Origin of the sequence: Streptomyces aurantiogriseus (assembly GCF_014649375.1) — a bacterium.
Lineage (GTDB): Bacteria > Actinomycetota > Actinomycetes > Streptomycetales > Streptomycetaceae > Streptomyces > Streptomyces aurantiogriseus.
This window is the reverse complement of the sequence record NZ_BMSX01000002.1, coordinates 544,683-657,640: the sequence shown is the minus strand read 5'-3', so window position 1 is coordinate 657,640 and position 112,958 is coordinate 544,683. Positions and strand designations below refer to the sequence as shown.

Sequence of the window (112,958 nt, the reverse complement as noted above, 5' to 3'; positions counted from 1 at the left end):
CCGGCCCCTCGGCTTCCGCGGCCTCGGGCCAACTGCTCGCCTCAGGCCAACTGCTCCGGCAGCGGCCGGGGATCCGCGGCGCCCGCGCGGCGGCGTGCTCCCCACAGCCCCGCCGCGACGAGGGCGGCGGCGAGCCCCAGTACACCCACCGCACCGGCCAGACTGCCGACCGCCGGCTCCACGGCGAGCAGCACCAGCGGGCAGACGAACTCACCGCCGAAGAAGGCCGCCGTCCACAGCCCCGTGCCCCGGCCGCGGTCCTCGAACGCCAGCCGGGACATGGCGCTGGTGAGGAGGGCGGGCAGCAGCATGCCCGTGCCCAGGCAGTTGATCACCGCTCCCACGACCAGCAGCGGGGCGTTGCCCGCGAGGAACATCACTCCGAAACCGGCCGCACAGAGCGCGAGGACCGCGGGCAGCATCGGGTCCGGGGAGCGCTTCAGCCGGGCGAAGGTGATCGCTCCGCCCACGGTGGCGGCGCTCGCGACCGCGGTGGCCAGCCCGATCACACCGGAGTTCTCCACCCCGAGATCGTCCAGCAGGTACGCCATCTCCACCGGCACGGTGTAGAAGACCATCGCCCCGAAGAACGTGAGGGCGCAGATGCCCGCCAACCGCCGCCAGGGGAACGGGCGGCGCGCGGCCGGGACGGCCCCGGTGGCCGCGTGCACCACCGGCTTGGGCAGGGCGGCGGCCATCAGCGGGGCGAGCACCAGGCTCACGGCGTAGACCCAGAACGGCACGCGCCAGCCCGCCGACCCGGCGACGCCGCCGAGCACGAAGAAGACGGTGGCCGACGCGGAGGCGCACATCGTCTGCAGGGCGAGGTACTTCACCCGCTGCTGACCGGTGTAGTAGTCGCCGATCAGGGTGGTGCAGCAGGTCATGATGGCGGCCTCGGTGACACCGACCAGAACGCGGCTGGCGATGATCGCGCCCAGGGAGTCCAGCCAGAGCGGCGCCGTGCCGAACACGGCGTACAGGACGGTCGCCACGACCAGCAGGCGCTTGCGGCCCAGCCGGTCGACGATCACCCCGGCGAACGGGGCCAGCAGCGCCAGCGCCAGGGCGGGCACGGTCAGCGCGAGGGGAACCAGTGCCTTGGCGCCCGGGCTGGACGCGAAGTGGTCCTGCATCTTCGGCAGCACCGGGGCGATCAGCACCGCCCCCAGGATCGGCAGACAGCTGCCCGCCATCAGCAGGGTCACCCGCAGCAGGTGGGCCGGGCCCGACACGTCGACGGGTGACGGAGCGGTGTCATCGACCGCGGCGGGAGGCGGCGGGGGCACGGAACCGGGCATGGCGACTCCAGGGGACGAGTAAGGGAGCGGGCATGCCTCACGGGCGCCGACGGCGCACGGCATGCGGGGGAGGGCCGCACGCCGGCGGCGGATCCGGACAGCGGTGTGCGGGTAGCGACGACTATGGGCTGCCGGGGCGCCCGTCACCATCCCCTGCGCGATCGGAATCCCGTATCCGGCTCATCCACGCCATGGATGGGACGGGCCACGGTCACCGATCGCGGGTCGCCTCTCCCGAGCGGCGGAATCCGGTTCACGCGAAGAAGGGCCCCCACAGGCTCTCGCCTGCGAAGACCCTTCGCACCGTCGGGACGACAGGATTTGAACCTGCGACCCCTTGACCCCCAGTCAAGTGCGCTACCAAGCTGCGCCACGTCCCGGTGCGCTTCCCGCGGAATCCCGCGTGATCGCGCGAACAGCACTTTACCCCACACCGGGCGGTGCGCCGAAGGGGGCACCGGCGCGGGACAATCGCCGTATGGGCAGCACAGGAGGCAGCAGCGCAGGCCGGCCCGTCGGCACACGGGACCGGGACGGCGAGGGGCGGGCGCGCAACGCCCGGCCGCGGGACGGGCTCGGACGGCCGCTGCCGTACGGCGCGGCAGGGGTGGAGCGGCAGCCGGAGGGGATCGTCCGGACGCCCGAGGAGTCCGTCGCCGAGGCGCAGGCCCTGCTGGACGCGGGGAAGCCGTTCCACGCGCACGAGGTCTTCGAGGACGCCTGGAAGTCGGGCCCGGAGTCCGAGCGCACGCTGTGGCGCGGGCTCGCGCAGCTCGCGGTGGGTCTCACGCACGTGGCCCGGGGGAACGTCACGGGCGGGCCGCGGCTGCTGCGGCGCGGCGCCGGGGCCGTGCAGGAGTGGGCGGCGGGCGGTGGGCAGTGGCGTCCGTACGGGATGGATCTCGCGGGGCTGGCCGACTGGGCGCGGGAGCTGGCGGAGGACGTGGAGCGGACCGGCGCGGTGGTGGACGCGCGGGCGTCGGCACCGCGACTGCGCTGACACCCGGCGACCGCGGCGGCACCGCGACCGCGCTGACACCCGGCGGCTGCGTCGGCACCCGGCCCGGTCACTGTCAGTGGCGTACGGCAGACTCGGGGTCGTGCGAAAGATTCATGTCATCGGCATCGGTGCGGGCGACCCCGACCATCTGACCCTGCAGGCCGTCAAGGCGCTGCGGAGCACGGACGTGTTCTTCGTCCTGGACAAGGGCGAGGTGAAGAGCGACCTCACGCGGCTGCGCCGGGACATGCTGGAAGCGCACATACCGGAGGGGACGTACCGGGTCGTGGAGGCCCGCGATCCCGAGCGGGACCGCGGCGCGGGCGGCGCGGCCTACTCCCCCGCCGTCGGCGACTGGCGCAGCGCCCGGGCGGGGATCTACGAGCGGCTGATCGCCGAGGAGCTCGGCGAGGACGAGAGCGGCGCCTTCCTGGTGTGGGGTGACCCGGCGCTGTACGACAGCACGCTGGGGATCCTGGAGGAGGTGCTGGCGCGGGGCGCGGTGGCGTTCGAGTACGAGGTCGTGCCGGGGATCAGCAGTGTCTCGGCGCTCGTCGCCCGGCACCGGACGGGACTGAACAGGGTGGCCCGGCCGGTGCAGATCACCACCGGACGGCGGCTCACCGAGGGGTTCCCCGAGGGCGTGGACGACGTGGTCGTGATGCTGGACGCCCATCAGACCTTCCGGCGGTACGCGGAGGAGGACGTCCACATCTACTGGGGTGCCTACATAGGCACCCCGGACGAGATCCTCGTCTCCGGGCCGCTCGCCGAGGCCGGCCCCCGTATCGAGCGGCTGCGGGCCGAGGCGCGGGAGCGCAAGGGCTGGATCATGGACACCTATCTGCTGCGCCGCAACCCCGAGGACGCGTAGGCGGTCGTACACCACCCGGGCGGACCGCTCCCGCACCCAGGGCCGGTCCGCCGCCGGCGCTCACGGCCGGCCGAACCCCAGCCGCTCCAGCACCCCCGCGACGTCCGGCACCACCGCCACCCCCGCCGGCAGCGGTGGCCGTCGTACGACCACGACCGGCAGCCCGAGGTCCCGCGCGGCCGTCAGCTTGGCGGCCGTCGCCGCTCCCCCGCTGTCCTTCGTCACGACCACGTCGACGCGGTGCTCCCGCAGCAGCGCCAGCTCGTCGGCGACGGTGAACGGGCCGCGGGCCAGGAGGAGTTCGACGTCCGGGGGCATCGGCGGCTCGGGGGGCTCCACCGACCGTACGACGAAGTGGAGTCCGGCCAGGTGCGCGAAGGCCGCCAGGCCCAGGCGTCCCGTGGTCAGGAAGACGCGCCTGCCCACGCCGGGCAGCAGTTCCGCCGCCGCCTCCAGGGAGGCGACCGGGTGCCAGCGGTCGCCGGGGCCGGGCCGCCAGCCCGGTCGGCGCAGGACCAGCAGCGGGCGGCCGGTGGCGGCCGCGGCCCGGGCCGCGTTCGCGGTGATGCCGGTGGCGAAGGGGTGGGTGGCGTCGACGACGGCGTCCACCCGCTGCTCCCGCAGCCACGCGGCCAGGCCCTCGGCCCCGCCGAAGCCACCGATCCGTACGTCCCCTTCGAGCGCCCCCGGCCGGGAGACACGCCCGGCCAGCGACGAGGTCACCCGGACCCCGGGCCGGGTCGCCAGGACGGCGGCCAGTTCCCGGGCCTCGGTGGTGCCGCCGAGGAGGAGGACGTGCGCGGCCACGCCGGTGCGCGGCATCCGCCGTGCGGCAGCCGTCCCCTGCCCCGTCCCGTCCGTCACGCCGGTCAGTCTAGGAAGTTCCCATGGGCAGTCTAGGAAGTTCCCACGGACCGGGCCGGGCCGGACCCGCTCCGGCCGGAACGGGCGGCGGACCGTGCGGCCGACCCCTTGCATGTTCTATGCCATAGAGCATAATCACTCACCGGTGGGAACAGGCGCTGTCCGAGGGGCCTGCGGACCGACGTCGGAGAGGCACCCCGTGAGCCCGCGCAGGAGCGACAGCCGTGAGCGGATGGTGGCCAGTGCCGCCGCGCTGCTGGGCGAGCACGGGGCAGCCGGTGTGAGCATCGACCGTGTGCTCGCGCACAGCGGCGCCCCGCGCGGCTCCGTGTACCACCACTTCCCGGGCGGTCGCACGCAGCTGATCGACGAGGCGGTCGTGTTCGCCGGGGACTTCGTCGCCGGCCTGATCGAGACCGCCGTGCGGGCTCCCGACCCGCTCGACGCGATCGACGCGTTCTTCACGGTGTGGCGGGAGCGGCTCGTGCGCAGCGACTTCCGGGCCGGCTGCCCGGTCGTGGCGGTCGCCGTGGAGACCGACGACGAGGCCGGGGAGCCCGCGCGCTCGGCGGCCGCGGCCTTCACCCGCTGGCAGGACGGGCTCGCCGCCCTGCTGCTGCGCCACGGGCTGCCCCAGGAGCGCAGCCGGCGGCTGGCCTCGTTCGTCGTCGCCGCGGTCGAGGGCGCGGTGGTCCTGTGCCGGGCCGAGCAGAGCACGGCCCCGCTCGACGCGGCCGCCGCGGAGATCCACGACCTGCTGGACCACGCGCTGCGGTCCTCATCCGGTCCCCAGTCCTGAAGGCCCCGCCCCGTGTGAAGGAGTCGCCATGCCCACGCTCGACCGGCAGGACACCGTGTTCGTCCTCGACCTCGGGGCCGACGAGAACCGCTTCCACCCCGACTGGCTCGAGGCCGTCGGCGCCGCCCTGGACGAGGTGGAGAAGGCCGAGGGGCCGCGCGCCCTGGTGACCGCGGCCACGGGGAAGTTCTGGTCCAACGGCCTCGACCTGGACTGGCTGTTGGCGCACGCCGACCAGCAGGTCGACTACGTCGTCTCGGTCCACGAACTGTTCGCGCGGCTGCTGTCCCTGCCGGTGGTGACCGTGGCCGCCCTGCAGGGGCACACCTTCGCGGCGGGCGCCATGTTCTCGCTGGCCCACGACTTCCGGGTGATGCGGTCCGACCGCGGCTTCTGGTGCCTGCCCGAGGCCGACCTCGGCATCCCGTTCGCCCCGGGCATGTCCGCCCTCATCCAGGCCAGGCTGGACCCGCAGGCCGCCACCGAGGCGATGATCACCGCACAGCGCTACGGCGGACACGACGCGCTGTCCGCCGGGATCGTCGACCACGCGGTCGACGAGGACGCCGTACGCCCGACCGCCCTCGAGATCGCCGAGCGGCAGGCCGGGAAGGCCGGCGACACCCTGCGCACGATCAAGTCCCGTATGTACGCGCCGGTCCTGGCCGCGCTGCGGGACACGGCGAACCCGCTGGGCGACTGACGTCCCGCACACCAGGCCCCTCCTGCAGACCCCTGCCCCAGGGGCCGCTTCGAAAGGAACCCGCTTGAGCACCACCGACCTCACCTCCCTGTCCGGCCTCGACCTCCTGCGGCTCGTCAAGGCCGGGCGCCTGAGCGACGTGCCGTCCATCGGGCGGCTGCTCGGGATGCGCTTCGACGAGGTGGAGCACGGCCGCGTGGTGGTCTCGCTCGACACCCGCCCCGACTTCGCCAACCCCCTCGGCACCGTGCACGGCGGCATCGCCGCCACCCTGCTCGACTCGGCCCTGGGCTGCGCGGTCCACACCACCCTCCCCGCGGGCACCGGCTACACCACGCTGGAACTGAAGGTGAACTACATACGGGCGGCCAGTACCGACGGGCAGACCCTCACCGCCGAAGGCACCGTGATCCACGCGGGCCGCCGCACCGCCACCGCCGACGGCAAGGTCCTCGACGAGCAGGGCAGGCTCATCGCGCACGCGACCACGACCTGCATGATCCTTCCGGCGGGCGGCTGACCCCGGCGTTATCGTCCCCCTATGGACGCGGAACGGGTGGACGGTGTGCGGGCCCTCCTGATCGACGTCGACGGAGTGCTCACCGTCTCCTGGAAACCGCTCCCGGGCACGGTGGAGGCGCTGCGGGCGGTCCGGGAGGCCGGGCTCGGCGTCGCCCTGGTCACCAACACGACCTCACGCACCCGGGCCTCCATCGCGCGGATTCTCGCGGACGCAGGGTTCCCGGTGGCCGCCGACGACATCCTCACGGCTCCCGCCGTCACCGCCGCGCACCTCGCCGAGCAGTATCCCGAGGCGCGCTGCGCGCTGCTGAACAGCGGTGACGTCCGGGAGGACCTCACCGGGGTCACGCTGGTCGACAAGGACAGCGAGAACGCCGACGACGTCGACGTGGTCGTCCTCGGCGGGGCCGGCCCCGAGTTCGGGTACGCGGCGCTGGACCGGGCCTTCGGGCACCTCCAGCGGGGCGCGCGGCTGGTGGCGATGCACCGGAACCTGTACTGGCGTACCGAGGACGGGCTGCGGCTCGACTCCGGCGCGTTCGTGACGGGGCTCGAGGCGGCCGCGCGGGTGGAGGCGGAGGTGACCGGGAAGCCGTCGCCCGCCTTCTTCGCCGCCGCACTCGGGCACCTGGGGGTGGCCGCGGAGGAGGCGCTGATGGTGGGCGACGACGTCGAGTCGGACGTGCTGGCGGCACAGCGGGCGGGGATCACGGGCGTGCTGGTCAGGACCGGCAAGTTCCTGCCGGAGACGCTCGAGGCGGCCGACGGCACGCCGGACCGGGTCGTCGACTCGTTCGCGGATGTGCCCGCGCTGCTGGGCCTGGCGCAGTAGCAGCTGGCCTGGCGCAGAAGCAGCTGGCCTGGCGCAGAAGCAGTTGGGCCTAGCGCAGCAGCAGCTGAAGCCCGCCCACCACCGTGGCCGCGATCACCAGTCGCTCGAACAGTCGCTGGTTGATGCGGTCCACCGCCCACCTGCCGAGCAGCGCCCCGGGGACGACGAACAGCGCCAGCGCGGCGTCCAGGAGCAGCGAGGGCCCGTTGATCAGGCCGAGGCCTACGCTGAACGGAACCTTGGAGACGTTGACGATCAGGAAGAAGAAGGCGGAGGTGCCGAGGAAGCCGAGTTTGCGGAAGCCCGCGGACAGCAGGTACATCGACATCACCGGGCCGCCCGCGTTGGCGACCATCGTGGTGAAGCCGCCGAGGACCCCGTAGGAACGGGCCTTCAGGCGGCCGGCCCGGGTGACCACGGCATCGGGGTCCTCGGCGACTTCCGCGGTGCGGCGCCGCCACACCGTGACCGCGGCCATCAGCAGCAGGATCGCGCCGATCGAGGTGCCGACGGCCGCGTCGTCGGCCCACACCAGGAACAGCGTGCCGACGACCACACCGGCCGCGACCGCCGGGAACAGCCGCCACAGCGTGGGCCAGTGGGCGTGCCGCCGGTAGGTGCGGACGGCGAGGACGTCCCCCGCGATCAGGAGCGGCAGCAGTACGCCCGTGGAGGCGCGAGGGGGCAGAACCGCGGCGAAGATCGCCAGGCTCACCGTGTTGGCCCCGCTCACGGCCGTCTTGGAGAAGCCGACCAGCAGGGCGGCGAAGGCGAGGGCGGCGAACTCCCAGCCGGTGAGGTGCGTCATCGTGTTCATGCGGGTTCTGATGCTATGCGCAGCTGACGGGGCCTTGTAAGGAGCGTCTCGACTGGTGGCTCCCTGCACCATGCTGGTGCGGCCGCCGACTGGGGGCTGCCGCCCCCAGGCCCCCGCTTCGGCCCTGAACGGGCCTCGTCCTCAAACGCCGGACGGGCTGATTGTGCCTGGCCTCGCCCACAAGGCACCCGAACCGGCTGATTTCGCCGGCCCTCGCTCACAAGGTGTCCGGAGCGGCGACTTCGCCGGCCCTCGCCGACAGGGCGCCCGGACCGGTGTTCAGGTGCGGTCAGTGCCGCTCCACCAGCATCGCGCTCCCCTGCCCCACCCCCACACACATCGTCGCCAGTCCCCGCTCCGCCCCCGTTCTGCGCATCCGGTGCAGCAACGTGGTCAGGATGCGCGCGCCCGAGCAGCCCAGCGGATGCCCGAGGGCGATCGCCCCGCCGCTGGGGTTGACCAGGTCGGGATCGATGCCCAGCTGGTCCACGCACGCCAGTGCCTGCGCGGCGAACGCCTCGTTGAACTCGGCCTCCCGGAGGTCGGCGACGCTCCAGCCGGCGCGGGTCAGCGCCTTGCGGGTCGCGGGGACCGGGCCGATGCCCATCACGTCGGGGTGGACCCCGGCCGAGGCGCCGGCGACATAGCGGCCCAGGGACTCGAGCCCCAGCTCGTTCAGGGCCTCCTCACTGACCAGGAGGAGGCCCGCGGCGCCGTCGTTCATCGGGGAGGCGTTGCCCGCGGTGACCGTGCCGCCGGGCCGGAAGACGGGCCGGAGCCCCGCGAGCTTCTCGTACGAGGTGTCCTCGCGGATGCCCTCGTCGGCGTCGACGACCACACCGTCGGGCCGTGGGACCGGCAGGAGTTCGTCGTCGAAGTGGCCGTTCTTGCGGGCCAGGTCGGCGCGTTGATGGCTGCGCAGGGCGAACTCGTCCTGGCGTTCGCGGGAGATGCCGTACCGCTCGGCGACCTCCTCGGCGGTCTCGCCCATGGAGAGCAGACCGTGGAGGTCCTTCATCGCCGGGTTGACCAGACGCCAGCCGAGGCGGGTGTCGACGGTCTCGACGCGGTGCGGGAGAGCCTCGTCGGGGCGGGCCAGGACGAAGGGGGCGCGGCTCATCGACTCGGAGCCGCCCGCGAGCACGATGTCGGCCTCACCGGCGGCGATGGTGCGGGCGGCGGCGGTGACCGCCTCCAGGCCGGAGGCGCACAGGCGGTTCACCGTGGCGCCGGGCACGGTCTCGGGGAGGCCGGCGAGCAGGGCGGCCATGCGGGCGACGTTGCGGTTGTCCTCGCCTGCCTGGTTGGCGGCGCCCCAGTAGACGTCGTCGATCCGGGCCGGGTCGAGGGCGGGTACGTCGGCGACGAGGGCGCGGATCACCGTGGCGGCGAGATCGTCGGGGCGCACGGTGGACAGGGCGCCGCGCAGCTTTCCGATGGGGGTGCGGCGGGCGGCCGCGAAGTGGACGGGACGCACGACAGGACTCCTGACCGACGACGCTGTGGATCGGGGTGTTGCTCGAGCGGGCTACCGGACCACCCGGCTGTCGGGCTGCTTTGACCGGGGCAGTTAATTAGCACTGCTAGTTTCGGACTATAGACCGCCGTCCGGCCCCCTGGGAAGATCCCCCAGGACCTTCGCCTACGCAGCTGGAGGAGACGAGCAGACATGGACGAGCATGTCCTCACGGGCACCCGGGGCCCGCTCACCGCGTACACGTGGCCCCACCGGCCCCGGCCTCGGTACGTCGCCCTCCTGGTGCACGGGTACGGCGAGCACGCGGGCCGCTACGAGAAGGTGGCGGACGTCCTGGCCGGGCACGGCGCGGCCGTGTTCGCCGTCGACCATGTCGGGCACGGGAGGTCGGCCGGGGAGCGGGTGGTGATCGAGGACTTCGAGGACGTGGTCACCGACGTGCACACCGTCGCCGGGCTCGCGCGGGCCGCGCACCCGGGGCTGCCGGTGGTCGTGATCGGGCACTCCATGGGCGGTCTGATCGCCGCCCGCCACGCCCAGCGGTACGGCGACGAGCTCGCCGCGCTCGTTCTGTCCGGCCCGGTCATCGGCGTCTGGCAGCTGCCCGGACGGCTGCTCGCCCTCCCCGAGATCCCGGACACTCCCATCAGCCCGTCCGCGCTCTCCCGGGATCCGGCGGTGGGCGCCGCGTACGCCACCGATCCACTGGTCTGGCACGGGCCGATGAAGCGGCCGACGCTGGAGGCGTTCGTACGGACCCTGGAGACGGTCGCCGAGGGAGGCGATGTCGGCCCGCTCCCCCTGCTGTGGCTGCACGGCGACGACGACCGGCTGGTGCCGCCGGACGGCAGCCGGGTCGGCGTGGAGCGGCTGAGCGGGGGCCGGCTGACCGAGCGGATCTACCCGGGGGCCCGGCACGAGGTGTTCCACGAGACGAACAGGAGCGAGGTGTTCGCGGACGTGACGCGCTTCCTCGACGGCGTGCTCGCGGGCTGACCGCCGGCGTGCTCGCAAACGGCCCGCCGGCGTGCTCGCGAGCGGACCGTCGGCGTGCTCGCACGCGGAAAGCCGGCCCGCTCGTCTGCCGGAGCGCGTCTGTTTGCACCGGTTCGCCCTGGGCACCCGCGCCCCCATGGAGTGGTTGCGCCGTGCCGCCTGCGTGGGTGAGGACCCCGAGCTGTTCTTCCCCGTGGGCACGTCCGGACCGGCTCTGCGGGACACCGCGGACGCCAAACGCGTCTGCGCCCGCTGCCCGGTGACCGCCGCCTGCCTGGACTACGCCCTCGACAGCGGCCAGACCTCGGGGGTGTGGGGCGGGACCGGCGAGGAGGAACGCGCCGAACTGCTCCGTACCGCCCGAACCGACGCGACCAGGAGAACCTCGGTATGACTGTCGTGAAGAGCCCGCTTCCCGAACCGGCCCGTCAGGTCACCTTCGACGCGTTGCAGAGCACCCTCGTCGACCTGCTGGGACTGTCCCTGATCGGGAAGCAGGCGCACTGGAACATCGTGGGCCCGCGCTTCCGTTCCATCCATCTCCAGCTCGACGAGGTCGTCTCGACGGCCCGTTCCTACGCCGACACGGTCGCCGAGCGCGCAGCGGCTCTGGGCCTCGCACCCGACGGCCGCCCGGAGACGATCGCCTCGGCGTTCACCCTGCCGTCCCCGAAGGACGGCTGGCTGCGCGACGAGGACGTCGTCCAGCTGCTCAGCGAGACCCTGGGGACGGCCATCGACCGGCTGCGGGAGCGGATCGCCGCGACCGAGAAGCCGGACCCGGTCACCCAGGACCTGCTGATCGGCATCACCGCCGACCTGGAGAAGCAGCGGTGGATGTTCGAGGCGGAGAACTGGCCGCGCGACCACTGACCCACCGGACGGAGGGGCATGCCATGACCGACGCCCTCGAACTCGACGCGCTGTGGGAGGACTTCCACCGCGTGGTGAACATGACCTCGCAGGAGCTGGCCGCCTGGCTGCGGGTGCGGGACGCCGACGAGAACGCGGAGCCCCTGCCCGAGGAGGCCGGCACGCCGACCGGGCAGCACGTACTGGCGATCCTGCAGAAGCGGCGCACCGACCTCACCGACGACGACATCCGGGTGATGTACCGGGTCGTGGACACGGTGACCGCGCAGGCCGAGCTGGAGAACGAGCCGGAGGCGGAGGACACCCCCCGGCGCCACCGCCTGATGACGATCGGCCACGACCCGCTCAAGCCCTGAGCCGCGCCAGCCGGCTGAGCGCGGCCGACACCAGCGTCTGCACGCCCGGCACGACCACGGAGAGGTCCGGCGCGAACAACGGGCTGTGGTTGCCGGGCACGTTGGCGACCTTCTCCGCCAGCTCCTCGCCCGGCGCCGCCTCCCACACCCCGGCCGGTGTCGACGTCACGTACCAGTAGTCGTACGGCACTCCCTCGGGCGCGAGGAGGGAGAAGTCCTCGCTGCCCATCGCCTGGCCGAAGTCGAACACCGTGTGTGCGCCGAAGAGTTCTCGGTGCACGGCCGCGATCTCCTGGTCGAGGGCGGCGTCGTTGACGGTGACGGGGTAGCCGGGGATCACCGTGACCTCGGGCGGCACCGGGCAGCCGGCCGCCGCGCACTCCCCCTCGACGATGCGCCGGATCGCGGCGAGGACGCGCTCGCGCACCCGGGTGTCCTGGGTGCGCAGGTTGAGGGAGAGCCTCGCTTCGGCGGGGATGATGTTGGGCTTCGTCCCGGCGTGGAACTGCCCCACCGTCAGCACCGCGGACTCGTTGGCGGCGACCTCGCGCGCGACGACGGTCTGCAGCCGGGTGACGACGTACGCGGCCGTCACGACCGGGTCGACCGTCGACTCGGGCCGGGCGCCGTGCCCGCCCACGCCGTGCACGACGATCTCGAGGTCGTCGGAGGCCGACAGGGTCAGTCCCGGGGTGTGGGGGTAGAAGCCGGCGAGGCCGGGGGTGACGTGCTGGCCGAGGACCGCGTCGGGGCGCGGGAAGCGCTCGTGCACCCCGTCCGCGACCATCGCCGCCGCCCCGCCCTCCGCCTCCTCCGCGGGCTGGCCGACCACGACGAGCGTGCCGGACCAGGTCTCGCGGGCGGCGGCGAGTGCCTCGGCGGCACCCGCGAGCCAGGTGATGTGCAGGTCGTGGCCGCAGGCGTGCATCACGCCGTCGACGGTGGACGCGTAGTCGAGGCCGGTCGCCTCCCGTACGGGCAGCGCGTCCATGTCGCCGCGCAGCCACACCACCGGCCCGTCCCCGTTGGCGAGCACCCCCACCACTCCGGTACGGGCGACGCCCTCCGTCACCTCGTAGCCGGCCGCGCGCAGCCGTACCGCGAGGCGGGCGGCCGTGCGGCGCTCCTGGAAGGAGAGCTCGGGGTGGCGGTGCAGATCCCGGTAGAAGTCCTCCAGGTCCGCTGTCTTCAGCCCGGAGGTCACCTCACGGGCGAGACGCGCGACGACGGCCGGCTCGCTCATACCGCTCCCCTCTCCTCGGTGTGCTTCATCATCCCAGCGTGCGTTCCCCGGTCCACACTCAACTGCACCGCGTTGACGGACCGGTTGCGCAGCAGGCGGTCCACCGCGTCCGCGACGTCCGCCGTCGTCACGAGCCTCCGGCCGGGGTCCGCGCGCAGCGGGGCGCGCGTCTCCTCCGGCCGGTCGATCCCTCAACGCACCCTCCCGCCGGGCTCCGCCGGGAACTCCGCCCGCACCTCCCAGCCGTCCCCCGCGCGCGGCCCCGCCCACAGCTCGCCGCCGAGTGCCGTCACCCGTTCCTTCAGGCCGACGAGGCCGAAGCCGCCGCCGTGGGCGGCGTCCGGGAGGCGGGTGCCGCCGCGGCCGTCGTCGGTGACGGTGACCGTCAGCCGGTCGCCGTCGCGGCGCAGGGCGACGGTGACCTCGGCGGCGTCGGCCGCGTGCCGCCGTACGTTGGTCAGGGCCTCCTGGACGACGCGGAAGGCCGCCGCCTGCACCTCGTGCGGGAGGTCGTCGTGGACGGCGGGGTCGCGGTCCAGGGTGACGCGCTGGCCGGGTACGCCGAAGCGGTCGGCGAGCTCGGCGATGCCGGCCAGGTCGCCGACCGGGCGGCGGTCGGCCGCCTCCGGGCCGGTGTCGCGCAGGACGCCCACCGTGCGGCGCATCGACGCCAGGGCCTCGGTGGCGGCGCGTTCGATGCCGGCGAGGACGGGGTCGAGTTCACCGGGCCGGCCGTCGGCCATCATGCGGGCCACCTGGGTCTGCACGAGGATGCCGGTGACGTGGTGGGCGACGAAGTCGTGCAGGTCGGCGGCGATCGCCAGCCGCTCCTCACGGCGGGTCTCGGCGACGGCGACGGTGCGCCGGTAGTCGAGGGAGCGCAGGTACCCGGCGAGCCCGGCGACGAGGCCGACGAGGAGCAGCCCCACCACGACGTACGCCAGCGGCTCGTCCTGGGTGAGGGAGTGCGCGTACCGCGCCGGCAGCACGAGCAGGGCCCCGCCGGCCAGCGTGCCGCACACCACGGCCCACGGCCGCGGACAGTGGCGTACGGCGATGAACAGCAGGCACAGCAGGAGCAGCACTTCGCCGGGGCCGAACGCCACCGTCTGGTCCGCGAGGACCCGGTACAGGGTCTCCAGGGCGGAGAGCACCGCGGGGACGGCCGTACGCACCTGCGGGGTGAGCCAGGACGGACGGCGCCCGGCCGGCCACAGCACGGCGGCCAGGCCGGCCAGGAACACCACCAGGGGCGGCCACAGCGAGTAGCCCTCGGCGCCCACGATGATCACGTCGAGGACGGCTGCCGCGAGAAGGATGCCGACGGCGATCCCCCGGGCGCAGCCCCGGCCGGAAAGGGAGGTCATGCGGACCACCGTAGGCCCAGGTCCCGGCGGCGGGATCGGCCGAACGGTCGAGAGCCGCCCCGCCAGGCCTGGCCTTATGGCCGAGGCGCGGGCCCGGGCCCGCGGGCGAGATTGGAGCCGCTTCCTCCCCGCCGGCCTCGGGAGGGAGCCGCTTCCTCCCCCTCGCCTCAGGAGTACGTGATGCAGCGCAAGTTCCTCGTCGGTGTGATCGGCGGCGCGACCGCCGTGGTCGCCCTCGGTGCCCTCGGCACCCATCTGCTGTCCGGCACCGAGTCGACCACCGGGCTCGACGACCACAGCACGGTGAGCGTCGGCGGCCAGAAGGCGCTCGACGCCAAGATCGTCGCGGCCCGCACCCAGAGCAAGTACCACCCGCTCCCGTGGGTCGGCGACAAGGTCTCCGGCGTCACCTGCCCCACCGGTCTGAAGGCCGTCGCCGGGGCCACGGTCACCTGCGTCGGCAAGAAGCGCGACGGCGAGACCGTCGACATCCCCGTCACCGTGGTCAGGGCCACGGCCGACTCCGTCACCTGGAAGTTCGAGCGCTGAGAAGGGCCGGCCACCATCATGAACACCGTCCTGGCCGGTCACGGCCTCGTGAAGAAGTACGGCTCCACCACCGCGCTGGCGGGCGTGGACGTCGAGGTCGGCGAGCGCGACTCGCTGGCGATCATGGGCCCGTCCGGGTCCGGGAAGTCGACCCTGCTGCACACCCTCGCCGGGATCATCCGCCCCGACGGCGGGCAGGTGCTGCTGCGCGGCGACCGTATCGACAACCTCGGCGAGAACCGGCTCAGCGCGCTGCGCCGGGGGCGCTTCGGGTTCGTCTTCCAGTTCGGCCAGTTGCTGCCGGAGCTGCCCGCCGAGGAGAACGTGGCCCTGCCGCTGATGCTGGAGGGCACGCCCCGCCGGCAGGCGGTCGAGCGGGCCCGCCGCTGGTTCGCGCCGCTCGGCCTGGACGGCCTGGAGAAGCGCCGCCCCGGACAGCTGTCGGGCGGTCAGGCCCAGCGGGTCGCCATCGCCCGCGCGCTGGTCGTCGAGCCGGACGTGGTCTTCGCCGACGAGCCGACCGGCGCCCTGGACCAGAACACCAGCAGCGAGGTCGTCCGGCTCCTCACCTCCGTCACCCGCGAGCAGGGCGCCGCCCTGGTCATGGTCACGCACGACGCCGACGTCGCCGCCCACTGCGACCGGATCCTCCAGGTCCGCGACGGCCGGATCACGCACCACAGCCAGTACACCGTCGCCTGAGCCCGCGGAGAGTCGAGATGCGTTCCCCCGTCCTGCCCCTGACCTGGCATCTGGCCCGGTCCTCCGGCCGCCGCGGCCTGCAGAGCCAGTTGCTGGCGGCCGGGGCCGCCGCCGTCGGCGCGTTCGTGATGCTGGTGATGATCGCCGCCTGCCTCGGTGCGGGCGCCCGCGCCGACCGCACGGCCTGGCGCACTCCGGACGCCGACAGGAACGGCACCGCCGTCCAGGCCCTCGCCACGACCTACGTCCGCCACGAACCCCTCACGGTCGTCTCCCTGGCCCAGCTCCCCGGCCGCCCGCTCACGCCCGCGCCGCCCGGCCTCGACGCCTTCCCGAAGAAGGGCGAGGTGTACGTCTCCCCCGCCCTGGCCGCGCTGCTGCACGAGCTGCCCGCGAACCAACTGGCCGACCGCTTCCCACGGGTGAGGTCCTACGGCACGATCGGCGCCGCCGGTCTCGCCTCGCCCGACGAGCTGGTCGCTGTGGTGGGGCGGGCCCCGTCCGAGCCCGCGATGTCCCGGACGGCCGCGGAGGGCGCGAGTTACTACGACCAGGACCAGGCCGCCCGAGCCGTCGTCTCCGGGTTCTCCTCGGCCAAGCGGAGCCTGTTCACGGCGTCGGACCAGGCGATGACGCTGATCGGCGTGGTGCTGCTGGCGATGCCCGTGGTCGTGCTGTCGGCGGCGGCCGGACGGCTCGGGGCGGCCCGGCGCGAGCAGCGGCTCGCCGCGCTGCGGCTGGCCGGGGCGACCCCGCGGCAGATCCTCGCGATGACCGCCGTGGAGGCGGCGGCCGTCGGTGCGGCCGGAGCCCTGACCGGCGCGCTCGCCTACGTGGCGTTGCTGCCCGCCCTCGCCGCGATCCCGTACGGCATCGGCTCCTGGTACACCGGTCAGTTGTGGGTGGGGCCGGCGTGGCTGTCGGCGGTCGTGGCGGCGGTGACCGCGCTCATCACCGTCAGCGCGGTGTCGATGCTGCGGCAGGTGGCGGCCTCGCCGCTCGGTGTCGCCCAGCAGGCGAACCCGCGGCGCACCCGCTGGATCCGGGTCGTGGTGTTCGTGGTGGCCGTGGGCTGCATCTTCCGGTCCACGGGCGGCGGCGGTCAGCTCACGGCGCGGCAGCTGATCGGCCTGCTGGTGCTGTTCTACGGCGCGTTCTGGCTGTTCGGGCCGTGGGTCGTGGACCGGCTGGGCCGGATCGTGGGCCGCTTCGCCCGCCGCCCGGCGACCCTGTTGGCCGCGCGCCGGCTCAGCGACGACCCGCGCGGGGCCTGGCGGACCGTCAGCGGCCTGGTGCTGGCCGGGTTCGCGGCCGGGTTCTTCTCCGTCAGCCAGATCGGCGCCGACACCTCGCAGTACCGCGACCAGGTCGCCGTGATCACCGCGAACGCCGCCGACGCCCGGCAGGCCGCCACCGAGGCCCGCACGCTGCTCGGCCGGGTGGGCGTCACCGCGACCGTGACCGTCAAGGGCGAAGACGCCTACGACAGTCTGCTGGGCGGCAGCCCCGGCGTGATCGCCCACGTTCCCGGCGGCACGGACCGGATCGACACCGCCGTCACCGCCCTCACGCCCCTCGGCACGGGCCACGCCCCCTACAGCCAGGACTACGCGACCGCCTACGACCGCACGGTCGTCGACCGCATCGCCGAGGTCAGCACCGCCACCCTCGCCCTCAGCTTCGTCGTGGCGACCGCCTCCGCCGGTCTCACCGCCGCCGCGAACGTCCTCGACCGGCGCCGTGTGTACGGCCTGCTGCGGCTGGCCGGGACCCCGCTGAGGATCCTGGACCGGGCCCGCACCCGGGAGACGGTCCTGCCCCTGGCCGTCCTGGCCGGCGGCACCACCGCGATGGGCGTCTACGGCTCCTACCAGCTCAACAAGGCGGTCGGCGCCACGATCGACACCTCCGGCGCCCTGCAACTCCTCGCGTGCGTCCTGATCGGGGCGCTGGCGATGTTCGCCGCGATCGGCGGCAGCAGACCACTCCTGCGCCGGGTGACGGCCGATCCGGCCCGGGCGGCGGACTGATCACCGACGGGGACGGCCCGCCGCACACGCCGGCGGGCCGTCCCCGCGCCCGTCCCCGCGCCCGTCCCCGCGCCCGTCCCCGAGACGGCCCACCCGCTGAGGCATGATCGAGCCATGACGAGCCCCGCCCCGCCCGGCGCGCCCATCCGCGTCCTCATCGCCGACGACCAGGACATGGTCCGCACGGGCTTCCGCTTCTTCCTCGACGCGCAGCCCGACATCACGGTGGTCGCGGAGGCCGCCGACGGCGAGGAGGCGGTCGCGCTGGCCCGGAAGGTGCGGCCGGACGTGTGCCTGCTGGACATCCGGATGCCGAAGCTGGACGGGCTGGAGGCCACCCGGCTGCTGGCGGGCCCCGAGGTCGCCGACCCGATGCGGGTGGTCGTGGTCACCACCTTCGACCTCGACGAGTACGTGTACGGGGCGCTGCGCGGCGGCGCGTGCGGCTTCCTGCTGAAGGACGCGGGGCCGACCCTGCTCGCGGAGGCGGTCCGCGCGGCCGCGGCCGGCGACTCGCTGGTCTCCCCGTCGGTCACCGTCCGTCTGCTCAAGCACGTCACCCAGACCCCGCAGCAGGCCGCTCCGCCCCGCCCGGCGTCACCCGCCGAGCCCCTCACCGACCGCGAGCTCGACGTGGTCCGCCTGGTCGCCCTCGGCCGCACCAACGCCGAGATCGCCGCCGAGCTGTACGTGTCCCTGTCCACCGTCAAGACGCACCTGTCCAGCGTCCAGGTCAAGCTGGACGCCCGCAACCGCGTCGAGATCGCGGCCTGGGCCTGGCAGCACGGGCACGCCCGGCCCCGCGACTGAGACGGTCGGTCAGAGGCCGCCGACCGGCAGGTCGAGCAGGCGGACGACGGTGCGCAGCACACCGTTGTCGTTGTTGGCCGGGGCCAGGTGGCGGGCCCGGCGGACGACCTCCGGGTGGGCGTTGGCCATGGCGAAGGACCAGTCGGCGGCGTCCAGCATCTCCAGGTCGTTGAGGTAGTCGCCGAACACCAGGGTCTGCGCGGGCGTGATGCCCAGCTCGCGCTGGAGCCGGCGCAGGGCCGCGCCCTTGTTGGCGGTGCGGTTCATGATGTCGACCCAGTGCTCGCCGGAGACGACGACCTGGTGGGTGTCCGCGAAGGGCGCCAGGGCCGGGGCGGTGGTCTCCTCGGCCGACCCGAAGTCGAACAGGGCGACCTTGATGACGTCGTCCTCGACGGCGGCGACGTCCTCGACGACCTCGTGCCGCACGTAGTACTTGCGCACCTCGGCCAGGAAGGCCTCGTCGGCCCGCTCCACGTACGCGGACCGCTTCCCGCACACGACGGCCCCGACGTCCACCCCGCCGGCCGCGAGCCGCCGTACGGCCGCGACGACCCGGGTGACCACCGCGGGGTCCAGCGGGTCGGAGCTCAGCTCCCTGCCGTCGCGCACGACATAGGTGCCGTTCTCCGCGATGAAGACCATCCCGTCGGCGACCTCGGCGAACTCCCGTGCCAGGGTGGCGTACTGCCGTCCGCTCGCCGGGCTGAACAGCACCCCGCGCTCCCGCAGCAGCGCGAGCACCTCCCACAGCCGCTCGGGCACCTGCTTGTCGTCGTCGAGCAGCGTGCCGTCCATGTCGGTGACGATCAGACGGATGTCGGCGGCGGCGGCCGACGGCTCGGGGGCGGGCAGGTGAGCGGCGTGGGAGTAGGGCATGTCCTGCTTCCTGTACGGGGGTGACCGGATTGTCACCCTACCGGGGGACACCGTGCCCACCCCGGGCCGGTCCACCGCTGCGCCGATTCCCGGGACACCGCTGATCATCCGGCGGCACAATGGCGGGCGACGGGCAGGACGCGAGAAGGAGCAGTGACGTGAGCGAGGGCCACACGCCGCCGGACGGTCCGGCACGGCTGAACACCGGCGTGGCGCACAACGCGCGGGTGTGGAACTACTGGATCGGCGGCAAGGACAACTACGAGGTCGACCAGCAGGTCGGCGAGCACGTCGCCGGCATGTTCCCGCTGATCCGGGAGATCGCCCGCGCCGACCGCTGGTTCCTGGGCCGCGCGGTGCGGTTCCTGGCCGAGGAGCGCGGGACACGGCAGTTCCTGGACATCGGCACCGGGCTGCCGACGGCGGACAACACCCACGAGATCGCCCAGCGCGTCGCGCCCGACTCGCGGATCGTGTACGTCGACAACGACCCCATCGTGCTGGTGCACGCCCGCACCCTGCTGACCGGCACCACCGAGGGCGTCACCGACTACGTCGACGCCGATGTGCACGACCCGGACGCCATCCTCGAACGCGCCGCCAAGACCCTGGACTTCAGCCGGCCGGTCGCGGTGATGATGCTCGGCATCCTGAACTTCGTCCTGGACGTCGAGGCGGCCCGGCACATCGTGCGGCGGATCATGGCCGAGGTCCCCTCCGGCAGCTTCCTCGTCCTGACCCACCCCACCCACGACAGCGAGGTGGGCGGCGAGGGCCAGATCCCGGCGATGAAGTTCTGGAACGAGAACGCCACCCCGCCCATCACCGCCCGCAGCGGCACGGAGATCGCCGCGTTCTTCGAGGGCCTGGAGCTGCTGGAGCCGGGCCTGGTGTCCTGCTCGCAGTGGCGGGCGGAGCCCGGCTCCCCCGCCGTGGTGCCGCAGTACGGCGCGGTGGCCGTGAAACCCTGACCGGCGACCGACCGTGGAGGCCGTGACCGTGGAGGCCGTATGACCGTCCTTGCCGACCCCGTGCCCGGTGGACGCCCCGGCGACGTCGAGCGGGCGAGAGCGCTCGGCGGGGAGCTGTCGGGGCGGGGCGTGCACGGCATCGTCCTGGCCTATGTCGACACCGCGGGCATCGGCCGGGTGAAGGCGATCCCGGTCGCCGGGCTGGCCTCGGCGGCGGCCTGGGGCGTCGGCATGTCCCCGGTGTTCGACACGTTCCTGGCGAACGACAGCATCGTCACGACCGACGTGCTCGGCTCCCCGGACGGCGACCTGCGTCTCTACCCCGACCTGGACCGGCTGGTCGTCCTGGCCGGGCAGCCCGGCTGGGCGTGGGCGCCGGTCGACCGCGTCACCCAGGACGGCGAACGGCACCCGGGCTGCTCCCGCACCGTCCTGCGCCGGATCGTCGCCGACGCGGCCCGCGCGCACGGCCTCACCTTCAAGGCGGGCATCGAGATCGAGTGGGCGCTCGGCCTGGACTCCGCGCCGGCCGGGGAGTTCGTCCCGGCGACCTCGGGACCCGCGTACGGCGCGACCCGGCAGGTCGAGCTGAGCGAGTACACCGCCGACCTGCTGGCGGCGTGCGCGGCGCAGGGCGTGGACGTCGACCAGGTCCATCCCGAGTACGCGCCCGGCCAGTTCGAGATCTCCGTGGGCGCCCTGGACCCGGTGGCGGCGGCCGACCGCAGCGTCCTCGTGCGCCAGACCATCCGCGCGGTGGCCCGCCGCCACGGCCTGCGGGTCTCCTTCTCCCCGGCCGTCGTCGCACAGGGCGTCGGCAACGGCGGCCATGTCCATCTCTCCGCCTGGCGTGACGGCGTCAACCTGCACACGGGCGGCGACCGCCGGTACGGCATGACGGCCGACGCGGAGGCCTTCGCGGCCGGGGTTCTGGCCCGCCTGCCGGCCCTGACGGCGGTGACCGCGCCGAGCCCGGCGAGCCATCTGCGGCTCAAGCCCTCCCAGTGGGCGGGGGTGTTCACCGCGTGGGGCCTGGAGACCCGGGAGTCGGCGGTGCGCCTGGTGCGGGGCACGGCGGGGCGGCGCGCCGAGCTGGCGAACCTGGAGGTCAAGCCCGTCGATCTGGCCGCCAACCCCTATCTGGCCCTCGGCTGTCTGATCGCCGCCGGCCTGGCCGGCCTCGGGTCGGGTGCCGTACTGCCCGAGGAGACCACCGGCGACCCGGCCCACCTCGACGCCGGGGAGGCCGCGGCCCGGGGTGTGCGCCGGCTGCCGACCTCGCTGGGCGAGGCCGTGGCGGAGTTCCGCGAGGACGAGGTGCTGCGGGCCGCCCTGGGCCCGGTCCTCGCCGACGCGGTCGTCGCCGTACGGCAGGGGGAGATCGAGGCGGTGGACGGGCTGGACGACGAGCAGGTGGCCGCGGCCTACCGCTGGAAGTACTGAGATGGCCACCCCCGCCGGACCGGTCCACGAGGCCCTCGCCGAGCTGGAGTTGGTGGACCACCACTGCCACGGCGTCGTCGCCGGCCCGCTCGACCGCGCGGGCTTCGAGGCGCTGCTCACCGAGGGCGACCGCTGGCCCGGCGTCTCGCCCTTCGACACCCCTGCCGGTGTGGCCGTACGCCGCCACTGCGCCCCTGTGCTGGACCTGGAGCGGCACGCCCCCGCCGACGACTACCTGGCCCGGCGGGCCGAGTTGGGCCCGCCGGAGGTCAACCGGCGTTTCCTCGCGGCCGCCCGGACCGGCGTGTTCTGTGTGGACACCGGGTTCACCCCGCACCGCCTCACGACGCCCGGCGAACTCGCCGCGGCGGGGGGCGGGGTGGCGCACGAGATCGTACGGCTGGAGACCGTCGCCGAGGCGGTGGCCGCGCGGGGCGTCGAGGCGGGCGGGTACGCGGACGCGTTCCGGGCGGCCGCGCTGGACGCGGTCCGGCGGCCCGGGGTGATCGGGGTGAAGTCCGTGGCCGCGTACCGCACCGGCTTCGAGCTGGACCCGGCCCGGCCCTCGGACGCCGAGGTGACGCGGGCGGCCCGGCGCTGGCTGGCCCGCGGCGGCCGGCTGGACGAGCCGGTGCTGGTCCGCCATCTGCTGTGGACCGCCGTCGACCTGGGCCTGCCGCTCCAGTTGCACACGGGCTTCGGCGACAGCGACATCCGGCTGCACCAGGTGGACCCCAGCCGTCTGACGGACTGGCTGCACCTCACCGCGGGCACGATCCCGGTGCTGCTCCTGCACTGCTGGCCCTACCAGCGGCAAGCCGCCTACCTGGCCGCGGTGTTCGAGCAGGTCTACCTGGACATGGGGCTCACCCTGCATCATGTGGGTCCCGTACGAGCGCGGGCGGTCCTTGAGGAGGCGCTGGAGATCACACCGTTCCGCAAACTGCTGTACAGCTCCGACGCCTACGGTGTCGCCGAGTTCTACGCGCTCGGCGCGCTGGCGTTCCGCCGGGGTCTGGGAGAGCTCCTCCAGGACCGGGTGGACGCCGACGAACTGGGCCTGCCCGACGCGCTGCGCCTGGCGCGGTGGGCCGCAGCGGACAACGCCCGCCGGGTCTACCGGCTTCCCGACGGACACTGAAAGTATGATCAAGCAATGTCTGACATGACCGAGACCACGCCCGGCTGGCTGAGCTCCGACGAGCTCGAGATGGCGCGCGCCCGCATGCCGATCCTGTACGTCGAGGCGGTGCCCGTGCGCGTCGACGACAGCGGCGAAGTCACCAGCATCGGCCTGCTGCTGCGCATCGGACCGGACGGCAATGTCAGCCGGACCCTGGTCTCCGGCCGGGTCCTGCACCACGAGCGGGTCCGCGACGCCCTGCTGCGCCACCTGGAGAAGGACCTCGGCCCGGTGGCCCTGCCCCGTGTCCCGGCCTCCCTCCAGCCCTTCACCGTCGCCGAGTACTTCCCGACCCAGGGCATCACCCCGTACCACGACCCGCGTCAGCACGCGGTGTCCCTGGCCTACATCGTGCCGGTGACCGGTGACTGCCGGCCCCGGCAGGACGCCCTGGACCTGGTGTGGTTCGACCCGCAGGAGGCGGCCTCGCCCGCGGTGCAGAGCGAGATGCCGGGCGGGCACGGGTTTCTGCTGCGGCAGGCCCTCGCCCACGTCGGCCTCGCGGCCTCCTGACCGGCGTGGGACCGCGTCCCGCGCTGCCGGGCCGCGCGGTGGCGATCGGGGCCGCCACCCGCCGGCCCTGCACCCTCGTCGTGTGCCGGGGCTGCTGCTGCGGCGTCGCCCGCAAGCACCCCGGCTACGACCACGCCTGGCAACTGGACCGCCTGCGCGCGGCCGCCGCCGCGTCCGACGGCGCCTTCCAGGTCCGTACGACGGACTGCCTCGGCCCCTGTGACCAGGCCAACGTCATCGTCGTGCAGCCCTCCGCCGCCGGACGCCGGGCGGGCGGCCGGGCCACCTGGGTCGGGTTCGCCATGGACGACGACTGCACCGAGGAGATCCTGGACTGGGCGGCCGCCGGCGGGCCGGGCGTCGCCGAGCCGCCGGTCACCCTGGAGCTGCAGTTCATCCGCCCGCCCCGAGAGACGCGGGCCCGCGGCCGCCGGTGACGACACCCGCCCGGCCCGGACGATCCCCCGCATCGCCCGGACCCGGGGCGCCGCCCCCTGACTCCCGCTAGAACACGGGCAGTTCGTACCGCACCCCGGTGAGCCGCTCCGACAGCTCCCACAGCCGGCGCCCGGTCTCCTCGTCGGCGGCCGCGGGAGACAGCCGTACCCGCGTCGGTGCGCCGCGCAACTCGCCCGGACCGTCGGGGCCGATGAAGTCGCCGCCGCGCACCTCGGGCGCGGTCGCCGCGTGGAGCTGGGGCAGCGCGCCCCGGTCCGCGGGCTGTGCGAACAGCGGGCCGCCGAGGTGCCCGAACAGCACGCGGTACAGCCGGACCGGCCCGTTGAACTGGAGGTTGGTGCGGGTGTAGCCGGGGTGCGCGAGCAGGCTGCGCACCGGGCTGCCCGCCGCGTCGAGCCGCCGGTGCAGCTCCCGCCCGAAGACGGCGTTGGCGAACTTCGACTGGTTGTAGAAGGCCATGGGCCGGTAACCGCGCTCGCCGGAGAGGTCGTCCCAGCGCAGGCGGCCCTGCCGGTGGTTGACCGAGCTGACCGTGACGACACGCGGATCGCTGCCCGCGGCCAGCCGGTCGAGCAGCCGACCGGTGAGCGCGAAGTGGCCGAGGTGGTTCGCGGCGAACTGCACCTCGTGCCCCTGGGCGCTGAGCGTGCGCGGTGGCGCCATCACGCCGGCGTTGTTCACGAGGACGTCCACGCGCGCGTGGTCGGCGCGCAGCCCGTCGGCGAAGGCGTGCACGGAGTCGAGGTCGGCGAGGTCGAGCCGGCGCACCTCCAGCCGGGCGCCGGGCTCTTCGGCGGTGAGGTCCGCGACCGTCCGCCGCCCCTTCTCCGGGTCCCGCACGGCGAGGACGACGTGTCCGCCCGCTCGGGCGAGGGCCCGGGCGGTCGCCAGGCCGAGGCCACTGGTGGCTCCGGTGACGACGTGCACCCGTCCGGTCTGGTCGGGGATCTCCGCGGTGGTCCAGCGCTGCTGCTCACTCATGCGGCACACCTTGCCCTCCATGACACCAAGTGTCAATACGGCACCGAGTGACATACATGGCATGGAGATAGAATGGACCGGTGAGCACCCGACCGGCCGTCACCCTGGCCCAGCGCAAACGTCAGCTCGTCTCGGACGAACTGAGCGAGGCCGCCCTGCAGTTGCTCGCCCTGAAGGGGTTCGACGGCGTCACCATCGACGAGATCGCGGTCGCGGCAGGGGTGTCCAAGCGGACGTTCTTCCGGTACTTCGCGTCCAAGGAGGACGTCGTCGTCCAGTTCCTGTCCGGCATGGGCGAGGCGATGCGCGCGGAGCTGGCGGCCCGCCCCGCCGGCGAACCCCCCTCGGTCGCCCTGCGGCACACCGTCCAGGTGCCCGTCGCCGAGTGCGCCGACCGCTCCGACCACGCCGAACGGGCCCTGCGCGTGGTCCGCCTGATCCTGCGCACCCCCGCTCTGCGCGCCCGCTTCCTGGAACGCCAGGCCCAGTGGCGCGACGACCTCGCCACGGAACTGGGCCGCCGTCTGCCGCCCGGCCCCGACACCGACCTGTGGGCCCATCTGGCCGCCGGGATGACGCTCACCGCCTTCGACACGGTCCTGCGGCGCTGGAGCGACAGCGACGGCACCGAGGATCCGACGACCCTGACCGACCGCGCGTTCACCCTGCTGGCCCCCGCACTGGACTCCGGTCAACCTTCTGTGTGAGCAGGCGAGTTGGAGCCCTCCGATCTTGATGACATAGGTTGGCCGGATGGTGGAGGGGACGAGGACCGAGTCGCAATCCGTACGGTCCGTACGGTCCGGTGGGGCGGCACGCTCGTCCGTGCTGATGGCGCTGGGCACCGTCGTGTCGCGCGCGACCGGCCTGATCCGGCAGGTCCTCCAGGCCGCCGCCCTGGGCACCGGCCTGCTGGCCAGCACGTACAACACGGCGAACACCGTGCCGACCAGCCTGTACACGCTGCTGATCGGCGGCGCGCTCAACGCGGTGCTGGTGCCCCAGCTGGTGCGGGCGAGGACCACCCACCCCGACGGCGGGCGCGCCTACGAACAGCGACTGGTCACCCTGGTCGTCACCGTCCTGGCCGTCGGCACCGCCCTCGCGGTGTGGGCGGCCCCGCAGATCGTCGCGGTGTACATGCGCGACACCCCGGACAACCACGAGGCCTACGAACTCACCGTCGTCTTCGCCCGTTTCCTGCTCCCGCAGATCTTCTTCTACGGCCTGTTCAACATCTACGGCCAAGTCCTCAACGCCCGTGAGCGGTTCGGCGCGATGATGTGGACCCCCGTCCTCAACAACCTCGTCCTGCTGGGCATGTTCGGCGCCTACCTGGGCCTGATGACCGTTCCGGAGCGGGTGCAGGACATCACCGAGACCCACATCCGCCTGCTGGGCATCGGAACGACGGCCGGCATCGCGGTGCAGGCCCTCGCCCTGATCCCGTTCGCCCGGGCGGCCGGCTTCCGCTTCCGCCCGCGTTTCGACTGGCGCGGCTCGGGTCTGGGCTCCGGGATCCGCGCCGCCCAGTGGACCCTGCTCTTCGTCCTGACGAACCTGGTCGCCCTGACGGTGGTCACCAACTACGCCAACGCGGCCGACCAGGCGCTGCCCGACGCCGGCGCGGGCTACTCGGCGTACACGTACGCGCAGACGATCTGGATGCTGCCGCAGTCGGTGGTGACCGTCTCCCTGGTGACGGCGCTGCTGCCGCGCATGAGCCGGGCGGTGGCGGAGGGCCGGATCGCGGACCTGCGCGCGGACCTGTCGCGCGGGCTGCGGGTGAGTGGGGTGGTGATCGTCCCCGCCGCCTTCCTGTTCCTGGCTCTGGGCCCGAGGATCTCCACACTGCTGTTCGCCCACGGCGCGGCCGACGCGGCCTCCGCCCGGCCCCTCGGGTACATGCTCCAGGCCTTCGGCCTCGGGCTGATCCCCTTCTCCGCGCAGTACCTGCTGCTGCGCGGCTTCTACGCCTTCGAGGACACCCGAACCCCGTTCTTCCTGGCGGTCAGGATCGCGGCGGTAAACATCGCCCTGGCCACCGCCTGCCACCTGCTGCTGCCCGCCCGGTGGGCGGTGACCGGCATGGCCGGCGCCTACACGCTGTCCTACCTGGTCGGTCTCGCCTTCACCGTGCGGCTGCTGCGCCGCAGGACCGGCGCCCGCCTCGACGACGGGGCGCTGCGGCGTACGTACACCAGGCTGCTGTGCGCGGCCGGCCTCGCCGCGGCCCTGGCCTGGGCGGTGGACCGGTCCTGCGCCCAGTCGCTGGGCGACGGCACACTGCCCACCGCGCTCGCGCTCGCCGCCGGAACTTTGACCATGGGGTTGGCGTACGTGGGCCTGGCCCGGCTGCTGAAGGTCGGGGAGCTGCGGGAGCTGCGCGGGCTGCGGTGAGACCGGGAGAACCCGCCCGATCCTTCACCCTCGTCCGGATCGTCCGAGGCGTCCGGAGGCCGCCGCCGTGAACACCGCGCCTTGGGAAGTACCGCCCGCGAGCCATCCGCCGGTCGGGGCGAAGGCGAGGCAGGTGGTCTGTCGGCCGATGCCCGGCGGCGCGGTTTCCGTGGTCATGCCCCGGGTGTCCGACAGGACGAGTGCTCCGTTGATGTGCACGGTCGCCATGACGGTCACCGGCTTCCCCTGGCCGGCGGTGAGCAGGTTCGTGGGCCGCGGGGAGTGGGCGATCACGACCGGCTCTCCGTTGGAGTCCCAGTCCCTCCACCGGCTGCCCCGACGCAGGGCTTGCCAGGTCCGGATGTCGATGTCCGCGCCCTCGTAGCCGGGGCCTACCGCTGTGAGTCCGTCGCCCTGGACGGAGCGGACCAGCCCGTTGATGCGGGCGCCTGCGGAGAGGTCGTCGGCGTCGAGCAGCGGGAGCCGGCCGAGGATGTCGCCGGTGCCGTGTGATCTGCGGCGGACCAGCGTCCCCCGGTCGGTGACGGTGCACACCGTGAACGCCGTGTCGACGACGATCCCGACCACACGCTCGGCAGCGGCGGGCAGATCGGGAGTGAGGGCGGCACCGCTCTGCGTCCGTACCCGGACGACTCCGTCCTCGTGTCCGACGAGGAGCAGGGAGCGCCCCTCGTCCGTGACGGCGAGGGCGGTGACGGGTGACGCACGCCGGTGAAGGACCGTGACGCGGCGGCGGCTTGTGGCGTCCCAGACGACGACCGTGCCGTTCTCGCCGCCGGTCACGAACTCCGAGTCGCCTGTGAAGGCAAGGGCGTTGACCTTCTCCTGGCCCGAGTCGCGCACGGTCGGGGCCCGGCCGGTGTCCGTGGCGTCCCAGATCCGGACCGTGCCGTCGGCTCCGCCGGAGACGAGCAGACGCCCGTCGGGGGAGCATGCCAAGGCGTGAACGGGGCCGACATGGCGTTCGGCCCGTGCGGTGACGACGAGTTGCGCGGCAGACGCGGAGGGCGAGGCCCCGGCCTCCGCGCCGTCTGCCATGCCGTCGCCGGTCAGCAGCAGCCGCCCGGCCACGGCCGTCGCGACGGCCCCTCCGGCCAGCAGTGCCGCTCCCAGGTAGGCACGACGGGTGAGGGAACGCCCGTCCTGCACCGGGGTTGCGGTGGCGGGCCAGGGGCCATCGTCCGTGGGGCTCCCCGACTCACGGCGCTCGTCGGCCGGGGCTGAGTCTTCCGGCTCGTCCCGCTCGTCCCGCTCCTGACGGCCCTTGCCGGTCGGCCCGGCCGCTCGCTCCAGCAGGTCGGCCGCGTGGTCCGCCGACATCCGGAACACCGGGTTCTTGCGCAGCAGCCCGTCGACGACCGGTGCGAGCGCACCCGCCCCGGCGGGCACCGGAGTCGGGTCGGAGATGATCCGGTAGAGCACGCCCAGGGCCGAGTCCCCGGTGAACGGCGGCCGTCCCTCCACCATGGCGAACAGGGTCGCGCCCAGCGCCCACAGGTCACCCCCCGCCTCCGCCGGGCCACCGCGGGCACGTTCGGGCGCCATGTAGTGCGGGGAGCCCATGACCGCACCGGTCGTGGTCAGGGTGGGGTTGCCCTCGACGTAGGCGATCCCGAAGTCGGTCAGGACGACCCGGCCGGACCGGTCGATCATGATGTTGGCGGGTTTGACGTCCCGGTGGACGACACCGCACTCCCACGCGGCTCGCAAGGCGTCGAGCACGTCGAGACCGATCCGTGCCGTCTCGGGCACCGACAGCGGTCCGTCGCGCCGGATGCGTTCCTCGACCGACTCGCCCCGCACCAGTTCCATGACGATCCAGGGCCGGCCGTCCTCCTCGAAGGTGTCGTACACCTGGACGACCGAGGGATGCTCGACCATGGCGGCGGCCTGGGCTTCCCGGAGCATACGGGCGTGCGCTCTGCCCACGTCGGCGTCCGGCACCTGACCCTGCACATGGAGTTCCTTGACCGCGACCGTGCGCCGGAGCGTGGCGTCCCGCGCCCGCCACACGGTTCCCATGCCACCGGCCCCGAGCCTCTCCACCAGCCGGTACCGCCCGGCGAGCACCCTGCCGTCCTGCACCGACATGTCCGCCTCCCCTTCCCCTGGAGTCCCTGCCCTGTACATGCACGGGCGACGCCATGGGGCCGGTTCCCGGTCGGGAGGTGGTGGCGTCGGTCACGCTCAGGAGTGGGCCTCCACGCGGACCGGTGTGCCGTCCGGCAGGGTGAGGTCGAGACGGGTCCCGTCGGCCGGCGCCACGGCGGGTGCGCCCTCCACCCGGACGAGCGGGCGTCGGATGCGCTCGGGCAGCCTCAGCCGTGCGGTCGCGGTGCCCGTTCCCTCCCGTACGACACGTGTCTGAAGGCTCTGCTCCCCCGCGAACACGACGAAGGCCGTCTCCCCGTCATCGAGGAAACGGCCTGCGACCCGCATTAAAGCTGGTCGGGACGACAGGATTTGAACCTGCGACCCCTTGACCCCCAGTCAAGTGCGCTACCAAGCTGCGCCACGTCCCGTTGCCCGTCTGACCTGGGGTTTCCCCCGGCCGAACGTGCAGGGAAACCATACCGCACTCGGGTCGGTGGTCGCGCACCCGTTTATCGGGGCCCGGCCATCGTCACCCCCGGCCGACGCCCCGGCTCCACGTCACTCCCCCGCCGGCACCCCCAGCCCCGGATACGCCTCCAGCAGCCGCGGCGGGGCCGCCTGGCGCCAGGAGTCGGCCAGGATGTCGCGCAGCTCGTCCTCGTCCTCCAGGGCGGCCAGCCGGACCCGGACCCAGGCGAACTGGGCCTCGTGGTCGGCGATCCAGAACTTTCCGGGCTCGGCGAGCACGAGCTCGTCGCGCTCCTCCTTGGGGCAGCGCACGGCGAGGGAGGTCTCCTCCTCGGGCAGTGTGGCGAACATCTTCCCGGCGACCCGGAAGGTGGGCATGCTCCAGGCGATCTTCTCCGTCGTGTCCGGCAGGGACAGGGCGATACGGCGTACGTCTTCTGCGTCCGGCATGCTTCGCACCGTAGCGCCTGCCACTGACATTGATGCTGGTACGCAGAGTCACCCGGCGGCCACCTGCTTGTAGTACAGGGTGGTCGGCCGCAGAACGCCGGCCGGGCTCGCCGCGTAGTCGGGGATCACCCCCGCCCGGGTCCACCCGGCGCTGCGGTAGAGGTGTTCGGCGGGGCTGTCGGTCTCGGTGTCGAGGTGGAGGAGGGTGACGCCGGCCGCGGTGGCGGCCTTCTCCGCGGTGGTCAGGAGCCTGCGGCCGAGACCCTTGCCCCGGGCGTCCCGGTGGACCATCAGCTTGACGAGTTCGGCGCGGTGCCGGCTGTTGGGCTTGCCGGGGAAGTCCAGGCCGACGGTGCCGACGACACGGTCGCCGTCGTGGGCCGCCCAGACCGCGAGCTGTCCGGCGGCCACCCCCGCCGCCCGCTCCCGCCACCAGGCGACGGCCTCCGCGTGGTCGAGCGGGGCGAGGAAGCCGACCGAGGCACCGCCGTCCACCGTGTCGATCAACAGGTCGGCCAACGCGTCTGTCCTGTCGAGCAGTTGGCCGGCGTCGAGACGGGTCGTCGTCATGGGAGCACCACCGCCAGGACGTACCGCACGTCCGCGTCGCCCGCGCACCGGAACCGCGTCGGCCCCCACACCCGAAGCCGCAGGCAGTCGCCGGCGTCGAGGTGGTGGTCGACGTCCTGGGCCGTGACGTCGAGGGCGCCGTCCAGCACCCAGATGTGCTGCTCCAGGCCGGGGACGGGCGGCCGGTCGTAGGCGATGTCGGCGCCCGGGGCGAGCCGGCCCTCGACGAGTTCGCCACGCAGTCCGGGGTGCGGGGGCGACACCGAGCGCCGGAGGAATCCGGAGGCGCGGTCCTCCCAGACGGGCTGCTCGGTGGCCCGCACCAGCGGCGCGGGCTCCGCCTCGACCTCGCTGAGCAGCCGGGACATGGTCCGCCCGTAGACGTGGCACAGGCGGTTGAGCAGCGCGGCCGTCGGGCTGACCTCCGCCCGCTCGGCACGCGACAGGGTCGAGCGGCTCACCCCGCTGCGCTCGGCCAACTCCCCCAGGGACCAGCCGCGTTCGGCCCGCAGCTCGGCCAGACGGGCGGCGAGCCGGACATCCACCGCGCCTTCCGTTTCGGTTCTCATATCCGGGACGCTATCCCAGATATGAAACGCGGCCGTTACGGAACGCTCACGCCCGCGCGGTCTCCCCCAACGCCTCCAGCACCGGCCGGATCAGCGGGTGCTCCTCCGCGCCACGACGTACGGCCGCGAAGACGCGGCGGGTGGGCGCGACCCCGTCGACCGGCCGGACGACGACCCCGCTCAGCTCCATGCCACGCAGCGCCGAACGCGGCACGAGGGCCACACCGGCGTCGGCCGAGGCCAGCGCGACGACCGCGCGGAAGTCGTCCGAGGAGTGCTCCAGGCGGGGCTGGAATCCGGCGTGCTCACAGGCCAGGACCACCACGTCGTGGCAGGGGTTGCCGGGGTACGGCCCGATCCACGCGTCCTTAGCCAGCTCGGCGAGGGGCACCTCGGCGGCGTCGGCCAGCCGGTGGGTGACCGGGACGACGGCGTCGAAGGGCTCGGCGTACAGCGGGACATGGGTGAGGCGCGGATCGTCGGCGGACGGGGCCCCGCGGTACTCGACGGCGACCGCGACATCGACCTGACGGTCGAGGACCATCGGCAGGCTGGCGTCGCCCTCGGCGTCCTGGACGCGGATCCTTATCCCCGGCGCGGTGCCGGCGAGCCGGGCCACCGCGGGCGCCACGACCAGGGCGATGCCGGTGGCGAAGGCGGCGACCGTGACCGTCCCGGCGGCCCCGGAGCCGTAGGCGGCCAGTTCCGCCTCGGCCCGCTCCAGCTGGGCGAGGACCACATGGGTGTGGGCGAGCAGGATCTCGCCGGCCGGGGTGAGCCGTACACCCTTGGCGCCACGCTCGACCAGGCGGTGGCCGGTCTCCTGCTCCAGGGCCGTGAGCTGCTGGGAGACGGCGGAGGGCGTGAGGTACAGCGCGGCGGCAGCCGCCGTCACCGTGCGGTGGTCGGCCACCGCACGGAGGATGTGGAGCCGCCGCGCTTCGATCATGTGAACGATTATCGCAATATGTCCGGGCTGCTCAGTCCCCCAGCTCCGCCCGCGACGCCACGAACGCGTCCACCGCCCGGTTCACGTCCTGCAGGGAGTGCGCGGCGGACAGCTGGACGCGGATACGGGCCTGGCCCTGCGGGACGACCGGGTAGGAGAAGCCGATCACGTACACCCCGCGCTCCAGCAGCAGCTCGGCCATCCGGCCCGCCTTCGCCGCGTCACCGATCATCACGGGCGCGATGGCGTGGTCGCCGGGGAGGATGTCGAAGCCCTCGCCGGTCATACGGCGGCGGAACAGGGCCGTGTTCTCGGCGAGCCGTACGCGCAGGTCGTCGGCGGACTCCAGCAGGTCCAGGACCTTCAGCGAGGCCGCGGCGATCACCGGAGCGAGGGTGTTGGAGAAGAGGTACGGGCGGGAGCGCTGGCGCAGGAGCGCCACGATCTCGGCGCGGGCGGCGACGTAACCGCCGGAGGCGCCGCCGAGCGCCTTGCCCAGCGTGCCGGTGATGATGTCGACGCGGTCCATCACGCCGTGCAGCTCGGGCGTGCCGCGGCCGCCGGGGCCGACGAAGCCGACGGCGTGCGAGTCGTCGACCATGACCATGGCGTCGTAGCGGTCGGCGAGGTCGCAGATCTCGCGCAGGGGCGCCACATAGCCGTCCATGGAGAAGACGCCGTCGGTGACGATCAGTCGGCGGCGCGCGTCGGACGCCTCCTTCAACTGCGCCTCCAGGTCGGCCAGATCACGGTTGGCGTACCGGAAGCGGCGTGCCTTGGACAGCCGGATGCCGTCGATGATCGAGGCGTGGTTCAGCGCGTCGGAGATCACCGCGTCCTCGGGGCCCAGCAGCGTCTCGAAGACACCGCCGTTGGCGTCGAAGCAGGAGGAGTACAGGATCGTGTCCTCCTGACCGAGGAAGGCGGACAGCCGCGCCTCCAGCTCCTTGTGCACCTCCTGCGTGCCGCAGATGAAGCGCACGGACGCCATGCCGTAGCCCCAGCGGTCCAGGGCCTCGTGGGCGGCGGCGATCACCTCGGGATGGTCGGCCAGGCCGAGGTAGTTGTTGGCGCAGAAGTTGAGGACCTCGCCGGGCCGGCCGCCCGCGGTGACGTTCACGGTCGCGGACTGCGGGGTGCCGATGACGCGCTCGGGCTTGTGCAGGCCGGCGGCGCGGATCTCGTCGAGGGTGGCGCGAAGGTCGTCGCGTACGGAGTCGAACATCGAAAAGCTCCTGAAAGTGCTTGCGAAGAAGGGGAGTCACGCGGTCCAGTCGAGGATGACCTTGCCGCCGCGGCCGCTCGCCGCGTCCGCGAACGCCGCCTCGAAGTCGCGGTGGTCGTAGCGGCCGGTGATCACGGGGGCGAGGTCGAGGCCGCCCTCCAGGAGGACCGACATCGCGTACCAGGTCTCGAACATCTCACGGCCGTAGATGCCCTTGATGGTGATCATCGAGGTGACGATGCGGGCCCAGTCGACCGGGAACTCCTCGGACGGCAGGCCGAGCATGGCGATACGGCCGCCGTGCGTCATGTTGGCGATCATGTCGCGCAGGGCCTCGGGGCGCCCGGACATCTCCAGCCCGATGTCGAAGCCCTCGCGCAGGCCCAACTCCCGCTGTCCGTCGGCGATGGACGCCTGCGACACGTTCAGGGCGAGGCTCGCGCCGATCTTGCGGGCCAGTTCCAGGCGCTCCTCGCTGACGTCGGTGACGACGACGTTGCGGGCGCCCGCGTGCCGGGCGACGGCGGCGGCCATCAGGCCGATCGGGCCGGCGCCGGTGATCAGGACGTCCTCGCCGACCAGCGGGAAGGAGAGCGCGGTGTGCACCGCGTTGCCGAACGGGTCGAAGATCGCCGCCACATCGAGGTCGACCGGCACGCGGTGCACCCAGACGTTGGCCACGGGCAGGGCGACGTACTCGGCGAAGGCACCGTCGCGGCCGACACCGAGACCGACGGTGGCCCGGCACAGATGGCGGCGCCCGGCGAGGCAGTTGCGGCACTTGCCGCACACCAGGTGCCCTTCGCCGCTCACCCGGTCACCGATCTTCACGTCGGTGACATCGCGTCCGGTGTCGACGACCTCGCCGACGAACTCGTGCCCGACCACGAGCGGGGTGCGGATCGCCTGCCGCGCCCAGCCGTCCCAGGCCCGGATGTGCAGGTCGGTGCCGCAGATGCCGGTGCGGAGCACCTTGATCAGCACGTCGCCGGGTCCGACGGCGGGCTCCGGGACGTCCGCGAGCCACAGCCCGGGCTCCGCCTTCTCCTTGACCAGCGCCTTCAACGCTACGGCTCCTGTGGGTGAGACCCCGCGCCGGGCATGCCGAAGGAGCCCGTGCCGGGGAGAGGGGTGGAATCCCGTAGCAATCTGCCGTACGGCGGCGACCCGGTCCATCGAGACTTTCTTAAGCGGTGCCACAGCTCTGCTTCACGCCTCTCGGCGACGTGCGACCCTGGACGGGGGGACCGACCGACGGGGAGACGCTCATGACCACAGCCCAGGACCTGTTGTTCGTCTCGTTGGACGTGCCGCCCGTGCGCCCCGTGGAGCAGGGCGAGCTGTCCCTCGCCCTCGCGGGAGCCGAGGTGATCGACCTGGCAGAGGTCGGAGCGCTCGTCCTCGACGGCGACCGCCTCGTGCCCGGCCCGTCGCCGGCCGCGCAGGACCGCCTGCTGGCTCAGGCCGCGTCGTCCCTCGTCCGAGAGGAACCGTACGAGGCGGTCGAGGACTGGTTGTGGCGCCGCGGCCGTGGCCTGCTCTCGGCCTACACCGCCCGGCTGGAGGCGGACGGGCTGCTCACCCGGCCACGCGGCCGCCTGTTCGCCGCACGGCCCGCCCGCCCCACGCCGGCTGAGTCACCGGCCCGTCGCCATGCCGCCGAACGCTGGGCGTCGGGTGAGCCGGTCCTCGCCGCGCTGGCCGCCGCCGCCGGTATCCGGGACGAACCGGCCGACGGCTTCCCGGGTCCGCTGACCGAACCGGTGGTGACCGTGCTGGCCGCAGTCGGCGACGCGGTGACGGAACTGGTGGCCGTACGGCAGCGACGGTCCGTCGAGGAAGCCGCCTTCGACAACATCTGGCGGAGCGTCTGACGGTCGCACGGCACACCTGCCGCCGAAGGCCGAGGCACCGCTCACGGCGGGAATCCTCCGGCCTCCCGCCGTTCCAGCCGCCCGGCGAGATCCGCCGCGGTCGCCTTGATGGTCTCCAGCCCCGTCCTTCCCCAGGGCCGCGGCGCGAGATCGGCGACGCACACCGTGCCGAGCACCATGCCCGTCGTGTCGAGGAGTGGGGCGCCGAGGTAGGAGCGGATGCCGTACTCGTCGACGACGGGGTTGCCGGCGAAGCGCGGATAGTCGCGGACGTCCTCCAGGACCAGCGCCTTGCGCCGTACGACGACATGCGGGCAGTAGCCGTGGTCGCGGGCCAGCCGGCGGCCCAGCTCGGGCTTGCCGCCGCGAGCGGCGCGGCCGCCGTCCGGCGTGTGCAGCCCGGCGAAGAACTGCCGTTCCTCGCCGACGAAGTTGACCATGGCGTACGGCGCCCCGGTCAGCTCGGCGAGTCGGTCCGCGAAGGCGTCGAGGGCGGGGTCCGGCCGCTCCCCGAGGCCGAGTCGGCGCAGTCTTCGGGTGCGGGCGGGAGCTTCCTTGTCCTCGGGGGTGAGCAGCAGTCGACCGGCCGGGCGCGGCGGGTCGTAGCTCATGGGCGTGCTCCGTCGCTGTGGACGTACGGCATGTGCGGCTCCGGTGCGTGGTGTGCGGGGATCACCTGTGGGCGCCGCGGCTCGGCTGGGGTGCTGCCGGTGCGTGCGCGATGAGGTGCCTGACGAGGGTGAGGAGGGTCTGGACGCCGGAGGCGGAGATCCGGGCGTCGCAGCGCACGACGGGGATCTCCGGGTGCAGGTCCAGGGCCGCGCGCACCTCCTCGGGGTCGTAGCGGTGGGCTCCGTCGAACTCGTTGATGGCGACGATGAACCCGAGGCCGCGTTCCTCGAAGAAGTCGATGGCCGCGAAGCACTCCTCCAGCCGGCGAGTGTCGGCGAGGACGACCGCGCCGAGGGCGCCCTCGGACAGCTCGTCCCACATGAACCAGAACCGCTCCTGTCCGGGGGTGCCGAACAGGTACAGCACGTGGTGCGGGTCGAGCGTGATGCGGCCGAAGTCCATCGCCACGGTCGTCTCGACCTTGTTCTCGATGCCGTCGAGGTTGTCGGTCGCGGCGCTGACCGTGGTGAGCAGCTCTTCGGTGCTGAGGGGCGCGATCTCGCTGACCGCGCCGACGAAGGTCGTCTTGCCGACCCCGAACCCGCCCGCGACCAGGAGCTTCAGCGCGGTGGGAAAGGGGGCGGGGGCGGGGCCGTCGTCGCACTCGTCGCGCTCAGAGCTGGCGTCGTAGTCCATCGAGCACTGCCTCCAGTAGGGCCCGGTCGGTGGGGTTGTGGTGGAACTCGGGGGGCTTGGTGGTCAGCGCCCCGCAGTCGAGGAGGTCCGACAGCAGCACCTTGGTGACCGCCGCCGGCAGCTTCAGATGGGCGGCGACCTCGGCGACCGGGACGGGTGCCCGGCACAGGTCGAGGGCCTGCGCGTGCTCGGGGCCGAGGTAGCCGAGGGGGGTCACCCCGGTGGCTCTCACCTGGGACATGAGGTCGAGGGCGACGGTGGGCTCGGTGCGGCCGTTGCTGACCGTGAACGGGCGCACCAGGCGTCCGGCCGCGTCGTCGAGCCAGGGCCCGTCGCCGGCCGCCACCACGCTCAAGGCCCCATCACCGAGGGTTCCACGGCGTGCTGCCGGGGCGCGGTCACCAGGTAGGGGCGGACGCTCTTGACGAGCATCGCCATCTCGTAGCCGAGGACCGCGGCGTCGGCCTCGCGGCCCGCGAGGACGGCGAGGCAGGTGCCGGAACCGGCCGTGGTGACGAACAGCAGGGTCGAGTCGAGCTCGACGACGACCTGGCGCACGTCCCCGCCGTCACCGAAGCGGACACCGGCGCTGCGGCCGAGGGAGTACAGACCGGAGGCCAGGGCGGCCATGTGGTCGGCGCTGTCGGGGTCGAGGCCGTGCACGGACTTCACGAGGCCGTCGCAGGAGAGGAGGACCGCACTGGTCGTGTGCGGTACGCGCTGGACGAGGCCGCTCATCAGCCAGTCGAGATCGGATACGAGGCCGGTCGGCGCATCGCTCGCCATGGTGGATCGACTCCTTGGGGTACGAAGGTCTGCGGGAGCGGTGGGGGTGGGGGTGGGGGCGGGGGTGGTCAGGGGGGTGCTCATCCGGCTGGTGCGCTCCCGTCGTGCCGGGTGGTGGGGTGGTGGTCGGGGCCGGACACGCCGTACGCCTCGGGGGCGGCGGGGGCGTGCGCGGGGCGTGCTTCGGACAGGGCGGACGGGTGCGGTACGTCCGTGGCGGGCGGCGAGGGCCTCAGGGGGTCCGGTGCCGTGTACGGGGCCGGTTCCAGGGCCTCCGCCTCCAGGCTCTGCTGAGCCTCCGCGAGGACGATGCCGCGCTGGAAGGCCGCCATCAGGCCGGGGTCGTGGCCGGCGGGCTGCTCGCCGTCCTGGCGCGGGGCCGGGCCACCGCGCAGCTGGGGCACGATGTGCTCCTGGGCGCGGCGGCGGGGCAGTTGGGGCTTGCCCATGGTGCCGCGCACGGCGCCCGCGCGCGGGGTCGGTACGCGGCCCGCGTTCTCGTCGACGACGGGCCGGTCGCCGGGCCGGATACCGGGGACGGCCTCCGCCGGGTTGGGCCGCTCCTCGTGGGCGCCGCGCACGGGCAGCGGGGCCGGGCCACGGTCGTGCACGCGCGGGGCGTCGTGCTGGGGGCGGCCGGGTGGGACGGGTGACCCGCCCTGGAGTCGGGTTCCGGGGCCGGCCTGCGGGTTCGGGGGCACGGGCTGCGGGTTCGGGGGCACGGCCTGCGGAGTGAGCGGCGGCCGTTCCCCGCCCGAGGTGTTCCGCGGCTGTGCGGGGGACGGCGGCCGGCCCCCGGCGGACGTGGGCTGCGCCGACGGCCCGTCGGCCCTTCGGTGTCCCCCGGCCGTGACCGGCGTACCGGACGGAGACGCCCCGGCCGTCGGGGCGGCCTGCGTCCGGGGTGTCCGGGTCCGGCCGGCCGGACCGGCCGCCGGGGTCTGGCTGCTCGGGCCGGAGGTCGGGGTCCGGCCGGCCGGTGTCCGGGTGTCGGCCCGGACCTGGGCCTGTCCCGGCACCGTCCGGGGCGTCCGCCCCGGTGTGTCCTCGCCCGCCGGCACCGCTCCCCCGCGGCTCTCCTCCGCCTGCGGCACGGGCAGTACCGTCGCCGAGCCCAACAGGGCCTGTGGAACGACGAGGACGGCCTGGACCCCGCCGTAGATGTTGGACTGCAGGCGGACCCGGATGCCGTGGCGGCGGGCGAGCTGGGAGACGACGAAGAGGCCGATGCGGCCGTCGGCCAGCAGGCGGCCGACGTTCACCTGGTCGGGGTCGGCGAGCAGGGCGTTCATCCGGTTCTGTTCCTCGGCGGGCATACCGAGGCCCCGGTCCTCGACCTCGACGGCGAGCCCGGAGGTGACGAGGTTGGCGCGCAGCAGCACCTGGGTGTGCGGGGCGGAGAAGACCGTGGCGTTCTCGACGAGTTCGGCGAGCAGGTGGATGACGTCGGCGACCGCGTGCCCGCGCAGCTCGCCGTCGATCGGCGGGACCAGCTTGACCCGGGAGTACTGCTCGACCTCGGCGATGGCGGAGCGCAGCACCTCGATCATGGAGACGGGGTTGCTCCACTGCCGCCGGGAGACGGCGCCGCCGAGCACGGCGAGGTTCTCGGCGTGGCGGCGGATGCGGGTGGCGAGGTGGTCGACGTGGAAGAGGCCCTTGAGGAGGTCGGGGTCCTCGATCTCGTTCTCCAGCTCGTCGAGGATCGAGATCTCGCGGTGCACGAGCGACTGAAGACGCCGCGCGAGGTTGACGAAGACCTCGAGCTTCTGTTCGCTGCCGGCCTGGCTGGAGAGCTGGGCGGCCTGGACGACGGCGGTGACGGCCCCGTCGTGGGCGCGCGAGAGGTCGGCGGCGAGCAGCTCGAACTCGTCGGCGTCGGCGGGCGGGCCGCCGCGCGACGTGCGCTGGGGCGGGGCCTCGCCGCGGCGCAGCGTGTCGAGCAGGGCCCGCAGGTCGGCCTCGCCGTGTGCGCTGTTGCGGCGCAGCGCGGCGACGCGGTCGCTGACGGAGCGGGCGGCGCGGTCGGCGGCCACGGCCGCGATCAGGATGCCCGCGGCGGTCACTCCGACCGCGCCGGCCAGGACGGCCCACAGGGTCGGGCCGGGCCGGGTGCCGGTGGAGCGCACGGCGAACAGGACGGCCGCGCAGGCGCTGAGGGCGACGGCGGTCGGAGGGAGTACGGCGAGGCGCAGAAGCTGAGGCCGTATGTGTGTCTCGGCCGGTGCGGGTGCGGGGCGGGCGACCGGGCGTCCGTGCCGTCCGCTCTCACGGCGGTCTGCGCGTGCGGCCGGTGCGCGGAGGTGAGACATCGGGGGTCCTCGTACTGTGTCCGTCGGGCGTGGTGGTGCGCGCGGGTGCGCGACTCGGGCATGCGCCATCGCGATGTCGGTCGAGAGAGCCGCGCATTCGGCCACACGTCGCCCGACGGACACTCACAGTAGTCGCCAACGCATCATGTGCGGTGGGCAGTTGACAAAGTCCCCCGGAGAGCGTCCCGCTCTGGTATGAGGCTTCGCACAACAGACCGATAACCCACCGGAGTTCACGGACTCCGGAGTGAAAGAAGTTGATCGGAGCTGGTCAGAGGCGGCCAGAGGTGGACGCAGACAGAAGGAGGGGGTCGAGGAGCCCGACGCTCCCCGACCCCCTCCGCGATCCGCCGCGACGGCCTCGGTCAGCCCGCCGGGACGACCTCCGGGGCCTCGCCGCCCTCGGTCGCACCCTTCGAAATGTCACTCACCGTATCGGTCGTGGCCTTGGCTTCGGGGGCCGTCACCTCGGGCCATCCGCCCGCCGGGGCGAGCGCCACACCGCGCCACCACGGCTCGTCCGGGAAGGTCTCGGCGGCCGGCTCGAAGGGCTCGCCGGGCCGGGGCAGGGCGATGGGCGCACCGGCGGCGCGCGCGGCGGCCAGGGTGCCCTCGCCCGGATCGGCCCACGCGTGCGTGGCCAGGTTGAAGGTCGCCCAGTGGATCGGCAGCAGCACGCCCGTCGGCTCGCCGCCCTGGAGGTCGAGGTGGGCGCGCAGGCCCTCCTCGGGTGTCATGTGGATGTCGGGCCAGAACTCGGAGTACGCGCCGATCTGGATCATCGTCGCGTCGAACGGGCCGTGTGCGGCGCCGATGTCCTGGAAGCCCTCGAAGTAGCCGGTGTCGCCGCTGTGGTAGATCCGGTGCTCCTCGCCCGCGACGGCCCAGGAGGCCCACAGGGTGTGCTGGGTGTTGCGCAGGCCGCGGCCGCAGAAGTGGCGGGCCGGGGTGGCGGTCAGGGTGAGGGGGCCGACCTCCGTCGCCTCGTGCCAGTCCAGTTCACGCAGCCGGTCCGCGGACACGCCCCAGTGTTCGAGGTGGGCGCCGACGCCGAGCGGCACGGCGAACAGGGTGTCCGTGCCGGCCAGCGCCTTGATCGTGGGCATGTCCAGGTGGTCGTAGTGGTCGTGCGAGATGACGACGACGTCGACCGGCCCCAGGGCGGCGAGCGGGAGCGGGACCGGGTGCAGGCGCTTGGGGCCGGCGAAGGGGAAGGGGGAGCAGCGCTCGCCCCAGACGGGGTCGAACAGCACCCGCCGCCCGTCGATCTCCGCGAGCACGCTGGAGTGGCCCATCCAGGTCAGGCGCAGGCCCGTGGCGGGCGGCTTGGCGAGGTCGGCGAGGGTGGTGGCGTGCACCGGGACCGTGCCCACGGGGGCGCGGCGGGGGCGGGAGTCCTTGTCGAAGAAGACCTTGGCGAAGTCGAGGGCCGAGCCCGAGGGGCGGGTGCGCGCCGGGCCGCCGGGGTTCTGGAAGACCCCGTCCTTGAAGTGGGGCGATCTGCGGATGCGCGCCAGGCGCTCACCGCTCGGGTCCGCGCCGAAGGCCTCGGGCTGCACGGCGCGGAGCCCGGAGCTCCAGGAACGGAATCCGGCCACGGTACCTCCAGGTGGAGTCGCTGAGGCCTCCCATTATGGGCGGCCCCTGTGACAGAGCCGGAGCGCCCTCGTCAGCGGGCCCCCGGCACCGCGTTGACAGGGCGGCTCCGGGATCCTGATACTGACCTGCTGTTCAGTAGTGCCTGGTCGAGGAGTCCGCATGACCGCCGCCCCCTTGTTGTCCCTCACCTGGACCGACGACGTCACCGGCCGCCAGGGCTTCCTGGTCGTCGACCGGCTCGTGCGGGGCGTGTGCAGCGGCGGTCTGCGGATGCGGGAGGGCTGCACCCTCGACGAGGTGACCGGCCTCGCCCGCGGCATGAGCCTCAAGGAGGCGCTGCACTACGACCCCGAGGCCCGCTACGTCCCCCTGGGCGGGGCCAAAGGCGGCATCGACTGCGACCCGCGGGACCCGGAGGCGTACGGGCTGCTGGTGCGGTACCTGCGGGCGGTGCGGCCGTACGTGGAGAGCTGCTGGACCACCGGCGAGGACCTCGGGCTGACCCAGGACCTGATCGACCGGGCCGCCGCCGAGGCGGGGCTCGTCTCCTGCGTCCAGGCCGTCTATCCGCTGCTGGACGACGAGGCCGTGGCCCGTGAGCGGCTCGCGGACGCCTTCGCGGTCGAGGTGGACGGCATCGGCCTGGACGAGCTGGTCGGGGGCTGCGGGGTCGCCGAGTCCGTGCTCACGGCGCTGGACCGGGCCGGGGTGCCGTACGCCGGGACGCGGGTCGCCCTGCAGGGGCTGGGCACGATGGGCGGGGCCACCGCACGCTTCCTCACGCGCGCGGGGCTGTCGGTCGTGGCCGTCGCCGACGTCAAGGGCACGATCGCCAACCCGGCGGGCCTGGACGTGGAGGCGCTGCTGGCCGCGCGGGACGCCCACGGCACCGTCGACCGCTCCGCGCTGCGCACCGACGACCGCGAACTGCCGGGGGACGCCTGGCTGTCCGCCGAGGCGGAGGTGCTGGTGCCGGCGGCCGTGTCGTACGCGATCGGGGTCGAGGAGCAGGAGCGGATCGGCGCCCGCTGGATCGCCGAGGCGGCCAACATGCCCGTCCTGCCCGAAGCGGAGGAACTGCTGCACGCGCGCGGGGTGCGAGTGCTGCCGGACGTCGTCGTGAACTCGGGGACGAACGCCTGGTGGTGGTGGACGCTCTTCGGTGACATCGGCGCGGACGCGGACGAGGCGTTCGCGTACACGCGCCGCTCGATGCGGGCGCTGGTCGAGCTGGTGCTGGAACGGTCGGCGGCCGACGGATCGACGCCCCGGGCGGCCGCGCACGCGATCGCCGCCCGGCGCCTGCCGGTGATCGCGGAGCGGTTCGGCCGCCACCGGTGAACGGCGTCCGCGCAGGTCGCGGCCCCTGTGCGGGAGGCCCCTGTGTAGGGTGACGGCGTGGCGAGGGTCCGGTTGAGTGTGGCCGAGCGGCGCGAGGAGCTGCTGCGGGCCGCCATCGAGCAGATCGAGGCGCGGGGCGTGGCGGCGGTCAGGATCGCCGACGTGGCCGCGGCGCTCGGTGTGAGCAACGCGCTGGTGCTCTATCACTTCGAGACCAAGGAGAAGCTGGTCGCCGCCGCGTTCGCGTACGCCGCCGAGGACGACCTGGCGCATCTGCGCAAGCTGCTCGGCCGCCGGACGACCGCCCTGCGCCGGCTGCGCTCGGCCGTGCGCTGGTACGCGCCCACGGGCCAGGCCAAGGGCTGGCGGCTGTGGATCGAGGGCTGGGCGGTGTCGCTGCGCGAGCCCGCCCTGCGGGAGGTCGCCCGGGACCTCGACCGGCAGTGGAAGGCGGCCCTCGCCGAGGTGATCGCCGAAGGCGTGGCCGCGGGCGAGTTCCGCTGCCCCGACCCGTCCGGCACGGCCCTGCGCCTCACGGCACTGCTCGACGGGCTCGCCGTGCAGCTGACGTCCTACGCGGGTGCGGTGTCCCGGGCCCGGGCGCAGGAGTGGGTGGACGAGGCACTGGCCCGGGAACTCGGGCTGGGGGCGGGAACGTTGAGCGCCCAGGAGCGCTGAGAGGATCCGGAGGGACCCGCAGGGACCCGGTCGGCCCCGGCATCCTTGCCTCAGTCCAGCTCGTACACCGCCGTCACCGTCGCCGTCGCGCGGATCACGCCCGGTGCGACGGGCACGATGGAGCCGGCACCGGTGGCGTCCGCGGTCTGCGGTAGGGGGCGCGGATGGCCTGCGGCGTCCTCGCTGAGGGAGACCAGCCGGCCGAGGCGGTGGCCGCTGAGGTGGGCGTACTGCACGGCCTTGGCGTGGGCGTCGTCGTGCGCGGCCCGGCGGGCGCGGGCCTGGAGCGGTGCCGGGTCGGACACGTCGAAGGCGACGGAGGTGATACGGCCCGCCTCACCGGTGGCATCCGCGATCGCCTGGAGCACTGCGCCGGTCTTCCTCACCTCACGGACCTTCACGGAGAAGAACTGCGCGGCCTGATACCCCTTCAGTCGGGAGGTCCCGTCGGCGGTCTCGTGGACGGCGGTGAGGGCGACGCTCTCGGTACGGATGTCCCCCTCGGTGACGCCCTGGGCGCGTACGGCCCTCAGCAGGGCGTCGGCCGCCGTGGTCTGCGCGTTCAGGGCCGCCCGCGGGGTCTGGGCGACGGTTTCGACACCGGCGCCGACGATCGCGAGGTCGGGGTCGGTGCTCGCGCTGCCCTCGCCGGTCACGGTGAGAGTGGCGGAGCTGGGCGCGACCGGCCCCACAGCGGCGCGCCCGGCGGCCGACGCGCTGCTGCGAGCCGACAGCGCGGCCGCCGTCGGCGCGGCGAAGGCCGGGAGGCCGAGAGCGAGGAGGGTCACGACGGCGGTGGTGACAGGCGTGCGCGGACGGGACATGCGGAACCGTTCCTTCAGGCGCTGGGAGACGAGGTGCGGTCATCCCAGCACCCGGACCGGACCGCGCGTCCGCACCACTCCCGCACGCTCACCTCACTGGTGGAGCGGCCGGCCGTCCGATGGGACGGCCGGCCGCGCTCCGGCGAAGCTCACGCCACCGACGCGATCCGCATCTTGATGTCGTCCGGCGACAGCGTGCCCTTGGCCGTCACATGGTCGCCCGAGGACTCCCCGCGCAGCCGGCGCCCGATCCACGGCACCAGGTACTCGCGCGCCCAGTGCACGTCGTCACGCCGGACCTCGAGGGTGCCGCGCGGCGGGAGCGGCGGCCAGGGCTGCTCCGGGTCGGCCGGGACCTCCAGGCCGAGGACCTGTCCGGCGCGCAGCGCCACGCGCGTGTGCCCCTCCGGCGAGAGGTGGAGCCGGTCGTCGTCCCAGGCCCGGCGGTCCTGCACCGACTTCAGGGACCACAGGTCGAGGACCGGGCAGCCGTACCGGTCGGCGATGGCACGGACGTGCCCGTTGTAGGTGGCGATCTTGCCGCGCAGGTGCTTCAGCACGGGGACGCCACGGGTGTCGAAGCCGGTCGTCACCATGACGGTGCCGGCGGCGGAGGTCAGCGCGGCGATGGCCTGCTCGAAGCGCTCGGCGACCTCGTCGGGGTCGGTGCCGGGTCGGAGGATGTCGTTGCCGCCGGCGCAGAAGGAGACCAGGTCCGGCGCGAACTCCACCGCCTTCGGCAGCTGGTCCGCCATGATCTGGTCGAGCAGCTTTCCGCGCACCGCCAGGTTGGTGTACTCGAAGTCGCCCTCGGGCCGCCGGTCCGCGAGCAGTACCGCGAACCGGTCGGCCCAGCCGACGAACGCCCCGTCGGGGCCGGGGTCGCCGACGCCCTCGGTGAAGCTGTCCCCCACCGCCACGTACGACCCGATCACTGATCTGTTGTCACTCTTCGAATCGTCTGCCACAGCAGTGCATGATTCCCCTTCGAATGTGACCTACGCGACCGTAGGCAGGGGTTGACGGACGGTGAGATAAGACACCCCTAAAGAATTTGCCAATCAGGGAATAAGACCCCCGTCAGCCACGTCGATACAGCGACCACACCCGGAAGCCGCTGATCCGGAAATGGCTCCAGGTGGTGCGGAACGCGAAGTGCCCGCCGGTGTACGGCTCCGGGTCGGTGTAGTCGAAGACGAGCCGCCCGTTGTTCCACCACCGGACGGTGGGGCCGTCGGAGACGATCCGGACCCGGTTCGGCTCGTTCGCCACGAGCAGCGGCTCGGTGTAGTCGTGGATGAGCGGGCGGACGCCGGCCTGGCCGACGTAACGGCGCAGTCGGGTGGTGGTGTTGGTGTTGGCGCCGTAGCCCACGTAGTACGTCTTCAGGTGGTCGTACTCCGCCAGCGCCCCGCCGCGCGGGGTGGCGAAGAGGTCGTCCGGGGAGCGGACGTCGACGGCGTTCCAGAAGTTGTTGAGGTCGGAGACGCGGTCGTTGACGCCGCCCGCGAAGACCGGCGTGGCGACGTATTCGAGGGCGTACGGCCCTTCGAGCGGTTGCTTGAACCAGATCGTCGCCCCGGCGGGCACGTCGACCTCCAGGATTCCACGCGAGGCCGTCACGGTCCCGCCCTTCTCCAGCTCCACGGCCCACCGGCGCAGGCCGTGACGGAAGTCGTCGTGGGCGAGGAGGCGGCGGCCGTGGTGGGCCGTGGCGCTCACGGTACCGGCGGGGGTCAGGGCGGCCAGGGCGGCCCCGGCGGCGAGTGCTCCGAATGTTCTACGCGTGGTCGTCACGTCGATCGGCTCCTTGGACGAAGGTGATGGCGGGCCTGGGAATCCGGCGGGTCTCGGTCCCGAGGTAGTAGTCGGTGTACGTCGACTGCAGGTATCCGCGGACGGTCCACCCGAGGCGGTACGCGGGGTTCTGGGCGAGGGTGTAGATGCGGGTGCCGGTCGGCACGGTGGTGGTGTAGAGGCGCAGGGCGGTGTGGTCGGCGGTCTCGGCGAGGATCTCCTCGCGCCAGTCGCCGACGAGGTCGCCGTAGAAGGGGGTGGCGTTGCGGGCGCCGGAGACCACGCCGGCCGGGTCGAAGATCTTCGTGCTGGTCTCGGTGGCGGGGTTCCACTTCTCGACGTACGTGAAGTCGAGGAGTTCCGACGCCTTGTCACCGTCCCACCAGATACGGAAGTTGACGCTCGGAGTGGTCGTGGAGACCTTGCCGTCACGGACGTTGAAGACGCCCGCGCCGGGCCGGGTCACGTCGGCCGTGGACGTCCAGTACTCGTAGCCGGGGTGGCCCGGGTCGATGTCGGCGGCGTTGCCCCGGCCGACGTCGAGGTCGGCGTCGCTCACCGGGGTCGCCGGGTGCGCGCCGGTGGCGAGGCGCTCGCCGGTGTCGGCGTCGTAGTAGTACCAGGGGAAGTTCGAGACGATGCCGAGTTCGGACTGCTGGATGGCGAAGCCCTCCAGGCCGGGGCGGTCGGGGTCGAGGTCGGCGATGTCGAAACGGTCGCCGTGGATGGCCCGGTCGACGACGTAGCGCAGGGCGCCGTCGCTGTTGATCACGTAGTTGCCGTCGGCGATCTCGTCCGTGCCGTCCTGGTCGACGTCCACGGTGCGGATCTGGTGGAAGCCGGTGGCGCCGGTGGCCGGGTCCACGACGTACTTCCAACGGCGGGTCAGGTCGGTGCCGTCGTAGTCCCAGGTCTGGAACAGCACCCGGAACGAGCCGCGCCTGGCGCCGACCCGGGTGACCAACTTCGTCACCAGACTCGGGCGTCGGCCGTCGAGATACGCGATGCCGAAGTGGCCGCCGGAGGGTCCGTCGGCGACGAAGTCGTCGGGCACGGGCTGCCGGGTGCGCTCGGTGCCGGTCGCGCCGTCGATGACCGACACGAACTGGTCGGCGGGCGAGGCGGCGGTCACCTGCCTGCCGTCGGCGAAGGTGGTTCCCGCGGCCGTGTGCGTCAGCACCTCGGCCCTCCCGTCGCCGTCGAGGTCGTAGACGGTGACGTTGTCGTCGTTGCGGTAGCCGCCGATCGCCGTGGAGCCGCTGATCGCGGCGGGCGCCGGGTCGTTGGCGCCGTTCCCGCCGGCCTGGGTGTAGGAGCCGGGACCGAGGTCGACCCGCCAGAGCCGCTCGCCGGTGAGCGTGTACGCCTCCAGCAGGTCGGCCCGGTCGCGGGTCCGGGACAGACGGCTCACGACCAGCTCGTACCGTCCGTCGCCGTCGAGGTCGCCGGGCCAGGCGTGCTGGACGGTGTAGCCGTCGGCGGCGGCGAGCGGGATCTCGGCATACCCGTCGGAGAAGTCGAGGGCGGGTGAACTCGCCCGCAGCTCCCGCCCGTTGACCACCGCGCGCACGGCGTAGGTGCCCGTGCCGGGGCTGTTGTCCTGGTACGTGGTCGATGCCCGCACCGCCTCGCGGTTCAGCCGGCGGCCGTTCTTGTACACGTTGAAGGCGATCGCGTTCCCGTACCGCGCGTACTCGGTGCCGAGCAGGCGCCAGCTGAGGAAGGTGCCCTTGCCGGAGGGGACGGCGACCAAGCCGCGGTCGAGGTTCTCGACGATCCGGCGCGGCTGCTCGGCGGCCTGGCCGGTGGGTGCGGAGAAGAGTCCGGCGAGCAGGGCGCCGGCGGTGAGGACGACGGTTCTTCGGCGTCGGGTGGGGTTCACTGGTGGTCCTTCGCGAGGAGAGTGATCAAGTGGCCGGCCACCTTGCGATGGCCCTGGGCGCTGGGGTGGACGGTCCCGTGGAAGTCCCCGTCCGCGGAGAGCCAGCCGGTCGTATCGACGAACTCCGTGCGCGCTTCGGCGAGTTCGGCGACCACGGCGGCGATGTCGGTGGCGTGGGAACCGTCGAAGGGGCGCAGGGCGAGGATGCGGGCGTGCGGGGCGGCCGCCCGCAGACGGGCGAGATAGGCGCGGTAGGCGGTACGGAACTCGGCGGAGCCGTACGCCGTGTCGTTGGTGCCCTGGTTGACGACGATCACGTCGGCATGCCGGTCCGGCCGGGCCGGGGAGCCGGCGTGGTTCCAGCCGTACGCGTCCGCGGCAGCCGGCACTCCCCCGTTCCCTGTCTGGATCACACCCTGCCGCCCGAAACCGACCTGGGTGAGCGAGGCGTGCAGAGCGTCGGCGACGAGGGTCGGGTAGGCGGCTGTCCCGTCGGCGCAGTCGGAGGTGTTGACGTCGCAGAGGGCCAGGACGCCCTGGGTGATGGAGTCGCCGTAGAACGCCAGTTCCGTCGGGTGGCGGGCAGGTTGGTCCAGCACACGCCCTCGGAGGCCTGTCAGGACGACGCCCGTCTCCAGCGGTGGCGTCCAGCGGTTGGCCCGGGAGAAGACGTCCTTCACGGACAGCTCGGCCGTGTGCGGGCCGGGGCCGGTCGTGGTGATGGAGATGTCGCTCCGGTCGACCGCGTACCGCTGCTTCGGGCCGCCGTCGACGGAGAGGTAGATCTGCGCAGGAACCGTGATCGACGAGACGTCGAACAGTGCGTGGACCGTGCCACCGGTGAAGCGGAACCGCAGGCGGGAGCCGGAGTTGACGGTGACGGCGGCTTCGGCGGACCGGCTCCAGTGGCCCTCGTAGAGGAGCCGCCGGTCGTTCGGGCGTACCACGTTCGAGGCACCGGACGGGAAGGCGGGCGGGGTGGCGCCCGCGAGGAGCCCGGCGGTCAGGGCCGTACTCAGGCCGAGCCTCAGGAAGGTGCGTCTCATGACGGGATCCGGTCTCCGATCGGTGCCAGGTTCTGGATCGCCGCGAGTGCCCACTGGGCCGCGTCGGGCGAGTAGGCGGTGACCCAGCTCCGGACGGGCACCTCCTCGCCGTCGGCGGTGGTCGGCCGGAACCTCCGCTCCGGCCGGTACGCGCCCCGCGCCCACGGAACGTCCCGCGTGGCACCGGCGTGGACGGCGGGTGCGGAGCCCTCCAGCCAGTGGAGTTCGGTGGCCTGCCCGGAACCGGCCGCCGCGGCGGCCGTGCGGGACGGAGACCAGGAGAACGGGGCTGCGGCGGCCGCGGCTGCGGCGCCCTTGATGACGGTGCGTCGGTGGACGCCGGACACGGGACCTCCGTAGAGCGATGGAAAGCGCTTGCTCCCTGACGGAGATCACTGTGTCCCCACTCTGCCCCGCCTGTCGACGGTGCGGGCCGAGCTGCCACAAGCCCGCAATGAAACGATCATGAACGGGCAAAACTCACCACGGGAGGGGCCGGACACGCCGAAGGCCGGACCCGGGGATCGGGGTCCGGCCTTCGGCGGCGTGTCAGGCGGGAGGTCGTGCGGGGGGTCAGCCGACCGAAACGCCGTGCGTGCGGAGGTAGGCGACCGGGTCGATGTCCGAGCCGTAGTTCGGCGTGGCGCGGATCTCGAAGTGCAGGTGCGGGCCGGTCACGTTGCCGGTCGCGCCGGACAGGCCGACCTGCTGACCCGCGGAGACCGTCTGGCCGGCCGAGACCGAGAGCTGGGACAGGTGGGCGTACTGGGCGTAGTAGCCGTCGGCGAGCTTGATGACGACCTGGTTGCCGTACGCGCCGCCCCAGCCCGCCGAGACGACCGTTCCGGCGCCGACGGCCTTGAGCGAGGTGCCGGTCGGGACACTGAAGTCGACGCCGGTGTGGTAACCGCTGGACCACATGCTGCCGGACATGCGGTACGGGGTGCCGACGGTGGCGCCGGCCACGGGCTGGCTGTAACCGCCGGCATTGCTGCTGCGCTCGGCGGCCTGGGTGGTCGACGTCTTCGACGCGGAGGAGTCCGAGGAGGACTTCGAGGCCGAGGACTTGGAGGAGCCGGACGACTTCGAGGACTTCGAGGACTTCGACGAGGAGGAGGAACCGGCCGAAGTGGACGGCGACTTGGTGGCGCCGGCCGTGGCCTTCTTGCCGATCGACAGCTTGAGGCCGGGGTGGATCAGCGACGGGTCGTCGCCGACGACCTCACGGTTGTCCTCGTAGAGTCGCTGCCAGCCACCGCTGACATGCTGCTCGTTCGCGATCTTCGAGAGGTAGTCGCCGGCCCGCACCGTGTAGGTCGTGGCGCTCGCGGCGGACTTCGACTCGGCGGCGGACTTCTGCGCGACCGGGGCGGCCTCGACGGCCTTCTCCGAGACCGAGGAAACCGACTGGGCGGGCGCCGACTGGGCCGGCGCGGCGTGGGCACCGGTGGCCCCGATGAGCGGGAGTGCGAGCGCGGCGCCGCCGGTTCCGGCGGCGGCGATGGAGCGGGTGAAGCGCTGGGTCTTCGGACGGCGGTGCTTACCCTTCGCGGGCATGGCGAATTCCTCTCCGGCGCCTGCGAGGTGAGCTGTCGGGTGCGGGCTGGAGATGCCCGGCCGTGCCGAGGCACGGCTTTACCCCAAGCCGTTCCGGAGACCGGAACAGGCGGTTCTACCTGTGGGTCCCCCGCTCCTGCCGTACACGGGTCAGTGTGTGCGGGCTCCGGGCGGCGGCAGGATTAGGCGTCCGTCCGGAGTGGAGAGGAACGTAAGCGACCAAGACGCACAGGGACAAGCAGAGGTTGCGCTGCTCACGCCTTTCTCTTGATTCCCTGTGAGAATTACCCGTCACGCTCCGTCAACCGAAAGGCCCGCTTTTCACTTAACGCCCTTGAAATCTGCCCGAATTACGTGAACATGACGGACGACGCACGGTCACGAATATGACCCTCCTCACGTGACGTCTCTCCAGGTTTCCTTATTTCAGAGCGAGTTGGAATTAAGGCGTCAATTCGGACAGATTTATCAGATGCGACGCAGGCGGATAACCATCGCATCAAGGTCGCCGCGCAGCCCGGTGCGCACACCGTGATGCAACAGCACCGCACCCCGGTGCACTTCGCCCGTTTCGAGGCATTCGTACGAGACTGTCGGGTCCAGGCCTCGCAGCCGCAGCGCCGGAACCGGCTCTCCGTACCGCTGCGCCTGAAGCCAGGCGAGGACGACGGCCTCGTCCCCGCGCACGTACTGCACCGCACTCAGCCCACCCTCCGGGGGTCGCAGCCGGTAAAGGTCGCCGTGCTGCACGAGGGGTCGGATCTCCTTGTAGAGGTCCACCCAGCGCCGGGCCTCGCCGAGTTCCTCCTCGGTCCACTCGGCGAGATCGCCGCCGACGCCGAGCACCCCGGCCATGGCGCTGACGAACCGGAAGCGCAGCGAGCTGGCCCGCCCGTTGAGCTGGGTGTTGGGGCTGTCGGTGACCCAGGCGGCCATGACCCGCGCGGGGTGGATCTGGCTGAAGCCGTGCTGGATGGCGAGCCGGTCCAGCGGGTCGGTGTTGTCGGAGGTCCACACCTGGTCGGTGCGGCTCAAGACCCCGAGGTCGATCCGGCCGCCGCCGCCCGAGCAGGACTCGAAGGCCACACCCGGATGGGCCGCCCGCAGCCGGTCCAACAGTGCGTACAGGGCGCGCACATGATCCACCCAGAGCCGCTGGGGGTAGGCGTCGCCAGGCCAGCCGGCGTCGGTGAAGCAGCGGTTGAAGTCCCACTTGACGTAGTCGACGGGCGCGCTGGACAGGAGTGCGTGGAGCCGCTCCCAGAGGTACTCCTGGACGTCCTCGCGCGCGAGGTTGAGTACGAGCTGATTGCGTAGTTCCGTCCGCTTTCGTCCAGGCTGGTACTGCACCCAGTCGGGATGCGCCCGGTACAGCTCGCTGTCCGGGTTGACCATCTCGGGCTCCACCCAGATGCCGAACTGCATCCCCAGCGCGTGCACGTAGTCCGCGAGCGGCTTGAGGCCGTTCGGGAAGCGGTCGGGGTTGGGCCGCCAGTCGCCGAGCCCGGCGTGGTCGCCGGTGCGCGCCCCGAACCAGCCGTCGTCGACCACGAACAGCTCGACGCCGACGGCCGCGGCGCGGCGCGCGAGGGTCGCCTGCTGCTCCTCGGAGATGTCGAAGTAGGTGGCCTCCCAGGAGTTGAACAGCACCGGCCGGTCCCGCTCCGCGTCCGGGATCACGTGCGCGCGCTGGTAGGCGTGCCAGGCACGGCTCGCGCCGCCGTACCCGCCGTCGGTCCACAGGCCGGCGAAGACGGGCGTGGTGAAGGACTCCCCCGCCGCCAGCCGCAGCAGGCCCGAGTCGTCGTATCCGGCGCCGCCGGTGATCTGCACGCGCGCGTCGGGGAGTTGGGCCACGGCGATCCGCCAGGAGCCCGACCAGCCGAGGGCGCAGCCGTAGACCTCGCCGTGCTCCTCGGTCGCGTCGGTGTCCAGGGCGACCCAGGGCAGGTGCTGGTGGCCGGTGTGGCCGCGGCGGCTGCCGATGACCTTCTCACCGTAGGTGAGAGGGGCCCGCGTGAGGCGGGACTCGGCGGCCCAGCGGCCGTGCAGCTGGGACAGGCGCCAGCCCTCGCGGTCGGGCAGGGTCCAGGTCGCCGAGTCGGCGCGGAGCAGCTCCAGGGGCTCGTCGCCCTCGTTGCGCAGGGTCGCCCAGCGTTCCACGACGTCGCCGCGCATCCGGTAGTGCAGGGTGACGTCCAGCCCGGCGTCCCGGAAGCGCAGCCGCAGCTCGTCGCCCTCCGTCTCGTGCCCCGCGAAGGTCCACTCGGTGCCGCGCCGTTCGGTGGTGCGCACGGACAGGGCGGGCCGGACGAAACGGGCGCCGCCCTCGACGGGGTACTCCTCACGGCCGTCGAGCGGGGACTCGAAGGGCCAGTAGTCCGGCAGCGGACGCACGGCGAGTGCCTCGGCGTCGGCGAGCGCGAGCCGCGGGCCCCAGTGCAGATGGACGAGCTCGTCGGCCTCGGTGACATGGACGGCGTAACTGCTGCCGGGCCCCGAAAGGAGCCAGGTACGACCGTCGGCGGCGGACTCGGGCATCAAACCCCCACTGATTCGAACAGGTGCGATCAAGCACCAACATCATCAGGGTCGGGCGTCCCGACGGGCAATTCCGGTGGGCAACTCTTCACCTGGCCGAGGTCCGCCGCTGGGCCTGTGGACAACCCATTGGCCCGGCCATGCATGTCGTATCGTCAGGGAGGTGTTCCGGCGGCCACAGAGCCGCGCCGACCGGAGCCGACGACCGGGAGGAGCCCCCGTGACGCAGCAGATCCCGTCGACCGAGCCCGAGTTGGCCGGTGTGCGCAACTTCCGCGACGTGGGCGGTCTGCCGACCGTCGACGGGCGGCGGGTGCGCCCGGGAGTGCTGTTCCGCAGCGGCCACCTCGCGCACGCGACGGACGAGGACGCCGCGTTCCTCTCCTCCCTGGGGCTGCACACGATCTTCGACTTCCGCAACGCGGCGGACCAGAAGCTGGAGGGCCCGGACATCGAGCTGCCGGGCGTGCGCAATGTGAACCTGCCGCTGACGGACCCGGCCGACGGCGCCGAGTTCTGGAAGATGGTCCGCGACGGCGACATCGACCAGCTTCGCGAGATCCTCGGCGACGGCAGGGCCGCCCACCGGATGATCAGCTCCTACCGCACGATCATCAAGGAGCGCACCGCCGAGCACTCCCAGGTACTGCACGCGCTCGCGGAGGACAGCGTCCCCGTCCTGATGCACTGCGCGGCGGGCAAGGACCGCGCGGGCCTGTCCGTCGCCGTGACGCTGCTCGCCCTGGGCGTGGAGCACGAGGCGATCCTCGCCGACTACCTGGAGTCCAACGCCAAGCACCGCCGCTACCGGATCCGCCGCAGCGGCACCTCCGCGGCGGCCTACTCCCCCGAGGTCATGGAGCTGCTCAGCCCCCTCTTCGACGCCCGCGCCGAGTACCTCGCGGCGGCGCTCGAGACCGTCGAGGAGACGTGGGGCGGCGTCGACACCTACCTGGAGCGGGGCCTCGGGCTCACCCCGGGGACCCGGGAGCGGCTGCGCGAGCGGCTCCTCGACTGAACTGCCGCTTCCGAGGCCGCTACTGCTTGGCCCCCACCTCGAACAGCAGCCAGATGAACGCCGCGAGGACGTGCCCCACCGCGATGTAGATGATCAGCCGGATCCACAGGGCGCGCGGGAACCGTTCCTCGATGTCGCTCATGGCATCTCTCCAGGGGTGGGGCCCAGGCACAGCGCGGCCGTGGGGCTCTGCAGCAGGGTGTGGACGAAGAGCAGTTCGACCCCGTCGGGGTCCTGCGCGGCGAGGCGGTGCGGGGTCAGCGAGTCGAAGTGCGCACTGTCGCCGGGCCCGAGCAGATGCGCGGTGTCCCCGAGGCGCAGCCGCAGCCGTCCGCGCAGGACGTGCAGCCACTCCTCCCCCGGGTGCACCCGCACGATGTCGCCCTGGGAGCCGTACGGCACATGCACGCGCAGGGCCTGCATCCCGCGCCCGGACGCGCCGGCCGTCCAGTACGTCCAGCCGCCCGCACGGGTCGGTTCCATCTCGGCGGCACGGACGACGGCGTCCCGGTCGACGGCCGTCTCGCCGAGCAGCTCCGAGACCGTCGTACCGTAGACACGGGCGAGGGCGAGCAGCATCGGCAGCGAGGGCTGGCGCTGTCCGGTCTCCAGGCGGGAGAGATGGGCGGGCGACAGCCCGGCGGAACGGGCGGCGGCCTCCAGGGTGAGGGCGGCGCGCCGGCGCAGAAACCGCAACTGCGGAGCGACGACGGGGAGGGCATCAGCCTCGTCCGCCGGGACCTCGGGGGGCTCGGGCGGGGACGAACTCATACGTCCATTCAGCCGCACCTTTGCCTCTGGGGCAACTTTCTTGCCTCAGAGGCAAAGTCCACCGAACGCGGTCAGCGGTTGGCCACCGCCTGCTTGATCAGCGTCTTGCCGAAGTCCCACATCAGCCCGCCTCCGCTGTGGGCCTCGTCCATCACCTCGGTGAAGGCGGCGACGAACCGGTCCACGTCCTGCTCGTCGATCACGAGCGGTGGGATCAGCTTGATCACCTCCAGGTGGTCGCCGGAGACCTGGGTGAGGATCCGGTGCCGCTGGAGGAGCGGTACGACGACCATCTGGGCGAAGAGCCCCTTGCGGGCGGTCTGCAGCATCGTCCACCGGCTGCGCAGCTTCAGCGACTTCGGCTTCCCGAACTCGATGCCGATCATCAGTCCCCGGCCACGCACCTCACCGAGCAGTTCGTACGTGTCGGTGAGGGCCGCCAGCCGTGACTTGAGCTGCTCGCCGGTGGCCCGGGCGTTCGCGACGATCTGCTCGTTCTCCATCACGGACAGGACCGCGAGGCCCGCCGCCATCGCCTGGGCGTTGGAGCCGAAGCTCGCCGAGTGGACCAGGACGCGGTCGATCGACGAGAACACCTTCTTGAAGATCCAGTCCTTGCCGAGGGTGGCGCCGACCGGCACATAGCCGCCGGAGAGCGCCTTGGCCACGCAGACCAGGTCCGGCTCGACACCGTCCTCGTGCTGGTAGGCGTAGAAGTCGCCGGTCCTGCCGAGGCCGGTCTGCACCTCGTCGGCGATGAGCAGCGCCTTGTGCCGGTGCAGCAGTTCCTGCGCGGCGCGCAGATAGCCCGGCGGGCCCTCGTGCACGCCCTTGCCCTGGATCGGCTCGACGATCAGGGCGGCGACGTCGCCCTTCTTCAACTCCTTCGCCAGCACGTCGAGATCGCCGAGCGGTACGGCCGTGTCGGGCAGCAGCGGGGCGAAGCCGTCGCGGAAGCCGTCCTCGCCGTTGACCGACAGCGAGCCGGTGGTCAGGCCGTGGAAGGCGTGGTCGCAGTAGAGGATCCGGGGCTTGCCGGTGGCCCGCCGGGCGAACTTCAGCGCGGTCTCGACCGCCTCGGTCCCGCTGTTGCCGAAGAACACCCGGTCCAGGTGCGGGCTGTGGGCGAGCAGCCGTTCGGCCAGCAGTCCGGGCAGCGGCTGGCAGTCGAAGCGGGTGAGGTCGGCGAGGGAGGCGTCGAGGACGTCGTGCAGCGCCTTGCGGACGACGGGGTGGTGGCGGCCCAGGCCCATCACCCCGAACCCGGCGAGCATGTCCAGGTAGTCGTTGCCGTCCGCGTCCCAGAAGTGGGCGCCCTCGGCCCGCTCGTAGACCTTGTCGAAGCCGATGGTGTGCAGCATGCGCGGGAGCTGGTGGTTGAGGTACTTGGTGTGCAGCTCGTAGCGCTCGGCTCCGCGCTCGGCCAGGAGGGCGCCGAGGTCGAACTCCTTGGTCATGCGTCTTTCTCCTCGGGTGGGCCGCCGGCTTCCCCGACAGGGCTGTCGGCTTCCTTGACGGCCAGGCTCGCGCTGATCCGTCCGGCGACCTCGACGGGTGTGAGGCCGATGTCGGCGAGCACCTCGGCACGCTTGGCGTGCGCGAGGAACTGCTCCGGGATGCCGAACCGGCGTACGGGTACGTCGACTTCGGCGTCGCTGAGGGCGAGTGCCACCGCCGAACCGACGCCGGCGGCACGGCTGTTGTCCTCGACGACGGCCACCAGGCGGTGTGCGGCGGCGAGGCCCGGCAGGGCCGGGTCGACGGGCTTGACCCAGCGGGGGTCCACGACCGTGCAGTCGATGCCCCGCGCCTCCAGCAGCTCGGCGGCCTGCAGACACACCGGTGCCATCACGCCGACGGCCACCAGGAGCACGTCGGCCCGGTCGGCGCGGTGCAGGACGTCCATGCCGCCCACGTGGTCGATCGCCGGGATCTCCGGGCCGACCGACTCCTTCGGGAAGCGGACCAGGGTCGGCGCGTCGTCCACCGCGACCGCCTCCCGCAGCTGGGCGCGCAGCTGGTCGGCGTCGCGCGGGGCCGCGATCCTCAGGCCCGGGACGACCTGGAGGACGGACATGTCCCACATGCCGTTGTGGGAGGCGCCGTCCACGCCGGTCACACCGGCCCGGTCGAGCACGAACGTCACGCCGCAGCAGTGCAGTGCCACGTCCATCAGCAGCTGGTCGAAGGCACGGTTGAGGAAGGTGGCGTAGACGGCGACGACGGGATGCAGCCCCCCGGTGGCCAGCCCGGCCGCGCTCACCGCCGCGTGCTGCTCGGCGATGCCCACGTCCCACACCCGGTCCGGGAAGCGTTCGGCGAACTTGCCGAGGCCCACCGGGTGCAGCATGGCCGCCGTGATCGCCACGACGTCGTCGCGCTCCTCGCCGATCCGGACGATCTCGTCGCCGAACACGGACGTCCAGGACGGCCCGCCGGCGGGCACGAGCGGCGCGCAGGTCAGCGGGTCCATCACCCCGACGGTGTGGAAGTGGTCCTCCTCGTGCGCGAGGGCCGGTTCGTAGCCGCGGCCCTTCTCCGTGAGGCAGTGCACCAGCACCGGCCCGTGGAAGCGCTTGGCCCGCCGCAGCGCCGACTCGACGGCCTTGATGTCGTGTCCGTCGATCGGACCGACATACTTCAGGCCCAGGTCCTCGAACATGCCCTGCGGGGCGAAGGCGTCCTTGAAGCCCTTCTTCGCGCCGTGCAGCGACTCGTAGACGGTGTGCCCGACGACCGGGGTCCGCAGCAGTACGTCCTTCCCCCAGGCCAGGACCTTCTCGTAGCCGTCGGTGGTGCGGAGGGTCGCCAGGTGGTTGGCGAGGCCGCCTATGGTCGGCGCGTAGGAGCGTTCGTTGTCGTTGACGACGATGATCAGCGGCCGGTCCTTGGCGGCCGCGATGTTGTTGAGCGCCTCCCAGGCCATACCGCCGGTGAGGGCGCCGTCGCCGATGACCGCGACGACGTGCCCCTTCTCCCCCTGCACCTGGCGGGCCTTGGCGAGCCCGTCGGCCCAGCCGAGGGCGGTGGAGGCGTGGCTGTTCTCGATGACGTCGTGCTCGGACTCCTCACGCGAGGGGTAGCCGGACAGACCGCCCTTGCCGCGCAGCTTGGAGAAGTCCTGACGTCCCGTCAGAAGCTTGTGGACGTAGCTCTGGTGGCCGGTGTCCCACAGGATGCGGTCGACCGGTGACTCGAAGACCCGGTGGAGCGCGATGGTCAGTTCCACCACGCCCAGGTTGGGCCCGAGATGACCGCCGGTCCGGGCGACCGCGTGCACCAGGAACTCCCTGATCTCGTCGGACAGTTCACCGAGTTCCACCTCGGACAGCGCCTTCAGGTCACGTGGTTGCCGGATGTTCTCCAGGATCGTCACGCTCGGGCCCCCTCTCGGTCCGTGCTGTTCAACTCACGGTGACGGCCGGCTCCCCCGCCGCGACGCCGTCCTGCTCCATCTGCTCGGCGATCTTCATCGCCTCCTCGATGAGGGTCTCCACGATCTTCGACTCGGGGACGGTCTTGATGACCTCGCCCTTCACGAAGATCTGCCCCTTGCCGTTGCCGGAGGCGACTCCCAGGTCGGCCTCCCGCGCCTCGCCCGGACCGTTGACCACACAGCCCATGACCGCGACCCGCAACGGGACTTCCATGCCCGTGAGGCCCGCCGTGACCTCGTCGGCCAGCTTGTAGACGTCGACCTGGGCGCGCCCGCAGGACGGACAGGAGACGATCTCCAGCCGTCGCTGCCTGAGGTTCAGCGACTCCAGGATCTGGATGCCGACCTTGACCTCCTCGGCGGGCGGCGCGGACAGGGACACGCGGATCGTGTCGCCGATGCCCTGGCTCAGCAGCGCCCCGAAGGCCACCGCCGACTTGATCGTCCCCTGGAACGCCGGACCGGCCTCCGTCACCCCGAGGTGCAGCGGGTAGTCGCACTGGGCGGCGAGCTGCCGGTACGCCTCGACCATCACCACCGGGTCGTTGTGCTTGACGGAGATCTTGATCTCCCGGAAGTCGTGCTCCTCGAACAGGGACGCCTCCCACAACGCGCTCTCCACGAGCGCCTCCGGGGTCGCCTTCCCGTACTTCTGCAGCAGCCGCCTGTCCAGCGACCCCGCGTTGACCCCGATCCGGATCGGCGTGCCGTGGTCCTTCGCGGCCCGCGCGATCTCCTTCACCTTGTCGTCGAACTGCTTGATGTTGCCCGGATTGACCCGTACGGCCGCACAGCCGGCCTCGATCGCCGCGAACACGTACTTGGGCTGGAAGTGGATGTCCGCGATCACCGGGATCTGCGCCTTGCGGGCGATGGTCGCGAGGGCGTCCGCGTCGTCCTGCGTGGGGCAGGCGACGCGGACGATCTGGCAGCCGGACGCGGTGAGCTCCGCGATCTGCTGCAGGGTGGCGCCGATGTCCGACGTCCGCGTCGTCGTCATCGACTGCACCGACACCGGGGCCCCGCCCCCGACCGCCACCGACCCGACCTGGATCCGCCGCGACGCGCGCCGCTCGGCGATCGGCCGGACCGGTACCTCGGGAACGCCCAGGGATACGGCCGTCACCGGGTCACTCCCGGTTCCCGGAGACCGTCTCGCGCATGGCGCGCAGCGACTCCTTGAGCGAGCCCATGGTGGCGAGGACGGCGGTGGGCTCGTAGCCGCAGTGCGCCATGCAGTTGGCGCAGCGCGGGTCCTTGCCGCGGCCGTAGTTGTCCCAGTCGGTCTCCTCGATGAGTTCGCGGTACGTCGGGACGTAGCCGTCGCTCATCAGGTAGCAGGGGCGCTGCCAGCCGAAGAGGGAGTAGTTCGGGATCGCCCAGGCCGTGCACGGGAAGTCGACCTTGCCCTCGAGGAAGTCCAGGAAGAGCGGGGAGTGGTTGAGGCGCCAGCGGCGCCGGTTGCCGCCCGAGAAGGCCTTCTTGAACAGCTCGCGGGTCTGCTCCACGCCCAGGAAGTGCTCCTGGTCGGGCGCCTTCTCGTAGGCGTAGGCGGGCGAGATCATCATCTCGTCGACCTTGAGGTCGTCGTTGAGGAAGTTGAGCACCTCGATGACGGTCTGCGGGGTGTCGGTGTTGAAGAAGGTCGAGTTGGTGGTGACCCGGAAGCCGCGCCGCTTGGCCTCCTTGATCGCCTCCACGGCCTCGTCGAAGACGCCCTCCTTCGCCACCGACTCGTCGTGCCGCTCGCGCAGCCCGTCGATGTGCACGGCGAAGGCGAAGTACGGGGAGGGCCTGAACTTGTCGATCTTCTTGCGCAACAGCAGGGCGTTGGTGCAGAGGAAGACGTACTTCCGCTTCGCCACCAGCTGCCGCACGATCTCGTCGATCTGGGGATGCATCAGCGGCTCGCCGCCGGCGATCGAGACCATGGGCGCGCCGGATTCGAGTACCGCCCCGACGGCCTGGGCGACCGGCATGCGCTGCTTGAGCACTCCCGCCGGATGCTGGATCTTGCCGCAGCCCTCGCACTTGAGGTTGCAGGCGAAGAGGGGTTCCAGCTCGACGATGAGCGGGAACTTGTCCCGCTTGCGGAGCTTCTGTTCAGCCAAGTAGGTAGCGACCTTGATGGACTGGCGCAGCGGCATGGCCATATGGCTCACCTCCGGGGGAGCAGCACATTACGGTGCCATTCGAAGAATGCAGGCAGGACGGAACGAAGGACGCGGAAAGCCGATATTCCACCGCGCACCGTGCCGATCCGGACGAGTTCATGTTCAGGAGCGTCCACGACCACACGGACGGCCGCAACCGGGCGTGCCCCCGCGCGGACGGCGCTCAGGAGCGTGGCCGCCGACTCCATGTCGACCGCGATCGCGCCGGTCGCGCGCAGGTCGGACCGCTCCGGGCCGCGCACGACGTGGTCGGAGCCGGTCAGGGGGCCGGTGTGGACGGTGCGCCCGGGCAGCGCGCGCACGAGTTCCTTGACGAGCAGTTCGGTGTCGACGCACGGCACGGTGCCGCGCGGGTCGCGGGTCTCCTCGGCGACGACCAGGTCGCCGGGGTGCATGCCGGGGGTGAGCCCCGCGCAGAAGCCGGTGGCCAGGACGGCCGCGCCGCCGAGCACCGGGTCGGCCAGGACCCTGGTGACGGAGCGTTCGGCCGCCTTGGGCCCCATGCCGGTGCGCAGGAAGGTGACCGGCCCGCCGGCCCCACCGCGGTCGCCCATGCGCAGGGCGAGGCGCTCGATGCCGAGCGCGCAGGCGATCAGCAGCGGGGCGGGGGCGGGCTGGGCGTTCATCAGCTCCCCTCGGCCTCTGCGGCAGCCGTGTCGTCGACGACCACCTCGATCGTCGTCTCGGTGAACGGCTCCCCATGGACGTACCGGCCGAGCGCGGTCAGCGGGAAGACCTGGCGGTAGAGGTGGTAGTTGATGGAGAAGTCCCAGGGGAAGCCCGTGCCGGTGAAGTAGCGCTCGTCCCAGGAACCGTCCTCGCGCTGGGTCTCGGCGAGCCAGGCGACGCCCCGCTCGACGGCCTTGGAGTCCTTCTCCCCCGCCGCGATCAGAGCCATCAGCGCCCAGGCGGTCTGGGAGGCGGTGGAGGCGCCGCGGCCGCTCCAACGAGCGGCGTCGTGGTACGAGCGCAGGTCCTCGCCCCAGCCGCCGTCGTCGTTCTGGACCCGCTCCAGCCAGGCGACGGCCCGGCGGATCGCGGGGTGCTGGGTGGGCAGTCCTGCGGCGGTCAGGGCGGGCACCACCGAGCCGGTGCCGTAGACGTAGTTGACGCCCCAACGGCCGAACCACGATCCGTCCGGCTCCTGTTCGGCGAGCAGCCACTCGATGCCGCGCCGGGTGCGCGGGTCGTGCGAGAGGCCCTCGACGGCGAGCATCTCGACGACGTGCGCGGTGACGTCGGCCGACGGCGGGTCGATGACCTCGCCGAAGTCGCAGAACGGCAGCCGGTTGGGGAACGGGCTGGTGTTGTCGACGTCGAAGGCGCCCCACGCGCCGTTCCTCGACTGCATCCCGAGGTTCCAGCGCACCCCGCGCGCGATCGCCTTCTCCACCCGCTGCGGATCGTGGTGCTGGACCCGGCGCAGCGCGAGGACGACCTCGGCGGTGTCGTCGATGTCCGGGTAGTTGTCGTTGTGGAACTCGAACGCCCAGCCGCCCGGCGGGAGTTGGGGTCGGCGTACGGACCAGTCGCCGGGCCGTACGACCTGCTCGCCGAGCATCCAGTCGGCGGCCTTGACGAGCTGGGGGTGGTTGGCGGGGAGCCCGGCGTCGGCGAGCGCGATCGTCGCCAGGCAGGTGTCCCACACCGGCGACTGGCAGGCCTCGATCATCCGGGCGCCGTCCTCGCGCCACACGGCGTAACGATCCAGCGACTTCAGCCCCTCCCGCATCACGGGGTGCTGAAGGTCGTAGCCGAGCAGGTGCAGGGCGATCACCGAGTAGACGGCCGGGGGCTGGATGCCGCCCCAGCAGCCGTCGTTCTCCTGCCGCTCGATGATCCAGCGGGCCGCGGAGTTCATGGCCGCCCTGCGCAGCCGGCGGACCGCGACCGTGCGGTAGCCGCGCACGACCTTGTCGAGCCGCTGGAAGAGCCCGTCCCAACTGTTCATCGGGGCAAGGGGCTTGGGCGGGTTGGGGTTCGCGGGATCAGTGTGCAGCTCGTCCAGCGGGAAGGGCGCCGGGCGCACCGGGCGCTTCGCCGAGACCACCGTGAGCGGGACGATCGTCTGCCGGGCCCAGCAGCCGAAGTTGTAGATGCTGAGCGGGAACCACTTCGGGAAGTAGAGGAGCTCCGGCGGGAGTTCGGGAAGGTCCTCCCACTTCCACCAGCCGAACAGGGCGAGCCAGATCCGGGTGAAGACGCGGGAGGCGGCGATGCCGCCCTGGTCGCGGATCCAGGCGGAGGCCCTGGCCATGTGGGGTGCGTCGGGCGCGTCGCCGGCCAGCCGCAGGGCGACGTACGCCTCGATCGTGGTGGAGAGTTCGCCCGGGCCGCCGTAGAAGGTGGCCCAGGTGCCGTCCTCGCGTTGCTCGCCTCTGATGAAGAGGGCGGCGGCCCGGGTCGTCGGCTCGTCTCGGATGCCCAGGAACTGACGGAGCAGCAGGTCCTCGGCGTCCATCGTGACGTTCGTCTCGAGGTCGCCCTTCCACCAGCCCTCGGCGTCCTGCCGGGCGAGCAGGAAGTCGGTCGCGCGCCGCACGGCGCGCACGGCGGCTTCGTGTACCCCGGCCGCCACGGGGGTGTCGATGTCGGTGTCGCTGGCCGCGGCAGCGCGGGGCGGCAGGGCCCCGGTGCTTCCGTCGGTCGTCGCTGTCATGGCTTCCCCTTCGTGCAGTGTGCATGTCGTGCGTCTGCTGTGGGTCCGCCGTCGGCCGGTGCGTGACTCGCCTCGCTGCACCGGCCGGCGACTACGCGAGGGCTATTCGACCGATAGTGATCATCTCTTTCGTACGACGACGAAGTCGGCGAGCGCCGTGAACCGGGCCCGCACCTGCTCGGGCATGTCGACGGCGTTCAGGGCTTCGATGGCGATGGTGTGCTGACGGCGTGCCTCCCCGGCGGTCCACTCACGGCCGCCCGCCTCCTCGATGAGGGCGGCCCGGGCCGCGAACTCCTCCTCGGAGAAGTTCTCGAAGTCGCTGCTCTTGGCGTCCGCGGCGAGGATCTCGCCGAGTTGCTCGGAGGCGGAGCCGCCGGCCGCGAGCGCGGCGACGACCGGCAGGGACTTCTTGCGCTGGCGCAGGTCGCTCCAGGTCTGCTTGCCGGTGGCCTCCGGGTCGCCCCAGATGCCGAGGAGGTCGTCGACGGCCTGGAAGGCCAGGCCGAGGTGGTAGCCGTACTTCTCCAGGGCGTCGGCGGTGCGGTCGTCCGCGCCGCCGAGCACGGCTCCGATGGAGCTGGCGCAGGCCAGCAGGGCACCGGTCTTGTTGCCCTCCATCTCCAGGCACTCCTCGACGCTGACGCGGTCGCGGTGCTCGTAGGAGATGTCCTGCGCCTGACCGTCGATCAGGGCGCGGGTGGCGGTGGTCAGGCGACGGGTGGCGCGGCCCGCGTCGACGGTGCCGAGTTCCAGCAGCACCTCGTTGGCCAGGGCGAACAGGGCGTCGCCGACCAGGATGGCCTGGGCGGGGCCGTGCACCTTCCAGACGGTGTCGCGGTGGCGGCGCTGCTCGTCGCCGTCCATCAGGTCGTCGTGCAGGAGCGAGAAGTTGTGGACCAGTTCGACGGCGACCGCTCCGGGGACACCGACCTCGGGCGCGGCGTCGGCGACCTCCGCGGAGAGCACGGCGAGCGCGGGACGGACGGCCTTGCCGCCGTCCCCGTCGGTCGGATTGCCCTGGGCGTCGATCCAGCCGAAGTGGTAGGCGGCGACCGTGTCCATGGGAGGCGCCAGACGGTCGACGGCCGCCCGCAGCACCGGCGTGGCCAGGGTCCGGCCGCGCTCCAAGAGCGCGGTCACGTCCACCGCGTCGGAAGCCGTCGAGGCCGGGGGCACAGTGGGCACAGTTTCTCCTCTTGTTGCGGTACCGGAGGGGGTGCGGGGATGTGCCGAGCCGTGCTGATCCTGATCGAGCATCACGCTGCCTCCTCGAAGGCGAAGAGGTGGCGGGGGCGGGGCCGGCCGAGGGTGCCGAGCGCGGCGTCCGCCGCGCTCACACCGCTGCGGACCGCACTCTCCATGGTCGCGGGCCACCCTGTGGCGGTCCACGCTCCGGCCAGGTACAGGCCGGGTGCCTTGGTGCGGGCGCCGGGCCTGAGCCGTCCGACGCCGGGGGTGGGGGCGAACGTCGCCGTGCGCTCCCGGGTCACGAAGAAGTCCTTCACCCGCGCGCCGCGCGCGCCGGGCAGCAGCCGCTCCAGCTCGGGCAGGTAGCGCTCGCGCAGCGCGGCGACGGGCTCGTCGATCTCGTCCTGCGCGGCCGACTGCGACAGCGCGAGGTATTGGCCCTCGCGCAACCCGGAGGCGTCGGTGCGGTCGAACACCCACTGCACGGGCGTGCCGAGCGCGGCGAGGAAGGGGGTGGCGAGCACCTTGCGGTCGTAGACGACGTGCACGTTGAGGATCGGCGCGGTCCCGATCCGCAGCAACCGCTCGGGGGCGTCGAGTGCCCCGTCCGGCAACAGGTCGTACGCCTCGCGCTGCGGTACGGCGAGGACGACGGCGTCCGCCGCGAGCGTCCCGCCGGGAACCTGAACACTCCAACGCCCGTTGTCGTCAGTGGAGACGGAGGTGACGCGTGTACGGACTTCGGTACGGACGCCCGCGGAGTCGAGCGCCTTGCGGGCCAGCCGGTCGTGCAGTTCACCCAGCGGGACGCGCGCCCAGCCGATGTCGGCCGCGCCCGGGTCGGACAGCAGACCGGTCTTGAACACCATCGCGGCGAGCCCCAGGGAGGCGTCGCCCGCGACCGCGTTGAGGGTGGCGACCCCGACCAGGTCCCACAGGGCCTCCACGGCACGCGCCGACTGACCGTGCGCGGTCAGCCAGCTGCCGAAGTCCTGCGCGTCGAGCGCCGGATCGGCGAGGTCGAGTCCCTTGAGCGCGACCGCGGCCCGGCCCACCTTGGCGCGTTCGGCGAGTGAGAGGTGCGGGTACGTGGCGAGGCTGCGCCCCAGGTGGAGGGGGACGGGCAGCGCGTCGCGCCGCAGTCTGCCGAGCCGCCGCCCCTCGGGTCTGGCGACGTCGACGACGGGCACGTCGAGACGATCCTGCAGCGGTGCCAGCGCCGCGCCCCCGATCCGGTCGAGGAACCAGCGGTAGGCGGTACAGCAGCGCAGGTACACATGCTGTCCGTTGTCGACGGTGAGCCCGTCGCGCCGGAAGGAGAAGGCCAGGCCGCCCAGCCGGGGCCGGCCTTCGAGCAGGGTGACGCGTACGCCCGCGTCGGCGAGCGCGAGCGCCGCGGTGACACCGGCGAGGCCGCCGCCGACCACGACGGCGTCCCGCCCGGACGTTTCCGGGGCAGGTGAGAGCAGCTCGTCGCTCATGGTGTCCCCTCCCCTGCGCGCCCACCGGGACGCCTGACCTCCGCACGGCGGGCCGTCGCAGTCAGGGACGCCGCGCCGCACCGGAGGGTTGCGTGCCACTTTTCGCCAGTGACATCACCTTGGTCCACTTTGTCGCCCGCGTCCATCAGATCTGCCTCCTGACGGCCAGCCGGGACACATACCGGGCGTCCAGACCGGACAGCCCGCGCACGGCGACGTAGGCCTTCTCCCGGCCGGGCAGGGAGACCCGGCCGCGCAGGACGGCCTCGGGGTCGCGCTCGATGCGGTCGAGGAGGCGGCGGTAGATGCCGGCCATCGCCGCGACACAGGCGCCGCTGCGCCGGTCCAGCATGGGCAGCAGCCGGTAGCCCTCGGCGAAGAGAGCGCGGGCCCGCCGCACTTCGAAGTGCACGAGGCCCGCGAAGTCGGAGCCCTCCGGCGGCCTCGGCCCGTCGAATCCGGCCGAGCAGCCGAACTTCGCCAGGTCGTCGGCGGGCAGATAGGTCCGGCCGCCCGCGGCGTCCTCGCGAACGTCTCTGAGAATGTTGGTGAGTTGGAGTGCGAGCCCCAGCGTGTCGGCGTACTCCGGTGCGCGCTCGGCGCCACGCGCACCCGGTTCGGTACCGAACACACCGAGCGAGAGCCGGCCGATGGCGCCCGCCACACAGCGGCAGTACACCTTCAGGTCGTCCCAGGTCTCGTAGGTCTCGCCGCGGACGTCCATCAGGACGCCGTCGATCAGCTCGTCCAGGCCGACCAGCGGGATCGGGAAGGTCCGCGCGGCGTGCGCGAGGGCCACGGCGACGGGGTCGGTGTCGTCCTCCTCGACCTCGCCCGCGCCGATCCGGGTGAGCAGCGCCCGGGTGTCCTCGAGCCGGGCGACCTTGACGTCGCCGTCCAGGGCGCCGTCGCCGATGTCGTCGACACGGCGCGAGAACGCGTACAGCGCCGACATCGCCCGCCGCTTCGGCGTGGGCAGCAGCCGGATGCCGTACGCGAAGTTCCGGGCCTGCTGTCCGGTGACGGCCTCGCAGTAGCCGTAGGCGGCGAGTACCGGTGCGGACACGTGTGGCGGAGAGTCCACGGTCCGGATCACCCCTCTCCTCGCAGGGTCACGCCCACCTCACGCAGCAACCGGAGCTTGCCGGGCTTGGGCGGGCCGGGAAGGACGTCGTACTCGGCGGCGGAGATCGCGTGGATCGCCGCCCTTCCCCCCGCCACGAACCCTGCGAGCAGCAGCCTCAACCTGCCGTGGACGCTACCCACCAGGGGGGCGCCTTCATTCAGGAGGTCGCGGGCGCGTTGCGCTTCGTAGGCGAGCAGAGCGCGCACCGACGCGCCCGCGGTGTTCGCGGCGAGGTCCGCCTCCTGGACGTGAAAGCGCTTCATGTCCGTGGCGGGCAGATAGACGCGGTCACGGCCGAGGTCCTCGGCCACGTCCTGGAGGTGTTCGACGATCTGCAGGGCGGTGCAGACCGCGTCGGAGCGGCGGATGCGCTCGGGGGTCGCCGTGCCGGTGACGGCCAGGACGAGGCGGCCCACGGGGTTGGCGGACAGTTCGCAGTACGCCAGGAGGTCGTCGTAGGTGTCGTAGCGCGTGACAAGCTGGTCCTGGCGGTTGGCGGCGATCAGGCCGAGGAAGGGCTCGGGGGTGAGGGCGCGGCGGCGGACGGTCGGCTGGAGGCGGCGCAGCAGGGGGTGGCGGGGCGTGCCGTCGAAGACACGGCGCAGGTCGGTCTCGAAGGCGTCCAGCAGGACGAGGCGGTCCTCGGCCTCGGTGGCCGACACGCCGAGCAGCCGGGCGTCGGCGCCGCCCGGGGCCAGGTCGCCGTCACCGATGTCGTCGACGAGGCGGGCGAAGCCGTACACCGCCATGAGGTCGTCGCGCCAGGCGCGGGGCAGGAAGAACGGGGCCACGGGGAAGTTCTCGTCGGCGGCCTTGGCGAGGGTGTCGCGCTCCGGGTCCCCGATGCGCGACACGGTCGGCGCCGTCATCGTCGACTGCCTGGAGCAAGGACGGCACATGCTGCGTTGAGCTGGGGAGTTTCCGTAGCCATTGCCGTCACATCTCCCGTTCTACACCGACAACCCAAGACCCACTATTTCGGACACGCCGCCCAGCCGCCCGCGCGGCAGCCCTGCCTGAGGGTGTCGCGCATTATCGCCCCACTTGACGCGTTTCGGGACCGGTACAGCTTACGTTGTACAACGCAGCGTGGTTCGCGGGGGTGTCCCGCAGATCACAACAACACACCGATTGGTGTCAAGATTCCTGAGATGCCCCGGAGTTGACGTTTCCTTTGCAGACGCAGGGCCCCGCCGGGCAGTTCCGGCGGGGCCCTGGGCGGCCGGGGCTACTTGCCCGAGAACTTCTCGTACTCCTTGAGGACCTCGTCGGTCGGGCCGTCCATGCGCAGCTCTCCGCGCTCCAGCCACAGCACGCGGTCGCAGGTGTCCCGGATCGACTTGTTGCTGTGGCTCACCAGGAACACCGTGCCGGCCTCCTTGCGCAGCTCCCGGATGCGTGCCTCGGAGCGCAGCCGGAACTTCGCGTCACCGGTGGCCAGGGCCTCGTCGATCATCAGGACGTCGTGGTCCTTGGCGGCGGCGATGGAGAAGCGCAGGCGGGCCTGCATACCGGAGGAGTAGGTGCGCATCGGCAGGGTGATGAAGTCGCCCTTCTCGTTGATGCCGGAGAAGTCGACGATCTCCTGGTAGCGCTCCTTGATCTGCTCCCGGGACATACCCATGGCCAGACCGCCCAGGATGACGTTGCGCTCTCCGGTGAGGTCGTTCATCAGGGCCGCGTTGACGCCGAGGAGCGAGGGCTGGCCGTCGGTGTAGACCCTGCCGCTCTCGGGCGGCAACAGACCGGCGATGGCGCGCAGCAGCGTGGACTTGCCGGAGCCGTTGGAGCCGATCAGGCCGATGGCCTCGCCCCGGTGGGCGACGAAGGAGACACCGCGCACCGCGTGCACCTTGCGCACGCCGCGGTCCCCGCTCCGCTTGACGATGCGGCTCAGGGCGGCGGTGGCACTGCCCTTGCCGGTCTTCGCGCCGTTGACGCGGTAGACGATGTGGACGTCGTCGGCGATGACGGTGGGGACCCGCCGGTCCGCTGCCTGCTCAGCCACGGCCGTACCTCTCCTCCGCCTTCCAGAAGTACACGAAGCCGCCGATGGCGAACAGGACGGCCCAGCCGCCGGCGACCGCCCAGACATGGTCGGGGAGGTTCTGGGAGCCGTACTCCTCGATGAGGGCGAAGCGCATCAGGTCCATGTAGATCGCGGCCGGGTTCCACTGCAGGACGTTGGCGATCCACTGCGGCTTGTCGGCGAGGAAGACCGGGATGGAGAACATCACGCCGGACGCGTACATCCACGTGCGCATGACGAACGGCATCAGCTGCGCCAGGTCCGGGGTCTTGGCGCCGGCCCGGGCGAAGATCAGCGCCAGACCGGTGTTGAAGCAGAACTGCAGGACGAGGACCGGGACGATCAGGACCCAGGAGGCGTCCGGGTAGCTGCCGAAGGCGATGGCCACCGCGAACAGCACGATCATCGAGTACAGCAGCTGCTGGAGCTGCTGGAGGGCGAAGGAGACCGGCAGGGAGGCGCGTGGGAAGTGCAGGGCGCGCACCAGGCCGAGGTTGCCGGAGATCGCGCGGACGCCGCTCATCACGGAACTCTGCGTGAAGGTGAAGACGAAGACGCCCGTGACCAGGAACGGGATGTACACGTCCTTGTCCATCCCGCGGCCCGCGTCGAGGATCAGGCCGAAGATCGCGAAGTACACGGCCGCGTTCAGCAGGGGCGTGGCCACCTGCCACAGCTGGCCCAGCTTGGCCTGGCTGTACTGGGCGGTCAGCTTCGCCGAGGAGAAGGCCAGGATGAAGTGGCGTCGGCCCCAGAGCTGGCGGACGTAGTCCGGCAGGGAAGGCCGGGCGCCGCTCACGGCCAGCCCGTACTTGGCGGCCAGTTGCGCCGCCGTGAGGCCCTCGTCGGGCGACGTGGGCGCGCTCACCGCGACTCCGCCGTCATGCGTTGTCTCACTCACCAGTAGGAAACTTTCGTCTTCGGGATGCGCAGCCTGGTCGGGTCTGGCATGAGCCGGGGGGCCGCGGAACGCTCCGAGGCCCTCGGGGACGAGCTTGTCAGATGACGGGGGGCCGGCCCAGTCGGGTCAGCCGCCACACCGTACGCCACTTCATGGGCCTGCGCGGTCCGCACGGCGTGGTCCACCCTTCCCGGAAGCCGCCGAACCACGCCTTCAGCGCGGACCGCGAGGGGCGGCGCAGCAGCGTCAGCAGCAGCCAGACCCCGAGGTAGACCGGGACCAGCGGAACGGGAAGGTTGCGGCGGGCCAGCCAGACGCGGTTGCGGGCGACCATGCGGTGGTAGACCGCGTGCCGCGAGGGCGCGGTCGTCGGGTGGTACAGCACCATGTCGGACCGGTAGTCGATCATCCAGCCCGCGTCGAGGGCCCGCCATGCCAGGTCGGTTTCCTCGTGCGCGTAGAAGAATTCGTCCGGGAGGGCGCCGGCTTCGGCGAAGACCCGGGTGCGGACGGCGTTGGCACCGCCGAGGAAGGTGGTGACCCGGGAGGAGCGCATCGGGTCGGAGGCGCGCAGCCGCGGCACATGGCGGCGCTGGGTCTCGCCGGTGTCCGGGTCGGCGATGCGGAAGCTGATGATGCCGAGCTTCGGGTCGGCCGCGAAGGCCTGGCGGCACAGCTCGGCGGTGTCGTGGTGCGCCAGCAGGCCGTCGTCGTCGAGGAACAGCAGGATGTCGACGTCACGGCCGCTGGGGCCGAAGGCCTCGATGCCGACGTTGCGGCCGCCGGGGATACCGAGGTTCTCGGGCAGCTCGACGGTGCGGACGACCGAGGAGAACTGCGCGACGTCGGGGACCGGGGAGCCGTTGCCGACGACGACCACCTCGACCGGGTCGCCGTCCTGCTTGGCGACCGAGTCGATCAGGGCGCGCAGCTCGTCGGGGCGGTTGCCCATCGTGATGACGACCGCGCCGACCTTCAGGGAGGAAGAGGCCATGGCACTCACCGCAGCCTGCTCGACACGAGGATGGACACGAGGTGCAGCAGCGTCTGCAGCAGCGCGATGCCGGCCAGCACCGCGACCCCGAGCCGGGAGAAGAACAGGTCGCCGCGCATCTGGTCCACGACCGCGAGGACCAGGATCAGCAGGGACGCCTCGATCCCCAGGATCAGCCGGTGGAACTTGAGCGCCGAGGCGGCCCGGCGGGCCAGCGCCATGCCGGAGGAGCGCGGCTCGGACGCCGTCTCCTTGACCGGCGGCAGCCCGCCCTGGTGACGGGCGACGCCGACCAGGTCGGTCTCGGCCTTGATCAGGATCGCGCCGAGGGCGGCCAGGGTGCCGAGGAAGGCCCACAGCCAGTCGATGCGCCCCGAGCCCCACAGGTCGGCGGCGCGCAGACCGAAGCCGACGAGCACCGCGGCGTCGGTCAGATAGGCGCCGACCCGGTCCAGGTAGACCCCGCCGAGCGAGTACTGCTTCTTCCAGCGCGCGATCTCGCCGTCGACGCAGTCCAGCAGCAGGTACAGCTGGACACACACGACGCCGAGCACGGCACCGGCGATCCCCGGCACCAGCAGGGCCGGGGCCGCGAGCACGCCGAAGACGGTCATCAGATACGTGAGCTGGTTGGGCGTGACCCGGGTGTTCACGAGGTAGCGGTCGACCCGCAGGGACACCTCGCGCATGTAGAGGCGTCCCATCCAGTGCTCACCGCTGCGCCGGTCCTTCACCCCCGGGGGGTGGACGACCGGTCTGAGTTCAGCTACCGATGGCCTTGACATAGTCGGCGTAGATGTCCTTGATCTGTTCGGTCTTGAGGTCGAGGTGTTCGAGGATCGTGTAGCGGCCGGGCCGGGTCTGCGGGGCGAACTCCACCGCGCGGACGAACTCGTCCGTGGTGAAGCCGATCTCCTCCGGCAGTACCGGCAGCCCGTGCCGTCGCAGCACCTCGGCCATGTAGGCCGACTCCTCGTGGGCTCCGCGCAGGTACATCGCGAAGGCCGCGCCCAGGCCGCACTGCTCGCCGTGGGCGGCGGCGCGCCGGGGGAACAGCAGGTCGAAGGCGTGGTTGATCTCGTGGCAGGCGCCGGAGGACGGGCGGGAGTCGCCCGACACCGACATGGCGATACCGCTGAGGACCAGTGCCTCGGCCAGCACCTGCAGGAAGTCGGTGTCCCCGATGCCGCCCGGATGTCTGAGGACCGCCTCGCCCGCCTGCCGGGCGATCGCGGCGGCGAGGCCGTCGATCTTCTCGCCCTTGACACGGTTGGCCAGCTCCCAGTCCGCGATCGCGGAGATGTTGGAGACGGCGTCACCGATACCGGCCCGCACGAAGCGCACCGGGGCCTCCCGGATGACGTCGAGGTCGATGACGACGGCGATCGGGTTCGGGACGCCGTAGGAGCCGCGGCCCGCGTCGTTGTCGAGGGTGGCGACCGGGGAGCACAGACCGTCGTGGGCGAGGTTCGTCGGGACGGCGACCAGCGGGAGGCCGACGCGTGCCGCGGCGAACTTCGCGCAGTCGATGATCTTGCCACCGCCGAGGCCCACGACCGCGTCGTAGTGGCCGGCCTTTATGTCACCGGCCAGCCGTACGGCGTCGTCGAGGGTGCCGCCGCCGACCTCGTACCAGGTGGCACCGGGCATCGAGGGGGCGAGCCGCTCGCGCAGCCGGGCGCCCGAGCCGCCGCTGACAGCGACGGCGAGCTTGCCGGAGTGCGAGATGCGCTCGTCCGCGAGGACGCACGCCAGGTCCTCGAGGGCACCCGGGCGGATGTCCACGACGAGTGGCGAGGGAATGAGCCGGGTCAGTACTGGCACGCGATCTCCCGTCCCCGGGCGAGATCGTCGTGGTTGTCGATCTCGACCCAGTCGACGTCGCCGATCGGTGCCACGTCGATCCGGAAGCCGCGGTTGACGAGCTCCTGGTAGCCGTGCTCGTAGAACTGCTGCGGGTCGGTCTCCCAGACCGCCTTCAGCGCGTCGGCCAGCTCGGGGGCGGCGTCGCCCTCGATGAGGGTGACGCCGATGTACTCGCCGGTGGCCTCGGTGGGGTCCATCAGCTTGGTGATCTTCGTCATGCCCTTCTCGGGGTCGACGACGACCTTCATCTCCTCGTCGGCGAGCTGCTTCACCGTGTCGAGGGCGAGGATGATCTTCTTGCCGTCGCCGCGGGCGGCGAGCAGCGTCTTCTCGACGGAGACCGGGTGGACGGTGTCGCCGTTGGCGAGGATCACCCCGTCCTTGAGGGCGTCACGGCCGCACCACAGGGAGTAGGCGTTGTTCCACTCCTCGGCCTTGTCGTTGTCGATGAGGGTCAGCTTGAGGCCGTACTTCTCCTCCAGGGCCGCCTTGCGCTCGTAGACGGCCTCCTTGCGGTAGCCGACGATGACCGCGACCTCGGTCAGGCCGATCTCGGCGAAGTTGCCGAGGGTCAGGTCCAGAACCGTGGGTTCGCCCTCTATGCCCGCGGGCCCCACCGGCACCAGCGCCTTGGGCAGGGTGTCGGTGTAGGGGCGCAGACGCCGTCCGGCGCCGGCCGCCAGCACGAGGCCGATCATGCGGGTTCTCCTTCGTCGTGTACGGCGGGAGCCCCTGCGGACACCCAGAAGCGGATGCTCTCGGCGAGCACCACGAGGGCGACGGCCACGGCGAGCACCGTGAGCGCGACCGTGAACTGCGTGGCGGTGAGCACCGTGGCCAGGATGCCGACGAGCAGCGTCCGCCCTTCCTGCCCCCCGATGACGCGCACCAGCCAGGCCGGCGGCGCTCCGGCGTTGCCGCGGATGCGGTACACCGTGTCGTAGTGATGGTAGGCGACGGCGGCAACGAGCCCGAAAGCCGCCGGTAGCGCCCCGTTCACATCCGCCCGGGCGGCGAGGATCAGCACCGTGCAGTACTCGGCGGCGCGGAAGAGCGGCGGGACCAGCCAGTCGAGGGCTCCCTTGAGGGGGCGGGCGACTGCGTCGGCGGACACCAGGACGTACACGACGGCGGCCACGACGAGCGAGAAGCCCGGCCCGTCGAGCCAGGCCGCGAGCACCAGCAGGACGGCGCCGACAACGGCGCTGAGGGGGGCCGGAATGCGGATCCCGGCGGGCAGGGTGCGGGCGAGCAGCTCGGCCGCCGGCCCGCTGTCGGCCAGGTCGGCCAGCGCCTGCGCGGCCCGGTCCGTGCGCCGCGCCTTGCGGGTGACCGACCGCAGCAGGCGGCCCGCCGTGGTGTAGCCGGCCGCGAAGGCGCAGCCGATCAGCAGCGCGTAGAAGGTGACGCGGGGGGTGGTGGCCGCGGTCAGGACGGCGATCATGGCCCATCGTTCGCCGATGGGCAGCACTATCATCCGGCGCACCCACACCGTCCAGCCGACGCTGTCCAGCTTGTCGGAGAGGGCGGCGGTGGGGCTGGTGTTGGCGGTGGCGTCGTGGTTCGCCTCGTTGAAGGAGAAGTCGACGACGTGCCGGCAGGTCTGCAGGATCATCGCGCCCAGCGCCAGCGCCCACACGTCGTCGCCGCCGCGGGCCGCCCCCAGCGCGAGACCGGCGTAGTAGGCGTACTCCTTGGCCCGGTCGAAGGTGGCGTCGAGCCAGGCGCCGAGGGTGGAGTACTGCAGGGAGTAGCGGGCGAGCTGGCCGTCGGTGCAGTCCAGGACGAAGGAGAAGATCAGCAGGAGGCCGGCGGCGACGAACCCGCCCCGGGTCCCGGTGGCCGCGCAGCCGGCCGCGATGAGCGCGGTGATCAGCGAGGCGGTGGTGACCTGGTTGGGGGTGAGGCCCCGGCGGGCGCACCAGCGGGCGAGGTAGCGCGAGTAGGGGCTGATGAAGAAGGTGGTGAAGAAGCCGTCGCGGGACTTCACGGCCGACTTCAGGCGTACGGCCTCGTCGTCGACGGCGGAGACGGCCTGCCGTGCCTCGTTGCGGGCCTGCGGGTCGGCGGGGACCTCCGCGACCAGGCTGCCGAGCTCGGGCCGGTGGACGTCGGCACCGTCGGCGTCGAGGGCGGTGACGACGCGGTCGGCGAGGCTGTCGACGTCCCCCACGCTCGACTTCGCTCGCGCGGGGGCACCCCCATGGGCCGTACCGCCGGTCGCGGAGTTCTCCCGGGCCATCGCGCGGGTCAGGGCCTGGCGGCCGTCCGGCTGGGCGGTGACGGCGCCCGGGATCGCGGCGAGCGGGAAGCGGGGGTCGGTGAGACCGAGGCGCAGCGCGTGCAGATGGCCCACGAAACGGGTGTCGACGACGGCCACCCGCTGGTCACCGGGGACGGCGGCGAGGAGCGTCTCCGCGTCGGCGGCGTCCGCGGCGACCCGGACGTCGAAGCCGAGGGACCGCAGGTCCACCTCGATCGACGATCCGGGGACCGGCGGACCGGTGAGGATGGCGGTCGGCAACCGAACTCACTCCCTGGGTCCCGACGCGTCCGCGCCGGTCATCTGCATGGTGGGGGCGCCCCTTGGCGGCACCAGGCGGGCGATGTCGGCAGAGGCTATCGGATGCCGTGAAGACCGTGTTCACCGGCCGTTCAGTCGGGATCATGACGGGCCCGGGAGCACCGGCGTGAGCCTGCCTCTGCCGAGATCATCATCGGTGATCGACGGCCCGGCCCACAAACCGCGCTCCGAGAAGGCCCCGCGGCGCCCGCGCGCGAGAAGTGAGGCTGTCCTGACCTGCGGTTCGTTTCCGCAGGTCAGGGCACATGACAACGGTGTTCAGTGCCGCGTTGCCAATACCCCCCACCCGTAGTTCACTGTGGTCTCGGGCGACACACAGGAGGGCTGTCCTCATGGGGGCTGGGCACGACCACGGCCACGCACACGCGCCGACCACCGGTACGGCGGCGGCGGCGTACCGCGGCAGGCTGCGCATGGCGTTGGCGATCACGCTCACCGTGATGGTGGTGGAGATCGTCGGCGGGGTGCTCGCGGACTCCCTCGCCCTGATCGCGGACGCGGCACACATGGCCACCGACGCGGTGGGCCTGGGCATGGCACTGCTCGCCATCCACTTCGCGAGCCGGCCCGCGAGCGCGAACCGCACCTTCGGCTACGCCCGCGCCGAGATCCTTGCCGCCCTCGCCAACGCTCTGCTGCTGCTCGGGGTGGGCGGCTACGTCCTGTACGAGGCGATCGTGCGGTTCTTCACACCGGCCGCCACCGAGGGCGGGCTGATGATCGTGTTCGGTGCGATCGGTCTGGTCGCGAACATGATCTCGCTCACGCTGCTGATGCGCGGCCAGGCGGAGAGCCTGAACGTGCGGGGAGCCTTCCTGGAGGTGGCGGCCGACGCGCTGGGTTCGGTGGCGGTGCTGATCTCGGCGGCGGTGATCCTGGCCACCGGCTGGCAGGCCGCCGACCCGATCGCCTCACTCGTCATCGGCCTGATGATCGTGCCGCGCACGCTGAAGCTGCTGCGCGAGACGCTCGACGTCCTGCTGGAGGCGGCGCCGAAGGACGTCGACATGGCGGAGGTGCGGGCGCACATACTCGCGCTGGACGGTGTGGAGGACATGCACGATCTGCACGCCTGGACGATCACCTCCGGGATGCCGGTGCTGTCGGCGCACGTGGTGGTGCGCTCGGAGGTGCTGAACGCGATCGGCCACGAGAAGATGCTGCACGAGCTCCAGGGCTGCCTGGGCGACCACTTCGACGTGGCGCACTGCACCTTCCAGCTGGAGCCGGTCGGACACGCGGAGCACGAGGCGCGGCTCTGCCACTGAGCGGCACGGTCCTGCGGGCCGCGGTGAGCCATCCGTACGGACGCGAGCGGTACGACCCTGCCGGACGGTATGCGGACACCTGTTCCGGACGGTTCCGCGCCCGGCACGCCGGGCAAGATCACCCACCGGGGCTCCGTTGCCGTGCGCGGACATGCGGGCTTTCGCGCGAAGTGCCGGGAGCGCCGGACGCGTGCGGCAGACTGGGGGCGCGAGGACCGATGCTAAGGATGGGTATGCCGATCACATCTGCCACCACGACGACCGGCTCGTCGAGCGGCACCGCGGACGCGATTCTGCTGGAACTCGTCGACGAGGACGGCGTGACCATCGGCACCGCGGAGAAGCTCGCCGCCCATCAGCCGCCGGGGCAGCTGCACCGGGCGTTCTCCGTGTTCCTCTTCGACGAGCACGGCCGGCTGCTGCTCCAGCGGCGGGCGCTCGGCAAGTACCACTCCCCCGGTGTGTGGTCCAACACCTGCTGCGGTCACCCCTACCCCGGTGAGGCGCCCTTCGCGGCGGCCGCGCGGCGCACGTTCGAGGAGCTGGGCGTGTCCCCGTCGCTGCTGGCCGAGGCGGGTACGGTCCGCTACAACCACCCCGACCCCGCCTCGGGCCTGGTGGAGCAGGAGTACAACCACCTCTTCGTCGGCATGGTGCAGTCCCCGCTGCGACCGGATCCGCAGGAGGTGGGCGACACGGCCTTCGTGACGCCCGCCGAGCTGGCCGAGCGGCATGCGAAGGACACGTTCTCCTCGTGGTTCCTGACCGTGCTGGACGCGGCCCGGCCGGCGGTCCGGGAGCTGACGGGTCCCTCGGCCGGCTGGTGAGCCGGGGCCCGACGGGCCCTACAGGACCCGCGCGGCCTTGAGCGGCAGGGCGGCCCAGATCACCTTGCCGCCGCTCGCCGTGTGTTCGACGTCGCACACCCCGCCCGCCTCCAGGGTGATCTCCCGTACCAGGAGCAGTCCCCGGCCGCCCGTCTGGCCGTGGTCGGCCTCCAGGGCGGTGGGGCGGTAGGGGTGGTTGTCCTCCACGGACACCCGCACCCACTCGGCGCCCACGGCCACCTCCACCGCGAGCACCGGCGACAGCAGCGCCGCGTGCCGGACGGCGTTGGTCACCAGCTCGGAGACGATCAGCAGGAGCCCCTGGAGCAGGTCGTCCGAGACCGGTACTCCCTGGCGGAACAGCAGGTCCCGCACGGCGTGCCGCGCCTGCGGGACGGAGACCTCCACGGCGGCGGCGGTGAACCGCCACACCCCTTCGTACGGCAGTGGTCGCGGAACGTCGTGCTCAAGGGGCTCGTCCTCGAAGGGTTCGAGAGGTGGGCCTGCGTCGCCTTCTGGGCGTGGGCCGGGCCCGCGCCCGTGGTTGTCCATCGTCCGGTCGCCACCCTCGCGCTCGATTGTCACCACACGTCGAGTGTTGGTAACGAGGCGCTCCCCTCCGGATGACTGAACAGAAGTCAGCTGTTATCGAGCGTTTCCGACCGCTGAAGCCCAAAACAGCCGGAAAGGCGGCCACTCCAGTCGCAGTCGTGCCGCCTTCGTGCACTATTCGGGTTGTACGGGTTTGGCGGCACGCTCGCCCGATTCGTCCGCCGGGGCGCTCTTCCCGGCCAGCCGCTCCGAGACCAGTCCGACGATGCGCCGGCCGCCGAAGCCGGTGGCGATCAGCCCGAGGCCGTCGAAGAGCAGGGCGAGGGAGAAGAAGCAGCCGATGACGTACTGGCTGCTGCTCGGCCAGTTCGCGAGCACGAGGATGCCCAGCAGCAGGTCGAAGGCGCCCACCAGGAGCGTCCAGCCGAACTGCGGGCCGCGTACGACCAGACTGCCGACCAGCCGGAACAGGCCGCCGGTGAGGAAGAGCAGGGCGGCGAACATGGTCAGCGCGTCGGCGGCCGTGTCGGGACTGCGGATGATCACCACACCGGCGGCGATGTTCAGGGCGGCGACGATGACACCGAGCCAGAAGAAGTTGCTGCCGCGCGCCTGGATCGCGTGCAGCAGGCCGACGGCGCCGCCGATCAGCAGCAGCCAGCCGAACAGGATCATCGAGGTCAGCGTGGCGATCCCGGTGTAGACGAGACCGACGAGCCCGGCGACGACGAGGATCACACCGAGCGCGGCGAGCCAGCCGAACCCACGCTGCAGCTTCACCGCCTCACCGTGGGAGTGGGTGGACACGGCCATGGACGCCTCCTCACGAGCTCTCTCCCCTTTGAGTCCCCTTTGCCCTGATGTCGTAACGCACCCCCGGAGGCGGTTGATCACGCGTGCGGGCGGACGGTTAGCATCCGACCCATGGAGCCCGAGCTGCTGCACGGCGTCACCGACGCGGTCGCCACCGTCGTTCTGCACCACCCCGCCAAGCGCAACGCCATGACGGCCGCGATGTGGCGGGCGCTGCCGCCGTTGCTGGACAAGCTGGCCGCCGACCCCGCGGTGCGGGCGCTGGTGCTCACCGGTGCGGGCGGCACCTTCTGCGCGGGGGCCGACATCTCCACGCTCCGGGGGTCGCCGGACGAGACCCAGCAACTGGCGGTACGGGCCGAGGAGGCCCTCGCCGCGTTCCCCAAGCCGACGCTGGCGGCGGTGAAGGGGCACTGCGTGGGCGGTGGCGCGCAGCTCGCGGCCGCCTGCGATCTGCGCTTCGCCGAGGAGGGCGCGCTGTTCGGGGTGACGCCGGCGAAGCTCGGGATCGTCTACCCGTCCTCCGCGACCCGGCGGCTGGTGGCGCTGGTGGGGCCGGCCACCGCCAAGTACCTCCTGTTCTCGGGCGAGTTGATCGACACGGAGCGGGCGCTGCGTACCGGCTTGGTCGACGAGGTGCTGCCGGCCGACGGACTCGACGAGCGGGTCGCGGAGTTCACGCGCGTGCTGGTGTCCCGCTCGCAGCTGACGCAGGCCGCCGCGAAGGAGTTCGCGGACGGCCGCACGGACCGGGACACGCACTGGGCCGCGCAGGCCCGCGGCAGCGGCGACACCGCGGAGGGCGTCGCCGCGTTCCTGGACGGCAGGGAGCCGCGCTTCACGTGGACTACGTCAGGATGAAGCGGCTCTTGGACCGGAACTCCTCGACGAGGTGGGCGGGCGCCTTCCGCGGGGATCCGGCGTCGTAGGGCGGCTGGGGGTCGTACTCGGTCAGCAGCTGGACGGCCTGGGCGTGTTCGTCGCCCGCGATCCTGCCGAGCAGGGTGAGCCCCATGTCGATGCCGGAGGAGACGCCGGCCGCGGTGACGTACTTGCCGTCGGTCACGACCCGCTCCTCCGTCGCCTCGACGCCGTACCGCTTCAGGTGGTCGAGGGCGAGCCAGTGGGAGGTCGCCCGGCGGCCGGCGAGGAGTCCGGCGGCGGCCAGCAGCAGGGAGCCGGTGCACACCGAGGTCGTCCAGGTGCTGGTGGCGTCGGCGGTGCGCAGCCACTCCAGCAGCACGTCGTTCTCCATCTGCGAGGTCTGGCCGGGGCCGCCGGGGACGACCACGATGTCGGGGCTCGGCACCTCGGCGAAGGACCGGTCGGCGGTGAAGGCGAGGCTTCCGGTGTCGGTACGGACGGGGCGGGACTCCTCGGCGACGAAGACGGTCTCCGCGTCCGGCAGGCGGCCCAGGGTCTCGGAGGGGCCGACGGCGTCCAGGGCGGTGAAGCGGTCGAAGAGGACGATGGCGATCTGCATGCGTTTCCTTTCGTCGGTCAGTGGGTGAGCGGGTCGTCGGTCAGTGGGTGAGCGGGTCGTCGGTCAGTGGGTGAGCCGGTCGTCGGTCAGTGGGTGAGCCGGTCGTCGGTCAGTGGATGAGCCGGTCGTCGGTCAGTGGGTGAGCGGGCGGAACCGGCGCCGGTACTCGGCCGGTCCGGCGCCGAGGGCTTTGACGAAGGCGCGGCGCATGGCCTCGGGGGTGCCGTAGCCGCTCGCCCGGGAGATCTCCTCGACACCGTCGCCGGTGTCCTCCAGGAGGCGGCGGGCGTGTTCGAGGCGGACACGGTCGACGTAGCGGCCGGGGGTCGTACCGGTCTCGGCGCGGAAGGCGCGGGCGAAGTGGCGGGGCGACAGCCGGGCGCGGGCGGCGAGGGACTCGACGGTCAGGTCGTCGGCGGGATGCTCGGTGATCCACTGCTGGACCGCGCGCAACGGTTCGCGCTGCGCGGTCTGGGCGGCGAGCTGGGCGCTGAACTGGGCCTGGTTTCCGGGCCTGCGCAGGAAGACGACCAGGTGGCGGGCGACGGTGAGCGCCACCTCCCGGCCCAGGTCCTCCTCGACGAGGGCCAGGGCGAGGTCGATGCCCGAGGTGACCCCGGCCGAGGTCGAGACGTGCCCGTCGCGTACGTAGATGGGCTCGGCGTCGACCTCGACGGCGGGGTGGTCGCGGGCGAGTGTGGCGCAGTACGCCCAGTGGGTCGTGGCGCGGCGGCCGTCCAGCAGACCGGCCTCGGCGAGCAGGATCGCGCCGGTGCACACGGAGACCAGGCGTTCGGCGCGGGAGGCGTTCGTGCGCAGCCAGTCGGTCAGGCGTGGGTCGGGACGGCGGGTGCCCTGGCCGCCCGGGACGAGGAGGGTGTGCGGGCCGGGGGCGTCGGCGAGGGTCCCGTCGGGTACGAGGGTGAGCCCGCTGGAGGTGCGGACCGCGGCGCCGTCCAGGGAGGCCGTGTGCACGCGATATGTCCCCGGGGTGTGTTGCTCGGCCCCGGCGAAGACCTCGACCGGGCCGGTCACGTCGAGGCTCTGGACGCCGTCGAAGAGGACGACGAGAACGGTTCGCTGCGCCATGTGGTCGATTCTTGGGCGGCGTCGCGGTGGCCGCAACGACGCGTTCCCCACCTTTTCTGCCATCCGGTCGGCGAGGACGGGCATGCCCGGGCGTCGTCGAGGTACCCGTGCCGTCCCGGCCCGGACGGCCGGGAGAGGAAAGGAGAATCACGTGTTCCGTGCGATCGCAGACGTCCTGCGGCAGATCGGTGGCGCCGTCGCCACCGTGGTGACCCTCCCCTTCCGGGCCCTGGCCCGGCTGTTCGGCGGCGCCTCGGCCTCCACACGGCACGGCAGGGCCTGAGCCTCGCCGGAGAGGCGCCCTGATCCCCGAGTGTCGGTCTCGCCTGCCACAATTGCCGCGCAACCTCAGTGGAGAAGGCGGTACGGGATCGTGACGACACCCGGGTCCATCGAAGTAGGGTCCATCGAAGGCAGGATCGCCGAGGAACTCGGCGTACGGGAGCGGCAGGTGAAGGCCGCCGTGGAGCTGCTCGACGGCGGCTCGACGGTGCCTTTCATCGCCCGCTACCGCAAGGAAGCGACCGAGATGCTCGACGACGCGCAGCTGCGCACGATCGAGGAGCGGCTGCGCTACCTGCGGGAGCTGGAGGAACGCCGGTCGGCGATCCTGGAGTCCGTGCGTGAGCAGGGCAAGCTCACCGACGAGCTGGAGGCGCAGATCCGGGGCGCCGAGACCAAGGCGCGGCTCGAGGACATCTACCTGCCGTACAAGCCGAAGCGGCGGACGAAGGCGCAGATCGCGCGGGAGGCCGGGCTCGAGCCGCTCGCCGAGGGACTGCTCGGCGACCCGGGCGTGGAGCCCCTCGCCGCGGCGGCCGCCTTCGTCGACGCCGACAAGGGCGTCGCCGATCCGCAGGCCGCGCTGGACGGCGCCCGGGCGATCCTCACCGAGCGGTTCTCGGAGGACGCCGACCTGATCGGTGAGCTGCGCGAGCGCATGTGGGTGCGGGGGCGGCTCGCCGCGAAGGTGCGGGAGGGCAAGGAGGAGGCAGGCGCGAAGTTCGCCGACTACTTCGACTTCGCCGAGCCGTTCACCGAGCTGCCCTCGCACCGGATCCTGGCGATGCTGCGCGGCGAGAAGGAGGAGGTCCTCGACCTCGTCCTGGAGCCGGAGGAGCCGACGGACGGGCCCTCGTCGTACGAGGGGATCGTCGCCCACCGGTTCGGCATCGCCGACCGGGGCCGCCCCGCCGACAAGTGGCTGAAGGACACCGTCCGCTGGGCCTGGCGGACGCGGATCCTCGTCCACCTCGGCATCGATCTGCGGCTCCGGCTGCGCACGGCCGCCGAGGACGAGGCGGTCGACGTGTTCGCGGCGAACCTGCGCGACCTGCTCCTGGCGGCCCCGGCGGGCACGCGCGCGACGCTGGGCCTGGACCCCGGCTTCCGTACGGGCGTGAAGGTGGCCGTGGTGGACGCGACCGGCAAGGTCGTCGCCACGGACGTCGTCCACCCGCACGTCCCGGCGAACCGGTGGGACGAGGCGATCGCCAAGCTGGCCCGGCTGGCGAAGGAGCACGCGGTCGAGCTGGTCGCGATCGGCAACGGCACGGCGTCCCGCGAGACCGACAAGCTCGCCGGCGAACTCATCGCGAAGCACCCTGAGTTGAAGCTCACCAAGGTGATGGTGTCCGAGGCCGGCGCCTCCGTGTACTCGGCCTCCGCCTTCGCCTCGCAGGAGCTGCCCGACATGGACGTGTCGCTGCGCGGCGCGGTGTCGATCGCGCGCCGGCTCCAGGACCCGCTGGCCGAGCTGGTGAAGATCGACCCCAAGTCGATCGGTGTGGGCCAGTACCAGCACGACCTGTCCGAGGTGAAGCTGTCGCGCTCGTTGGACGCGGTGGTGGAGGACTGTGTGAACGGCGTCGGTGTCGATGTCAACACCGCGTCCGCCCCGCTGCTGGCCCGGGTCTCCGGCATCACCTCCGGCCTCGCGGAGAACATCGTGGCGCACCGGGACGCCAACGGGCCGTTCACCTCCCGCTCGCAGCTGAAGAACGTGGCGCGGCTCGGCCCCAAGGCGTACGAGCAGTGCGCGGGCTTCCTGCGGATCCGTGGCGGCGACGACCCGCTGGACTCCTCCAGCGTGCACCCCGAGGCGTACCCGGTGGTCCGGCGGATGGTGAAGACGTCCGGGCAGGAGGTGGCCGCGCTCATCGGCAACACGTCCGTGCTGCGCTCGCTGCGGCCGGACGACTTCGTGGACGAGACGTTCGGTCTGCCGACCGTCACCGACATCCTCAAGGAGCTGGAGAAGCCCGGGCGCGACCCGCGGCCCGCCTTCAAGACGGCCACCTTCAAGGAGGGCGTGGAGAAGATCTCCGACCTGGCCCCCGGGATGATCCTGGAGGGCGTGGTGACGAACGTGGCCGCCTTCGGCGCCTTCGTCGACGTCGGTGTCCACCAGGACGGTCTGGTGCACGTCTCCGCGATGTCGAGGACGTTCGTCAAGGACCCGCGGGACGTGGTCAAGCCCGGGGACATCGTCAAGGTGAAGGTCCTGGACGTCGACATCCCCCGCAAGCGGATCTCGCTGACGCTCCGGCTGGACGACGAGGCGACCCCGAAGGGCGGCCCCTCGGGCGAGGGCCGGCCCCAGCGCGGTGGCGGGCGCCCGCCGCAGCAGCGGCAGGGCGGCCAGCGCGGCGGAGGCGGCGGCCAGCGGGGCGCCGGCGCCGGTGCGCGGCAGGCCCCGCCGCCGGCGAACAGCGCGATGGCCGACGCACTGCGCCGGGCGGGCCTGCTCGACCCGAAGAAGGGCCGCGGCTGAAGCAGGAGGCCGGGACGGGCGGGTCCGGGTCCGTACGCCGTCGCGCGTACCGGACCGGGCCCGCGCCCGAGGCGGCCCCGTAGGGCGTCTCCCGGATAAGGGCCGGCGCGGAGGCGGCCGGCGAGGCGCCGACGACGGTGCGCGGCAGGCACCGTCGGCCACACCATGGCGGGCCCGGGCTCGTACGCCGTCGCGCGTACCGGACCGGGCCCGCGCCCGAGGCGGCCCCGTAGGGCGTCTCCCGGATGACGGCCGGCGCGGAGGCGGCCGGCGAGGCGCCGACGACGGTGCGCGGCAGGCACCGTCGGCCACACCATGGCGGGCCCGGGCTCGTACGCCGTCGCGCGTATCGGCCCGGGCCCGCTCCCGTTGCCTCTCGCCGCTCGTACAGTGGCCGTATGACCACTTCCCGTGTACTGACCTGGGATGTCACGGCGAGCGGGGGCTATGAGACCGCGTGGGTCGAGTGCGGTGAGGGGGTGTTGCGGGCGCGGGGCCGGGCCGTCGGGACGGTGCCGGAGCCGTACTGGGTCGCGTACGAGCTGGACACCGGCGACGGGTTCGTGACGCGGCGGCTGCGGGTGACCGTCGAGACCGCCGCCCGGTCGCGGACGCTCGACCTGCGGCACGACGGCCGGGGCGGGTGGACGGCGGACGGGGAGCGGCTGCCCGGCTTCGCGGGCGCCCTCGACTGCGACCTCGGGCTGTGCCCGCTCACCAACACCATGCCGGTCCTGCGGCACGGGCTGCACCGGGGGCCGGGTGAGCGGCGGCTGCTGATGGCCTGGGTGTCGGTGCCGGGCCTGACCGTGCGGCCCTCGTGGCAGACGTACACGTACCTCGGGCCGAGCGGGCGCGGGACGCGGGTGCGGTTCGCCTCCGGGAGCTTCCGCAGCGATGTGGAGTTCGACGAGGACGGATTCGTGGTCGACTACCCCGAGTTGGCCACCCGCCTCGGCTGACGCCACGGCCGGAGAAAACGCCTTGCCGGAGATCAGCCGATCGGCAGACTGATCGCATGACCGGACCTGATCCCAAGGCGGACCTCCAGAAGTACCTGCAGGACGCCCGCGATGTGCTGCTGTGGAAGCTCGACGGGCTGTCGGAGTACGACGTACGGCGGCCCGTGACGTCGAGCGGCACGAATCTGCTGGGGCTGGTCAAGCACCTGGCCGGCGCGGAGGCGCTGTACTTCGGGGCGGCCTACGGACGGCCGTTCGCGGGGACGCCGCTGTGGATCACAGGGGACGCCGAGCCGAACGCCGATCTGTGGGCGCGGGCCGACGAGACGCGGGAGGAGATCGTCGGGCTGTACCGGCGGGCCTGCGCGCACGCGGACGAGACGATCGCGGCGCTGCCGCTGGACGCGGTGGGCCGGCTGCCCGGCGACAGGCCGGTCGAGCTGACGCTGCATCACAGCCTCACCCACATGATCGCCGAGACACAGCGGCACGCCGGGCACGCCGACATCGTCCGGGAGCTGCTCGACGGGGCGACGGGACAGCGGCCGGGCGGCGCCAACACGCCGGAGGCCGACCCGGCGTGGTGGGAGCAGTACCGCGAGCGGGTGGAGCGGGCGGCCAGGGAGGCGGCCGGCCGGCCATCACCCGCGTGAACCGCCCAGCGGGTCACCACACCTAGCGCTCCGTCACCTTGCCGTCGGCGACCTCCAGGCGGCGGGTGACGCGGACCACGTCCAGCATGCGCCGGTCGTGGGTGACCAGGAGGAGGGTCCCCTCGTAGCTGTCGAGAGCGGACTCCAGCTGCTCGATGGCGGGGAGGTCGAGGTGGTTGGTCGGCTCGTCCAGGACCAGGAGGTTGACGCCCCTGCCCTGGAGCAGGGCGAGGGCGGCGCGGGTGCGTTCGCCCGGTGACAGGGTCGCCGCCGGGCGCAGCACATGGTCCGACTTCAGACCGAACTTGGCCAGAAGGGTGCGCACCTCGACCGGTTCGGTGTCGGGGACGGCCGCGCAGAACGCGTCCAGCAGTGCCTCCGGGCCGTGGAACAGCCGGCGCGCCTGGTCGACCTCGCCGACCAGGACGCCCGAGCCGAGGGCGGCGTGTCCGGCGTTCAGCGGGACGCGGCCGAGGAGCGCGCCGAGCAGGGTCGACTTGCCCGCGCCGTTGGCGCCGGTCACCGCGACCCGGTCGGCCCAGTCGATCTGCAGGGACACCGGGCCGAAGGTGAAGTCGCCGCGCCGCACCTCGGCGTCCCGGAGGGTGGCGACGACCGCGCCGGAGCGCGGGGCGGCCGCGATCTCCATCCGCAGCTCCCACTCCTTGCGCGGCTCCTCGACGGCCTCCAGGCGTTCGATCATGCGCTGGGTCTGGCGGGCCTTCGCGGCCTGCTTCTCGCTGGCCTCGCTGCGGAACTTGCGGCCGATCTTGTCGTTGTCGTTGCCCGCCCTGCGGCGCGCGTTCTTCACGCCCTTGTCCATCCACGCGCGCTGCATCTGCGCGCGGTCCTGGAGCGCGGCCTTCTTGTCGGCGTACTCCTCGTAGTCCTCACGGGCGTGCCGGCGGGCCACGTCCCGCTCCTCCAGGTAGGCGTCGTAACCGCCGCCGTAGAGGTTGATCTGCCGCTGGGCGAGGTCGAGTTCGAGGACCTTGGTGACCGTGCGGGTGAGGAACTCGCGGTCGTGGCTGACGACGACGGTGCCGGCGCGCAGGCCGGTCACGAAGCGTTCCAGGCGCTCCAGACCGTCGAGGTCGAGGTCGTTGGTGGGCTCGTCGAGGAGGAAGACGTCGTAGCGGGACAGGAGGAGGGAGGCGAGGCCCGCGCGGGCGGCCTGGCCGCCGGACAGGGAGGTCATCGGCTGGTCGAGGTCCACGCCGAGGCCGAGGGAGTCGGCGACCTCCTCCGCGCGCTCGTCGAGGTCGGCGCCGCCGAGGTCCAGCCAGCGCTCCAGGCTCGTCGCGTACGCGTCGTCGGCGCCCGGTGCCCCGTCGACGAGGGCCTGGGTGGCCTCGTCCATCGTGCGCTGCGCCTCGGCGACGCCGGTGCGGCGGGCGAGGAACGCGCGCACGCTCTCGCCCGGGCGGCGCTCCGGTTCCTGGGGCAGGTGGCCGACGGTCGCGGTCGGCGGGGAGAGCCTCAGCTCGCCCTGCTCCGGCGCGGTGAGCCCGGCGAGCAGCTTGAGCAGCGTGGACTTGCCCGCGCCGTTGGCTCCGACCAGCCCGATCACGTCCCCGGGGGCGACGACGAGGTCGAGCCCGGAGAAGAGGGAGCGGTCGCCGTGCCCGGCGGCGAGGTTCTTGGCGACGAGGGTGGCGGTCACAGACGGAGGATCCTAGTCGGCCCCCGTTGCCGGAGTCGCGGGGGTTTCGCCCCGTCGCCGGTCCGCGGTGCGTTCGGCTACCGTCCGGGCGTGGACACTCAGGGGAACGGCGAGGTCGTCGTGGTCGGGGGCGGGGTCATCGGGCTGGTGACGGCGGTGGTCCTCGCCGAGCGGGGGCGCCGGGTGCGGGTGTGGACACGGGACCCCGTCGAGCGGACCACCTCGGCCGTCGCCGGCGCGCTGTGGTGGCCGTACCACATCGAGCCGTTGGCGTCGGCGCGCGCGTGGGCGCTGCGCTCGCTGGAGGTGTACGAGGACCTGGCGAAGCGGCCCGGGACGACCGGGGTACGTCTGGTCGACGGGGTCATGGGCGAGACCGACCTGGACGACGTCGAGTCCTGGACGGCCGACCGGCTGACCGGGCTGCGCCGGGCCACGGCCGAGGAGTACGGCGCCGGGCGGGGCATCCGGGCGCGGCTGCCGCTGATCGACATGGCGGCTCATCTGCCGTGGCTGCGCGAGCGGTTGCTGCGCGCGGGCGGCAGCATCGAGGAGCGGACCGTGTCCGACCTGGCGGAGGCCGACGCGCCGGTCGTCGTCAACTGCACGGGCCTGGGCGCCCGGGACCTGGCCGCGGACGCGTCGGTACGGCCGCAGCGGGGGCAGTTGGTCGTCGTGGAGAACCCCGGGATCCGCACCTGGCTCGTCTCCACGACCCCGGACGGTGAGTCGGCCTATCTCCTGCCGCAGCCGGGGCGGCTGCTGCTGGGCGGCACCGCGGAGGACGACGTGTGGTCGCTGGAGCCGGACCCGGCGGTCGCCGAGGGGATCGTCCGGCGCTGTGCGGCGCTGCGGCCGGAGGTCGCCGGGGCGCGGATCCTGGGCCACCGGGTGGGCCTGCGGCCGGTGCGCGACGCGGTGCGGCTGGAGCGGGAGGTACTGCCGGACGGGCGGGTGGTGGTGCATCACTACGGGCACGGCGGGGGCGGGGTGACCGTGGCCTGGGGGTGTGCGGAGGAGGCGGCCGGGCTGGTGCTCTCGGCCACCTCCTCCTAGCCTCGCGCTTTCACCAAGTGAACTGTCCGACTGGTGATCAAGTAAGCAGAGAGCGCCTCTGCCCAGCGAGAATGAGGCCTTGGCCCAGCTGTCGAGACAGGCACCGTGATCGGTGAACGCGCAGCAGGTGTTCGACGTTGCTCGATCCGCCCGTTGAGCCGCCGGTCATACCCAGCGGCTCAGCAGGACCCGTGACTCGTCCCTGGCGGCGGCCACCTCCGACTCGCCGAGCCCGCACAGCCGCAGGCACGACGACGCGATGACATCCGTGTCGGCCGCTTGCGGCTCACGGGAACGCCGTATCTGAATGACGACCTCGACCAACTGGATCAGCAGTTCGCCGATCCGCTCGGCGGGCACGCTGCGGGCGACGCCCTCGGCCGCCGCCAGGGCGCCGAGAGTGCCGTAGCTCTCCTGCAGTCGGCCCCGCTCGGCTCGGAAGGCGTCGAACCGCTCGGCCCGCACCTCCGGCAGCAGATAAAGCGTGCCGATGTTGTACGGAGTGCGGCAGAGGGTGCGTGCGTCCATCGCGGCCACCGCATAGAGCGCCGCCGCCGGAGTCGCCCGCTCGGGCACCAGTGCCTGGATCCGCTCCACCATGTGCAGACTGGGCCGCACGGAAGTGGCCAGCAGCTCGGCGAGGATCTCCTCCTTGGTGGCGAAGTGGTAGTAGAGGGAGGCCTGCCGGATGCCCACCCGCTCGGCGATCATCCGGGTGCTGGTACTGGCGATCCCGCGTTCGACGAAGAGCGCCCCGGCGGCGTCGAGGATCTGTTCCCGGGCGGAGGCGCCAGGGTCGGACGGCGGCGTGTGCCGGGGTCTGCCTTGGCGGGGACGCGTGATCGACATGGTCCCATCCTGCCACCCCGGTGGCGGACCTCCGCGGCGCCCGGCACCGGGGTCGCGGCACTGTCGCCCGACGGTCATGCTGAGGCCTGATAGGCCCGCCAGCCGCCGAAGCGAGTGATGTCGGGCGCGCCCTCGACGGCGTACGGCTCCACGAGGAAGCCGCTGACCTGCCGCCCGTCGGCCAACTCGACGGTACCGATGGTCATCGGCGCGGGAACGGCGGCGGTGAACGCCCCGAACCCCGAAGCCGGCAGCCGCCAGATCTCGCCCTCGATGCCTGTTGCCGACCCGCCGTCTGCTCCCGTGCCGCGGCCCGGTCCGGTATCGGCGCCCGGCCCGCCCTCGGCCACCCGGGCCAGGCCCGGCTTGGGCGGCTCGGTGGCCAGGGCGTACAGCCGGTAGCCGCCGGCGGTGCGTGCCGGGCCCACCAGCGTGCCGCCCGCCTGCACCAACTGGGCGTTGAGCGGCTGTCCCGTGAGGTGGGCGCCTACCACGAACAGGTCGAGCCCCGGGTTGGCGAGCCGCTCGGCCAGGGCGGCCAGAGCGCGGTCGGAGAACGCCGGGCCGGTGAACATCACGCCGAACGGCAGGCCGTCCACGAACCCGGCGGGAACGGCGAGCGAGGCGCAGTCCAGCAGGTTGGCGAAGTTGGTGAAGCGCCCCATCCGGGCATTGGCGCCGACCGGATCGGCTGTCACCTCGTCGAGGGTGGGGTGCCAGGTGGTGGTCGGGGTCAGGAGCGCGGCGCAGCCGTCGAGGGCCGCGCGTCCGGCGGCGCCGAGGGCGGCGAGACGGGCGGTGTCGGCGACCCAGTCGGCGGCGGTCTTCTCCCGGCCGGCCAGCACGATGGAGGCGACGGTGGGGTCGAGGTCCGTCCCGATCAGGTCGCGGTGCTTCTCCAGGTGCTCGCCCACGGCGGCGTACCGCGCGGCGACGAACGCGCCGCCGTACAGCAGTTGCGCGGCCTCGAGCAGCGGGGTGATGTCGGCCTCGACGATCTCCGCCCCGGTGCTCGCCAGGCGGGCGACCGCGGCGCCGAAGGCCTCCCGCCAGCCGTCGGCCATGCCCGTCAGATGCTCTTGAGCCGGGACGGCGACTTTGGGGCGCGCGGGTGGCGGCGGGAGCTGGGGGCCGGTGCGGGAGAGCGGGTCGGCCGGGTCGGGGCCCTCGACGATCTCCGCGGCGATGCGGGCGAGCCGCAGGTCACGGGCGAAGACGGTCACGCAGTCGAGGGTGTGGCAGGCGGGGACCACCCCGGTCACCGGCACCAGGCCCTTGGTGGGCTTGACCCCGACGATGCCGTTGAGGGCGGCCGGCACCCGTCCGGAGCCGGCCGTGTCGGTGCCGAGCGCGATGTCGGCGATGCCCAGCGCGACCGCGACGGCGGAGCCGGAGGACGACCCGCCGGAGACACGGGCCGTGTCCCAGGCGTTGCGTACCGCGCCGTACGGGCTGCGGGTGCCGACCAGGCCAGTGGCGAACTGGTCCAGATTGGTCTTCCCGAGCACCACCGCGCCGGCCGCGCGCAGCCGCGCCACCGCGGGCGCGTCCACCCGCGGCCGGTAGACGTACGACGGGGCGCCCGCGGTCGTGGGCAGGCCGGCCACATCGATGTTGTCCTTGACGGCCGCGACCAGGCCGGCCAGCGGCAGCGCCGGGTCGATCCCGGCCGCCTCGGCGAGGACCTCGTCGCGGGGCCTGAGGTGGATCCAGATCTCGGGCCGGCCGGCGCTCTCGATGCGGCCGTAGGCGGCCTCGACGCGTGCGGCCGGTGTCATGGCGCTCATGCCCGCACCGCCGCGAGGACCTGGCCGGGGGCGACCTGTTCGCCGGGCTTGACGTAGATCTCCAGCAGGGTCCCGGCGGCGGGGGCGCGCACCTTCGACTCCATCTTCATCGCCTCCAGGGAGAGGATCGGGTCACCCTCGGCGACGACGGCGCCCGGCTCGGCGACGGTCTGCCAGACGGTGGCGGTGAACGGCGCGGTGACCGGGACCGCGCCGTCCGGGACGGCGACCGCGACGGCACTCGCGGTCGCGGGTTCGGGATCGTCGTCCCGGTCGAACTCGCCGGCGGCCCGCCAGCGATCCTTCTCGGCCTCGAACGCGGCGCTCTGCCGCTTGCGGAAAGCGGCGATCGAGTCGGCCTCGGCGGACAGGAAGGCGTTGTACTCGGCGATCGAGAAAGCCCCCTCCTCGGTCTGGAAGGCACCGCGGCCGGCGTCGGTCTCGGCGCGCAGTTCGAGCAGTTCCTCCGCGGTGACGGGGTACCACTCGATGCGGTCGAAGAAGCGCAGCGCCCACGGCGCGTCCTCGAACAGTCCGCCCCTGCGGAACCGGTTCCATATCTGCACGGTGCGGCCGACGAACTGGTAGCCACCGGGACCCTCCATGCCGTAGATGCACAGGTAGGCGCCGCCGATGCCCACGGAGTTCTCCGCGGTCCAGGTGCGTGCCGGGTTGTACTTGGTGGTCACCAGGCGGTGCCGCGGGTCGAGCGGGGTGGCGACCGGGGCGCCGAGATAGACGTCGCCGAGGCCGAGCACCAGGTAGGAGGCGTCGAAGACGGTGCGGTAGACGTCGTCGGCGGTCTCCAGGCCGTTGACGCGGCGGATGAACTCGATGTTCCACGGGCACCACGGGGCGTCGTCGCGTACCCCTGCCATGTAGCGCTCGATGGCGAGCCGGGTCGCCGGATCGTCCCAGCTCAGTGGCAGCCGCACCGTGCGGGAGGGGACCACCAGTTCGTTGGTGGGCGGGACCTCGTCCTCCAGCTCGCGCAGCAGGACGGTGAGGTCGCGGGCCTTCAGCCGGCGCGCGTCGGTGTGGACCTGCAGCGAGCGGATGCCCGGGGTGACGTCGACGATGCCGTCGGGCGCGTGCGCGGCGAGGGTCTCCTGCAAGGCGTGCACGCGCATCCGCAGGCCGAGGTCGAGCACCATGGGGCCGTACTCGACGAGGACGTTGTCGTCGCCGTCCCGGCGGTAGGTGACCGAGGGACGGTCGTCGGTGGCCTCCAGACGGCCGAGTACGCCGTCGTCACCGTCTCCGCCCGCGCTGATCAGCGCGGGTGAGGCACGGCGGGCGTCGAGGGCGGCCGCCTCGGCTTCCTTGACCGGTACGAAGCGGACGCTGTCTCCGGGGCGGAGCTGACCGAGCTTCCACAGGTCGCCGCTGGCGACCACCGCGGGGCAGACGAAACCGCCGAGGGACGGCCCGTCGGGGCCCAGGATGATCGGCGTGTCGCCGGTGAAGTCGAGAGCGCCCACCGCGTACGGCGTGTCGTGGATGTTGGAGGGGTGCAGCCCGGCCTCGCCGCCGTCCTGGCGGGCCCACCGGGGTGTGGGCCCGATCAGGCGGATACCGGTGCGGGCCGAGTTGTGGTGCACCCCGTAGTCGGTGGCGTAGAGGGTGTCGATGTCCTCGCGGGTGAAGAACTCGGGCGCCGCGTGCGGGCCCTCGGTGACACCGATCCGCCAGTGCGAGGTGATCGCGGGCCGGCGCTCGGGCGGGGTCGGGCCGCCACCTGCGGCCCGGGCGGCCCCGGGCCGCAGGACGTCGCCGGCGAGCAGGGCCCGCCCGCCGTGCCCGCCGAAGCCGCCGAGGGTGAAGGTCGAGGCGCTGCCCAGGTATGCGGGTACGTCGACGCCGCCCCGGACGGCCACGTAGCTGCGCAGGCCGGGACCGTGGCAGGCGCCGACGACCAGGGTGCCACCGGCCGGGACCGGCACCGGCTCCCACAGAGCCGCCGCGGTGCCGTCCACCGTGACCGGGACGGGGGCGCCGGTGACGGCGACCACGTCGGCGGCCGAGAAGCGCAGGGTCAGCCCGCCCGCGGTGACCTCGAGCGCGGGCGCCCCGGCCGGGTTGCCGACGGCCAGGTTGGCCTCGGCGAAGGAGACCGGATCGAAGGGTCCGCTCGGCGGTACGCCCACGTGCCAGTAGCCGAGCCGGCCGGGAAGGTCCTGCACGGTGGTCATCGCGCCCGGCACCAGGACGTCGATGCGTGGCTCGGGGTCGGCGGTGGTGGCGAGGGTGCTCGTGCTGTGCACGGCCTCGCGCACCTCGCCCCGCACGGTCAGCGAGCGCAGCAGGCCCAGGTTGGTGACGACGCCGTCGACCCGGCTGGCGGCCAGGGCCCGGCCGAGCACGTCGAACGCGGTGTCGCGGTCGGGGCCCTGGGCGATCACCTTGGCGAGCATGGGGTCGTAGTACGGCGAGATCTCCAGGCCGGTCTCGGCGAAGCCGTCGACGCGGACGCCGGGGATGTCGTCGGCGCCCTGGCCGGGGAAGGCCGCCCGGGTGATCAGGCCCGAGGAGGGAGCCGAGTCCTTGCCCGGGTCCTCGGCGTAGACGCGGGCCTCCACGGCATGTCCGGCGGGCGTCCACTCCCGCGCGAACACCGCGTCGTCGACGCTGCCGTCGCGGGCCAGGGTGAGCATGAGTGCGACGAGGTCGACGCCGTACGCCTCCTCGGTCACCGGGTGCTCGACCTGGAGCCGGGTGTTGACCTCCAGGAAGGCGGCCTCCTCGCGCACCGGGTCGTAGACGAACTCCACGGTCCCCGCGCCGCGGTAGCCGACCGAGGCGAGCAGCCGGCGGGACGAGTCCCGCAGCAGTTCACGGACACGGGCGGGCAGGGCCGGGGCCGGGGCCTCCTCGATCACCTTCTGATTGCGGCGCTGCAGCGAGCAGTCGCGGTCGCCGAAGACCGCGATCCGGCCGGCGCCGTCGCCGAAGGCCTGCACCTCGACGTGGCGGGCCGGGCGCACCAGACGCTCCAGGAACACCCCGGCCGACCCGAAGTGGGACTCGGCGAGCGCCGCCACGCGGGCGAAGGCCTCGCGCACCTCGTCGGCGGTGGCGCAGGCCTGCATGCCGATGCCGCCGCCACCGCCCGTGGCCTTGACCATGACCGGCAGCCCGATCGACTCGGCCGCGGTGGCGGCCTCCTCGGCGCTCGCGAGCAACTCCGTCCCGGCCAGCAGCGGGACTCCGGCCGCCCTGGCCAGGGCGCGGGCGGTGTGCTTCTCGCCGAAGGCGGTGATCTGATCGGCGGTCGGGCCCGCGAAACGCAGGCCGGCCTCCTCGACGGCACGGGCGAAGGCGGCGTTCTCGGAGAGGAAGCCGTAGCCCGGGTGGATGATTCCGGCGCCATGGGTGAGCGCGGCCTCGATGATCGCGTCGCCGCGCAGATACGAGTCGCGGGCGGGCGCCGGACCCAGGTGGACCGCGTGGTCGGCCTCGCGGACGTGCGGGGCGGCCCGGTCGGCGTCGGAGAAGACGGCGACGGTGCCCAGGCCCATCTTCCCGGCGGTGCGGATGACGCGGCGCGCTATCTCACCGCGGTTGGCGACGAGAACAGCGGTGGGGCGGGTCACGCGGCGTCCCCCGGGGTGCGCGGGGCCCGCGCGGACCGTGGGCCGCCCGCGGCGGGGCCGGGGCCCGCGGCACGTGCCGGGTCCACGACGATCATCCGCAGCGGGGTCGGGTTGAAGTCGTTGCACGGGTTGTTCATCTGCGGGCAGTTGGACACCATCACCAGGACGTCCGTCTCGGCGCGCACCGCGACCCGGCGCCCGGGCGCCGACATGCCGTCCACGATGCCGAGCGCACCGTCCGCCTCGACGGGGACGTTCATGAACCAGTTGAGATTGGAGACGATGTCCCGCACCCCCAGACCGCGCCGCCCGGCCTCGGCGAGGAAGTTCTCGCGGCAGCCGTGATGGAACGTCACGTGGTGGCCGTAGCGCAGGGTGTTGGACTCCTTGCCGCAGGCGCCGCCGATGGTGTCCTGACGGTCGATCTCGTTGGCGACGACGGTCATCAGCGGGCGGCTCTCGTTGCTGCGCAGCACGGTGCCGGTGCGCACATAGGCGTTGCCCTGCCAGGCCAGGGTGTCGGGGACGCTGTAGCGCTCCTCGGGGTCGTAGGCGTTGTAGAGCAGACAGTCGGCCGACTGGTTGCCGCCGACGTCGACGATGGTCAGGACGTGTCCCTCCTTCACCACCGCCGACCAGGGCGCGTTGGGGGCCACTTTCTCGTCCAGGACGACGGCGCCCTCGACCAGGCTCGCTCCCCAGTCCAGGGTGGAGCCCTCGGCGTACACCGCGCCGACCGGGACGGTGGAGGCGACGGTGCCGCCCGAGGTGGTCGGGTGTGTGGTCAACGTGCTCTCGGTCTGGGTGGTCGCCATGTCACAGCCCCCGGGCTTCGCAGTAGTCGACGGTGTTGAGGTACGCCCGGTGCAGTTCGGGCGTGGCGGTGAACCGCGGATCGTCCGGGCCGGTGGCGGTTGCGCGCGAGGCGTGCACGCGCAGCGGCCCGACGACGTAGCCGGGGCGCGGGTCCAGCGGGTGGGCGACATTGGCGACCAGCAGCAACAGGGGCATTTCCGCGACGAGTTCGACATGCGTGTCCGGGCCGGCGCTGCCCCGCCAGGCGAGGGCGCCGTCCGCCTCGACGCGTACGCCCTGGAAGAAGGACAGGCTGGGCGGCAGGTCGCGCCGGCTCAGGCCGTGTTTGGCGGCCGCCTTGAGGAAGAGTCCCCGGCCGGACGGGGACGGCCCCTCGGGGCGGGCGTCACCGTACTTGCGTCGGTTCCAGGCGTCGGTGGTGGTGCCGCAGAAGGCGTCGTGCCGGCCGGAGGAGTCACCGGTCACCACGGCCAGAACCCGGCCGTCGCCGGACAGCAGCGGGTGGTTCTCGCCCAGGTAGGCCTGCCACGGGATCTTCTGGGTGTCGGCGACGTTGAGCCGCTCGACCGGTTCCAGGGCGTTGAAGAGCAGCAGGTGGGCGCAGGCGTCGCCGGTCGGGTCGTCGAAGCGCAGCCGGGTGCCGCGAGCGAGGACCTTGTGGGTGTAGCCGCCGGGTGCCACCGTCTCCGCCCACACCAGGGTGGCCGGGTCCACCCCCGGCGGGCAGTGCGGGCTGCTGGACGCCGGAAGGTACGGCATCCACTCGCCGGCCTGTCCGCCCTGGGCGCGGGCGTCGTCCCGGGCACTTCGGACAGTGTCGGTCAGGTGCAGATCACGGACTGCGGCGGAGGCCTGCCCGCCGGGATCCTGGGCGCCGGCCCCACCGGACGGCTGTCCGGTGGGGTACTGGTCCTGCGGTGTGATGGCCGTCGGCTCTTCGGCTGTGGACATGGATGTCCTGTCGTCCCTTCGTCGGTACGTCAATCAGTGCGCGCCCGTCGCGTCGCGCGGGCCGCCGGACTTCTCAGGCGGGCTCGGCGACGGTCTCGGCCTGGGCGGGCGGCTCGACGTGCGTGTGGGGCACGTGCCTCAGCTCGATGTGGTGGTGCAGCCGGCGGGCGAGGAAGTAGGCGGCGCCGACGGCGAGACCGAGCCCGATGAAGAGCAGGGCGCTCCACCGCAGCCACCACGTGCCTTCGGTGAGGTCGTAGATCTCCGGACGCGGCCAGATCAGATTGACCGTCATACCGGCCCCGTAGAGCACGGCGAGCGTGTTGACCGCCATCCCCCAACGGCCCAGCGAGAACAGCGGTCGGCCCGTCTCGTCGACGCCGTCCGGGAGCCCTCGGTGCCGGATACGGGCGACCAACTGCGGCAGCGTCACGCCCAGATAGGCCAGGTACAGCATGGCGATGCAGAGGCTGGCGAGGGCGGTGAAGATCGCCGCCTGGCGAAGGTTGACCACGAGCGCGGTCGCGGCGCCCACGCCCACCACGACCGACGTGATGACCGGCGTACCGGTACGGGCCGAGACCTTGGCGAGGTGTCGGTGGAACGGCAGGGCGCCCTCGCGCGCCATGGAGTAGATCATCCGTGCGCCGGAGGTCTGCACGGCGAGGGTGCAGGCGAACACCGCGACCGCGACGCAGCACAGCAGCAGCCGGCCCAGGACGTCGCCGAGCCGGTCGGTGAGCACCCAGGAAAGGCCGCCGGTGGCCAGGTTTCCGTCGGTGAGGCTGCTCGCGGCCATGAGTCCCGAGAGGATCAGCAGGGCGCCGCCGACGCCCGAGATGACCAGCGCCCGCAGGATGGTCCGGGGAGTGGTCCGGCGCGGGCTGTGCGTCTCCTCCGCCAGTTCGCCCGCGGAGTCGAAGCCGACCATGACGTAGGCCGCCATCAGCGAGGACGCGAGGAAGGCCCCGATGTAGCCGCCGTCGCCGGCCCAGCCGGTGTGGTGGGTCACGACCTGCGGGCCCCGCTCGGGCAGGAAGAAGAGCACCAGCACCAGCGCGATCACACCGACGATCTCGATCGCGACGCCGATGCTGGTGGCGGCGGCCATCTGGCGGATGCCGAGGATGTTCACCACCGTGGTGATCACCAGCAGGAGGCAGCCCAGAAGGACCGCGTTCTGCGCGCCGGTCGGGGAGCCGACCGACGGGTCGGCGCCCGCTCCGCCGACGATCTGGAAGCCGGACCAGATGCCCGGCAGCACCGCCTGCGCCGCGATCGCGGCGGCCGCGACGGTGAGGATCTGCCCAATGATCATGGTCCAGCCGACGAACCAGCCCGCCGTGGTGCCGGCCAGCCGGCTCGACCACTGGTAGATCGCCCCGGAGATGGGCCAGCGCGCCGCCAGTTCGGCGAAACAGAGCGCGACCAGCAGCTGGCCCGCGAAGACCAGCGGCCAGGTCCAGAAGAACGCCGCCCCACCGAGGGCGAAGCCGAGGCCGAAGAGCTGGAAGACAGTGGTGAGGATCGACACGAAGGAGAAGCCCGCGGCGAATGACGCGAAGCTGCCCACCCCCCGGCGAAGTTCCTGCTGGTAGCCGAGGGGGGCGGGACTTGTCGTGACGCCACCGTCGGGGCTCTGCCCAGAGGCGAGTTCAGGCCGGCCCATCACGGCACCTCCGATCGATCAAGGATTATCTGTCGTTTGACAGGTATTGCGATGGTGGGGCGGACGGGTCTCACACCTGGGTCCCGGAAGTTAACTTCGTGTGTCTGCTGCCACTTGCGGTGTGACCTCACGTTTCGCCACCGCTGCCCCTGCGGCCGAGGCCGGCGTGGCAGACGTTCCCGATGATCAAAGCGGTCGGCGCCGTGCGGCAGGCGTGGGGACCCGTATGTCCTCTGCCGCGCGCACGTAAGAGGGGCGGGCCGCGCTCGCTTCGGCGCGATGAGGTCCAGGCAGAGCCGACGGAACCCTACCGGGCGGTGAAGTGATCCTTGCAGATGACCCCATGCACGCCCACGGTACGGTCGACGACCTGCGAGATCTCGAAGTCGGCCGCCGCGGACAGGTAGGCGTACGCCACTGCTCGGTCCATGCCGAGGTCGTACTGGAGGAAGTCCAACGCGTTGACCACCGCACGGCGCATCGCGATGTTCAGGTCGTTGATCTGGCCGTTCCGGGAGCCGTCCGGGTCGGAGAGACCGATGGGCACCCAGGCGTCAGGGGTCTCGGCGAACGGGTAGTGGAAGGCGACCGAGGGCGCGTCGCCCGAACCCGCCTTGCACACGGTGAGCCGGAACGTGGCACGCAGGGACCCCTCCATGGCGGTCAGCGCCACCTCGCCGTCGCCCATGGCCATGTGTGAGTCACCGGTGTAGAACAGCGCGCCCTCTGCGTACACGGGAAGGAAGAAGGTGGCACCCACACCCAGCAGGTTGATGTCGATGTTGCCGCCGCCGAGCGTGGGCGGGACGGAGTTCAGCGATGGGGCGGTAAGGGTGCCTGCGGGGGCGAACGCCACACCCATCATGCCCATGAACGGGTGCAGCGGGAAGACGACCTCGCCCGAACTGCCGCGCCGCATCACACCGCTGGGCACGCCGCCCCGCCCACGGCGCACCGGTGTGAAGACCGAGACGTCGCCGTAGCGGGTGGGATCGCCCGTGGCCCGCCCGTCCGTGCCCACCGGCGGCATGATCTCCTCCATGGTGATCCCCGCCGGCACGCCGCCTCCGGCGAGCCGGGGCAGGGCACCCTTGCCGTGGCGGCTGGAGACGACACCGTACGGTACGCGCAGGAGCATCGAGAGCATCTCGACCTTCAGGACGTCTCCCGGCTCGGCACCCTCCACGTAGACCGGCCCCGTGACCACGTGCGGGCCGTCCACGTCGAAGTCGCGCTCGGCGCGGGAGTAGTCCGCAGCGATCGCGATGGCGTCGTCGAGCACCTGGTCGCGCGGTACTCCCTGCCGGCCGAAGTACGACACCGGGTCGCGGCCCTGGTCTTCCAGGATGCCCTCGTGCGACACGGCGTCCACGGTGATCGTCTCACCCGACCGCATACGCGCCACGGGCTCGCTGTCCAGAGCGGGCACGTAGCCCCACCGCACCTGGTCCGGGAGGGAGGGGAGGTAATGCTGCCCGTGGACGGGTCCCTTGCCGGGCTGCAGGATCTCGCGGGGGAACAGGGAGGACGCGGCGGCGGACGCAGAGCCTGGCGTACCCGAAGCGGCCTGGGCGCCCAGCACACTCCCGGCGGCCCCGGTCACTGCTGCCGCGGCGCGCAGGAAACCCCGCCTCCCCAGCCCGGAGATGAGCGCCTCCCGCACGGTGCGGTTCGCTCGTCTCGACGATTCCATGGGTCCTCCATCAAAGGTCTCGGGGCGGTCGGGGCCCGTCGGAGGGACGTGCAGGCCTGTGTCATCCGCACCCGGCCGCCCGGCAGTTGCGACCAGGCTGCTGGGCGGTGAGGACGCTCGGCCATCCGACTGGGACACAGAACTCCGGGGCACGCCCGTACCCGGGTATGAAGGGGAAGGCGGCGCACCGGTCCTCGCCGGACACGGCATCCCCGCCGGCCTCCGGGAAGTGAACGTAATGCGGCAGTGCCAGGGCGGTAACAGGCCGTCGCTTTGCTGGATCGCGTGGCCTACAGCAGTCCTGCCCTCGCCGAGCTGACGGGTGCCTGGCATCGCTCACTTCTTGTCGACGGCGACGGCCGGCGCGATGTCACCAGCACCGTCACCTGGGTCCAGGGGGCCACCCGTTACGCCGACCTGAGGCAGGCTGCCGACCGGCCGCACCCCCGGGGCAGTCGGAGCCTCCGCGATCTCACCTTCGGACAGCTGCTCGACCTGGCGCAGCAGGAGGGGTTCGCCGGGCAGTTGCACCATGCCGAGGGCGCCTTCCACTGGAGCCGCGGCATCGACTTCGCGCCCACCTGCGTTCCGGACGCCGGGCTGCTGACCTGGCGGGGGCCGATGCTGGTGGAGAAGGGCCTGCACGCCCCGTACATCGAGCACTGGCGCCCCGGCACGACTGCCGGGGCGCCCTGCGCCGCCGTGGAGTTGGCGGATCCGGTCCGCGGCAGCGTCGCGCTGCTGGTGCGGACGGGATCGTGGTTCGGCTACGCCCGCAGCCGCCCCGAGCCACTGCCGGCCCACGCCCCGCTGGCGGAACTGGTGGCCGGAGCCGCGCACCTCGGCCGGGCCCGGGAGATGCTCGACTGCGAGGTGTCACTCGGCCGGGTCGTGGGCCACCGCTGGACGGTGGAACGTTCGACTCTGCCGCACCGGGTGGGACGCTCGCTCGCCCCCGGTCCGGACGGATCCGCCGGTCTGCTGCTCGGCGACACCGATCCGAAAGGTGCGCCGCACGTCCGACGTTGGGAGATCACCGCGGTCGAGGGGGCCCTCGATGTCCTTTCCTCGATCTCCGGCGTCACGGGGACCTGACGGCCCGTCCGGGCGGGCCGGCCCTTCCCGCGTGCTGCGGCCATCCTGCTTCAGCCCCGGACCGGGCAGCGGCTGTGAACCAGGTCGTGGGCCCGGATGGCGAACCACAACTCCGCTATGTGGTCGGTCTGGGTGACCCCGCGGCCGGTCAACTGCTCGATCTTGCGCAGGCGGTAGCCGAGGGTCTGTTTGTGGATGTGCAGTTCGTCGGCCGCCAGCTGCCAGGACCGGTTGCGGCGCAGTGTGACCCGGAGGGTACGCAGGTATTCGGTGCCGTGCTCGGCGTCGTGCGCCATCAGCGCGCCCAGCACCCTGGACACCAGGACCTGGGCCTCGGCAGGGGTACGGGGCAGCGGCAGCGCGGTTTCGTCGCCGTACCGGACCACACGCCGGTTCTCGGCCTTGGCGGCTCCCAGTGCCCAGCGGGCCTCCTGCCGGGCTTCCGGAACGCGCCCCGCCGTACAGATCCGGTCGCTCACACCCATCGGTGCGGAGGAGCCCACCAGGATCTGCTCCAGTAGCTCCGGACGGTCCTCCAGCACGATGTGCAGGCTGTCGTCGCGACGCAGCAGCAGGTGAGGGACGCGTGGTCTGGACAGACGGCGATGGATGTCGTCGGCGATGCCGTCGGACGCGGCCTGGGTGAGGACGAGGACGGAGTCGGCCGGTGCGATGCCGCTGTCCGCCAACTGGTGCTCGGCTGCCGTCGGATCGAGCCTGCGCTCCAGCAGGTGCAGGAGCAGGTCGGCGCCACGGCGGCGGCGGCGTTCCCGGTCCGCTGCCAGCTGAGCCAGTTCCAGGGCGCCGACCGTCGCGACGTGTTGCAGCAGTCCGAGGCTGGGCGGCTGTTCCCCGGTCGGCTCGGCGACCAACGCCGTCGGCTGATCGCCGGGCACGGCGACGGCCAGCGCCGTGGCCCACCGGCCGTCGCCGTCCCGGCGGCGCAGCCTCAGCACGCCCGGCATGGCCTGGGAGTGGGCCGCGAACTCGGCGGCCAGCGCGTCAGCGAAGCGGGTCTCGGGACCTTCGTCGAACAGCGACAGGCCGGTCTCGGGATCGACCAAATACAGTCGCGCGTCCAGCTCCCGGCCGAGACGGTCGAACATCTCCGGTCCGGACAGGCCTCTGGCCATCGAGGTCCGCAGCAACGCGTACAGCCGCGCGACACTTGCGAGCTGCCGGGCTCCCTCACGCTCGTTGACATCGGCCACCGCCCGCGCGACCGCGCTGAACGGCACGCTGTAGGGCACGGACACGACCGGCAGCGACAGTTCGTCGGCGCGGTCGGTGAGGGCACGGGTCAGGGGCGGGCCCCCGGTGCCGAGACCCAGGCCGAAGGCGCTGGGGCCCGCCTCCGCGAGCCTCTCGATGAAGGAGGCCTGCCCCGGTGAATCGGAGGGCAGTCCCGTTCCGTTGGTCAGCAACAGCTCACCCGACGCGAGCCATGCCCAGGGGTTGGGCAGGTCGGACGGGTGCACCCAGCTGACCTCGCGGTCCAGCCCACGGGCACCGGCGTGCAGCGACATCTGCAGGTGCGGCATCGCGAGGAGTTCGCCCACGGTCACCGCCATCGCTTCCTCACCTCCCGCACACGGCCTGCGGTGTTCTCCGGCGCTGAACCTATTCACGCTGGTCATTCCGGTGATGAGACCGGCGTGAATTCCTTGTTACCGGCACTGAGGCGATGGCCCGTTCATACCCCGGTACGACACCAGGCGGAAGTTCTGCGTCCGGGTCGCATGGCGCGTCGGCGGGGCCGGTTCGCATGCTGTGCGCACCGAGCGAGCGAGCGGAGTGTGTGGCGATGACCCGATCCGATGCCCAGCGTGATGCGAACACGGCGGCCGGACGCATCGACTGGCCCGAGGGCTTCACCGCGGCCGCCTGCCTGACCTTCGACATGGACGCCGAAGCCGCCGTGCTCAGCACCGACATCTCGTCGGTCGACCGGATGAGCCCGATGAGTCACCAGTCGTACGGACCGCTGGTCGGGGTGCCCCGGATCCTGGACATGCTGGAACGCCACGACATCAAAGCCACGTTCTTCGTCCCCGGATACACGGCGCACCGCTACCCCGCGACCGTCCGGTCGGTGGCCGAGGCAGGTCACGAAGTGGCCCACCACAGCTACTTCCACGAGAACACCGTGGGCATGGACGCCAAGACCGAGGCCGACATGCTGGACCTGGGGATCAGGGCCCTGCGGGAGGTGGCGGGCGTCACGCCGGTGGGCTACCGGGCGCCGATGTGGGAGCTGAACTACCACACCCCGCGGCTGCTCGAGGAGCGCGGGTTCCTGTACGACTCCAGCCTCATGGACGCCGACCACCCCTACCGGCTGGCGGTGGACGAACGGCCGCAGGCCGGCAGCATCGTGCAGGTACCCGTCTCCTGGGGGCTGGACGACTGGGAGCAGTACGCGTTCCTGCCCGGGCTCATCGGCTCCGGAGTGATCGAGAGTCCCGCCAAGGCGCTGGAGATGTGGACCTGGGAGCTGGAGGCCATGCAGCGACTCGGCGCCTGCTTCGTCCTCACCTGCCACCCGTTCCTGTCCGGCCGTCCCTCGCGCGCGGAGGCACTGGAGCGGCTCATCGAGCGGATGAAGGCCCTGCCCGGCCTGTGGATCACCACGGTCGCCGAGGTCGCCCGCCACACCGCCTCGCTGGACCTCGCCCCGCGCACGTGTCCGCAGCCCCGGATCCCCGAACAGGCGTACTGGGTACCGCGGCGCCCCTGACGACGGGGGGCGCGTCCGCCACGTCTGTTCCGTCCGTCCACCGCAGTTCGCACTACGGGCAAGGGCGCCTGTCGTGTCTGTTCCGTACGCCCCCGGCCGCCGGCCGCCCCTTCGACAGGAATCGTCATGCCTGAGAACACCACCACCGCCCCGCCGGGCCTGCCCGTCGACGAAACCGCCACCGCCGCCGGGCAAGAACTCAAGCAGCAGTACACGCTGCGATCGGCGTTCGCTCTCTCCTTTTCCGACGTCTCGCCGATCGTCGGCCTGTACGGCGTGTTCGCCCTCGGCATCGTGACCGCCGGTCCCGCCTTCTGGTGGGCGTTCCCGGTCGTCCTCGTCGGCCAGCTGCTGGTCTCCGGCGTCTTCGGCGAGCTGGTGTCCCGCTGGCCGCTGCAAGGCAGCGTCTACCAGTGGGCACGCCATCTGATCGGCCCCCGCTACGGATGGTTCACCAACTGGGCCTACATGTGGGGACTCACCCTCGCACTGTCGGCACTGTCCTATGCGGCGTCCGGATTCCTCATCGAGGCGATCGGCATCGCCGTGAGTGGCCCGACGCAGGCACTGATCGCGCTGGGAGTGCTGCTGTTCGGCTCGGCCGCCAACATGATCGGCGGCCGGGTCCTGAAGGTACTGCTGTACGGGAGCCTCACGGCGGAGCTCGTCGCCACCCTGGGCATCGGGATCGTGCTGCTCTTCGTCCACCGTGAGCACGCTCTCTCGGCCATCCTGAGCGGCGGGGGCACCGCACACGGCGCGCAGTGGCTCTTCGGGCCGTTCCTCGCGGCGGTCGCCATGGTGGGCTGGTCGTTCGTCGGATTCGAGTCGGCCGGCTCCATCGCCGAGGAGGTCAAGGAGTCCCGGCGGGTGCTGCCCAAGGCCATGCCGCTGGCCCTGACGGCCGTCGGCCTGCTCGTCGCGTTCGCCGGCCTCGGCATCCTGCTGGCCGTGCCGGACGTGGCGGCCGTACTGAGCGGCAAGGACGCGGACCCGGTCGCGACCACCCTGCAGACGCGGCTCGGCTCCTCGACCGGCTCGGCACTGCTCATCGCCCTGGTCGTCGGGTTCACGGCCAGCCTGATGGCGGTGCAGGCGGCGGTGAGCCGGGCCATCTGGGCCGGCGCCCGTGACCGGGTCATCCCCGGCGCGCGGCTGCTGGGCACGCTGTCCGGCACCGAGCGGGTGCCCCGGAACGCGATCGCGCTGACCGTCGTCATCGCCGGATCCCTGCTCTTCATCAGCGCCTCGAAGGTCTACGCCCTGCTGCTGTCCTTCGCCAACGCCGGGTTCTACATCTCCTACGCACTGCCCGTGCTCGGTGCCGTCTGCGTCCGACTGCGCGGCACGTGGCAGCCCGGCGAGGTGTCCATGGGCCGGTGGGGCACGCCGGTGACCCTCGCCGCGGCGGTGTGGGTGACCTTCGAGTTGGTGAACATCGCCTGGCCGCGCGCCCTGAACGGAGTGTGGTACCTGGACTGGGGACTGCTGATCATGACCGGGGTGCTGGGAGTGATCGGCGTGCTGGTGAGCTGGTGGGTGTTCCGGCCGGGCCGCGGTGCGTCCCCGGCCCCCGCCCTCCGCTCGGTGGCCCTCGACGAGGGCGGAGCATGAGCGCTCCGGTCGCCCTGATCACCGGTGCCGCCGGCGGTATCGGCGCCGCGACCGCCGAGGTGCTGCGCGAGGCGGGCTGGCGGACCGCCGGGCTGGATCTGCGCCCTTCCCCCACGGATCTGCCGCTCGCCGCCGATGTGGCCGACCGCGGCGCGGTCGCGGACGCCGTCGACCGCGCGGCCGGCCGGTTCGGCCGGCTGGACCTGGTGGTGACCGCCGCCGGGTACTACGAGGACGGCATCGACGTCGGCGACATCACCACCGCCCAGTGGAACCGGATGCTGGCCGTCGCCCTGGGCGGCACGGTGAACACCTGCGCCGCCGCCCTGCCGTACCTTCTCGACGCCGGCACCGGCACCGTGGTGGTGATCTCCTCCGAGTTGGCCCTCGCGGGAAGTACCGGCGACCTGCACTACGTGGCCGCCAAGGGCGCGGTGCTCGGCTTCGCCAAGTCGCTGGCGCTGGAAGTGGCCGACGCGGGGATCCGGGTCAACATCGTCGCCCCCGGCCCCACCGACACACCCCTGCTGGCCCCGGACTCTCCGTGGCGCGATCCGGCCTACCTGGCCACGCTGCCGCTCGGGCGGCTGGTCACCCCCGCCGAGGTCGCGTGCACCGTGCTCCACCTTGCCACCGAGGGGCGCATGTACTGCGGAGACGTGCTGTCCCCGAACGCCGGGGCGGTGATCTGACATGGCATCGGCTGCACGCCCCGGACGGAGCGGCATCGCTCTGGTCACCGGAGCCGCCCAGGGCATCGGCCGGGCCTGCGCGCTGCGACTGGCCGCGGACGGTCACACCGTGGCCGTGAACGACGTCGCCGACGACGGGCGGCTGTCCGAACTGGCCGATCGCATCGGCGGGATCACCGCGCCCGCCGACATCGCCGACCCGGCCGCGGTGGCCACCCTGCTCGTCCGGCTCGAGCGGCTGGCCGGCCCGGTGGAGATCCTGGTGGCCAACGCCGCGACGATGGCGATGGGCCCGTTCCTCGACCAGGAACCCGAGGACTGGTGGCAGCAGATCGAGGTGAACCTGTCCGGGCACTTCCGGGTCGTTCAGGCCGTCCTGCCCGGCATGCGGGCCCTCGGCCACGGCCGGATCGTGGTCATCGCCTCGGAGTGGGGCGTGATCGGGCAGCGCAACGCCACCGCCTACGCCGCCTCGAAGGCCGGGCTGATCGCCCTGGCCAAGGGACTGGCCCGCGAACTGGGCCCCCAGGGGATCCTCACGAACTGCGTCGCCCCGTCCTACGTGGACACCGATCAGCTGAGGGTGGACGCCGCCGACGCCGGAGTGACGCTGGAGGAGATGCGGGCCCGCTACCGGCGGTTGATGCCCGTCGGCCGACTGGCCGAGCCCGCCGACATCGCGGCGGCCGTCGCCTTCCTGGCCTCCCCCGGCGCGGGCGCGATCACCGGCCAGATCCTCCAGCCCAACGGCGGCTCCACCCGTGCCCGTGCCTGAGCACTCCCGGAACCCGGAAGAGGAACTCCCATGCCTGACCCGTCCCATGACCCGGTACGCCCTGTGGACGGCACGACCGTTCCGCGCTTCACCGGAAGCGGAAGTTTCGCCCGGGTGCCGGAGATCGACCGAGTGAGCGACTACGACGTCGCCGTCCTCGGTGTACCGTTCGACGCCGGCACGTCCTACCGGCCCGGTGCCCGGTTCGGCCCGATGGCCGTCCGCCAGGCGTCCCGGCACCTGCGCCCGGAGTACCACGTGGAGCTGGACATCTCGCCGTTCACCGCCCTCCAGGTCGTCGACGCCGGTGACGTCCCGGTGACCCCGTTCTCGATCGACACCGCCCTCGGCCAGATCACCGACCATGCCCGGGACGTGGCGCGCGGCGGACGCAGGGTACTGGCGATCGGCGGCGACCACACGATCGCGCTGCCGATGCTGCGGGCAGCGGTGGCCGAGCACGGGCCGGTCGCCCTCGTGCACTTCGACGCGCACCTGGACACCTGGGACACCTACTTCCACGCACCGACCACCCACGGCACGGTGTTCCGCCGAGCGTTCGAAGAGGGCCTGCTCATCAAGGACCACTCCATCCATGTGGGCATTCGCGGCCCCGTCTACGACCGGGCGGACCTCGACGCGGACAACCGATTCGGCTTCCGTACCATCCGCGCCGGCGAGATCGATCTGCTCGGCACGGCCGGTGCGATCCAGGCGGTCACCGAACGGGTGGACGACCTCCCGGTCTACCTGTCCATCGACATCGATGTCCTCGACCCGGCTTTCGCACCGGGCACGGGAACCCCGGAGTCCGGCGGACTGACCAGTCGTGAACTCCTGCGGGTACTTCGTGGGTTGACCGGGTTGAACATCGTGGGCGGCGATGTGGTGGAGGTGGCTCCCGCCTACGACCACGCCGAGATCACCTCGATCACCGCCGCGACCGTGCTGTTCGACATGATCGCTCTCATGGCCTGCGGGAGTGGGCACGCGAGCTGACGGCGGCGCGGTACGGCGCGGCTCCCCAAGGGACAACGCAGTCCCGTGATCGCCGCGATGGGCAAACGTCCGGTGGCGAAAGGGTGCGGCGCCCATCGCTCCGCGGTTCGGAGGCCGGCTGGTAGCCGGTTGGCTCACCGGCATCATCGTTAACCCGCTGACCGTCCCCGGCCACTGCGACGTCGCCCTGCGCGACTTCGGACCGAACTCGCCGAGGAGGGCAGGCTCCGCGCCCGCATCGACACGACCTCCCCCCTCGCCGAGACCGCCAAGGCCCATGCCCACGGGGAGACGGGCCGCACCACGGGGAAGATCGTCCTCGTCGTGCGCCGAGTCACCGCGCCAGGAGTTCGGCGAGGCCCGAGCGCAGGCCGGCCACTACCGGCGGCCGGCCGCGCATCGGAATGACGATGACGATCCACGGCTGGAGTACCAGCGCACTTATGGGATCCCGTGCGGGTTGCGCGGTGCCGGTACGCCGTCCAGGGGCGCGGAATCGGGTGTCGTCGTCCGCGGGGAACCGGCTGTGGCTCCCGCGAACGCCTGGGCGCCGCCGACGAGCGGGACCCGGGCCGAGGTGCGGGACAGGTCCAGGGTGAGGGTCGGGGTGTCGGCGGGCGGGTCGATGAGGTTCTTGTCGGTGCCCGCGACGATCAGGGCCAGGCGGTGGCCCTCGGGGACGACGTGGTCGGTGGCCGCCAGGTCGAGGGTGAGGGTGTAGGCCTTGCCCGGGGTGAGGGGGACGCCCTTCCCCGCGTCGGCGTAGGTGCCGAGGTCGGCCCAGCCGCGGCTGAGGACCGTGAAGTCGACGTCGGCGGTCCGCGCCTCGGTCTCCTTGAAGCAGGCGCTGTCGCCGGTGGTGCTGACGCCCCAGCAGGTGCGGTCGGTGAGGGTGGTGATGCCCTCGCCGCTCGCCGCGTAGTCGCGGATGGTGTCGGGGCCGAGGTCGACCAGGACGGCGGTCAGATGAGCCGTGGGGGTCGTGGGCGTGGCGGTGACGGTGACCCTGGAGGAGCCGGACAGGCGCAGGTCACGGGTGAGGGGCCCGGTCACGAAGCCGGCCTTGTCGGGGGTCGGGCTGTCGATCCGTGCGGCCCAGTCGGTCTCGCCGAGCTGCGGGTCGTCGGTGAAGGTCTCGGTGCCGGTGCCCTTGCGCAGGCCGAGCGTGCCGACGCCCGCCTGCTCGCCGGTGGCCGGGCGCAGGGTCGTCGTCATCGTGCCCTTCGGCGGCCACACCCTGGACGTCTCCCACTGGTCGGGGTGGCGTTCGATGTCGGCCATGGGCTCGCGGTCGATGCCGTTGTCGTAGCCGAGGAGTTCGTGGTCGAACCAGCGGTGCAGGGTCTCGACCCAGGTGGCGCGACGGAAGTCGAAGGGGTCGACGTGGCCGGTCTGGGAGAGCCAGATCTTGCGCTCGACACCGTTCTTCGCCAGGGCGTCCCACCACTGGCCGACGTGCTTCATACGGACGTTGAGGTCCTGGAGGCCGTGGACGAGGAAGACGCTGGCCTTGACCTTGCTCGCGTCCTTGACGTAGTCGCGCTCGGTCCACAGGCCCGTCCGGTCGCCGGTGCGCGGGGCCTCGTCGACGAGCTTCTGCTGCACGGCGGCGCACCTGGCGCGGGCGTCGGGGCTGTTGACGCGGTTCGAGAGCCAGTCGGGGCCCGAGTCGTAGAGCGGGGCGCCCTGCTGGAAGTAGTAGTCGTACCAGGAGGAGATGGCGCTGATCGGGACGATGGTCTTCAGGCCCTTCACACCGGTGGCGGCGACGCCGTTGGCGATGGTGCCGTCCCAGCTCTTGCCGATCATGCCGGTTCTGCCGTTGGTCCAGGTCGCCCGGACGCGTTCGGTGCCGGTGCGGGTGGTGTACGCCTTCGCGCGGCCGCCCAGCCAGTCGACGACGGCCTTCGCGGAGAGGATGTCGGAGCGGCCGCCGACGTCGACGCAGCCGTCGGAACGGTTGGTGCCGGCCAGGTCGACGCCGACGAAGGCGTAGCCGCGGGGCACGAAGTAGTTGTCGTAGAACAGCGGCATCTGGACGACGTCGCCGTTCGCGTCGTACGTCTTCCGCTGGCCCTCGTTGCCGCGTCCGCAGCAGGAGTAGTAGGGGCTGGCGTCCATGATGACGGGCACCTTGCGGCCCTGCCGGTCGAGTTCGCGGGGGCGGACGATGTCGACGGCGACCCGGTCGGTCCTGCCGTCGCCGTCGCCGTCGAGGCCGGTGTCCACCCAGACGGCCTCGCGGACGGCGTTCTCGTAGGAGTACACCGGCTCGCTCTCGCGCGGGGTGGCGTGGGCTGCTGCCGGGGTGAGGAAGGCGGCCACCAGAGCGGTGATGGCGGCGGTCGCGAGCGGTCTCCAGATCGTGAAGCGCGTGCGTGTCGGCATGCGCGGGACGGTACAGCGGTCAACTCACGGGCAGAAGAGGGCGATTGTGCGTCGGCTGCGGCCGGAACACGCCCATGGGCAGGGTTCGGTCATGACGGCTGAATGGCGATCGTGTGACAGCGGTGGCGCTGGGCAGGTCCTGGGCACAGGGAGTCAATAGGCTCCGAACAGACTTCGTGCCCCTAGGACTTGGAGCTCTCGTGCACCGCAGATTCATCGCGCCGGGCGCCTTCGCCGCCGCGTCCGTCCTGCTGGCGATCCCGGCATCGGCCGCGAGCGTCTCCCCCGGCGCCCCGGGCATCGGTGACCCCTACTACCCGGCCTACGGCAACGGCGGATACGACGTCTCCCACTACGACCTGCGGCTGAAGTACCAGCCCGCCACGGACCGGCTGGAGGGTACGGCGACGCTCCTGGCGAAGACCACGCAGGACCTGTCGCGGTTCAACCTGGACTTCCTGCTCGACGTCAGCGAGGTACGGGTCAACGGCACCAAGGCGGCGTTCGCGACCTCGGGCGAGCACGAGCTGGAGATCACGCCGAAGACACCGCTGGCCAAGGGCACCGCGATCACCGTCGTGGTGCGCTACAGCGGGGTCCCGTCGTCTAAGCAGGCGTACGGCTTCACCAGCTGGCACCGCACCCCTGACGGCGGGGTCGGCGCGAACGAGCCCGAGGCGGCCTGGTGGTGGTTCCCGAGCAACGACCACCCGCTGGACAAGGCGACCTACGACGTGTCGGTCCAGGTGCCGGACGGCACCCAGGCCATCTCCAACGGCACGCTGCAGTCGACGACTTCCCGGGCCGGCTGGACCCGCTTCAACTGGCGCTCCGACAAGCCTCAGGCGACCTATCTGGCCACACTCGCGGTCGGGAGGTTCGACATCACGACCGGCACGACCGACAGCGGCATCCCGGTCGTCAACGCCTACAGCAAGGACCTGGGCGACAACGCCGGTGCGGCGCGGGCCAGCATCGAGCGGACCGGGGAGATCGCCGACTGGCTGACCGAGTACTTCGGGCCGTACCCCTACAACGCGCTCGGCGGCTATGTGCCGAACGTGACCACCGGGTACGCGCTGGAGACGCAGACGCGGCCCTTCTACAGCCCCCGGCAGTTCGCCGCCGGGTCGAACACCTCCGTGGTCGTGCACGAGCTGGCCCACCAGTGGTACGGCGACCTGGTGTCCGTCGCCGGGTGGAAGGACATCTGGATCAACGAGGGCTTCGCGCGGTACGCGCAGTGGCTGTGGTCCGAGCACGAGGGCGAGGGCACGGCGCAGGAGATCGCCGACTACGTGTACGCCTCGCGGCCGGCCGACGACCCGTTCTGGACGGTGAAGCCCGGCGATCCGGGGCCGGAGAACCAGTTCCACCTCGCGGTGTACGACCGGGGCGCGCTGACGCTGCAGGCGCTGCGGAACGAGATCGGGGACGAGGCGTTCTTCGCGATCCTCAAGGGCTGGCCGCAGAAGTACGCCCACGGCAACGCGACCGTCGCCGACTTCCGGACGTACGCGGAGGAGGTGTCCGGGAAGTCGCTGGGCGCGCTGTTCGACACCTGGCTGTTCCAGGCGTCGAAGCCGGCGGCGCCCGCGGCGCGGGAGGTGTCGATCTCGGCCCGGGCGCTGGGGACGCCGGGGGCACCCGCGCAGCCGAAGTCGTGGAAGAAGATCGCCGCGACGAACGGCGTGCACGAGCAGGAGCACGGCCATGAGCAGGCGCACGGCCACGAGCAGGCGCACGAGGAGACGCGGGCTCACACCGACTGACGCGCCGCGTTCGGACCGGCGGCCTACGGTGGGCTCATGCGCCGGTTGCGTGGGCCGGCCGGCGCAGCCGGGCCGGACGAAGGAGCCGGGCCGGACGAAGGAGCCGGACGTGCGGGACGTGGCGATCATCGAGGCTCCGTCCGTACTGGGACTGCGGCCGACCGGTGTCGAGGAGCTGCCGTCGGCGCTGCTCGGCGCCGGTCTGGCCGGGGGTCTCGGGGCGGAGCGGGCGGGCCGGGTGGAGCCGCCCGTGTACGGCCCGGAGCGGGACCGGGAGACCGGGGTCCGCAACCCGGGCGGGATCGCGGCATACGCGCTCGCCCTGGCCGACGCGGTGGGTGGTGTCCTCGACCGTGGCCGGTTTCCGGTGGTCCTGGGCGGCGACTGCAGCATCCTCCTCGGCAATCTGCTCGCCCTGCGCCGCCGCGGACGCCACGGACTGCTCTTCCTCGACGGCCACACCGACTTCTACCAGCCGTCGGCGGAACCGGCCGGTGAGGCGGCCTCCATGGAGCTCGCCCTGGCCACCGGCCGGGGCCCCGGCGTCCTGGCCGATCTGGAGGGGCGTGGCCCGCTGGTGCGGGACGAGGACGTCGTCGCCTTCGGCTTCCGGGACACGGAGGAGTCCACGGCGGCCGGGATGCAGCCCCTGCCGGCCGGTCTGCACGCGATGGACCTGGAAGCGGTGCGTGCCCTGGGCGCGGCGGAGGCGGCGGGCCGCGCGGTCGGCCTCCTCACCGGCGACGGCGGTGGCGCGCGGTACTGGGTCCACCTCGACGCCGACGTGCTCGACGACGCGGTGATGCCCGCGGTGGACTACCGCCTGCCCGGTGGGCTGAGCTGGGAGGAACTGGAGACCGTCCTGCGGACGGCACTGTCCGGTCCAGGGGCCGTCGGCCTCGACGTCACGATCTTCAACCCCCGTCTGGATCCGGACGGGGGCATCGCGGCACGCCTCACGGAATGCCTCCTGCGGGCGTTCGTGACACGAGGGTGACCGGTGCGGCTGCCGTTCCCGGTCGTCGGTCCCCGGTCACCGGTCCTGGTGGGGTGCGTCAGTCGCCGTGGTCGTACACCGTGACGGCGATGCCGCGCCTCACCAGCCGCTCGGTGATCATCGGCTCGATCCGGGACCACTTGCCGCCGGCCAGGCCGCAGCCTATGCGGGGCATGTGGACGGAGGCGTCGAGCTCGGCGGCCTTGTCGGCGAGGCGTCCCAGGGCCGTGTCGATCGCCTCGTAGCGCACCGGGACGCCCTTGCTGCCCGTTCGGATGCCGCGCTGGCCGACCATGTTGGCGACCCACACGTACGGCTCGACCTGGA

The 112,958-nt window shown here is 72.5% G+C and carries 108 protein-coding genes, 2 tRNA genes and 1 riboswitch (1 of these 111 only partly in view); of the genes, 42 read left to right on the top strand and 68 right to left on the bottom strand.

Features of this window, described 5'->3' with window-relative positions; all coding sequences use genetic code 11:
• Window positions 1-41: 41 nt before the first annotated feature.
• Both IE263_RS06415 and IE263_RS06410 read right to left on the bottom strand, forming a co-directional pair.
• Window positions 42-1,301, bottom strand: coding sequence for an MFS transporter (locus IE263_RS06415; protein ID WP_189933088.1), 1,260 nt, complete (start codon window positions 1,299-1,301; stop codon window positions 42-44).
• A gap of 306 nt (window positions 1,302-1,607) precedes the next feature.
• A tRNA-Pro gene (locus tag IE263_RS06410) sits at window positions 1,608-1,681 on the bottom strand.
• Window positions 1,682-1,779: 98 nt separating this feature from the next.
• Here IE263_RS06410 and IE263_RS06405 point away from each other — a divergent pair.
• Together IE263_RS06405 and cobF are read left to right on the top strand one after the other, a co-directional pair.
• Window positions 1,780-2,301 carry a DUF309 domain-containing protein gene (locus tag IE263_RS06405; RefSeq protein WP_189933086.1) on the top strand — a complete coding sequence of 174 codons (522 nt, stop codon included), beginning with the start codon at window positions 1,780-1,782 and terminating at the stop codon, window positions 2,299-2,301.
• Window positions 2,302-2,401: 100 nt separating this feature from the next.
• Window positions 2,402-3,175, top strand: coding sequence for a precorrin-6A synthase (deacetylating) (gene cobF, locus IE263_RS06400; RefSeq protein ID WP_189933083.1), 774 nt, complete (start codon window positions 2,402-2,404; stop codon window positions 3,173-3,175).
• A gap of 60 nt (window positions 3,176-3,235) precedes the next feature.
• Here the strand turns inward: cobF and IE263_RS06395 are convergent, their stop codons facing one another.
• On the bottom strand, window positions 3,236-3,982 hold the full coding sequence (locus tag IE263_RS06395; RefSeq protein ID WP_189933226.1) for a cobalt-precorrin-6A reductase: 747 nt from the start codon (window positions 3,980-3,982) through the stop codon (window positions 3,236-3,238).
• Between the two features lie 256 nt (window positions 3,983-4,238).
• Here IE263_RS06395 and IE263_RS06390 point away from each other — a divergent pair, with 256 nt between their 5' ends.
• From IE263_RS06390 to IE263_RS06375, 4 genes are all read left to right on the top strand, one after another.
• The gene (locus IE263_RS06390) at window positions 4,239-4,838 is read left to right on the top strand and encodes a TetR/AcrR family transcriptional regulator (protein ID WP_229910811.1); all 600 of its coding nucleotides are present in this window, start codon (window positions 4,239-4,241) and stop codon (window positions 4,836-4,838) included.
• A gap of 28 nt (window positions 4,839-4,866) precedes the next feature.
• Entirely contained in the window at window positions 4,867-5,541 is a 675-nt protein-coding gene (locus tag IE263_RS06385; protein ID WP_189933081.1) for an enoyl-CoA hydratase-related protein, read from the top strand.
• Between the two features lie 64 nt (window positions 5,542-5,605).
• Window positions 5,606-6,061, top strand: a complete 456-nt coding sequence (locus IE263_RS06380) for a PaaI family thioesterase (RefSeq protein ID WP_189933079.1) — start codon at window positions 5,606-5,608, stop codon at window positions 6,059-6,061.
• 21 nt (window positions 6,062-6,082) lie between these two features.
• Window positions 6,083-6,895 (top strand): HAD-IIA family hydrolase, encoded by an 813-nt coding sequence (locus tag IE263_RS06375; protein ID WP_373311876.1) that lies wholly within the window; start codon window positions 6,083-6,085, stop codon window positions 6,893-6,895.
• Window positions 6,896-6,944: 49 nt separating this feature from the next.
• Here IE263_RS06375 and IE263_RS06370 read toward each other — a convergent pair whose 3' ends face one another.
• Together IE263_RS06370 and IE263_RS06365 are read right to left on the bottom strand one after the other, a co-directional pair.
• The gene (locus IE263_RS06370) at window positions 6,945-7,712 is read right to left on the bottom strand and encodes a sulfite exporter TauE/SafE family protein (protein WP_189933077.1); all 768 of its coding nucleotides are present in this window, start codon (window positions 7,710-7,712) and stop codon (window positions 6,945-6,947) included.
• Between the two features lie 289 nt (window positions 7,713-8,001).
• Complete coding sequence (locus IE263_RS06365; RefSeq protein ID WP_189933075.1) at window positions 8,002-9,189, bottom strand: thiolase family protein; 1,188 nt, start codon at window positions 9,187-9,189, stop codon at window positions 8,002-8,004.
• 192 nt (window positions 9,190-9,381) lie between these two features.
• Here IE263_RS06365 and IE263_RS06360 point away from each other — a divergent pair, with 192 nt between their 5' ends.
• The 4 genes from IE263_RS06360 to IE263_RS06345 all read left to right on the top strand — a co-directional run bounded on the left by IE263_RS06360 (window position 9,382) and on the right by IE263_RS06345 (window position 11,414).
• The gene (locus IE263_RS06360; protein ID WP_189933073.1) at window positions 9,382-10,185 is read left to right on the top strand and encodes an alpha/beta hydrolase; all 804 of its coding nucleotides are present in this window, start codon (window positions 9,382-9,384) and stop codon (window positions 10,183-10,185) included.
• Between the two features lie 103 nt (window positions 10,186-10,288).
• Entirely contained in the window at window positions 10,289-10,579 is a 291-nt protein-coding gene (locus IE263_RS06355) for a WhiB family transcriptional regulator (protein ID WP_373311875.1), read from the top strand.
• A complete protein-coding gene (locus IE263_RS06350) occupies window positions 10,576-11,058 on the top strand; it encodes a Dps family protein (protein WP_189933070.1) in 483 nt (160 codons plus the stop codon). Before IE263_RS06355 ends, IE263_RS06350 begins: the two co-directional genes overlap by 4 nt.
• 23 nt (window positions 11,059-11,081) lie before the next feature.
• A complete protein-coding gene (locus IE263_RS06345; RefSeq protein WP_189933068.1) occupies window positions 11,082-11,414 on the top strand; it encodes a DUF3140 domain-containing protein in 333 nt (110 codons plus the stop codon).
• Here IE263_RS06345 and IE263_RS06340 read toward each other — a convergent pair.
• From IE263_RS06340 to IE263_RS06335, 3 genes are read right to left on the bottom strand one after another with little or no spacing between them, the layout of a single operon-like run.
• A complete protein-coding gene (locus IE263_RS06340; protein WP_189933066.1) occupies window positions 11,404-12,657 on the bottom strand; it encodes an amidohydrolase in 1,254 nt (417 codons plus the stop codon). The two genes, IE263_RS06345 and IE263_RS06340, sit on opposite strands and share 11 nt — an antisense overlap.
• Complete coding sequence (locus tag IE263_RS49450) at window positions 12,654-12,788, bottom strand: hypothetical protein (RefSeq protein ID WP_268256000.1); 135 nt, start codon at window positions 12,786-12,788, stop codon at window positions 12,654-12,656. The genes IE263_RS06340 and IE263_RS49450 overlap by 4 nt, the downstream gene beginning before the upstream one ends.
• 60 nt (window positions 12,789-12,848) lie before the next feature.
• Window positions 12,849-14,024 (bottom strand): sensor histidine kinase, encoded by a 1,176-nt coding sequence (locus IE263_RS06335; protein WP_189933064.1) that lies wholly within the window; start codon window positions 14,022-14,024, stop codon window positions 12,849-12,851.
• A gap of 180 nt (window positions 14,025-14,204) precedes the next feature.
• Between IE263_RS06335 and IE263_RS06330 the strand changes: the two genes are divergently transcribed.
• From IE263_RS06330 to IE263_RS06315, 4 genes are all read left to right on the top strand, one after another.
• The gene (locus tag IE263_RS06330; RefSeq protein ID WP_189933062.1) at window positions 14,205-14,573 is read left to right on the top strand and encodes a DUF4333 domain-containing protein; all 369 of its coding nucleotides are present in this window, start codon (window positions 14,205-14,207) and stop codon (window positions 14,571-14,573) included.
• Window positions 14,574-14,591: 18 nt separating this feature from the next.
• A complete protein-coding gene (locus tag IE263_RS06325; protein ID WP_189933060.1) occupies window positions 14,592-15,275 on the top strand; it encodes an ABC transporter ATP-binding protein in 684 nt (227 codons plus the stop codon).
• A 17-nt stretch (window positions 15,276-15,292) separates the two neighbouring features.
• A complete protein-coding gene (locus IE263_RS06320; protein WP_189933058.1) occupies window positions 15,293-17,305 on the top strand; it encodes an FtsX-like permease family protein in 2,013 nt (670 codons plus the stop codon).
• Between the two features lie 114 nt (window positions 17,306-17,419).
• A complete protein-coding gene (locus IE263_RS06315) occupies window positions 17,420-18,115 on the top strand; it encodes a response regulator (protein WP_189933056.1) in 696 nt (231 codons plus the stop codon).
• Window positions 18,116-18,124: 9 nt separating this feature from the next.
• On the opposite strand, the gene IE263_RS06310 is transcribed toward IE263_RS06315, so the two are convergent.
• On the bottom strand, window positions 18,125-18,994 hold the full coding sequence (locus IE263_RS06310) for a Cof-type HAD-IIB family hydrolase (protein ID WP_189933054.1): 870 nt from the start codon (window positions 18,992-18,994) through the stop codon (window positions 18,125-18,127).
• Between the two features lie 158 nt (window positions 18,995-19,152).
• Between IE263_RS06310 and IE263_RS06305 the strand changes: the two genes are divergently transcribed.
• The 5 genes from IE263_RS06305 to IE263_RS06285 are packed head-to-tail and all read left to right on the top strand — an operon-like array spanning window position 19,153 to window position 23,541.
• Entirely contained in the window at window positions 19,153-19,965 is an 813-nt protein-coding gene (locus tag IE263_RS06305; RefSeq protein WP_189933052.1) for an SAM-dependent methyltransferase, read from the top strand.
• 39 nt (window positions 19,966-20,004) lie between these two features.
• A complete protein-coding gene (locus tag IE263_RS06300; protein WP_189933050.1) occupies window positions 20,005-21,408 on the top strand; it encodes a glutamine synthetase family protein in 1,404 nt (467 codons plus the stop codon).
• A 1-nt stretch (window position 21,409) separates the two neighbouring features.
• Window positions 21,410-22,549, top strand: coding sequence for an amidohydrolase family protein (locus IE263_RS06295; protein ID WP_189933047.1), 1,140 nt, complete (start codon window positions 21,410-21,412; stop codon window positions 22,547-22,549).
• 24 nt (window positions 22,550-22,573) lie between these two features.
• On the top strand, window positions 22,574-23,104 hold the full coding sequence (locus tag IE263_RS06290; protein WP_189933217.1) for an NUDIX hydrolase family protein: 531 nt from the start codon (window positions 22,574-22,576) through the stop codon (window positions 23,102-23,104).
• Between the two features lie 5 nt (window positions 23,105-23,109).
• On the top strand, window positions 23,110-23,541 hold the full coding sequence (locus IE263_RS06285) for an NAD(P)H-dependent oxidoreductase subunit E (RefSeq protein ID WP_373311874.1): 432 nt from the start codon (window positions 23,110-23,112) through the stop codon (window positions 23,539-23,541).
• Between the two features lie 67 nt (window positions 23,542-23,608).
• Here IE263_RS06285 and IE263_RS06280 read toward each other — a convergent pair whose 3' ends face one another.
• Window positions 23,609-24,544: an oxidoreductase gene (locus tag IE263_RS06280; protein ID WP_189933045.1), complete on the bottom strand. Its 936-nt coding sequence runs from the start codon at window positions 24,542-24,544 to the stop codon at window positions 23,609-23,611.
• An 80-nt stretch (window positions 24,545-24,624) separates the two neighbouring features.
• On the opposite strand from IE263_RS06280, the gene IE263_RS06275 reads away from it, so the two are divergent.
• Together IE263_RS06275 and murJ are read left to right on the top strand one after the other, a co-directional pair.
• Window positions 24,625-25,251, top strand: a complete 627-nt coding sequence (locus IE263_RS06275) for a TetR family transcriptional regulator (protein ID WP_189933043.1) — start codon at window positions 24,625-24,627, stop codon at window positions 25,249-25,251.
• Between the two features lie 46 nt (window positions 25,252-25,297).
• On the top strand, window positions 25,298-26,944 hold the full coding sequence (gene murJ / locus IE263_RS06270; RefSeq protein WP_189933041.1) for a murein biosynthesis integral membrane protein MurJ: 1,647 nt from the start codon (window positions 25,298-25,300) through the stop codon (window positions 26,942-26,944).
• A 24-nt stretch (window positions 26,945-26,968) separates the two neighbouring features.
• Here murJ and IE263_RS06265 read toward each other — a convergent pair whose 3' ends face one another.
• The 9 genes from IE263_RS06265 to tdh all read right to left on the bottom strand — a co-directional run bounded on the left by IE263_RS06265 (window position 26,969) and on the right by tdh (window position 34,355).
• Window positions 26,969-29,056, bottom strand: a complete 2,088-nt coding sequence (locus IE263_RS06265; protein ID WP_189933039.1) for a WD40 repeat domain-containing serine/threonine protein kinase — start codon at window positions 29,054-29,056, stop codon at window positions 26,969-26,971.
• Window positions 29,057-29,152: 96 nt separating this feature from the next.
• Window positions 29,153-29,404, bottom strand: coding sequence for a hypothetical protein (locus tag IE263_RS06260; protein WP_189933037.1), 252 nt, complete (start codon window positions 29,402-29,404; stop codon window positions 29,153-29,155).
• Between the two features lie 6 nt (window positions 29,405-29,410).
• Window positions 29,411-29,487, bottom strand: a tRNA-Pro gene (locus IE263_RS06255).
• Window positions 29,488-29,617: 130 nt separating this feature from the next.
• Window positions 29,618-29,977, bottom strand: coding sequence for an MmcQ/YjbR family DNA-binding protein (locus tag IE263_RS06250; RefSeq protein WP_229910810.1), 360 nt, complete (start codon window positions 29,975-29,977; stop codon window positions 29,618-29,620).
• 48 nt (window positions 29,978-30,025) lie between these two features.
• A complete protein-coding gene (locus tag IE263_RS06245; protein ID WP_189933033.1) occupies window positions 30,026-30,547 on the bottom strand; it encodes a GNAT family N-acetyltransferase in 522 nt (173 codons plus the stop codon).
• Entirely contained in the window at window positions 30,544-31,116 is a 573-nt protein-coding gene (locus IE263_RS06240; RefSeq protein WP_189933031.1) for a helix-turn-helix domain-containing protein, read from the bottom strand. Before IE263_RS06240 ends, IE263_RS06245 begins: the two co-directional genes overlap by 4 nt.
• Before the next feature lie 46 nt (window positions 31,117-31,162).
• Window positions 31,163-32,065 (bottom strand): LysR family transcriptional regulator, encoded by a 903-nt coding sequence (locus IE263_RS06235; protein ID WP_189933029.1) that lies wholly within the window; start codon window positions 32,063-32,065, stop codon window positions 31,163-31,165.
• Between the two features lie 31 nt (window positions 32,066-32,096).
• Window positions 32,097-33,290: a glycine C-acetyltransferase gene (locus IE263_RS06230; protein ID WP_189933027.1), complete on the bottom strand. Its 1,194-nt coding sequence runs from the start codon at window positions 33,288-33,290 to the stop codon at window positions 32,097-32,099.
• Between the two features lie 36 nt (window positions 33,291-33,326).
• The gene (gene tdh / locus IE263_RS06225; protein ID WP_189933025.1) at window positions 33,327-34,355 is read right to left on the bottom strand and encodes an L-threonine 3-dehydrogenase; all 1,029 of its coding nucleotides are present in this window, start codon (window positions 34,353-34,355) and stop codon (window positions 33,327-33,329) included.
• A gap of 203 nt (window positions 34,356-34,558) precedes the next feature.
• Here tdh and IE263_RS06220 point away from each other — a divergent pair, with 203 nt between their 5' ends.
• Window positions 34,559-35,164 (top strand): GOLPH3/VPS74 family protein, encoded by a 606-nt coding sequence (locus IE263_RS06220; protein ID WP_189933023.1) that lies wholly within the window; start codon window positions 34,559-34,561, stop codon window positions 35,162-35,164.
• Window positions 35,165-35,205: 41 nt separating this feature from the next.
• On the opposite strand, the gene IE263_RS06215 is transcribed toward IE263_RS06220, so the two are convergent.
• The 6 genes from IE263_RS06215 to IE263_RS06190 all read right to left on the bottom strand — a co-directional run bounded on the left by IE263_RS06215 (window position 35,206) and on the right by IE263_RS06190 (window position 41,168).
• Complete coding sequence (locus tag IE263_RS06215; RefSeq protein WP_189933021.1) at window positions 35,206-35,775, bottom strand: GAF domain-containing protein; 570 nt, start codon at window positions 35,773-35,775, stop codon at window positions 35,206-35,208.
• Window positions 35,776-35,836: 61 nt separating this feature from the next.
• Window positions 35,837-36,472 (bottom strand): GTP-binding protein, encoded by a 636-nt coding sequence (locus IE263_RS06210; protein WP_189933019.1) that lies wholly within the window; start codon window positions 36,470-36,472, stop codon window positions 35,837-35,839.
• A complete protein-coding gene (locus IE263_RS06205; protein WP_189933213.1) occupies window positions 36,450-36,821 on the bottom strand; it encodes a DUF742 domain-containing protein in 372 nt (123 codons plus the stop codon). Before IE263_RS06205 ends, IE263_RS06210 begins: the two co-directional genes overlap by 23 nt.
• Window positions 36,822-36,823: 2 nt before the next feature.
• Window positions 36,824-37,258, bottom strand: coding sequence for a roadblock/LC7 domain-containing protein (locus IE263_RS06200; protein ID WP_189933017.1), 435 nt, complete (start codon window positions 37,256-37,258; stop codon window positions 36,824-36,826).
• An 80-nt stretch (window positions 37,259-37,338) separates the two neighbouring features.
• The gene (locus IE263_RS06195) at window positions 37,339-39,570 is read right to left on the bottom strand and encodes a sensor histidine kinase (RefSeq protein WP_189933015.1); all 2,232 of its coding nucleotides are present in this window, start codon (window positions 39,568-39,570) and stop codon (window positions 37,339-37,341) included.
• Between the two features lie 365 nt (window positions 39,571-39,935).
• Window positions 39,936-41,168 (bottom strand): MBL fold metallo-hydrolase, encoded by a 1,233-nt coding sequence (locus tag IE263_RS06190; protein ID WP_189933013.1) that lies wholly within the window; start codon window positions 41,166-41,168, stop codon window positions 39,936-39,938.
• A 160-nt stretch (window positions 41,169-41,328) separates the two neighbouring features.
• Here IE263_RS06190 and IE263_RS06185 point away from each other — a divergent pair, with 160 nt between their 5' ends.
• Together IE263_RS06185 and IE263_RS06180 are read left to right on the top strand one after the other, a co-directional pair.
• Window positions 41,329-42,510 (top strand): Glu/Leu/Phe/Val dehydrogenase dimerization domain-containing protein, encoded by a 1,182-nt coding sequence (locus IE263_RS06185; RefSeq protein ID WP_189933011.1) that lies wholly within the window; start codon window positions 41,329-41,331, stop codon window positions 42,508-42,510.
• 57 nt (window positions 42,511-42,567) lie between these two features.
• A complete protein-coding gene (locus IE263_RS06180; RefSeq protein ID WP_229910809.1) occupies window positions 42,568-43,188 on the top strand; it encodes a TetR/AcrR family transcriptional regulator in 621 nt (206 codons plus the stop codon).
• Between the two features lie 50 nt (window positions 43,189-43,238).
• Here IE263_RS06180 and IE263_RS06175 read toward each other — a convergent pair whose 3' ends face one another.
• From IE263_RS06175 to IE263_RS06140, 8 genes are all read right to left on the bottom strand, one after another.
• On the bottom strand, window positions 43,239-44,012 hold the full coding sequence (locus tag IE263_RS06175; RefSeq protein ID WP_189933009.1) for an SIMPL domain-containing protein: 774 nt from the start codon (window positions 44,010-44,012) through the stop codon (window positions 43,239-43,241).
• Between the two features lie 149 nt (window positions 44,013-44,161).
• The gene (locus tag IE263_RS06170) at window positions 44,162-44,947 is read right to left on the bottom strand and encodes an SGNH/GDSL hydrolase family protein (protein ID WP_189933007.1); all 786 of its coding nucleotides are present in this window, start codon (window positions 44,945-44,947) and stop codon (window positions 44,162-44,164) included.
• Window positions 44,948-45,092: 145 nt separating this feature from the next.
• Window positions 45,093-45,809, bottom strand: coding sequence for a DUF6250 domain-containing protein (locus tag IE263_RS06165; RefSeq protein WP_189933005.1), 717 nt, complete (start codon window positions 45,807-45,809; stop codon window positions 45,093-45,095).
• Complete coding sequence (locus tag IE263_RS06160) at window positions 45,793-47,691, bottom strand: rhamnogalacturonan lyase family protein (RefSeq protein WP_189933003.1); 1,899 nt, start codon at window positions 47,689-47,691, stop codon at window positions 45,793-45,795. Before IE263_RS06160 ends, IE263_RS06165 begins: the two co-directional genes overlap by 17 nt.
• Window positions 47,688-48,737 (bottom strand): GDSL-type esterase/lipase family protein, encoded by a 1,050-nt coding sequence (locus IE263_RS06155; protein ID WP_189933001.1) that lies wholly within the window; start codon window positions 48,735-48,737, stop codon window positions 47,688-47,690. The genes IE263_RS06160 and IE263_RS06155 overlap by 4 nt, the downstream gene beginning before the upstream one ends.
• Entirely contained in the window at window positions 48,734-49,084 is a 351-nt protein-coding gene (locus IE263_RS06150) for an RIFT barrel domain-containing protein (protein ID WP_189932999.1), read from the bottom strand. The genes IE263_RS06155 and IE263_RS06150 overlap by 4 nt, the downstream gene beginning before the upstream one ends.
• A 226-nt stretch (window positions 49,085-49,310) precedes the next feature.
• Window positions 49,311-50,294 carry a M23 family metallopeptidase gene (locus IE263_RS06145; protein WP_189932997.1) on the bottom strand — a complete coding sequence of 328 codons (984 nt, stop codon included), beginning with the start codon at window positions 50,292-50,294 and terminating at the stop codon, window positions 49,311-49,313.
• Window positions 50,295-50,298: 4 nt separating this feature from the next.
• Window positions 50,299-50,460: riboswitch (cyclic di-AMP (ydaO/yuaA leader) on the bottom strand.
• Between the two features lie 302 nt (window positions 50,461-50,762).
• On the bottom strand, window positions 50,763-52,835 hold the full coding sequence (locus tag IE263_RS06140; RefSeq protein WP_189932995.1) for an alpha-galactosidase: 2,073 nt from the start codon (window positions 52,833-52,835) through the stop codon (window positions 50,763-50,765).
• A gap of 220 nt (window positions 52,836-53,055) precedes the next feature.
• Between IE263_RS06140 and IE263_RS06135 the strand changes: the two genes are divergently transcribed.
• On the top strand, window positions 53,056-53,853 hold the full coding sequence (locus IE263_RS06135; RefSeq protein ID WP_189932993.1) for a tyrosine-protein phosphatase: 798 nt from the start codon (window positions 53,056-53,058) through the stop codon (window positions 53,851-53,853).
• A 19-nt stretch (window positions 53,854-53,872) separates the two neighbouring features.
• On the opposite strand, the gene IE263_RS06130 is transcribed toward IE263_RS06135, so the two are convergent.
• From IE263_RS06130 to IE263_RS06040, 20 genes are all read right to left on the bottom strand, one after another.
• A complete protein-coding gene (locus IE263_RS06130) occupies window positions 53,873-53,995 on the bottom strand; it encodes a DUF6126 family protein (protein ID WP_189932991.1) in 123 nt (40 codons plus the stop codon).
• Window positions 53,992-54,624 carry a helix-turn-helix domain-containing protein gene (locus IE263_RS06125; RefSeq protein ID WP_189932989.1) on the bottom strand — a complete coding sequence of 211 codons (633 nt, stop codon included), beginning with the start codon at window positions 54,622-54,624 and terminating at the stop codon, window positions 53,992-53,994. Before IE263_RS06125 ends, IE263_RS06130 begins: the two co-directional genes overlap by 4 nt.
• A 71-nt stretch (window positions 54,625-54,695) precedes the next feature.
• On the bottom strand, window positions 54,696-56,081 hold the full coding sequence (locus IE263_RS06120; protein WP_189932987.1) for an aspartate aminotransferase family protein: 1,386 nt from the start codon (window positions 56,079-56,081) through the stop codon (window positions 54,696-54,698).
• Entirely contained in the window at window positions 56,078-58,000 is a 1,923-nt protein-coding gene (gene dxs / locus IE263_RS06115) for a 1-deoxy-D-xylulose-5-phosphate synthase (protein ID WP_189932985.1), read from the bottom strand. The genes IE263_RS06120 and dxs overlap by 4 nt, the downstream gene beginning before the upstream one ends.
• 28 nt (window positions 58,001-58,028) lie before the next feature.
• Window positions 58,029-59,186, bottom strand: a complete 1,158-nt coding sequence (gene ispG, locus IE263_RS06110) for a flavodoxin-dependent (E)-4-hydroxy-3-methylbut-2-enyl-diphosphate synthase (RefSeq protein WP_189932983.1) — start codon at window positions 59,184-59,186, stop codon at window positions 58,029-58,031.
• Window positions 59,187-59,190: 4 nt separating this feature from the next.
• The gene (gene hpnH / locus IE263_RS06105) at window positions 59,191-60,213 is read right to left on the bottom strand and encodes an adenosyl-hopene transferase HpnH (RefSeq protein WP_189932981.1); all 1,023 of its coding nucleotides are present in this window, start codon (window positions 60,211-60,213) and stop codon (window positions 59,191-59,193) included.
• Window positions 60,214-60,218: 5 nt separating this feature from the next.
• A complete protein-coding gene (locus IE263_RS06100) occupies window positions 60,219-60,860 on the bottom strand; it encodes a 5'-methylthioadenosine/S-adenosylhomocysteine nucleosidase family protein (RefSeq protein WP_189932979.1) in 642 nt (213 codons plus the stop codon).
• Entirely contained in the window at window positions 60,860-62,893 is a 2,034-nt protein-coding gene (gene shc / locus IE263_RS06095) for a squalene--hopene cyclase (RefSeq protein ID WP_189932977.1), read from the bottom strand. The genes IE263_RS06100 and shc overlap by 1 nt, the downstream gene beginning before the upstream one ends.
• Before the next feature lie 120 nt (window positions 62,894-63,013).
• The gene (locus IE263_RS06090; protein ID WP_189932975.1) at window positions 63,014-64,081 is read right to left on the bottom strand and encodes a polyprenyl synthetase family protein; all 1,068 of its coding nucleotides are present in this window, start codon (window positions 64,079-64,081) and stop codon (window positions 63,014-63,016) included.
• Window positions 64,082-64,152: 71 nt separating this feature from the next.
• Window positions 64,153-65,565: a hydroxysqualene dehydroxylase HpnE gene (hpnE, locus tag IE263_RS06085; RefSeq protein ID WP_189932973.1), complete on the bottom strand. Its 1,413-nt coding sequence runs from the start codon at window positions 65,563-65,565 to the stop codon at window positions 64,153-64,155.
• Window positions 65,562-65,711 (bottom strand): DUF6380 family protein, encoded by a 150-nt coding sequence (locus IE263_RS49930; RefSeq protein WP_373311872.1) that lies wholly within the window; start codon window positions 65,709-65,711, stop codon window positions 65,562-65,564. Before IE263_RS49930 ends, hpnE begins: the two co-directional genes overlap by 4 nt.
• Window positions 65,711-66,661, bottom strand: a complete 951-nt coding sequence (gene hpnD / locus IE263_RS06080) for a presqualene diphosphate synthase HpnD (RefSeq protein WP_189932970.1) — start codon at window positions 66,659-66,661, stop codon at window positions 65,711-65,713. The genes IE263_RS49930 and hpnD overlap by 1 nt, the downstream gene beginning before the upstream one ends.
• Window positions 66,658-67,560: a squalene synthase HpnC gene (hpnC, locus tag IE263_RS06075; RefSeq protein ID WP_189932968.1), complete on the bottom strand. Its 903-nt coding sequence runs from the start codon at window positions 67,558-67,560 to the stop codon at window positions 66,658-66,660. Before hpnC ends, hpnD begins: the two co-directional genes overlap by 4 nt.
• 359 nt (window positions 67,561-67,919) lie before the next feature.
• Entirely contained in the window at window positions 67,920-68,699 is a 780-nt protein-coding gene (locus IE263_RS06070; RefSeq protein WP_189932966.1) for an ABC transporter ATP-binding protein, read from the bottom strand.
• Window positions 68,692-69,621, bottom strand: a complete 930-nt coding sequence (locus tag IE263_RS06065; protein WP_189932964.1) for an ABC transporter permease — start codon at window positions 69,619-69,621, stop codon at window positions 68,692-68,694. Before IE263_RS06065 ends, IE263_RS06070 begins: the two co-directional genes overlap by 8 nt.
• Before the next feature lie 97 nt (window positions 69,622-69,718).
• The gene (locus tag IE263_RS06060; RefSeq protein ID WP_189932962.1) at window positions 69,719-70,615 is read right to left on the bottom strand and encodes a glycosyltransferase family 2 protein; all 897 of its coding nucleotides are present in this window, start codon (window positions 70,613-70,615) and stop codon (window positions 69,719-69,721) included.
• A 5-nt stretch (window positions 70,616-70,620) separates the two neighbouring features.
• Window positions 70,621-71,400, bottom strand: a complete 780-nt coding sequence (locus tag IE263_RS06055; protein WP_189932960.1) for a CDP-alcohol phosphatidyltransferase family protein — start codon at window positions 71,398-71,400, stop codon at window positions 70,621-70,623.
• On the bottom strand, window positions 71,378-72,439 hold the full coding sequence (locus tag IE263_RS06050) for an iron-containing alcohol dehydrogenase family protein (protein WP_189932958.1): 1,062 nt from the start codon (window positions 72,437-72,439) through the stop codon (window positions 71,378-71,380). The genes IE263_RS06055 and IE263_RS06050 overlap by 23 nt, the downstream gene beginning before the upstream one ends.
• Window positions 72,427-73,179 (bottom strand): phosphocholine cytidylyltransferase family protein, encoded by a 753-nt coding sequence (locus IE263_RS06045; protein ID WP_189932956.1) that lies wholly within the window; start codon window positions 73,177-73,179, stop codon window positions 72,427-72,429. The genes IE263_RS06050 and IE263_RS06045 overlap by 13 nt, the downstream gene beginning before the upstream one ends.
• Window positions 73,176-75,005, bottom strand: coding sequence for a DUF5941 domain-containing protein (locus tag IE263_RS06040; RefSeq protein WP_189932954.1), 1,830 nt, complete (start codon window positions 75,003-75,005; stop codon window positions 73,176-73,178). The genes IE263_RS06045 and IE263_RS06040 overlap by 4 nt, the downstream gene beginning before the upstream one ends.
• A gap of 392 nt (window positions 75,006-75,397) precedes the next feature.
• Here IE263_RS06040 and IE263_RS06035 point away from each other — a divergent pair, with 392 nt between their 5' ends.
• Both IE263_RS06035 and idi read left to right on the top strand, forming a co-directional pair.
• Window positions 75,398-76,333, top strand: a complete 936-nt coding sequence (locus IE263_RS06035) for a cation diffusion facilitator family transporter (RefSeq protein WP_189932953.1) — start codon at window positions 75,398-75,400, stop codon at window positions 76,331-76,333.
• 233 nt (window positions 76,334-76,566) lie between these two features.
• Window positions 76,567-77,160 (top strand): isopentenyl-diphosphate Delta-isomerase, encoded by a 594-nt coding sequence (gene idi, locus IE263_RS06030; protein WP_189932951.1) that lies wholly within the window; start codon window positions 76,567-76,569, stop codon window positions 77,158-77,160.
• An 18-nt stretch (window positions 77,161-77,178) separates the two neighbouring features.
• Here idi and IE263_RS06025 read toward each other — a convergent pair whose 3' ends face one another.
• Both IE263_RS06025 and IE263_RS06020 read right to left on the bottom strand, forming a co-directional pair.
• Window positions 77,179-77,712, bottom strand: coding sequence for an ATP-binding protein (locus IE263_RS06025; protein ID WP_189933209.1), 534 nt, complete (start codon window positions 77,710-77,712; stop codon window positions 77,179-77,181).
• 174 nt (window positions 77,713-77,886) lie between these two features.
• Window positions 77,887-78,525, bottom strand: a complete 639-nt coding sequence (locus tag IE263_RS06020) for an HdeD family acid-resistance protein (protein ID WP_189932949.1) — start codon at window positions 78,523-78,525, stop codon at window positions 77,887-77,889.
• A 111-nt stretch (window positions 78,526-78,636) separates the two neighbouring features.
• Between IE263_RS06020 and IE263_RS06015 the strand changes: the two genes are divergently transcribed.
• Window positions 78,637-79,386, top strand: coding sequence for an enoyl-CoA hydratase/isomerase family protein (locus IE263_RS06015; protein ID WP_189932947.1), 750 nt, complete (start codon window positions 78,637-78,639; stop codon window positions 79,384-79,386).
• Here IE263_RS06015 and IE263_RS06010 read toward each other — a convergent pair.
• Window positions 79,373-80,008, bottom strand: coding sequence for a DJ-1/PfpI family protein (locus IE263_RS06010; protein WP_189932945.1), 636 nt, complete (start codon window positions 80,006-80,008; stop codon window positions 79,373-79,375). The two genes, IE263_RS06015 and IE263_RS06010, sit on opposite strands and share 14 nt — an antisense overlap.
• Window positions 80,009-80,140: 132 nt before the next feature.
• Window positions 80,141-81,097 (bottom strand): GlxA family transcriptional regulator, encoded by a 957-nt coding sequence (locus IE263_RS06005; RefSeq protein ID WP_189932942.1) that lies wholly within the window; start codon window positions 81,095-81,097, stop codon window positions 80,141-80,143.
• Window positions 81,098-81,248: 151 nt separating this feature from the next.
• Here IE263_RS06005 and IE263_RS49445 point away from each other — a divergent pair, with 151 nt between their 5' ends.
• The 4 genes from IE263_RS49445 to IE263_RS05990 all read left to right on the top strand — a co-directional run bounded on the left by IE263_RS49445 (window position 81,249) and on the right by IE263_RS05990 (window position 85,485).
• Entirely contained in the window at window positions 81,249-81,380 is a 132-nt protein-coding gene (locus IE263_RS49445; RefSeq protein WP_268255999.1) for an LPFR motif small protein, read from the top strand.
• A gap of 90 nt (window positions 81,381-81,470) precedes the next feature.
• Window positions 81,471-83,870, top strand: coding sequence for a Tex family protein (locus tag IE263_RS06000; protein WP_189932940.1), 2,400 nt, complete (start codon window positions 81,471-81,473; stop codon window positions 83,868-83,870).
• Window positions 83,871-84,268: 398 nt separating this feature from the next.
• Window positions 84,269-84,832, top strand: a complete 564-nt coding sequence (locus IE263_RS05995; protein ID WP_189932938.1) for a putative glycolipid-binding domain-containing protein — start codon at window positions 84,269-84,271, stop codon at window positions 84,830-84,832.
• Window positions 84,833-84,888: 56 nt separating this feature from the next.
• Complete coding sequence (locus IE263_RS05990) at window positions 84,889-85,485, top strand: DinB family protein (RefSeq protein ID WP_189932936.1); 597 nt, start codon at window positions 84,889-84,891, stop codon at window positions 85,483-85,485.
• A gap of 22 nt (window positions 85,486-85,507) precedes the next feature.
• Here IE263_RS05990 and IE263_RS05985 read toward each other — a convergent pair whose 3' ends face one another.
• Window positions 85,508-87,148 (bottom strand): ABC-F family ATP-binding cassette domain-containing protein, encoded by a 1,641-nt coding sequence (locus IE263_RS05985; protein ID WP_189932934.1) that lies wholly within the window; start codon window positions 87,146-87,148, stop codon window positions 85,508-85,510.
• Between the two features lie 90 nt (window positions 87,149-87,238).
• Between IE263_RS05985 and IE263_RS05980 the strand changes: the two genes are divergently transcribed.
• Window positions 87,239-88,204, top strand: a complete 966-nt coding sequence (locus IE263_RS05980) for an NAD(P)/FAD-dependent oxidoreductase (protein ID WP_189932932.1) — start codon at window positions 87,239-87,241, stop codon at window positions 88,202-88,204.
• Window positions 88,205-88,369: 165 nt separating this feature from the next.
• Here the strand turns inward: IE263_RS05980 and IE263_RS05975 are convergent, their stop codons facing one another.
• The 7 genes from IE263_RS05975 to IE263_RS05945 form a co-directional block, all read right to left on the bottom strand.
• Entirely contained in the window at window positions 88,370-89,053 is a 684-nt protein-coding gene (locus IE263_RS05975) for a TetR/AcrR family transcriptional regulator (protein ID WP_189932930.1), read from the bottom strand.
• 74 nt (window positions 89,054-89,127) lie between these two features.
• Window positions 89,128-90,831, bottom strand: a complete 1,704-nt coding sequence (locus IE263_RS05970) for an allophanate hydrolase (protein WP_189933207.1) — start codon at window positions 90,829-90,831, stop codon at window positions 89,128-89,130.
• A 5-nt stretch (window positions 90,832-90,836) separates the two neighbouring features.
• Window positions 90,837-94,433, bottom strand: coding sequence for an urea carboxylase (gene uca, locus IE263_RS05965; RefSeq protein WP_189932928.1), 3,597 nt, complete (start codon window positions 94,431-94,433; stop codon window positions 90,837-90,839).
• A complete protein-coding gene (locus IE263_RS05960) occupies window positions 94,430-95,248 on the bottom strand; it encodes an urea amidolyase associated protein UAAP2 (RefSeq protein ID WP_308430581.1) in 819 nt (272 codons plus the stop codon). Before IE263_RS05960 ends, uca begins: the two co-directional genes overlap by 4 nt.
• A 1-nt stretch (window position 95,249) precedes the next feature.
• The gene (locus IE263_RS05955; protein ID WP_189932926.1) at window positions 95,250-96,200 is read right to left on the bottom strand and encodes an urea amidolyase associated protein UAAP1; all 951 of its coding nucleotides are present in this window, start codon (window positions 96,198-96,200) and stop codon (window positions 95,250-95,252) included.
• A 73-nt stretch (window positions 96,201-96,273) separates the two neighbouring features.
• Window positions 96,274-97,869, bottom strand: coding sequence for an amino acid permease (locus IE263_RS05950; protein ID WP_189932924.1), 1,596 nt, complete (start codon window positions 97,867-97,869; stop codon window positions 96,274-96,276).
• A gap of 307 nt (window positions 97,870-98,176) precedes the next feature.
• Entirely contained in the window at window positions 98,177-99,562 is a 1,386-nt protein-coding gene (locus tag IE263_RS05945; protein ID WP_189932922.1) for an acetamidase/formamidase family protein, read from the bottom strand.
• Window positions 99,563-99,847: 285 nt separating this feature from the next.
• On the opposite strand from IE263_RS05945, the gene IE263_RS05940 reads away from it, so the two are divergent.
• Window positions 99,848-100,657, top strand: a complete 810-nt coding sequence (locus tag IE263_RS05940; RefSeq protein ID WP_189932920.1) for a hypothetical protein — start codon at window positions 99,848-99,850, stop codon at window positions 100,655-100,657.
• 50 nt (window positions 100,658-100,707) lie between these two features.
• Here the strand turns inward: IE263_RS05940 and IE263_RS05935 are convergent, their stop codons facing one another.
• Entirely contained in the window at window positions 100,708-102,228 is a 1,521-nt protein-coding gene (locus IE263_RS05935) for a PucR family transcriptional regulator (RefSeq protein WP_189932918.1), read from the bottom strand.
• A gap of 233 nt (window positions 102,229-102,461) precedes the next feature.
• Here IE263_RS05935 and IE263_RS05930 point away from each other — a divergent pair, with 233 nt between their 5' ends.
• From IE263_RS05930 to IE263_RS05905, 6 genes are all read left to right on the top strand, one after another.
• The gene (locus tag IE263_RS05930; RefSeq protein ID WP_189932916.1) at window positions 102,462-103,394 is read left to right on the top strand and encodes a polysaccharide deacetylase family protein; all 933 of its coding nucleotides are present in this window, start codon (window positions 102,462-102,464) and stop codon (window positions 103,392-103,394) included.
• Window positions 103,395-103,520: 126 nt separating this feature from the next.
• Window positions 103,521-105,008, top strand: coding sequence for an APC family permease (locus tag IE263_RS05925; RefSeq protein WP_189932915.1), 1,488 nt, complete (start codon window positions 103,521-103,523; stop codon window positions 105,006-105,008).
• Window positions 105,005-105,700 carry an SDR family NAD(P)-dependent oxidoreductase gene (locus IE263_RS05920; RefSeq protein WP_189932913.1) on the top strand — a complete coding sequence of 232 codons (696 nt, stop codon included), beginning with the start codon at window positions 105,005-105,007 and terminating at the stop codon, window positions 105,698-105,700. The genes IE263_RS05925 and IE263_RS05920 overlap by 4 nt, the downstream gene beginning before the upstream one ends.
• A 1-nt stretch (window position 105,701) precedes the next feature.
• On the top strand, window positions 105,702-106,475 hold the full coding sequence (locus tag IE263_RS05915; RefSeq protein ID WP_189932911.1) for an SDR family NAD(P)-dependent oxidoreductase: 774 nt from the start codon (window positions 105,702-105,704) through the stop codon (window positions 106,473-106,475).
• A gap of 30 nt (window positions 106,476-106,505) precedes the next feature.
• Window positions 106,506-107,474 (top strand): agmatinase, encoded by a 969-nt coding sequence (gene speB, locus IE263_RS05910; RefSeq protein ID WP_189932909.1) that lies wholly within the window; start codon window positions 106,506-106,508, stop codon window positions 107,472-107,474.
• A 174-nt stretch (window positions 107,475-107,648) separates the two neighbouring features.
• Window positions 107,649-107,882 carry a zinc-binding dehydrogenase gene (locus tag IE263_RS05905; RefSeq protein ID WP_189933205.1) on the top strand — a complete coding sequence of 78 codons (234 nt, stop codon included), beginning with the start codon at window positions 107,649-107,651 and terminating at the stop codon, window positions 107,880-107,882.
• A gap of 33 nt (window positions 107,883-107,915) precedes the next feature.
• Here IE263_RS05905 and IE263_RS05900 read toward each other — a convergent pair whose 3' ends face one another.
• A complete protein-coding gene (locus IE263_RS05900) occupies window positions 107,916-109,862 on the bottom strand; it encodes a Xaa-Pro dipeptidyl-peptidase (RefSeq protein ID WP_189932907.1) in 1,947 nt (648 codons plus the stop codon).
• 200 nt (window positions 109,863-110,062) lie between these two features.
• Here IE263_RS05900 and IE263_RS05895 point away from each other — a divergent pair, with 200 nt between their 5' ends.
• Both IE263_RS05895 and IE263_RS05890 read left to right on the top strand, forming a co-directional pair.
• Window positions 110,063-111,634, top strand: coding sequence for a M1 family metallopeptidase (locus IE263_RS05895; RefSeq protein WP_189932905.1), 1,572 nt, complete (start codon window positions 110,063-110,065; stop codon window positions 111,632-111,634).
• A 109-nt stretch (window positions 111,635-111,743) separates the two neighbouring features.
• Window positions 111,744-112,631, top strand: a complete 888-nt coding sequence (locus IE263_RS05890; RefSeq protein WP_229910808.1) for an arginase family protein — start codon at window positions 111,744-111,746, stop codon at window positions 112,629-112,631.
• Between the two features lie 58 nt (window positions 112,632-112,689).
• Here the strand turns inward: IE263_RS05890 and IE263_RS05885 are convergent, their stop codons facing one another.
• Window positions 112,690-112,958 carry the 3' portion of a macro domain-containing protein gene (locus IE263_RS05885; RefSeq protein ID WP_189932901.1) on the bottom strand. 211 nt of this gene lie beyond the right edge of the window, so only the last 269 of its 480 coding nucleotides appear in the window; the start codon falls outside the window, past its right edge; its stop codon occupies window positions 112,690-112,692.

Bases quoted from the DNA above. Each gene is read 5' to 3' on its own strand.
- IE263_RS05970 (WP_189933207.1), bottom strand. From the start codon at position 90,831: ATGACACCGGCCGCACGCGTCGAGGCCGCCTACGGCCGCATCGAGAGC.
- IE263_RS06010 (WP_189932945.1), bottom strand. From the start codon at position 80,008: ATGCAGATCGCCATCGTCCTCTTCGACCGCTTCACCGCCCTGGACGCC.
- idi (WP_189932951.1), top strand. From the start codon at position 76,567: ATGCCGATCACATCTGCCACCACGACGACCGGCTCGTCGAGCGGCACC.
- IE263_RS05900 (WP_189932907.1), bottom strand. From the start codon at position 109,862: ATGCCGACACGCACGCGCTTCACGATCTGGAGACCGCTCGCGACCGCC.
- IE263_RS06295 (WP_189933047.1), top strand. From the start codon at position 21,410: ATGGCCACCCCCGCCGGACCGGTCCACGAGGCCCTCGCCGAGCTGGAG.
- IE263_RS06385 (WP_189933081.1), top strand. From the start codon at position 4,867: ATGCCCACGCTCGACCGGCAGGACACCGTGTTCGTCCTCGACCTCGGG.
- murJ (WP_189933041.1), top strand. From the start codon at position 25,298: ATGGTGGAGGGGACGAGGACCGAGTCGCAATCCGTACGGTCCGTACGG.
- IE263_RS06060 (WP_189932962.1), bottom strand. From the start codon at position 70,615: ATGGCCTCTTCCTCCCTGAAGGTCGGCGCGGTCGTCATCACGATGGGC.
- IE263_RS05920 (WP_189932913.1), top strand. From the start codon at position 105,005: ATGAGCGCTCCGGTCGCCCTGATCACCGGTGCCGCCGGCGGTATCGGC.
- IE263_RS06240 (WP_189933031.1), bottom strand. From the start codon at position 31,116: ATGAGAACCGAAACGGAAGGCGCGGTGGATGTCCGGCTCGCCGCCCGT.
- IE263_RS06025 (WP_189933209.1), bottom strand. From the start codon at position 77,712: ATGGACAACCACGGGCGCGGGCCCGGCCCACGCCCAGAAGGCGACGCA.
- IE263_RS06100 (WP_189932979.1), bottom strand. From the start codon at position 60,860: ATGAACGCCCAGCCCGCCCCCGCCCCGCTGCTGATCGCCTGCGCGCTC.
- IE263_RS06195 (WP_189933015.1), bottom strand. From the start codon at position 39,570: ATGTCTCACCTCCGCGCACCGGCCGCACGCGCAGACCGCCGTGAGAGC.
- IE263_RS06125 (WP_189932989.1), bottom strand. From the start codon at position 54,624: ATGAGTTCGTCCCCGCCCGAGCCCCCCGAGGTCCCGGCGGACGAGGCT.
- IE263_RS05950 (WP_189932924.1), bottom strand. From the start codon at position 97,869: ATGGGCCGGCCTGAACTCGCCTCTGGGCAGAGCCCCGACGGTGGCGTC.
- IE263_RS06140 (WP_189932995.1), bottom strand. From the start codon at position 52,835: ATGCCCGAGTCCGCCGCCGACGGTCGTACCTGGCTCCTTTCGGGGCCC.
- IE263_RS06250 (WP_229910810.1), bottom strand. From the start codon at position 29,977: ATGCCGGACGCAGAAGACGTACGCCGTATCGCCCTGTCCCTGCCGGAC.
- IE263_RS06300 (WP_189933050.1), top strand. From the start codon at position 20,005: ATGACCGTCCTTGCCGACCCCGTGCCCGGTGGACGCCCCGGCGACGTC.
- IE263_RS05990 (WP_189932936.1), top strand. From the start codon at position 84,889: ATGACCGGACCTGATCCCAAGGCGGACCTCCAGAAGTACCTGCAGGAC.
- IE263_RS05955 (WP_189932926.1), bottom strand. From the start codon at position 96,200: ATGTCCACAGCCGAAGAGCCGACGGCCATCACACCGCAGGACCAGTAC.
- IE263_RS06330 (WP_189933062.1), top strand. From the start codon at position 14,205: ATGCAGCGCAAGTTCCTCGTCGGTGTGATCGGCGGCGCGACCGCCGTG.
- IE263_RS06350 (WP_189933070.1), top strand. From the start codon at position 10,576: ATGACTGTCGTGAAGAGCCCGCTTCCCGAACCGGCCCGTCAGGTCACC.
- IE263_RS05915 (WP_189932911.1), top strand. From the start codon at position 105,702: ATGGCATCGGCTGCACGCCCCGGACGGAGCGGCATCGCTCTGGTCACC.
- IE263_RS06310 (WP_189933054.1), bottom strand. From the start codon at position 18,994: ATGCCCTACTCCCACGCCGCTCACCTGCCCGCCCCCGAGCCGTCGGCC.
- IE263_RS06245 (WP_189933033.1), bottom strand. From the start codon at position 30,547: ATGACGACGACCCGTCTCGACGCCGGCCAACTGCTCGACAGGACAGAC.
- IE263_RS06035 (WP_189932953.1), top strand. From the start codon at position 75,398: ATGGGGGCTGGGCACGACCACGGCCACGCACACGCGCCGACCACCGGT.
- hpnE (WP_189932973.1), bottom strand. From the start codon at position 65,565: ATGAGCGACGAGCTGCTCTCACCTGCCCCGGAAACGTCCGGGCGGGAC.
- IE263_RS06215 (WP_189933021.1), bottom strand. From the start codon at position 35,775: ATGAGCTACGACCCGCCGCGCCCGGCCGGTCGACTGCTGCTCACCCCC.
- IE263_RS06145 (WP_189932997.1), bottom strand. From the start codon at position 50,294: ATGCCCGCGAAGGGTAAGCACCGCCGTCCGAAGACCCAGCGCTTCACC.
- IE263_RS05935 (WP_189932918.1), bottom strand. From the start codon at position 102,228: ATGGCGGTGACCGTGGGCGAACTCCTCGCGATGCCGCACCTGCAGATG.
- IE263_RS06120 (WP_189932987.1), bottom strand. From the start codon at position 56,081: ATGACCAAGGAGTTCGACCTCGGCGCCCTCCTGGCCGAGCGCGGAGCC.
- IE263_RS06260 (WP_189933037.1), bottom strand. From the start codon at position 29,404: ATGCGGGTCGCAGGCCGTTTCCTCGATGACGGGGAGACGGCCTTCGTC.
- IE263_RS05975 (WP_189932930.1), bottom strand. From the start codon at position 89,053: ATGTCGATCACGCGTCCCCGCCAAGGCAGACCCCGGCACACGCCGCCG.
- speB (WP_189932909.1), top strand. From the start codon at position 106,506: ATGCCTGACCCGTCCCATGACCCGGTACGCCCTGTGGACGGCACGACC.
- IE263_RS05995 (WP_189932938.1), top strand. From the start codon at position 84,269: ATGACCACTTCCCGTGTACTGACCTGGGATGTCACGGCGAGCGGGGGC.
- IE263_RS06015 (WP_189932947.1), top strand. From the start codon at position 78,637: ATGGAGCCCGAGCTGCTGCACGGCGTCACCGACGCGGTCGCCACCGTC.
- IE263_RS06320 (WP_189933058.1), top strand. From the start codon at position 15,293: ATGCGTTCCCCCGTCCTGCCCCTGACCTGGCATCTGGCCCGGTCCTCC.
- IE263_RS06405 (WP_189933086.1), top strand. From the start codon at position 1,780: ATGGGCAGCACAGGAGGCAGCAGCGCAGGCCGGCCCGTCGGCACACGG.
- IE263_RS06290 (WP_189933217.1), top strand. From the start codon at position 22,574: ATGACCGAGACCACGCCCGGCTGGCTGAGCTCCGACGAGCTCGAGATG.
- IE263_RS06325 (WP_189933060.1), top strand. From the start codon at position 14,592: ATGAACACCGTCCTGGCCGGTCACGGCCTCGTGAAGAAGTACGGCTCC.
- IE263_RS06280 (WP_189933045.1), bottom strand. From the start codon at position 24,544: ATGAGTGAGCAGCAGCGCTGGACCACCGCGGAGATCCCCGACCAGACC.
- hpnH (WP_189932981.1), bottom strand. From the start codon at position 60,213: ATGGCCATGCCGCTGCGCCAGTCCATCAAGGTCGCTACCTACTTGGCT.
- IE263_RS06375 (WP_373311876.1), top strand. From the start codon at position 6,083: ATGGACGCGGAACGGGTGGACGGTGTGCGGGCCCTCCTGATCGACGTC.
- IE263_RS06315 (WP_189933056.1), top strand. From the start codon at position 17,420: ATGACGAGCCCCGCCCCGCCCGGCGCGCCCATCCGCGTCCTCATCGCC.
- IE263_RS06230 (WP_189933027.1), bottom strand. From the start codon at position 33,290: ATGTTCGACTCCGTACGCGACGACCTTCGCGCCACCCTCGACGAGATC.
- IE263_RS06360 (WP_189933073.1), top strand. From the start codon at position 9,382: ATGGACGAGCATGTCCTCACGGGCACCCGGGGCCCGCTCACCGCGTAC.
- IE263_RS05960 (WP_308430581.1), bottom strand. From the start codon at position 95,248: ATGGCGACCACCCAGACCGAGAGCACGTTGACCACACACCCGACCACC.
- IE263_RS06200 (WP_189933017.1), bottom strand. From the start codon at position 37,258: ATGGCGAGCGATGCGCCGACCGGCCTCGTATCCGATCTCGACTGGCTG.
- IE263_RS06055 (WP_189932960.1), bottom strand. From the start codon at position 71,400: ATGTCAAGGCCATCGGTAGCTGAACTCAGACCGGTCGTCCACCCCCCG.
- IE263_RS06185 (WP_189933011.1), top strand. From the start codon at position 41,329: ATGACCGCCGCCCCCTTGTTGTCCCTCACCTGGACCGACGACGTCACC.
- IE263_RS06020 (WP_189932949.1), bottom strand. From the start codon at position 78,525: ATGGCCGTGTCCACCCACTCCCACGGTGAGGCGGTGAAGCTGCAGCGT.
- IE263_RS06415 (WP_189933088.1), bottom strand. From the start codon at position 1,301: ATGCCCGGTTCCGTGCCCCCGCCGCCTCCCGCCGCGGTCGATGACACC.
- IE263_RS06045 (WP_189932956.1), bottom strand. From the start codon at position 73,179: ATGATCGGCCTCGTGCTGGCGGCCGGCGCCGGACGGCGTCTGCGCCCC.
- IE263_RS06155 (WP_189933001.1), bottom strand. From the start codon at position 48,737: ATGAGACGCACCTTCCTGAGGCTCGGCCTGAGTACGGCCCTGACCGCC.
- IE263_RS06005 (WP_189932942.1), bottom strand. From the start codon at position 81,097: ATGGCGCAGCGAACCGTTCTCGTCGTCCTCTTCGACGGCGTCCAGAGC.
- IE263_RS06345 (WP_189933068.1), top strand. From the start codon at position 11,082: ATGACCGACGCCCTCGAACTCGACGCGCTGTGGGAGGACTTCCACCGC.
- IE263_RS06265 (WP_189933039.1), bottom strand. From the start codon at position 29,056: ATGTCGGTGCAGGACGGCAGGGTGCTCGCCGGGCGGTACCGGCTGGTG.
- IE263_RS06335 (WP_189933064.1), bottom strand. From the start codon at position 14,024: ATGACCTCCCTTTCCGGCCGGGGCTGCGCCCGGGGGATCGCCGTCGGC.
- IE263_RS05930 (WP_189932916.1), top strand. From the start codon at position 102,462: ATGACCCGATCCGATGCCCAGCGTGATGCGAACACGGCGGCCGGACGC.
- IE263_RS05945 (WP_189932922.1), bottom strand. From the start codon at position 99,562: ATGGAATCGTCGAGACGAGCGAACCGCACCGTGCGGGAGGCGCTCATC.
- hpnC (WP_189932968.1), bottom strand. From the start codon at position 67,560: ATGACGGCGCCGACCGTGTCGCGCATCGGGGACCCGGAGCGCGACACC.
- IE263_RS06210 (WP_189933019.1), bottom strand. From the start codon at position 36,472: ATGGACTACGACGCCAGCTCTGAGCGCGACGAGTGCGACGACGGCCCC.
- shc (WP_189932977.1), bottom strand. From the start codon at position 62,893: ATGACAGCGACGACCGACGGAAGCACCGGGGCCCTGCCGCCCCGCGCT.
- IE263_RS49930 (WP_373311872.1), bottom strand. From the start codon at position 65,711: ATGGACGCGGGCGACAAAGTGGACCAAGGTGATGTCACTGGCGAAAAG.
- IE263_RS06340 (WP_189933066.1), bottom strand. From the start codon at position 12,657: ATGAGCGAGCCGGCCGTCGTCGCGCGTCTCGCCCGTGAGGTGACCTCC.
- IE263_RS06130 (WP_189932991.1), bottom strand. From the start codon at position 53,995: ATGAGCGACATCGAGGAACGGTTCCCGCGCGCCCTGTGGATCCGGCTG.
- IE263_RS06235 (WP_189933029.1), bottom strand. From the start codon at position 32,065: ATGATCGAAGCGCGGCGGCTCCACATCCTCCGTGCGGTGGCCGACCAC.
- IE263_RS06370 (WP_189933077.1), bottom strand. From the start codon at position 7,712: ATGAACACGATGACGCACCTCACCGGCTGGGAGTTCGCCGCCCTCGCC.
- IE263_RS06220 (WP_189933023.1), top strand. From the start codon at position 34,559: ATGACCACAGCCCAGGACCTGTTGTTCGTCTCGTTGGACGTGCCGCCC.
- IE263_RS06175 (WP_189933009.1), bottom strand. From the start codon at position 44,012: ATGTCCCGTCCGCGCACGCCTGTCACCACCGCCGTCGTGACCCTCCTC.
- IE263_RS05925 (WP_189932915.1), top strand. From the start codon at position 103,521: ATGCCTGAGAACACCACCACCGCCCCGCCGGGCCTGCCCGTCGACGAA.